This window comes from Brenneria nigrifluens DSM 30175 = ATCC 13028, from assembly GCF_005484965.1.
GTDB lineage: Bacteria > Pseudomonadota > Gammaproteobacteria > Enterobacterales > Enterobacteriaceae > Brenneria > Brenneria nigrifluens.
Window position 1 is genome coordinate 1,952,224 of the sequence record NZ_CP034036.1, and the last position, 115,343, is coordinate 2,067,566.

A 115,343-nucleotide genomic window follows, 5' to 3' on the forward strand; every position below is an offset into this window, starting at 1 on the left:
CCTGCTTCGCCATTTCGCCCAGAGAACGCCCGTCGCGGCGGGTGGAGATAAACAGCACCAGGAAATCCTGCACCGCGCCGGCCAGCATCACGCCGACCAAAATCCAGATCGTACCGGGCAGAAAACCCATCTGCGCGGCGAGGATCGGGCCGACCAGCGGGCCGGCGCCGGCAATGGCGGCAAAATGGTGACCGAACAGCACCCATTTATTGGTGGGAACATAGTCCAGGCCGTCATTATGGCGCTCCGCCGGCGTCAGACGCCGGTCGTCGAGTTCAAAGACTTTCTTGGCGATAAACAGACTGTAGAAACGATAGGCAATGCTATAACAAGCTACGGATGCGACAACCAACCATACGGCATTCACGTGTTCACCGCGGCTCAGGGCCAGCATGGCGAACGCGATAGCCCCCGCCAATCCAACCAACAGCCAGATCACGATGCTCTTGACGTTATTCATAACAACGGCTCCTTCGTTACTCAGGAAGATGTGTAGCGCGAGTGTTAAGGCAATTTAACAATAGTGGGTTTGTTGCCGAAGAGAAGCGGGCGGATATGAAAATGTGAGCAACCATAAATTTCTGTAAAGAAATTTAAACGGTAGATACATTCCGGTATCAAGAAATGGGCGATGGAGAAATGAAAGAGATGTGATAAAAGAGCGCCTACCGGTGACCGGTCCTCTGTAGACCGGTCACCGCAGAAGAACTATGCGGCGGGTTTGGCGATGATGCTGCGGGTGGCGAGGCGAACCTCGGCAATAAGCACATCCAGGGTATCGCCCTGGCGGTAAACCTCTTCGCCTTTTACCAGCACCGTACCGTTCTCCTGGCTGCAAACCAGCTCGTCGCGCACCGCGTGGACAAAGGAGGAGGGAATAAACGCCACCGCGCCGTTATCCAGCAGGCGAACGCGCAGGCCGCCGCGGGTGACATCGATGATTTCCGCCGGGAAGCGGGTAGCGGTGCCGGCCTTATCATTCAGGAAACGGGCATAGAGCCAGTCGCCGACGTCCCGCTCGGCCATGCGGTTAAGGCGGCGGCGCTCGGCGAGCTGCACGGTCACCTCATCCTGCGGTTTCTCCGCCGGCTGCCCGGCGATCAGCGCTTTCAGCAGGCGGTGGTTGACCATATCGCCATACTTACGGATGGGCGAGGTCCAGGTGGCGTAGGCTTCCAATCCCAGCCCGAAATGCGGCCCCGGCGTGGTGCTGACTTCGGCGTATGACTGGAAGCGGCGGATGCGGCTGTCCAGGAACGGCGTGGGCTGCGCGTCCAGTTCGCGGCGCAGGGCGCAGAAACCGTCAAGGGTCAGCAACGACTGCGCATCGGTCCGCACGCCAAACGAATCCAGTACCGCCACCGCCTGTTCGACGGTCGCCGGGTCAAAGCCGTTATGGACGTTGTAGATGCCGAATCCCAGCCGGTCGCGCAGCACCACGGCCGCGCAGACGTTGGCGGCGATCATCGCCTCTTCGACGATGCGGTTGGCGATGCGCCGCGGTTCGACGACGATATCCAGCACTTCGCCTTTATCTCCCAGCAGGAAGCGGTAGTCCGGGCGGTCTCTGAATACCAGCGCATGCGTCTTGCGCCATTCGCCGCGCGCCAGACAGACGCGGTGCAGCAGGCGAATTTGCTGTGCAATGGCATCGCTCGGCGGCTGCCATTGGCCTTGTTGCTCCAGCCAGTCGGATACGTCGTCATAGGCCAGCTTGGCTTTGGATTCGATCCAGGCGGCGAAGAAGTGAATATCGTCTCCCAGCGTGCCGTCGGCGGCGATGGTGACGCGGCAGGCGAGGACCGGGCGGCGTTCGTCGGCGCGCAGTGAACAGATATCGTCGGACAGTTGACGCGGCAGCATCGGAATATTGAAGCCGGGCAGGTAATTGGTAAAGGCGCGCTGGCGGGCGATATTATCCAGCTCGCTGCCGGCTTCGACGTAGGCGGTGGGATCGGCGATGGCGATAGTCAGCAGCAGCGAGCCGTCGCCGTTGTCCTGCACGTACAGCGCATCATCCATATCTTCGGTGCTGGCGCTGTCGATGGTGACGAAATTCAGGGCGGTGAGATCTTCGCGCACCAGCGCGCCATCGTTGAGCGCGCTGGTTGCGGCGTCAGGGGCCGCGCGTTCCAGATCATGGCGTGACAACGTCACCCACCACGGCGCCAGCGGATCGTCGCCGGTGGTGATGTACTGGGTCAATTCGGCATGAAAACCGCGGTCGCCCTTGAGCGGATGGCGGCGCATTTCCGCCACCGCCCAGTCGCCGTCCTGAAACTGATGGCCGAGGTCGCGGGCGGGGCGGCAGCCGATGGCCTCTTTCAATAAAGGATGGTCGGGGATAATCGCCAAGCGATCGTCTTTTTTCTGAACGCGGCCGACAAAGCGGCTCAGGAAAGGCTCAATCAGCTTTTCAGGCTCGACGATTTCACGATCTTTTTCGGTGTGTAGCGTGGCGCTGATGCGGTCGCCGTGCATCACTTTTTTCATCTGCGGCGGCGGAATGAAATAGCTTTTTTGTCCGTCAGCTTCCAGAAAGCCAAACCCTTTGTCAGTGCCTTTGACGACACCTTCAACCCGTGGCGTCTGCGAATGAAGTTGCTGTTTTAGCTGTGCAAGCAGCGGATTATCTTGAAACATAGCGTCCAGAAATACGGTTATAAGTAGCTCGATTAGCGGCTGACAGTTTTACGCGAATCGGGGGCCGGCGGCAAGCTTGATGTGCGGATGATTGGCGTACGGATATTCCGTTCGGAATGCGCCGTGCCGGGGGCGATGGCGCAATAGCGCGGGACGAATTATTGAGGAAAATGTGACCAGGCGCAAACTGTGACTTTTTTGTCTAGTTGTATAGACAAATAGCGCCCATTTTCCAGCTATTACTTAACCAGTAGCGGAAAACAGGAAGGGCGAATGATGAAAGATTTGGGCAATAAGGTTCATGCTTTTGGCAAAGCGCTGATGATGCCGATTTCGGTGATCGCCGCCGCCGGGATTTTCCTGGGACTGGCGGCGGCGATGCAAAACCCGGCCATCACCGGCGATGCCTTCGCGGAGATGAAAACTCCCCAGTTGATCATCGGTTTTATTCGTCAGATTGCCGGCGCGCTGTTTGCCAACCTGCCGCTGTTTTTTGCCGTCGCCAGCGCCATCGGCCTGGCGAACGCCGAGAAGCCGACGGCGGCGTTCGCCGCGGTGATTGGCTTTATTTCCATGCACGTCGGGGTCAAGGCGACGCTGACCGCGCAAAATTTGACGCCCGCCACCACCGCCGTCGACGCGCTTACCGCGGCGGGGATGGATCATACCGCCGCGCTGATGTACGCCGCCGAATTCACCCAAACGCTGGGGATCTTCACCTATAACATGAGCGTACTGGGCGGGGTGATCGCCGGGGTGCTCACCGCGCTGCTGCACAACCGCTTCTACACCATTGAACTGCCCACGGCCATCAGCTTTTTTGGCGGGCGGCGCTTTGTGCCCATCATTACGGTGGTGTGTTTGCCGCTGGTGGGCGTCGGGCTGGCGTTAATCTGGCCGACCATCGGCCAGGGCATCGCCTGGGTGGGGGAACTGATCGGCCACAGCGGGCAGTACGGCGCGTTTCTGTACGGTTTTTCAGAACGCATTCTGATCCCGACCGGGCTGCATCATATTCTGAATGAAACGGTGCGTTTTACGCCGATTGGCGGCGTCGTCACCATCGATAATCAAACGGTGGTGGGCGCGCTGAATATTTTTAATGCGTCGCTGACGCATCCCGGCGTGGTGAGCGATGAAATCATCCGTGAAGCAACGCGGTTTCTCGCCCAGGGCAAGATCCCCATCATGATGTTTGGCCTGCCGGGGGCAGCGCTGGCGATGTATCGCTGCGCTCAGCCAAAGCATAAAAAACGGGTGAAGGCGCTGGTGCTGGCCGGGGCGCTGGCCTCGTTCACCACCGGCATCACCGAACCGCTGGAGTTCTGCTTTATTTTTGTCTCGCCGCTTTTATATCTGATCCACGCCGCACTGAGCGGGCTCTCCTTTATGCTGATGTCCGTGCTGCATCTGATGATCGGCAATATTCAGGGCGGGGCGATCGATCTGGTGGTGTTCGGCGTGCTGGGCGGGGCGGAAACCCGCTGGTGGTATGCCGTGCTGCTGGGGGGGATATATTTCCCGCTTTATTACTTCACTTTCCGCTTCGTTATCAACCGTATGAACGTCGAAACGCCGGGACGGGAGTCGGAAGATCAGCCGCCGGAAGCCACCGCCGTCAGCGCCGACCAGCGTACGCAAAACATCATCACCGGACTGGGCGGCGAGAGCAATATCGCCGAGGTGGATTGCTGCTTTACCCGTCTGCGCGTGCAGGTAAAAGACATGGCGCTGGTGGTGGACAAGACCTTGATGACCACCGGCGCCAACGGCATCAAGCGGGTTAACGAGCACAACATCCAGGTTATTTACGGTCCGAAAGTGGAGAAAATCGCCAATGACGTCAAAAGCGCGCTTGGCGTGACAGGGTAACCTTTTTTTTCAATCAAATGAAATAGGATAAGGCTATGACAAAGCGGTACAGCATGGTAATCGTCGGCGGCGGATCGACCTGGACGCCGGGTCTGCTGAAAGCGTTGTGTAAACGTCAGGCCACGTTTCCGCTGCGGCGGCTGGTGATGTATGACGTCGACGCCGGGCGGCAGGCGGTGATTGGAGAGTTCGCCCGGCTATTGTTTAGCGAAGAGTACCCGGAGGTGGACTTTTCCTACACTACCGATGTGGAAGAGGCGTTTCGCGAGGTGGATTTTGTTTTCTGCCAGATGCGCACCGGCGGTTATGCCATGCGCGAAAAGGACGAGAAGATCCCGCTGTCGCTGGGGGTTATCGGGCAGGAGACCTGCGGTCCCGGCGGTTTCGCCTATGGCATGCGCTCCATCGGCGACATGATTGAACTGGTGCAGAACGTCCGAGCCCGTTCGCCGGACGCGTGGATCCTTAATTACACCAATCCGGCGGCGATCGTCGCCGATGCGCTGCGGGTGAAATTTCCCCACGATCGGCGCATCCTCAATATTTGCGACCAGCCGGTCAATTTGCTGCGTTCTTATGCCCGGCTGCTGGGGCGCGACGCCGATGAGTTCGAACCGGTCTACTTCGGTCTTAACCATTTCGGCTGGTTTACCCATTTGTATGACCGGCAGGGAACGGACCTGCTGCCGCAGTTGCAAGAGATTATTCTCAATCAGGGGTTTAAACCGGCGGACGCGGAGCAGCGCGATCGCTCATGGCTGGACACCTATGCGGTGGTGGCCGACATGATGCGCGATTTTCCCGGCTATCTGCCCAACACCTATCTGCAATACTACCTCTATCCCGAGTATAAGCTGAGCAAGCTGGACCCGAACTATACCCGCGCCAACGAAGTGATGGCCGGAAGGGAGAAGCGGGTATTTGAAACCTGCCGCGCCGCGGTGCAGGCCGGCACCACCAAAGACGCCAGCGTGGTGCATAACGACGCCCACGGCGACATGATCGTCGAGGTCGCGGAGTCGATCGCCGGCAACCAGCGGCGAATTTTTGTGGTGATTGTGGAAAACAACGGCCTGATAAACAATCTGGATGACAGCGCGATGGTGGAGGTGGCCGCCACGTTGGGCATCAACGGCCCGCGGCCCTTCGGCGTCGGTCCCATCCCGACATTCTACAAGGGGATGATTGAGCAGCAGTTCGCCTATGAGCGCCTGACGATCGAGGCCTGGTTTGAGGGCTCTTATCACAAGGCGTTGCAGGCGCTGACCCTTAACCGGCTGGTGGTGGACGCCAAAAAAGCCCGCCAGGTGCTGGATGCGCTGATTGAAGCCAACAAAGGCTATTGGCCGCAGTTGAAGTAGCCGCCGGGGAGGCTATAGCGCCAGCAGCGGACGCGGCGGCGCGTCGAGCGTAAAGGTATAGTGCCGCTGGTTGTAATAGACGTTCGACAGCTCAAAGGGAACGCCGTTGGCGAAAAAGGCGATCACGCTGGCGTGCAGCACCGGTTCATCGCGCGCCAGCCCCAGCGCTTCGCGTATTTCGGTCGAGGGGAGCTCGGCGAATATCTGTTTATGGCTGCCGACGGCGCCATAGCCTTTTGACTTGAGATAGGCATATTTCGACTGATTGAGCGCCTGGGTATTCAGGTCGGGAAACAGCGCCTGATTCATCCAGGATTGTTCATAAACAAAGGGCGTGCCGTCAATCAGCCGCAGGCGCAGCATATAGTGAACCGCGGCCTGTTCGGGCACCTGAAGCGCGCCGGCGACCTCCGGCGTCGCGGGTTGCTGGGAAAAATGCAGCAAGCGATTGACGACCTTGCGCCGGACGCTGCTGGCGACCTCGCTGGAGGTCAGGTGCTGATCCAGCGGCAGTTGAACTTTGACGCGGGTATCCGGCCGGGCGACAAAGGTGCCGCGGCCGCGAAAACGCTCGACCAATCCCTGTCTGACCAGATAATCCACCGCTTTGCGCGCCGTCATGCGTGAAACCTGATATTGCCGGCACATTTCCGCTTCGGTAGGCAATGGATCGCCGGGCCGCAGCGCGTTTTCCCGGATCTGGCGGCTTAGAATCTGCTCGATTTGCAGATAAAAAGGGATAAAAGAGTGTTTATCGATCATCGAATACGTCTCTCCCAGCTGCCCAGTCTGAATAGTATAGGCGGGCAGTTATCTAAACAAGGACCGCGTCCCGTTGATTAATATTAACGCGGTGGCGGCGTTATAATAAACAGGCGTCCGGCGAATATATTATTGTCCATACATTATTTATGCTTTTTATATGTCCATACAAAAAATGTTGTTAAATGACGTGGCATAACAATTATCCGTTCACGCATTATATTTTCGCGATGTTTATGTGATTAATAATGCTATTTAAGTTGGTATCAAGATAAATAAATGTTAATAAAAAATAGCGAATATTAATTTTAAAAAATAGTCACGCCAATAACCCTGCTAATAGTGATTCTATTCGGCAGTTAAAATAGTAAAAAAACGTGTTTTTACATTAAAAAAAAACAGATAATTAGCCCGAAAACTATCAGCCAATATAACTAATTAGATAAAAATCATGGCTGCGTCCCCGATTTATTTTTGAGCAATTTTTTTATTTTTAAGTGGAGCGTTCGCTATGAAGAATACGACGAATAGTAACCGGGACTTATTAAATTCTTTTACCCTGCCAAACGGCATCGCGCTGAAAAATAGGGTGGTTATGGCGCCGATGACCACCTGTAGCGGCTTTTATGACGGCAGCGTGACCAAAGAGCTGGTGGAATATTATCAGGCCCGCGCGGGAAGCATCGGCACGGTTATTGTGGAGTGCTGCTTTGTGGATGACCGTGGGCTGGCTTTCCCCGGGGCGATAGGAATAGACCACGACGATAAAATCGCCGGGCTGGCGAAGATTGCGACGGCGATTAAAGAAAAAGGGTCGAAGGCGATACTGCAAATTTATCACGGCGGGCGCATGGTGGAGCCGCGCTTTATCGGCGGCGCCGCGCCGGTGGCCCCCAGCGCCGTGGCCGCGCCGCGCGCCGGCGCGGCGGTTCCCGAGGCGTTGAGCGGGGATGAGGTCGAGGCGATGGTCGCCAAGTTCGGCGATGCGGTATACCGCGCCATTCAGGCCGGCTATGACGGCGTGGAAATTCACGGCGCCAATACCTACCTTATCCAGCAGTTCTATTCTCCCAATTCCAATCACCGCACCGATAAATGGGGCGGCAGCCGGGATAATCGCGCGGCGTTTCCGCTGGCCGTGCTGGATATCACCCATGATAGAGTTAATAAATATGCGGACGGCGCGTTTATTATCGGTTATCGCTTCTCGCCGGAAGAAATAGAAGAGCCCGGCATTCGTTTTGACGATTCGCTCTATCTGCTGGAGAAACTGGCGGAAAAAGGTTTGCACTACGTGCACTTCTCCATGGGGAATATTTTGCGTCCGTCCATCGTCGAAACCGGCGACCCTACGCCGTTGATTAAAAAATATCTCGCCCGACGCTCGCCCCGGCTGGCCGCTATTCCGGTAATCGGCGTCGGCGAAGTGGTTAATAAAGCGGATGCCGAAACGGCGCTGGAATGCGGCTATGACCTGGTCGCCGTGGGCCGCGGCTGTATCGCTTATCCTGACTGGATTGAACAGATTGCCGCCCGGGAAAAAATCGATCTTTATATCCCCAGCGACCAGCGCGAAGCATTAACCATCCCCGAACCGCTGTGGCGTTTTTCGCTGGTGGAAGCGATGATCCGCGACGTCAATTTAGTCGGCAAGAAATTCAACGCCGGGACTTATCAGGAAAAAGTCCGGGATGAAAACGGCGAACTGACGGTTAATATCAGCTTTGAAGCCGAGCGGATAAAAAATATCGCGCTGGAAGACGACGCCGATATCGACGATTCGCTGATGATAAGTTTTGAAATCATTCGCGAGCGGATTCTGGACACCAACAGCCCGCACGTTGATGCGGTAACCGGCGCGACCACGCAGAGCGAAGCGATTAAAAAAGCCGTCACCAAGGCGATGGTAAAATCCTGCAAGGATGCGATTATCGCCGAAGGCGGCGACCCGGATGCGAGCCTGGCGGCCGATGTGGTGGTGATCGGCAGCGGCGGCGCCGGACTGGCGGCGGCGATTCAGGCCAGCGAAGAGGGCGCGCGCGTCATTATTGTCGAAAAAATGCCGGTTATCGGCGGCAATACCATTAAGGCCTCCGCCGGGATGAACGCCGCCGGAACGGTATTCCAGAAAATCAAAGGGATTGAGGACAGTCAGACCCTTTTCTATAACGAAACCCTGAAAAGCGGCAAACATAAAAATAACCCCGACCTGGTGAAATATTTCGTCGAGCATGCGCCGCGCGCCGTTGACTGGCTTGCCGAACACGATATTGAACTGAGCGACATTACCACCACCGGCGGCATGAGCGTCGACAGAACGCACCGGCCGGCCAACGGCGCGGCCGTCGGCGGCTATTTAATCAGCGGGCTGATTAAAAACCTCAACAAGCACAATATCGACGTCCTGCTGGATACCTCGGTAACGAAAATCATCCGTGAGCAGGGTAAGGTCGCCGGCGTCAGAATCGTCAATGACGAGCATGAGGAGAAAGTCATTGCCGCTAAAGCCGTTATCGTGGCGACGGGGGGATTCAGCGCCAATGAGCAGATGGTGGTCAAATATCGTCCCGACCTGAACGGCTACGTCACCACCAATCATAAGGGCGCCACCGGCGGCGGAATTCGCCTGCTGGAAAATATCGGCGCGGCCACGGTCGATATGGGAGAAATCCAGACCCACCCGACGGTGGAGCAAACCACCTCTTATCTGATCTCCGAATCGATCCGCGGCGGCGGCGCCATTCTGGTTTCCCAGCGCGGGGAGAGATTCTTCAACGAGCTGGATACCCGCGACAACGTTTCGGCGGCGATCGTTAATCTGCCGGAGAAATACGCCTATATCCTGTTCGATCAGCAGGTGAGAAACAGAAATATGGCGGTGGAGGAGTATGTGGCGCAGGGCCTGGCGGTAAGCGGCGATAGCGTCGGCGAGCTGGCGCGACAGATCGGCGTCGACGCCCATACGCTGCAACAGACGCTTGAGCGCTACAACAGCTTCGTCGGCCAGAAACGCGACGATGATTTTGGCCGGGTGACGGGAATGCGCGATCCGCTGAACCAGGCGCCTTACTACGCCATTAAAGTCGCGCCGGGCGTGCACCACACCATGGGCGGCGTGGCGATCGATGACGGCGCCGCAGTGCTGGATAGCCATCATAACGTCATTCCCGGCGCCTACGCCGCCGGGGAAGTGGTCGGCGGTATTCACGGCGCCAACCGTATTGGCGGCAATGCGGTGGCGGATATCATTATTTTCGGTATCCAGGCCGGCAAACGTGCGGCGGCCTACGCCAGGCCGCCGGATAATGCGCGGGCAACCGATGCCGGGGATAGCGCCGCAAAAGCGTCCGGCGCGGCGGAGAAACGGCCGGTGCTGATTGAGGACTGATTACGGGAGAGCGCGTCCGCCAGGGCGCCTCTCCGTTCGGACCTCTTCTGCGGGCGTTGCGCCCGCAGCGCCTGAAATAACATCGGCTATCTGACTTCCGCATAATGACATCGGTAAATAATATCTATTCCTACTCCGCCCGGCTGATGGGCAGCACCATTTCGTTAAAACTGTTTGTTGATGACGAAACGGCGGTCAGACGGGTCTTCCGGCGCATCAAACGGCTGGAAGACTTGTTGACCGTTAATCGCGCGCACTCGGAAGTGATGAGCATCAATCACGCGGCGGGTAAAGGCTACGTTGCGGTCAGTCCCGTGGTATTCCAACTGATTAAGCGCGCCAGAGAAATCAGCCTGATTAAAGACGGCTGTTTTAATTTCGCCATCGGCCCGGTGGTGAAACTGTGGAAAATCGGCTTTGACGGCCGCTCGGTTCCCGCCGCGGCGACAATAGAAAAGGCGCTGGCGCTGACCGATCCGGCAAGCGTTTTGCTCGATGAGGAGCAGAGCGCCGTTTTACTGCCCACCGCGGGGATGGAAATCGATTTAGGCGCCATCGCCAAGGGATATATCGCCGATCTGGTGAGAGATTTGCTCTGGCAGCACGGCATTTATCATGCGCTTATCAATCTGGGCGGCAACGTGCTGGCGCTGGGCGGCTCCTTGACGGATGGGCAAGGGCGGTGGGGCGTGGGGCTGCAAAAACCGTTCGCCGAGCGCGATGATCTGCTTGGCGTTATCCGCGTGAACGGCAAATCCGTGGTGACGTCCGGCGTCTATGAGCGATTTTTCACCGTTGACGAGCGGATATATCACCATATCCTGGATCCGCGCAGCGGCTATCCGCTGGATAACGAACTGCATAGCGTCACGGTTATTTCGGACGACTCCATCGACGGCGATAGCTATACCACGCTGCTGTACGGCATGGGCGTCGCGGCCGGAATTGACTATTTACGCCCCAGAGCGGATATAGAGGCCATCTTTGTCACCAAAGATAAACGGATCATTCTTTCTTCGCGGCGGCACTACGATTTCGAACGGCTGGACGACGGCTACGAATTAATTTGCGCCGACGGCGAGGGGTGAGCTCCTGCCTGCGCAGGAATAGCAGAGGCGGCAAACCCCGCATGGAAGCGCGGGGTTTGCCGGCGGGGTTTGCCGCCGGGGAGATTAATTATCCAGTTCCAGCTCGTTCATCGCGGCGATGTTAAAGCCGCCGTCCACGTGCAGCACTTCGCCGGAGATGCCGGCCGCCAGATCGGAGCACAGGAACGCCGCGGAATTGCCGACGTCTTCGATGGTGACGACGCGGCGGATTGGCGTAACCGCTTCACAGTGCGACAGCATTTTCTTGAAGTTCTTGATGCCTGATGCGGCCAGCGTACGGATTGGGCCGGCGGAAATGGCGTTAACGCGCACGCCCTGCGCGCCCATGGCGTTCGCCATGTAGCGTACGTTCGCTTCCAGCGACGCTTTCGCCAGACCCATAACGTTATAGTTGGGAATGGCGCGCTCTGCGCCCAGATAGGATAGGGTCACCAGAGCGGAATTCGGGTTCAGCATCTTGCGGCAGGCCTTCGCCATCGCCACAAAGCTGTATGAGCTGATATCGTGCGCCACGCCGAAGCCCTCGCGGGTTACCGCATCGACATAATCGCCGTCAAGCTGTTCGGCCGGCGCGTAAGCGATGGAGTGCACGAAACCGTCAAAGTTCGGCCAGACTTTGGCCAGTTCGACAAACAGCGCTTCAATACTGGCGTCTTCCGCGACGTCGCACGGCAGCACAATGCTGGAACCCAGTTCGCCGGCAAAGCCTTCAACGCGCGATTTTAGCTTATCGTTCTGATACGTGAACGCCAGTTCGGCACCCTCGCGGTGCATGGCCTGTGCGATACCGAATGCAATGGAGCGGTTACTGGCGACGCCAGTGACCAGAATGCGCTTACCGGTAAGAAAACCCATAGCAGTAATCCTTGTAATCGTTGTTGCTGCGACCATCGGTCATAAAATGAGCTGTTAATGATGATCGAGATGAATAAAACCGGGCGATTCTAGCACGCCCGGAGCCGATAGGGGTACTCCGAGCAGTCGTTACCCGTCATATTTGGAGCGGCGCGATACTCACAGCTGCGCACCGTCGCGCCGCCAGGCATCGGCGCTCAGCGCCTCGCCAAAATGGCTGGCAATCAGACGTTTGGTCAGTTCATGCAGCGGAGAAGCCAGCACGTCGGCGGTGCTGCCGCGCTCCACCACTTCTCCCGCCTGCATCACCAGGATCTGATCGCTGACGTGCTTCATCATCCCCAGATGCTGAGTGACGTAAATATAAGAGATACCGTGCTTTTCCTGGAGTTCCAGCATCAGATTGATAATCTGTGACCGCATAGACATATCCAGCGCCGCCAGCGCCTCATCCGCCACGATGACTTTCGGTTGCAGGATCAGCGCGCGCGCCAGCCCGATGCGCTGTTTCTGGCCGGGAGCCAGCGCGTGAGGATAATAGTAGGCGTGGTCCGGACGCAGCCCCACCTGTTGCAGCGTCAGGTTGATGGCCTTTTCGCGCTCCGCGGCGCTGAGATCGGTATTCAGCCGCAGCGGCACGTCCAGCAGTTGGCCGACGCGCTGACGAGGATTCAGCGCATTGCCCGCATCCTGAAAAATCATGCGGATACGCTGGCTGCGGTAGCGATAATCGCCGTAATGCAATAGATGATCGTCGATCAATAGCTCGCCGGAGGTCGGGGCGATCATACCCGCCAACATCTTGGCCAGCGTGGATTTCCCCGAACCGTTTTCGCCGATGATCGCCAGGGTCTGGCCTTCGCGCAAGGTAAAACTGACCGACTTCACCGCCTCGACGTGCTGGCGGCGAAACAGACCGCTGCGATAGCGGAAGGTTTTAGTCAGGTTGCGGGCTTCAAGCAGGGTTTCAACCATCAGGATTCCTCCATATTGAGCGGGAAGTGGCAGGCATACCAATGGTTCTTCACCGGCAGTAGCAGGGGCGTCTGCATACACTGTTTTTGCGAGTAGGGGCAGCGCGGGCCGAGACGGCAGCCGACGGGTAAATGTTCCAGCGAGGGGATCGCCCCCGGCAGGGTATTCAGCCGGCTTTTGTGCGGCAGCGAGCGGCCGAAGTCCGGCATCGCGCGGATTAACGCCTGGGTGTAGGGGTGGTGCGGCGCGCTGATCAGGTCTTCGCTGGTGGCGCTTTCCACCGTCTGGCCGCAGTAGAGCACGTTAATCCGATCGGCCCATTTGCTCATGGTTTGCAGGTCGTGGCTGATCAATAGAATGGTGGTGTTATTGTTCTGGTTGAGCCGCGACAATAAACGAAAAATCTGCGCCTGGGTGGTGGACTCCATGGCGTTGGTGGGCTCATCGGCGATAAGCAGACGCGGCTGGTTCGCCAGCGCGATGGCGATCATCACTTTCTGGCATTCGCCGTCGGTCAGCTCATAGGGATAGCTGCCCATGATATCTTTATGATCTTTGATGCCGACGCGGTGCAGCAGCTCGATCGCCCGGCGTTTGCGCCAGTGGAATCGCTGCCACCAGCGGCCTTTATAGGTCCAGCCGGGGATGGTCTGGATCAATTGCCGCCCGATGCTTTCGGAAGGATCCAGACAGGACTGCGGCTCCTGAAAAATCATCGATACGTTATGGCCCACCAGCTTGCGGCGCTCGCGCGGCGACAGTTGCAGCAGGTCGATATCATCAAAGCGGAAGCGATCGGCGGTCACCCGCCAGTTATCTTTGGTAATCCCGCAGATGGCTTTGGCGATCAGGCTTTTGCCCGATCCGGATTCGCCCACCAGACCGCGGATTTCCCCTTCGGTCAGCGTCATGCTGACCCGGTCGACCGCTTTTACCGCGCCCTCGGAGGTGAGAAACTCGATGGTCAGATTGCGAATATCAAGCAAGGGCATAGGTCGTCTCCGCCATTATTCCGTTTCCGCCAGCAGGGCGCGGCGAATGCCGTCCCCCAGCAGGTTGACGATCAGCACGCTCAGGGCGATGGCCGCGCCGGGCAACATCACCGTCCAGGGGGCGGCGTAGATCAGCTCCAGTGAATTACCCAGCATCGCTCCCCATTCGGTGGTGGGCAACTGCGCGCCGAGGTCGAGAAAACCCAGGGCGGCGATGTCCAGAATGGCGATGGACAAGGCGCGGGTGAATTCCGACACCAGCACCGCCGCAATATTGGGCAACACCACATACCAGACGATATAAAAGGCGGAGGCGCCGTCAAGACGCGTAGCGACGACGTACTCTTTGTCCATCTCGTTGTGTATCGTACTGTAGATGGTGCGCACCATGCGCGGCAATAGCGCCAGCCACACGGCCAGCATGGCGTGCTCAAGCTTCGGGCCGATAAAGGCGATCACCACAATGGCCAGCAGCAGCGACGGAATGGACAACAGGGTATCGAGAATGTGGTTAAACACGGCGGAGCGCAATCCGCGGGTGACGCCGGCGAAAACGCCTAACACGATGCCGCACAGCGCCGCCGCATGGGTGACGATCAGCGCCGACCCCACGGTGGGGGCGGCGCCGCTCAATAGCCGGCTCAACAGATCGCGCCCCAGGTCGTCGGTGCCGAGGAAAAACGAGACTTCGCCGTAGTGCGACCAGGAGGGCGGCAGCATCTGGTAACCCAGGAATTGCTGGCCGACGTCGTAAGGCGCCAGCAGTTTGCCGAACAGGCACAGGCCCAGCAGCAACAGAAAGCCGTAAAAGCCGACCATCGCCAGCGTATCCTGGTGAAACACGCGCCAGGTATCGCCCAGACGGCTGGGGATGCGCTTTTCGCTGTAGACGTTATCGAAGGGCATACCACTCCTTGTGTTTCAACGGGTTGGTTATTGCTCCCCAGATGTCGGACAGCACGTTAACCGTAATAACCATGGCGCCGACCACGATGACGCCCGCGGAAATCGCCGCGAAATCCTGTTGGCGGATGGCGTTGACCAGCCAGCGCCCCAGCCCCGGCCAGTTGAAGACCACTTCGGTAATCATGGTGAGAGTCAGCATAGTGGAAAACTGTAATCCCAGCTTGGGAATAATCGGCGGCAACGCGTTGTGCAGCACATGGCGGCGAATAATGGTCAGCGGCGACAAACCGCGGGTCGCGGCGGCCTTGATATAGCTTTTGCCGATAACCTCGGTGGTGCTGATGCGCATCAGCCGTATCACCTCCGTGGTCGGCGCCACCGCCAGCACGCTAATCGGCAGAATCAGATGCCGGATCGCGCTGACCATCATCTCATTGCGATAGGGGGAGTCGGACAGCCAGGCGTCGATCAGGGCAAAACCGGTTACGGTTTTTACCTGATACAGCAGATCGAAGCGTCCGGAAACCGGCAGCCAGCCGAGATGCAGTGAGAAAAACAGCGTCAGCAGCAGCGCCAGCCAGAATACCGGCAGGGAAAAGCCGATAAGCGCCAGCGTACTGATAACGATGTCCGGCCCTTTGTTCTGCATCACCCCCGCGGTGATCCCCAGCGGGATCCCCACCAGCAAAGAGAGCACGAACGCCAGCAGGCAAAGCTCGATCGTCGCCGGGAGCACGACCTTCAACTGCACGATAATGGCCTGGCCGTTGGTGCTGGAACGGCCGAAGTCGCCCTGCAGCAGGCTGGAGAGGTAAAAGCGGTAGGCGTCAAGCAGCGCGGCGCCGTTAAGCGGGGCGTGCGGGGTGTAATAGCTCAGGCTGAAGCCCAGCAGCGTCAGCAGGAACAGCGTAACCAGCAATAGCAGCAGGCGCCGCAGGGTAAAGATAATCACGGTTGTTCTCCTTCATCGACCGGCCGGGAAGAAGGGAGGAGCGGGGCGGCGCCTGGCTCGCGGCGAGGATTGTCGCTTTCCCGGAAAACCCCGGCGAACGAGGCGCTGCCGAACGGGCTGAGCACCAATCCTTTCATATCATAGCGATAGGCCAGCAGGCGTAACGAGGAGGCCAGCGGCAACACCGGCAGCTGTTCGGCCAGAATCTGCTGCGCCTGTTGATAGTATTCGATACGCTTCGCCAACTGTTGTGAAGAGAGCGCGTTTTGCAGTACTTCATCAAAGGTGGGATCGCACCAGTGGGCGTAGTTGGTTTGCGAGCGAATGGCGGCGCAGCTTAATAACGGGCGGAAAAAGCTGTCGGGATCGTTGCTGTCGGTGGTCCAGCCGGCCAGGGTCAAATCGTGGCTGAGCTCCATCAGCCGCGCTTCCTGAAAACGCCCCTCGACGGGCACAATGGTCACCTGTACCCCTACCTGCGCCAGATCGGCCTGTATCAGCTCGGCGGTTTTCAGCGGGCTGGGATTGTAGGAGTGCGACGCGCTGGGCACCCATAGGCGCAGGTTCAGATTGCTTATCCCCAGATCCTGCAAGCGCCGGCGGGATTTCTCCGGGTTGTATTCCGTTATCCTGGCCTCATCGTCATAGGCCCAGGAGGCGCGCGGCAAGATTGAGGCGGCGGTTTCGGCGGTGCCGTAGTAAATGGACTGCATCAGCCGGTCATTATTAATCGCCAGCGCAATGGCCTCACGCACGCGGCGGTCGTCCAACGGCGGCTTGCGCACGTTGAATGCCAGATAGGCGATGTTCATGCCGGAACGTAACGACAGGCGCAGTCGCGGATCGTTACGTAAAATCGCCAACTGGCTGACGGCGGGATACGCCAGCACGTCGCATTCGCCGGTCAGCAGTTTGGACAGGCGGCCGGTGCCGCCGGCGCCCAGATCCACCACCACCTGCCGCATACGGGGCAGGCCGCGCCAGTAGGCGGCGTTGCGCGTCAGGCGAATATATTGCCCGTTGCGGTATTCATTCAGCATATAGGGGCCGGTGCCGACCGGTTCGCGATCCAGCAATTCCTGCTTATCGCCGGCGGAGAGCGCCCGGGCATACTCGGCGGAGAGGATCGGCGCATAGTGCGTTGCCAGGTGCCACAGGAAAGAGGCGTCCGGGCTGTTAAGCCGGATTTCAACGCCGTATTCGCCCAGCTTGCGGATGCTCTGCACCGAGTCGGCAAATTGCAGACTGTCGAAATAGGGATATTCGCCGCCGTTGACGTCATGATACGGATGCTTTTTATCCAGCATGCGTTGAAAGCTGAATAGTACGTCATCCGCATTCATGTTGCGGCTGGGGCTGAACCAGGCGGTGGTTTGAAAAGGGACGTCGCGCCGCAGATAAAAGCGATAGGTCGAGCCGTTGTCCAGCACTTCCCAGCGCTGGGCCAGTTCCGGCATCAGGCGATAGGTATAGGGATCGACGTCCAGCAGGCGATCGTAAAGCTGGGCGGCCAGCGTATCGATGGTCACGCCGCTGCGCGCCATTTGCGGATTAAAGGTATTCAGTACGTCGTTCACGCAATAGACAAAGCCGCTTTGGCGGATATCTTCCAGCGGCGCGGCAACCGGCGCCGTCGGCAAGGGAGCCGCCAGCGAAGGCATAGCCAGCCAGACGAATGCCAGTGCGAAACAGGTTTTTCCAGACATACGGGATATTTTTCAGTCAATACATAATACACAGAGTGTACCGCACTCTGGCAATCCTCCCCACTCCGTTGTGCGCGGATGGCGACTTTCCAACCGCCGGTATTGCTTATGGCGAATTTTTGCTCTGGATCATATAAGAGACGTTTTATCCCCATAATGACGGATAATTAACTAAGTTCTGTGGAAAAAATGCCGTTATAGCTAACACTTTGCCCGAAAAATGGAGTGATTCCGGATGGACGCTATCAGGCCTCATTGCCCTCATGACGGCGAATTCTCGCCTGGATCGGAAGACGCTATCAATAATCCCGATGATTCAGACGCCGGCGCGGCGACATTCGAGGCGATTGAACTTGCAGCGGATGGCGGTGTGGGCCGCATGGAAAATGAGACCGACGAGGATCGGCAAAATCCGCCGCGGGCGTTAACCGCAGAGGAACTCAACGCGCAGCATGAAAAGATAAAACGGCTGGCCGATGCCACGCTTGCCGCACCGCAGGATCGCGTCTCCGATCAGGCCGCCGCGTTTTTTATTCTGGCCGTAGAAAGCACGCACTCTTCGACTACTCAACTTGCCAACGCGCTGCATGACGCTTTTTCAACCCCGTTGAATGCCGAAAAGACGGCAATGCTGGAGGCTTTTGAAATAGCGGTGAAAAAACAGATGCTCGCTTTTATCAATCTGGCATTTATCACCAAAGCGCATCAGCCGCGGGCCGCGCATATCATTGACGACTACATCGGCGAACTGGTGGCGCGGCGGGACGCTATCCGGCTGGGCGCCGCCAACGCGGAGTTTTTGCTGGCCTCCGGCCTGGGCGAGGAGCAGTACGCCGCCGCGGTGCGGGATGATATTGCAGCCCTGAAACAGGGAACCCATGGCACGCAGCTCGATATGTCCCAGGCGTTATCGATCGCCGATAACGCCTGTAGCGCCGTCGATATGCTCGACCAGTTTGAAATGATGCTGAGAAACCGCGGCAGCAAAGCATCGACGCTGAATAGCGAGTTGCAGCACTTAAGCCTGCTGGCCGATCGCTGGGAGGATTTTGTGCAAAAGTATGCCCAACGCACGCCGAAAAAATGCTGAAAGGGCATAAAAAAGCGCCAAGGGCAAACGGCCAGGAACCCCATAATCAGTATGGAAATGAGAAAAATTCTCAACAAAGTGCTTTACAGATGATACTGATAACTATTATCATCATTTCCGCACTTCAACGGTTGCTTCTTCGCAGGCACTGAAGGAGAGCACGACATTGCTCACATTGCTTCCAGTATTATTTTAGCCAGCCTAAGCGCTGGCTTTTTTTTTGGCGTCCCACTACCCCAATGCGCGCAGCGGTTTTCCCGCCAGAAACGCCTGAATATCTTCAACCGCCTGCGTGAAGTAGGTGCGGTAATTATCGTCGGCGACATAGCCGAGATGCGGCGTCGCCAGCACATTAGGTAGCGTGCGGAACGGGTGATCGGCGGGCAACGGCTCGCTGTCAAAAACGTCCAGCCCGGCTCCGGCAATGTTTCCCGCGCGCAGCGCGTGCAGTAAGGCGGATTGATCGACAATCGCCGCTCGCGAGGTATTAATCAGCAGCGCGGAAGGTTTCATCCGCGCCAGCTCCGCCGCGCCGAGTAAACCGCGCGTGCGTTCGCCAAGCACCAGATGGATCGACACGATGTCGCTGCCGCTCAGCAACGCTTCTTTCGAAGCGGCGAGCGCGACTCCCTGCCGTGCGGCGTCCGCCGCCGTCAGATTCTGGCTCCAGGCGCTGACCTCCATGCCAAAGGCCAGCGCAATGCGCGCCATTCGCTGGCCGGTTTTACCTAACCCCAGCAATCCCAGTCGTTTACCGCTCAGTCCGATGCCGACTGTGCTTTGCCATGGGCCGTTTTGTCGTAACGCTAGATTTTCGCTCATCAGGTGCCGGGCCAGCCCGAGGATCAGCGTCCAGGCGAGTTCAACCGGCGCCGCCGATCCGCTGTCCGTTCCGCACAGGGTCACGCCGTGGGCTTTGGCCGCCGCCAGATCGACGGCGGCGTTACGCATGCCGGAGGTAATCAGCAGTTTTAAGCGCGGAAGACGGGCGAATAGCGCGGCGGTAAACGGCGTACGCTCGCGCATAATCACCACAATGTCCGCCTCGGCCAGTTCGGAAGCCAGTTGTGCTTCATCGTCAATGTGTCGCGTCAGCGCGCGGCATTCCACCTGGGGCGCCAGCGCCGACCAATCGGCGAACGACAATGCGACGTTCTGGTAATCATCAATAATGCGGCATTGCAACGGCATAGGGGCGGGCATGGAACACCTTATCGATAACAGAGGAAACCTGAACAAGGGTATAGCATCACTATCGGCAATCCAACAGTGCACTAAAACGCCGGGATCGCCGGCCGCCCGACGGATTATGCTTTTCAGCTTTACATGACTATGTCTTACGATAAAACTAGTTCTTCGCCACCATCAGGCTGGACAGGGGACTTTCCCCCGAGCTGCTGCGCATGCCCGGCACTCTGTAAAGAGGCCGCATATGCGGCCTCGCAGACCATTGACAAAGTCCGTTATTAGGGAGAGCGTGGCGAGGGGCCGTAGCGGCGTAAGCCGCCGGAGCGCCCCTCGGTACGGTAGGCCCGTGTATCTCAGGCTCACAGGCACTTTGTCAGCAACCTCAGAGGCGCATATGCGGCCTCGGCGTGGGGGTTATTGAAGCTCTCTTTCAATTAACTGAACAATAAACTGATTTTTCGAAACCGCACGAGATGCTGTTGCTGCTGTAAGACGCGCGTCCAGCCATCCAGGATATCGCAACGTAAACGATTTCAGCTTTTCCTCTTCCCTGAACGGAGAAATTCCCTCTTCCTTGCAGGTTTCGATATATTCCGCGAGCGAAATTTTGCCTTCTTTTTCCAGCCCCTCGATGCTGTCCGATACAAAATCACAATAGCCGGTGACGTCCAGGAACTTACCGCGAAAGGCTTTAATTTCTGCCTCGTAGGTAACGGAGGCCGGGTGGCCGTCGATCATCATAATGTTGTTGCCCTTAATCATGTTCGACTCCTATTACATTTTCGAACCATTCGCGCAGGCCGTTTACTGCGCCTTTGTCCATCACGTTACCCGGATGGGGTTGATGAGTCTGGTAAACTGACCCCATAAGCACAAACTTGCGTCTGGAGCCGTTCCCGTTCTTCACTTTTCCGCCCAGAGTATTTATCAGGCTGACTACGTCATCCCATTTTATGCCGGGCTTCGGCGGCGTGATCATCACATCGGCAAGCGTTTTCTGGTGCCTTGAACTTAGTTCCTTAGCCTTAATCATCGCTCATCCTGTTGACGTCGTTTTATGACGTCAATTCTATGATAATTTTTATATGACGTCAAATTGTGACGTCATATAAAAAGTTGACAGTTATCGCAGTTGCCCAGTCACTCCCCCTTGTAGAGAAGATATGCCAAGACGCAAGATCGCTCCTGACCGGCTGAAAAAATAATTATGAATGTCGCCTGGTGCGCGATTTGCCGGTCAATCCATCCATTGCTGTCGTCTGCCGTCGGTAGCGGGAGAAGAAATTCCATGGCCTGCGGATCGGCGCAGATCATGGCGAAGGCACCGCGATCCGCCGGTTGCCACTGGCGCAGAATTAAACGAGGGGAGAACAATGTCTGCATGGTTTTTTCTCTTATTCATTGACCACGATGGCGTGTTTTTTCAGCAGTCCGCGCAGCTGATGATAGGTCAGCCCCAGCAGCTCGGCGGCTTTGCGCTGGTTAAAGCGCGCCTTTGCCAGCGCCTGTTCCAGCAGCGCCTGTTCCTGGGCGCGTTGCCACTGCTTCATATCCAGCGGGAAATCGGCAACGCCGCCGCCCGGCGCCGAGTCGGTGGCGGTTTCGGCGTCGGGCGCCGTTTTACGAAACGGGTTAATGATAATGGTGTCCAGCGGCCGATCGCTGCTGCCGTGGCGGTAAACCGAACGCTCAACCACGTTCTTTAATTCACGGATATTTCCCGGCCAGGCGTAGCCCAGCAGCGTGTCGCGGGCGTGGGGCGTAAAGCCGGGAAACAGGGGCTGGTGCAGTTCGCGGCACATCTGGATGGCGAAATGTTCCGCCAGCAGCATGATGTCCTGCAGGCGTTCACGTAGCGGCGGCAGCTGAACCACGTCAAACGCCAGCCTGTCCAACAGGTCGGCGCGAAACTTCCCGCTGGCCGCCAGCGCGGGAAGATCGTCATTGGTGGCGCACACCAGCCGAACGTCCACCTGTAGCGACTGGCCGCCGCCGACGCGCTCCAGCACGCCATATTCAATCACCCGCAGCAGTTTTTCCTGCACCAGCATGGGTGCGGTGGCCAGCTCATCGAGAAACAGCGTGCCGCCGTCGGCGCGTTCAAAGCGGCCGAGGTGGCGTTTCTGCGCCCCGGTAAAGGCGCCGGCCTCATGGCCGAACAGTTCGGAGTCCAGCAGGTTTTCATTCAGCGCGGCACAGTTCAGCGAGATAAAGGGGCCCTGCCAGCGGGGGGAGAGATAGTGAAGACGGCTGGCGATCAGCTCCTTGCCGGTGCCGCGTTCGCCGATAACCAGCACCGGCTTGTTGAGCTGCGCCAACTGTGAAACCTGTTCCAGCACTTCAAGAAAGCTGTTGGCTTCCCCCAATAAATTCTCTTTTTCCTGGGACATCGATTTTCATCCTGTGATTTTTACCAATAGTTGGCTTATTTGACTAATCTAGCGGATGTTGGCAAATAGTCAAAATTTCACCTGCTATATTTTTCAATAGGTTATAGATAAATAAAAATTGGCACGCTTATTGATAAGAATAACCATATCGCTACTGCACGGTGGTGATAACAAATCAGGCGTAATCAGACGCTGGAAATCATTAAGAGGATTTGATTATGGGTATTTTTTCTCGTTTTGCCGACATCGTGAACGCCAACATCAATTCGCTGCTGGATAAGGCCGAGGATCCGCAGAAGCTGGTGAGGCTGATGATCCAGGAAATGGAAGATACGCTGGTGGAAGTGCGTTCCACCTCGGCGCGCGCGCTGGCGGAAAAGAAACAGATCGCCCGCCGTATCGATCAGGCGCAGACGCAGCAGGCCCAGTGGCAGGAAAAAGCCGAACTGGCGCTGCGCAAAGATAAAGACGATTTGGCCCGGGCGGCGCTGATTGAAAAACAGAAACTGACCGACCTGATCGCGATACTACAGCACGAAGCGGAAAACGTGGATGAAACGCTGGAGCGGCTGAAACGCGAAATCGGCGAGCTGGAAAACAAACTGAGCGAAACCCGCGCCCGCCAGCAGGCGTTGACGCTGCGCCATCAGGCCGCTTCGTCGTCACGCGATGTACGCCGTCAGCTCGACAGCGGTAAACTGGATGAAGCCCTGGCGCGTTTTGAACAGTTTGAGCGCCGTATCGATACCATCGAGGCCGAAGCCGAAAGCGTGGGGATTGGCAAACAAAAATCATTGGATCAGCAATTCGCCGAACTGCGGGCCAATGATGAAATCAGCGAGCAACTGGCGGCGCTTAAAGCTAAAGTTAAACCAGCAGAATAACCGGACCGGCTGCCGTCAATGTTGGCGGCGGCCGTCGCTCCCCGCGGCGAAAGCAATGGGGACCACCGGTGAACATAATAACTAAGGAGACACGATGAGTGCTTTGTTTCTTGCCATACCGCTGACCATTTTCTTTCTCTTTGTGGCGCCGATATGGCTTTGGCTGCATTACAGTCAGCGCAAGCAAAACAATGCTCAACTGGGACAAAACGACATGCAGCGTCTGACGCGGCTGACGGAAGAGGCCCGCCGTATGCGCGAGCGCATTCAGGCGCTGGAAGAAATTCTGGACGCGGAACATCCGGACTGGAGAAAATCGTCATGAAAAATACTTGGTCGGGTAAAACCTTATACCGCATACCGGAAGAAGGGATGCTGAAAGGCGTCTGCGCCGGGCTGGCCCGCTACTTCGACGTGCCGATAAAGCTGCTGCGGGTGATTGTGGTGCTGTCGATGTTCTTCGGCCTGTTCTTCTTCACCATACTGGCTTATATCATCCTCAGCTTTATGCTTGAGCCGGCGCCGGCGGGCAGCTATCAGACGGCGTCGCCGCACGCTCCGCGACAGCTGCTGGACGACGCGGATGCCACTCTGAACGCCAGCGAACGGCGCCTGCGCAATATCGAGCGCTATGTCACCTCTGATACCTTTGGCGTAGAGAGCCGTTTCCGCCGGCTTTAAACCAGAACCCCTACGACGCCGATGTTATCCGCTCATATCGTTACCAAAGGATAACGTCGCGTCGAGCCTTACAGTTTTCTTCACGGCCATAATTTGCGCTCAATTTGTTAGCGACCATAATTTCATGTACAAACGCAGCATTCGCCTCAACTAAATAAAAGGTACTTCATGGATGAGACAATGCTTTTGATCGCTACGGTGATGTTGCTGGTCTACATGCTGGCGCTGCCGATTGCCGTATGGATAATCTTCAGGCGCGCCGCGCGTCATCAGCGGCAAACCGCGCGGCTTGAGCGGACGGTCGCCGCACTGCAGGCCGAGCTGGCCCGGACGTCGGCGCAGCTGAGTCAATCGCTGGGCCGCGACCGCCCCTTATCCGCGCCGGAACCGGCGGCGGAGATAACGCCATCCGCCGCGGCAAAGGGCGAATATCGGCAGAGCGCAGCGGCGGTGGACGCCGCGCCGGCGATAAAAGAACCACCGGCGCCCCAAGCCGCGCAGCAGGCGGAAAACCCTTGGCAAAACCCTTCATCCGCATCGCCGTCAGGGCTGTTTTCCTCGCTGACGAGGTGGCTGCTGCAAGGCAATCCGCTGGCGAAAATAGGCATTTTGCTGCTGTTTTTCGGCCTGGCGTACCTGATGAAGTACAGCATTGAACGCGATATGCTGGCGATCGAATGGCGGCTGGGCATCGCGGCGTTAATCAGCGGCGGGCTGTTGGCTTTTGGCTGGTGTTTGCGCCATAAGCAACGGCTGTATGCCCTGATATTACAGGGCGGGGCGGTCGGCGCCTTGTATATCACGGTATTTGGCGCTTTTCGGCTTTATCTGTTGTTGCCCTATGCGCCGGCCTTCGCCCTGCTGCTGGTGATTTGCGCCGCCAGCGTCTGGCTGGCGGTGTTGCAGCGTTCGCTCAGTCTGGCGATGCTGGCCAGCGCCGGCGGCTATCTGGCGCCGCTCCTGCTGTCGCCGGATGGCGGCAACCACCTGGTGCTGTTTTCCTATTATCTGCTGCTGTCGCTGGGCATTCTGGCCATCAGCGCGCGCCAGTCCTGGCGGGAGCTTAATCTGCTGGGGCTGATTTTTACCTTTGGCGCGGCGCTGCTCTGGGGAGCGGAGCATTATCGGCAGGAGTACTACCTCAGCAGCCAGCTGTTCCTGATCGCCAACATCCTGATATTCGGCGTGGGCGCGCTGCTTTTCTCGCTCCGTCACCAGCCGGCGGGCAAACAGCTGGTGGACGGCGTGCTGCTGTTCGCTCCGCCGCTGATCGGCTTCGGCATGCAGTATCTGATCGCGCAGCGGTGGGCCTATGGCCCGGCGCTCTCCGCGGTGGGTTACGGCGTCTTTTACCTGCTATTGGGAAGACAGACCCGCCGGACAGCGCCGCGCCTGGGACTGTTTTCGCTCGCGCTTGGCGGCTGTTTTCTGACATTGGCCGTGCCGCTGGCGTTTTCCGCCCGATGGACGGCGATGACCTGGCTGCTGGAAGGGCTGTGCGTACTGTGGGCCGGGCTGTATCAAGGCCAGCGGCGCATGGGGTGGAGCGGATCGGCCGTTATGCTGCTGGGCGTGCTGTCCGCCTGGTATGCGCTGTTTTTCGCGTCGCTTACCACGGCGTCATTCCTGTTTATCTTCGGCATTCTGACGTTGAGCGCGCTGGGCGCCAGCCTGTGCTGGCGGCGCTACCCTCAGGTTGAGGCGCACTGGCGCCGCTTCAGTCTGGGCTTTTTCCTGCTGGGGATGGCGACCTGGTTTGGCTGGCTGCTTTATGCCGTCGATCGCGCGTTGGACGTCTATTTAGCGGCGTTCTGGCACGGCGGCGAGTTTATGCCGCCGTGGCGCACCCACGCGTTGCTGTATACGCCGGGGGTTCTGCTGGCCGTCGCGGCGTCCGCGGCGCTCTGGCAGGCGGCGGGCAGGCGACTCGACTGGCCGGCGCTGCGCCATAGCGTCTGGTTGCTGTGGAGCGCGCTGCTGCTGGCGGTGTTACAGCAATTTATCGCGGCGGAATACCGCCAGTTCCCGCTGCTGAATGGCGGCGAACAGCTCGCGGCGCTGGCGGGCTGGCTGGCGAGTTTTGCTATCGCCTACGGGCTGCTTTACCGCAATGAAGATGCGCTGCCGCTGCGCTTGACCCAGGGTTTTCATCTAACGCTGCTGTGGATGACGGTTGGCTTTTTGTTGCTGATGGCGTCACAGTATCTGTATCCATTGATCCCCGCGGCGGTGGAAGAGGGGGAACCGGTACTGACGCTGGCGCTGCTGTCCGTCGTCGTTATCGCGCTGGCGCTGCCGACGCGCCACCGGCTGTGGCCGCTGACGCGCTGGACGGCGTTGTACAACCGGACCGGGCTGGTGCCGCTGGTCGCCGCCCTGTTTACCCTGACGGGCGCCGCCAACCTGCTGGACGGACAGATAGCCTGGCGCGGCGCGGACGGTTTCTATCTGCCGCTGTTTAATCCGCTGGAAGCCGGCATGGCGTTGGCGACGGCGGCGTTGATGCTGTGGTATCGCCGCACGCTGGCGGCGTTTTCACCGCATACTCCGTTAAGGCGCCAATGCCGCCTGGCGCTGTGGCTGTTGAGTTTCTGGTTGCTGAACGGCCTGCTGCTGCGCTCGCTGGCCTGGTACGCGCAGATCCCGTGGTCGGCGGACGCGCTGTGGGCCTCTCGCCTGATACAAACCGCTTTCGCCCTGCTGTGGACGCTTTCCGCCCTGGTCGGCATGCTGTGGTCGACCCGGCGACAGCTGCGCGGCGGCTGGCTGGCCGGCGCGTTGTTGCTGGGGCTAACGGTCGCCAAACTGTTTCTGGTGGATAGCGCCGGAGGCGGCGGACTGGCGCGGGCGGTGGCCTTTATCGGGGTGGCGCTCCTGATCCTGGTCGTCGGCTATTTTGCGCCCCTGCCGCCGAAGCGGCGCCCCGATATAAGCGAGTCTCATGGCGGAGCCGGGTAATTTATCGCCGCCGCTACGATTTGCCAGACGGAAACTATACAAGACGAAGAATCAAGGAGTCAGGTTTATCCAATGAAGCGATTACAAAATGAGATTAATTCGCTGGTTAACCGCGGTGTGGATCGTCATCTGCGACTGGCCGTCACCGGGCTGAGCCGCAGCGGGAAAACCGCCTTTATTACGGCTTTTGTCAATCAACTGCTGAATATCCACAGCGGCGCCCATCTGCCGCTGTTTTCCGCCGTGCGCGAAGGGCGGCTGCTGGGGGCGAAACGCGTGCCGCAGCGCGATCTCGGCGTGCCGCGTTTTGCCTATGATGAAGGCATGGCGGCGTTATACGGTTCGCCCCCCGACTGGCCGACGCCGACGCGCGGGGTGAGTGAAATCCGCCTGGCGCTGCGCTATCGCTCCAATGACTCGCTGCTGCGGCACTTTAAAGATACCTCAACGCTGTATCTGGAAATCGTCGATTACCCCGGCGAGTGGCTGCTGGATTTGCCGCTGCTGGAGCAAAGCTACCTGAGCTGGTCGCGCCAGATGTCCGGGCTGTTGCAGGGCGATCGCGCCGAGTGGGCCAAACCCTGGCTGGCGCTGTGCGAACGGTTCGACCCGCTGGCGCCGGCGGATGAAAACCAGCTGGCGGAGATTGCCCAGGCGTATACCGACTATTTACTGCGCTGCAAGCAGCAGGGACTGCATTTTATTCAGCCGGGACGTTTCGTGCTGCCGGGCGATCTGGCCGGCGCGCCGGTGCTGCAATTTTTTCCGTGGCCGCAGGTGGATAAGCTGGGCGAGGCCCGGCTGGCGCAGGCGGACGCCAAAACCAATATCGGTATGCTGCGCCAGCGTTTCGACTATTACTGCCAGTCGGTGGTGAAAGGTTTTTATAAGCATCATTTCGTGCGTTTTGATCGCCAGATCGTACTGGTGGACTGCCTGCAGCCGTTGAACAGCGGCATTCACGCCTTTAACGATATGCGGCTGGCGTTAACCCAGCTGATGCAAAGCTTTCATTACGGCAAACGCACGCTGTTCCGGCGTCTGTTTTCACCCTGTATCGACAAGCTGATGTTTGCCGCCAGTAAATCGGATCATATTACCGCCGACCAGCATGCCAATCTGGTGTCGCTGCTGCAGCAACTGGTGCAGGAAGCCTGGCAAAACGCCGCCTTTGAAGGGATCAGCATGGACTGCGCCGGCATCGCCTCGATTCAATCGACGCAAAGCGGGGTTATCGAGCATCAGGGACAGAAAGTCCCGGCGCTGAAAGGCAACCGCCTGAGCGACGGTCAGCCGTTGACGGTTTTCCCTGGGGAAGTGCCGGCCCGCCTGCCGGGCGCGGCATTCTGGCAAGAGCAGGGATTTCATTTCGATCAGTTTCGTCCGCGTGAAATGACGGTGGACACCCCGTTGCCGCACATCCGCCTGGATACGGTAATGGAATTTTTGTTGGGAGATAAATTGCGATGAACGAACCACTGAAACCGCGCATGACGTTCGATAACGCCGCGCCGGCGGAGCCTCAGCCGCAGCTGCGCGCCGGCCTGGCTTTTGATGAGCAGGATGCGCAACTTTTTTCGCCGGTCGCCCGCGAAGAGGAAGTACCCGAGGAGGGCGCGGCGGAAGAGGCGGTCAGCGCGGCGTTACGCCCCAAACGCAGCCTGTGGCGGCGCATGGTGATGGCCGGGCTGGCGCTGTTCGGCGTCAGCGCCGTCGCCCAGGGGGTGCAATCGCTGCATAATTCCTGGGTGCAGCAGGACTGGATCGCGCTGGGCGGTATTAGCGCCGGCGCGTTGATCGTCGCGGCGGGCGTGGGGTCGATCGCCGTCGAGTGGCGGCGCCTGTACCGGCTGCGCCAGCGGGCGGAAGAGCGGGATATCGCCGGTGATTTACTGCACAGCCACGGCATCGGACGCGGGCGCGAGTTTTGTGAAAAGCTGGCCCGCCAGGCGGGGCTGGATAACGGCCATCCCGCGTTGCAGCGCTGGCAGGCGTCGCTGCACGAAACCCATAACGACCGTGAAGTGGTCGAGCTGTACGCCCGTCTGGTGCAGCCGGTGCTGGATAGCCAGGCGCGGCGGGAGATCAGCCGCTCGGCGGCGGAATCCACCCTGATGATCGCCGTCAGCCCGCTGGCGCTGGTGGATATGGCGTTTATCGCCTGGCGCAATCTGCGGCTGATCAACCGCATCGCCGCGCTGTACGGCATCGAACTGGGCTATTTCAGCCGTATTCGTCTTTTCCGTCTGGTGCTGCTCAATATCGCCTTCGCCGGCGCGTCGGAACTGGTGCGCGAGATCGGCATGGACTGGATGTCGCAGGATCTGGCGGCGCGGCTGTCGGCGCGCGCCGCGCAGGGCATCGGCGCAGGGCTGCTGACCGCCCGCCTGGGCATCAAGGCGATGGAATTGTGCCGTCCGCTGCCCTGGCTGGGCGACAAACCGCGGCTGGGCGATTTTCGCCGCGAACTCATCGGGCAGGTGAAAGCCACGTTGCAAAAGGCCAAATAGCGCGGGTTATTTCCCCCCAGCCGCGGCGAGGCGCGGATCGTCGCGGCTTTCAGCGCCAGAGCGCCGCCGCCAGCAGTTCCAGCGCCGCGCCCGCCAGCAGCGCGTAATCTGCGCGATGAAAGCGGTAAATCCTGATCGGCGTGCGGCCGACGTCGCCGCGATAGCAGCGTGACTCCATGGCGACGGCCAGATCTTTTGCCCGCAGGATCGAGGTGACGAACAGCGGCATCAGCATGGGGAAGATGCCCTGAATGCGGATAAACAGGTTTTGGCGATGGAAACCGCCGCCGCGCGCCAGCTGGGCTTTGCGGATCTTGTCGAACTCTTCGAACAGGCCCGGCAGGAAGCGCAGGGCGATGGAAAACATCATCACCGCTTCGTGTACCGGAAAGCGCCATCTCTTCAGACCGCCGAGCAGAATTTCCAGCCCCTCCGCCAGCTGAACCGGGGGCGTGGTTCTGACCAGCAGCGCCAACAGCAAGACGATGCCGGCAATCTGCTCGCACATCATCACGCCGCGCACCGCGCCCTGAGCGGAAAAAGCGATCCCGCCCCAGGTCACCAGATCCTCCCCCGGCCGGGCGGTCAGCACGGCCTGATAAATCATGGTGGAAACAAAGAACAGCGACAGGGAGAGCAGCGTCAGCAGCAGCATTTTCCACGGCAGTCCGGCGACGGCCCACAGGGTGAGCAACAGCAGAAGCTGCAAGCTTTTTAAGCCGGGATGCTGGGTAAGCAGCAGCGCCGCGCCCGCCAGCAGAACGGCGATGATTTTCGCCCGCGGATCGCGGCGCTCCAGCCAGGAGCCCCGCTGCTGATAAAGCAAACCGTAGGCGTCCGACATCAGGGCTCCCGTGGGGCGTTTTCGTGGTGCGGATAACGGCCGCGCAGCCGGATAATGGCGTCCGCCGCCTGCTGCGGCGACAGCCATCCCGCAGCGGGATGCCCGGCGGCCTGTAGCAAGCGGCCGACGACCAGCGCCGGCGGCTCTTGCCAATCAAAGGCCTGGCGCAAAGAGGCATCGGCGAACAGCGTCGCCGGCGGGCCGTCCGCCTGAATGGCGCCGTTGCGGATAAAAACCAGCCGGGCGGCGTGCCGGGCGATTTCCTCCAACTGATGGCTGACCCAGATAACCGTCAGTTTTTTTTCCCGATTCAAACGGTGCAGCAACTGGAACAGGGCGTCGCGGGATTGCAGATCCAGCCCGGCGGTGGGTTCGTCCAGTATCAGCACCTCCGGCTCCAGCACCACGATGCCGGCGATCGCCACCCGGCGTTTCTCGCCGCCGCTCAGCTCGAAAGGGCTGCGTTCCCTGAAGGCGTCATAGTCCAACTGCACGGCCGCCATCGCCTGGCGCACCTTCTCCCGCTTTGTCGCCTCATCAAGACGCCGATGGCGCAGCCCGAAGGCGATATCGGCGAAAACCGTGCTGGCGAACAGCTGGTGTTCGGGATACTGAAAGATATAGCCGATGCGATCGAAACATTCCCTCCGGCGCTCGGCGTGGGGATTCAACCCGTCCAGGCGGATCTGCCCGGCGCAGGGGACGATAAATCCTTTTATCAACTGGAGTAACGTCGTTTTACCCGAACCGGACTTCCCCGCCAGCGCCAGCATTTCGCCTTGCTCCACGGTAAGGGAAATATTTTCCAGCAGCGGCGCGCCGGCCGGCGGCCGGTTTCTGCGCCGTTTGCCATAGCTGAAAGTCACATCGCTGAGGGTGATTTTCATAACAGCGCCATCAGATCCTGCGGGTTGGGGGAAACGGGGATCCCGCGCTGACGCAGCAGCGCGGCGAGGTGGTGGTAATAGGGCAGTTCCAGCCCGCAGCCGTGCAACAGGTCGAGTTGGGTTTGCAGCTCCGCCGGCGGCGCGTCGGCCAGCTGTCGCCCCTGATTGAACAGTATCCAGCGGTCGGCGTCGAGCACTTCATCGAGGTGGTGGGTGATATAGATCAGCGCGAAGGGTGTGTGTTTTCGCACCTGGTGCAGCGTGGCGACGAACTGGCGTCTCGCCGCCGGGTCGAGCATCGAGGTGGCTTCATCCAGAATCAGGTAACGCGGCGCCAGCGCCAGTACGGCGGCCAGCGCCAGCTTCTGTTTCTCGCCGCCGGACAGCTGCGCCACCGGGCGCTGTTGCTCCGCATCCAGCCCCGTCAGTTGGATGGCCCAGGCCACCCGGCCGGCGATATCCCGCTGCGGCCAACCGATATTCGACAGGCCGAAGGCGATATCCTCGCCGACGGTGATCCCCACCTGCTGATTTTCCGGGTTCTGAAACACGATCTGCACCGCCCGGCGGATGGCTGGAATCGCGTCGCTGTCCGCGGTAGAGCGGCCGTCGACGACGACCTGCCCCTGCGACGGTAGTTCGATGCCGTTCAACAGCCGGGCCAGCGACGATTTGCCGCAGCCGTTGCGGCCGAGCAGCGCGATGAACTCGCCGGGGCGAATCTCCAGCGATACCTGCGACAGCGCCGGGGACGCTGCGCCATAGTAGCGGAAGGTAATATCCTGCACGGCGATCATCGGGCGTCGCCTTGTGGCGTCAGGCGGGCGATGATTTTTTCCGCCTTACGCCGGGAGCGGCGCTTGATCGGGCCGTAAACGCTCTCCGGTACGTTGGGATCGAACACGCCGTCTTCCGTCTGCGGTATCTGCCAGAAAAAATCGATCCGCACCCCGGCGTCCGCCAGCAGCGCCAGAAACACCCGCATAAAGACGCCCCGTCCCGGATCGCAAGAGGGGCTGCCGGCAATCCCCAACCCGCCGGCAATGGCATAGCCGTTATCCTGGTAGGTTTTCAACTGCTCCACCACCGGCAGCAGAATTTTGCGGCTATGGGCGCGAAACGCCGGCGTGTCGTATCCCGCTACCGTCATCGGCGGCCGCGTCGGGCCGAGAAAGGTGAATTCGGGGCAGGGCAGCTGGATCACGCCGTACCCCTGCTGATACATCCAGTCGACCGCCGATTTCATCATACCGCGGCTGCGCGCCAGGCTGCCCACCACCGCATTCTGGTTGATCACGCAGTGGGAGGTGACGATAACCGTTCTACTCCTTTGCACGGGCGGGTTCCTTCAATGCATAGCCGGGGCGGTGCAGCAGCGATGGCGGCAGATTTTTCACTACGTAATAGACCAGCAGCGCCGACAGAATCTTATCCACCAGGTTTTCGGCCAGACGCGGCAGAAATGCCGCGGTAAACAGGCTGGTTCCGGCCTGCTTCAGCCACAGCACCGCCACGTCGTGCAGTCCGCCGGTTAATCCGCCGAACAGGCCGATGGCGATGACCGTCCCCACGGCGGGGCATAAAAAGCCCAGCAGAATGCCGGAAAACAGCGCGGATGAGAGACGAAAGCCATTGCGCGCGCTGTAGCCGACCACCAGGCCGACAATGATATTGACCAGGGCGAAGGGAATGGCGGTATAGCTGGTGGTGACGCCCAAAACCAGATTGGTCAATAACCCCACCAGCGCCCCCCACAGCGGGCCGAAAACCGCGGCGATAAAGATGGTGCCCACCGTATCAAGGAACAGGAACGGAATTTTCAAATGTTCGACGACGCTGCCGGCGATAACGTTAATCGCCACGGCCAGCGCGCCAAAGGTAATGGCAAGATTTTTTTGATGCATGATTAACACCCCTGGTAGGAACAACCGCGACGGCGAGGTCAACGCGGGAGACATCGCGTCTGCTAAACGCATTTATCGGGTTATGGTTTTTATGCCGCCGTTACGTTGGCGTTGGGCTGGAGCTCTGCTCGCCGCCTGCGCGTGGCGTTAAGCGCGATTCTATGAACTGCGCGCCGCAGTAACAAATATAAAAACCGGTATAGGTTATGCGGCTTTATCAAAAGATGGCGCGCGCATTGGCGGTCCGCTTTAGGGAAAAAGATCGCGCAGAGTGTCAACTTTTGCTGACACCGGCTTCATCCCGCCTGGGCGAAAGAGTATTATCGGAACTTATTAGCCTGTCGCCCCGTTGAAGAAGGTAGTCCTTGATGCGTTTGGAAGTCTTTTGTGAAGACCGTATTGGCCTGGCACGCGAATTATTGGATCTGCTGGCGTCGCGCAATATCGATCTGCGCGGCATAGAGATTGACCCGGCCGGCCGTATTTATCTGAACTTCGCCACGCTGGATTTTGATGATTTTCGCCTGCTGATGGCGGAAATCCGGCGGATTGAAAGCGTGAGCGACGTGCGCACCGTGGCTTGTATGCCTTCCGAGCGCGAGCGCCGGGCGTTGAACGCGCTGCTGGAATCGATGCCGGAGCCGGTACTGTCGCTCGATATGAAAGGCAAGATCGAGCTGTCCAACCCGGCGGCCGCCGCTTTGTTCGACGTCGGGGCGGATAAACTTCGCCACCTGACCATCGCGCAACTGATTAGCGGGTATAGCTTCACCGACTGGCTGGATCGGGGCGGCGGGCCGGTAACCGAACGGGTGGTGATCCGCGGGCAGGATTTTCTGCTGGAGATTACCCCCATTCGTCTGGAAGATGATGGGGGGAAAGAGTCGACGGCGGGCGTGCTGGCGATGCTCAAGTCCACGGCGCGCATGGGGCGGCAGTTGCAGGATTTGTCGGTTAACGACGATAGCGAATTTGAGCATATCGTGGCGGTCAGCCCCAAAATGCGCCACGTGATCGACCAGGCCCGCAAGCTGGCGATGCTGGATGCGCCGTTGCTGATCGTCGGGGAGACCGGCACCGGTAAAGATATGCTGGCCCACGCCTGCCATTTGCGCGGTCCCAGAGGCAAGCAGCCTTTTTTGGCGCTGAACTGCGCGGCGCTGCCTGACGAGGTGATGGAAAGTGAGCTTTACGGCCATGCGCCGGGCGCCTATCCCAATGCGCTGGAAGGCAAGAAGGGCTTTTTCGAGCAGGCCAACGGCGGGTCGGTGCTGCTGGATGAAGTGGGCGAAATGTCGGCGCAGATGCAGATCAAACTATTGCGCTTTCTCAATGACGGCACCTTTCGCCGGGTTGGCGAAGATCACGAAATGCACGTGGACGTACGGGTTATCTGCGCCACCAAGAAAAATCTGCTGGAAATGGTGCAGCGGGGGGAGTTTCGCGAAGACCTCTATTATCGTCTCAATGTATTGACCCTGACGTTGCCGCCGCTGCGCGAACGCCCGGCGGACATCATGCCGCTGACGGAACTGTTCGTGGCGCGATTTTCCGATGAGCAGGGCATTGCGCGACCCAGGCTGGCCGCCGATCTGCATCAGTTCCTGCCGCAGTATGGCTGGCCCGGCAATATACGCCAGTTAAAAAATGCCATTTACCGCGCGCTGACGCAGTTGGAAGGCTATGAGCTGCGGATGCAGGATATCGAACTGCCCGCTTTTTCGGTCGAGATACCGCACAGCGAAGAGTTGCTGGAGGGGTCGCTGGATGATATCAGCAAGCGTTTTGAACGCTCGGTGCTGACCCGGTTATATCAGACCTATCCCAGCACCCGTAAACTGGCGAAGCGGCTGGGGGTGTCGCACACGGCGATAGCCAATAAGCTGCGGGAGTATGGCCTCAGCGGCCGCAAGGCGGCGGGCGAACAAGACGGCGAGGGGTAAAGCCCGTAGCGCCGGGCGAGGTGTCGTTATCTCTGTTGCTTAGTGACGTTGTCACAAATCTCGGCGGCGACGCGGCCGGGGTCAGGCCGGGAAATCAAGCCGGGACAGCTGTTCCAACTGCTGTCGATCGTTTTCCCCGGCCGGCATATACACCAGCATCCGGTCGCCGTTGCGGGATGCGGTCCACCAGTTGATCTGCCGCAGGGCGATAATCCCCAGCAGCGGATGCCGGAAGCGTTTTACCTTGTCGTTGATTCCCTGAATCTCATAGCGCTGCTGCCACAGGCGGCGAAAGGTGTCGGACGCATCCAGGTAGCGCTGCAACTGCTCTTCCCACAGCGGATCGCCGCGGTGCTCCGTCATATTGGCGCGAAACATCGCCACCATATCGGGCAGAAACTCCTGCAGGTCCACCAGCCGTGCCTGCCAGTCGGCGTGGGTAAAGGCCAGATAAATACAGTTGCGATCTTGCGGCGGGATTTGCGCCAGATCGATATTCAGCAGGCTGCACCAGGCCTGATTAAACCCCAGAATGGTAAAGCGGGCGTTGACTATCACCGCCGGGAACGGATTGAGCCGATCGAGGATCGCCTGGCTGTCGGCGTTGATTTTTTCACAGCTGGCGCGCACCGTGGGTGAAAACGGCAGCTCGGCCAGCATAAACAGGTGCCGCGTTTCGTCTTCGTTGAATTGCAGCGCTTTGGCGATCGCCATCAGCGTCTTGGCGGAGGTGCGGATCGGCCGCCCTTGCTCCAGCCAGGTGTACCAGGTGATGCCTACGTCCGCCAGCAGCGCGACGTCCTCCCGGCGCAGTCCCGGCGTGCGCCGCTTGCGCGCAAGCGATAAGCCGAGCCGCGCCGGGTCGAGGCTTTCGCGGCGGGAACGCAGGTACGCGCCCAGTATTTTTCTGTTGTGCCGCCCGGCGTCGGACGCGGGAGAATCCGTCATCATCGTGCTCATTGAGCAAGTCTCCGCACTAGGCTGGTAGTGTTTATACCAGGATAATCAAGAACTGGTACCCGTTTAAATTACCTACGATGCTAACGCTCAAAGGTAATGAATACAATGGGTGCGACGTAATGAAGCAGGTTCCGCTGACGCAAGGTTTAAGCCGTATCGGTCTGATGGTGCTATTGACCGGGCAGTTGTTGCCGATGATTGATTTCTCCATCGTTAATGTGGCGCTGGAGGCGATGGCGAACAGGCTCGCCGCCACGCCTGCCGAGCTCGAACTGGTGGTTTCCGTTTATGGGGTGGCGTTTGCGGTGTCGTTGGCCATGGGGGCGCGTCTGGGAGATAACCAGGGCCGACGACGGGTGTTTATGATCGGCGTTGCGGTGTTTGGCGTGGCGTCGCTGCTGTGCGGGATCGCGCAGTCGGTATGGCTGCTGCTGCTGGCGCGTACGTTGCAGGGTATTGGCGCGGGGCTGATTGTGCCGCAGGTCCTGGCGACGATACACGTCTGTCTGCAGGGGCGGGCGCATGCCCGGACGCTGGGGATTTACAGCGCTATCGGCGGATTGGCGTTTGTCGCCGGGCAGGTACTGGGCGGCATACTGCTGAAACTGGATATCGCCGGCGTCGGCTGGCGGAGCATTTTTCTGGTTAATTTGCCGTTCTGCCTGCTGGTATTACTCTGTGCGCCGCGCTGGGTGCCGGATACCCGTGGTGAAAAACGGGTGGCTGTCGATCGGTGGGGCACCTTACTGCTGGCGCTGGCCATCGTCTGTCTGCTGTTTCCGCTGGCGCTGGGGCCGCTGTGGAACTGGCCCTGGCCTTGCCTGGCGTCCCTGATGGCGAGCGCGGTGCTGTTTCCGCTGCTGTGGCGGGTGGAGTGCCGTCTGGAGCGGCGTGGGCAGGCGCCGCTGCTGTCGCCAGCGCTGCTGCGGCTGCCCAGCGTGCGTTTCGGTCTGGGCGTCGCGCTGCTGTTTTTTTCCAACTGGAGCGGTTTTATGTTCACCGTCGCCCTGGTGTTGCAATCCGGCGCGGGTTTCTCGCCGTTGCAGTCGGGCAACAGTTTTATCGGGCTCGGCCTGGCCTATTTCGCGGCGTCGCTGCTCAGCGGACGGGTGACGGAACGGGTGGGGAAAATCCGCACGCTGATTATCGGCTGTGTTATCCAGATTAGCGGTCTGCTGCTGCTGATGGCGACGCTGGAAAAAATGTGGCCGGCGCCCACGCTGCTCGGTCTGCTTCCCGCCACGGTGCCGATCGGGTTCGGTCAGGCGTTTATCGTCAGCAGTTTCTTTCGCATTGGGCTGTCCGATGTGCCGGTTTCCCACGCCGGTTCCGGCAGCGCGCTATTGTCCACGGCACAGCAGGCGGCGCTGGGGATGGGGCCGATTATGCTGGGTTCGGTGCTGGTGCTGATGCTGCATATTACCCACGGGCGCTACGCCGTGTCTTTGATTGCCGTATTGGGCGCGGAGTTGGGGCTGATGCTGATTTTATTGGGCGGCGCCTGCTGGATGCGGCGGCGGGAGCGGCGGTTGCAGCGAATAAGCGCATATCAGGGTGAGGCGGCGATCGGCGCGCGATCGGATTGAGTCGTTATCGCCCCGGCCTGGTACTGCCGCTGGCCGGGGCGATAACGTGCTACGCAGCGGTTATTTCAGTACCGCGAGAGCGGCATCGTAATCCGGCTCGGTGGTGATCTCGTTCACCAGTTCGCTATGCAATACGTTGTCATGCTCATCCAGAATAACCACGGCGCGGGCGGTCAGGCCTTGCAGCGCGCCATCCGCAATGGCGACGCCATAGTCTTCTTTAAACTCGGTGCCGCGCAGGGTGGAAAGCACCACCACATTGTTCAAACCTTCCGCACCGCAGAAGCGGGCCTGGGCGAACGGCAGGTCGGCGGAGATACACAGCACCACCGTGTTATCCAGTTCGGATGCCAACTGGTTGAATTTACGCACCGAGGCGGCGCATACGCCGGTATCGATACTGGGGAAAATATTCAGGATTTTACGTTTACCCGCATAGTTGCTGAGAGAGACGTCCGACAGGTCTTTGGCAACCAGGGTAAAAGCCTTGGCTTTGTCGCCCTTGGCGGGGAAGGTGCCGGCCAGAGGGACTGGATTGCCTTGAAAATGTACGTTCTGTGACATGTATGTATCCTTAAGTTACAGATGGTTAACGCGTTGCTCAGTTTAAGGCAACATCGGCAACATTGATATAAAAATTACGGCATAGCAATGCCGTCATCGCGTTCAGGTAGCATTCACTGGCGGCATCCGCCGAGATGGGCGGCAGCTCCGCGGTAATGCACGGCAACCTCCGCTCGGCGCACCAACTGCCGAAAGAACCGGGGGTGTCGTAACCCACGCTGGCCACCAGCGGCAAATCAAATTGCCGCGCCAGCCACTGGCCCAGGGGCGAATTTTGCGGATCCTCAATACAGGCCAGGGGCTCATGAAAAGAGACAACCCAGGCGGGATTAAGTTTCTCGATAAGCGTGCACAATGCCTTGGTTTCCGGCTCCGACGCCGGCGTTTCGCCGCTGGAAAGCGCCACGTCCCGCTTGTCGGCAGCGCTGTTCCAGCGGTATACCGTACTCCCCGGCTGCCAGTTGCCGGTGGGGAAGTTGCGGTTGATATCAACGCCGTTGGCGTTCGCCCGCAATCCCAACTGGCAGCCATCGGGATTAACGGCAAGCACCACATGGTGATGGCGCTGTCCAGGGAACAGGGTGCGAAGCGCGCAGGATAACGTTGCCACCGCGGCGGTTTCATCGCCGTGCGTACCGGCAATAATCAGCCCGGCGTTCTGCTGCGGCAGTTCGGCCGGGAAATAGAGCAGCGGCGCGCCGAGCAGCGATTTGCCGTACGGCTCGCCCAGCGACGGGAGATTGCCGCGCAGCCGGCGGGGCCGCTGGAAGATAATATTATTTTCCATTTCTCTGCCCTCAGTGTCTTTAACCCGGTCCATCATGGGGGGATAAGCCGCGATTTTATCCGGAAAAGTCCCTACAGCATGATCTCGCGACTGTTTGTTCCATAGCTGCATGAGAAAGGTTAATTAGGCCAGAACTCGGAATACAACACATCTTCTACCGTCCAGATTTGCTCATCAGGCAGGTTTTCAAGCTGAGTGTCATCCGCAGCGATAGCGACACCTTTAGACCAGATAACATCATACCAGTCAGGATCATTAAGCTTAGTTTTCAGGCTGGGAGACTCTTTCAGCGCGTACGCAATATCTTTGCGTTGCGCTTTAATCGTCTTTTCCCAGCTCGAACCACGACGTTCCGGTTGATATTTCCATTTCAGCAAGTGAGCAATCAAGACAGCCATGCGGCTTGCCAGCTCCCTCTGTTCGCTCTTACCCACGTCTGCAATCTCCTCAGCGATATTCTCGCAGTCGATCTCTGAAAATTTACCGGAGCGTAAAAGTTCCGCCTGCTCGTTAGCCCAGGCGACAACATCAGTCTCGTATCGAGTATGAGTAGTCATTTTATCCCCGAAGGATCACAGAAAAAGTAAGTGTTTTACTAAGTCTGTCATGTAAAAAAGCACCAGTCAAAGACTGGTGCCAGTGTTTACGAAACTGCGTAAATCACCTTGCGACATACGCCATAACCAAACCCCAGGAACGGTTCATTGCCTGCTGGATGTTGGGACTGAGGAGTACCACTCGCCGGTGCAGCTGGCTGTTGAGGTTTTCCCCATGAAGTGCTTGCTGCACTCTGGTCGTTATTTCCATTATTCGGACGACAGCCTAACATCTGCATAGTGCCCTGTTGGCTGACCACAATTTCAGTCGTCCAACGATCAACACCTGCATTGTCCTGCCCGTTACCTATTTCTTGGCTAACCAGGGAGACGTCGTGCTCCAGAAAATGATATCTGCACCTAGATAATCTTCTGCGAATTGAACAAACTCACCCTTGCTAAATGGTTTACCCGTATTAGGGTTCCTGTAGGTCAAGGTCGGCTCCTGTACTGCCATGGCAATGAGTACCAGTTTGTTTTTGTATTTATTGAAGAACGGATATGAGTTCTGCATTTGCGCCTTGCGGTTGGGAACAATATCCGGGCCGCCAAGTCCAATATTATTGGCACTGGCGAATTCAAACAGCCGGCCCATGTAATTGTGGTCGTTGTTCCATTCACACGGCCAGAAATTTACATATTGTACTACGTGTGATTTGGTGAACACCTTTCGCGCAAAGGTGAGATTTTCCATTTCTCCAGCGAAATAGTTATCGCAGGAGAATCCTTTGGGTAGCTTTTTCTTGTCAAGATCAATGGCTGTTTCGGGTAAGTTAACACCATAGACTTGACCATCGAAACGCTCTGCAATCGCTGCCAATAAAGCCTGATAACGTTTGCGCACAGCAGGATCCCATTGCTGTGCCACCCAACCTGACGCAATTGGCTTCCCTTCGCCAGGATTATCAAGTTGTGGCGATATACCACCGCCATACCTGGCGTCATTCATCAGATAATCAGGAACGTACCTGGCATCTTGTTCGAAAAACCGGTCCTGAATTTGGATGAAGAGTTTTTTATTGGCTACTTTGAGGCGAGCCAGATCCTTATCAATCTGCGAGAAGTCGTATTTATTCTTCTCAGGCTCGAGTGAACGCCAATTATAAACGATCTGCGCACCGCCAATGTCGCTACGCCCCATAATGACAGACGCTGCTTCGAGGTCACCAGAGCTGGTATAGATAAAGTTTTCTGGCACTTTAGCTAATACAGGCAGCGTCGCAGCAAGCAGAGTTACTGCAACAGTAAGCCTAATGCTTATGGTCATGAGATTGTTCCTTTTTGAAGGTTCAGTTAAGCGGGTGTCATCTTATATGGGCGTCCGCCTTTCCGGCCAAGGGCTCTGGCAGAGGCAAGCCCCGCGGTTGTGCGTTCGGCAATCAACTCACGCTGTGCTGCAAAGATCCCAAACACCATTTTGCCGGCAGCAGTCGTAGTGTCAATGGCGGCACCATGCGCGATCTCTGACTATGATATTATTCAGTAACTTCATCATTGTGTGAGAAAAAGCATTATGCGACTGGGTCATTGTGCATTATATGCCGCGCTGTTCGCGGCAGTGACGGAACATGCCGCGGCGGCGCAGGTTCCGGCCGGAACCGCGTTGGCCGACAAGCAGGAAATCGTCCGCCATATCAAGGACGAACCCGCCTCGCTGGATCCGATAAAAGCGGTAGGACTGCCGGAAGCGCAGGTCTCGCGGGATCTGTTCGAGGGGCTGGTTAACCAGGATGCGCAGGGCGACATTATTCCGGGGGTGGCGCAACGCTGGCAAACCAGCGATAACCGCACGTTCATCTTTACCTTGCGCGGCGATGCCCGCTGGTCGAACGGCGAGCCGCTTACCGCAAAAGATTTTGTGTACAGCTGGCGCCGGCTGGTCGCGCCGGAAAATAGCTCGCCGTTCGCCTGGTTCGCCCGTCTGGCGGGGATCGCCAACGCCGAGCAGATCATCGAAGGGAAAGCGTCGCCGGACCAGCTCGGCGTAACCGCGGTGGACGACCATACGTTGAAGGTGCAGCTCAGTAAACCGGTGCCTTATTTCGTCAGCCTGCTGGCCAATTTCAGCCTGTTTCCGGTGCATCAGGCCACGGTGGAAAAATACGGCAACGACTGGACCAAACCCGGCAATCTGGTGGGGAACGGCGCCTTTAAACTGCAACAGCGGGTGGTAAACGAAAAACTGGTGCTGACGCCGAATGACTATTACTGGGATCACGCCAATACCAAATTGACCAAAGTGACGTTCGTTCCCATTAATCAGGAGTCGAACGCCACCAAACGCTATCTGTCCGGCGATATCGATATTACCGAATCCTTTCCCAAAAATATGTACCGCAAGCTGTTGCAGGATCTGCCCGGCCAGGTCTATACCCCGGAACAGCTGGGCACCTACTACTACGCATTCAACACCCAACGGGCGCCCACCAACGATGTGCGGGTGCGCAAGGCGCTCTCTTACGCGATTGACCGCAAGGTCATTGCGCAAAAAGTGTTGGGAACCGGGGAAAAACCGGCCTATCACTTCACGCCGGACGTCACCGCCGGCTTTAAACCGGCGCAGAGTCTGTTGCAGCAATACGGTCAGGATGAACTGGATGCGCAGGCGAAAGCGCTGATATTTGCCGCGGGATACGGCCCAGGCAAGCCGATGAAGCTCTCATTGTTGTATAACACCTCGGAAAACCACCAGAAAATCGCCATCGCCATTGCTTCAATGTGGAAAACCAAACTGGGGGTTGACGTACGCCTGGTCAATCAGGAGTGGCAGACCTATATCGACAGCCGCAACAGCGGCAACTTTGATGTGGTGCGGGCGTCCTGGGTGGGCGACTACAACGAAGCCTCGACCTTCCTGTCGTTATTGACCTCGCGCCACAGCGGTAATATCGCCCGCTTTAACCATGCCGATTACGACCGGTTAATGGAGGAAGCGGGCAATCAGACCAACGCCGAGGCGCTGAATGCCGATTATAACCGGGCGGAGCAGATTCTGCTGGAAGAGGCGCCGATCGCGCCGATCTATCAATACACCAACGGGCGTTTGATTAAACCCTGGGTAAAAGGTTATCCGATCGCCAACCCGGAGGACGTGGCTTATAGCCACACGCTGTATATCGTTAAACACTGAATAGGGTGATATCGGACCCGGAGGAAAGCGTGGAATCCTTTAAAGGAAAAGAGCTGCAACACACCGGCGCGGTGTATGCCTATCAGTTGAACGGCGCGGGCGGGATCGCGCCGATAGGCGATGATGATGTGGTCACGGACGCCAAACCCTGCTGGCTGCACCTAGACTCCACCCAGCCGGCCAGCGCGCATTGGCTGACGGAAACCACGCTGGTCCCGGACAGCGTGCGCGATGCGTTGTTGGGAGAAAGCGTGCGTCCCAGAGTCACCCGTCTGGGGGAGGGAACGATGATTACGCTGCGCAGCATTAACCGCAATGAGAACGCACGCCCCGACCAACTGGTCGCCATTCGGGTCTTTATTACCGACAAGCTGATTATTTCCACCCGGCGCCGCAAGCTGTTGGCGATTGACGAAGTGTTGGCCGAGTTGCAAGAGGGCCATGGGCCGACGGACAGCGGTAGCTGGCTGGTTGCCATCGCGGAAGCGCTGACCGACCATACCAGCGACTTTATCGATGATTTACATGAAAAAATCGTCGATCTGGAAGAGAACCTGCTGGAGCAGAAAATCCCCCAACAGGGCGAACTGGCGCTGATCCGCAAACAGCTTATCGTATTGCGGCGCTATATGACTCCGCAGCGGGATGTGTTTTCTCGCCTTTCCGGAGAGAAGCTGCTCTGGATGCAGGACGACGACCGACGCCGAATGCAGGAGATCGCCGACAGGCTGGGGCGCGGACTGGAGGATTTGGATGCCAGTATTTCACGCACCACGGTACTATCCGATGAAATCACCACCTTAATGACCGACGCCATGAACCGGCGCACCTATACCATGTCGTTGCTGGCCATGGTGTTTCTCCCCACTACCTTTCTAACCGGTTTGTTCGGCGTCAACCTGGGCGGGATACCGGGAGGCGATTCCCGGCTGGGATTCGCCACCTTTTGCCTGATGTTGGTGGGATTGGTTGGCGGCGTTGCCTGGTGGTTAAAACGCAGTAAATGGCTGTGAGTATCTGGCGATAATTATTGTGTGGAAAGTCACAGACTGCCGCGGATGCGCAAAAAGAACCGCCTAACTTGAGCGATATCAACATTTTTAACCCGGTTGTGCGGCACTATTCCGCTCGCAGGTGAATGCAACGCCAAGCGATGGGCGTTGCGCTCCATATTGTCTTACTTCCTTTTTTGAATTACTGCATAGCACAATTGATTCACACCATGCCGACGATTTCGTCGGCATTTTTTTATGCGTCGCGGAGCGACTTTTAACGTTTCCCCGGCGTTTTTTTATGGCGGGCTATCCTGCCCGCCACCCTCCGGGCCGCCACGTTGTGGCGTTGAAAAACGTTCCTGACGTTTTTTTATGGCGGGCTATCCCCTCGGCTTCTATGCTTAATCGATAAGTGCTGGATTCGCTAGCCGCGCAATCGGCGTTTCAGGCGCAGGATTTGACGAAAAATCATCCAACACCGAGGAGGAAAGTATGCCTATGCAGAGCCTGACGGTTTATCCGCTCGTCGATACGATCCCCACCGATCCCATCCCCATCCCGGATCCGTTGCCAAAACCGCAGCCGATCCCCGAACCGCCCCCCACGGAACCCGACCCGCACCCGATTATCGACCCGCCGCCGCACCGATAAAGCATTGCCGGGAGACTGGGGGGCCCTAGAAATCAGGGTAAGGAATGTCTGTAAGCGCAGTGAGGGTTTCGTGCGCACTAACCTCAGTCGATTTCTGCAACTGTCGCAGCACGCGCCCGACACGAGGCGGCTCAGTCGCCGCCGCCCCGTGACCCCGGGCTTTTCGCGAAATCGCGTCGCTACGCGATGCCTTCGGCGTTCGTGACCGCTGGTCGGGCCGCCATTGACGCGGAATACTCGCCCCATCCATGGGGCTCGCCCTGCGGGCCAGCACAAGTGCTGTTCAAAAACGCTCCAGGCGTTTTTGTCCGGCGCGGCACTGGCTTTCGCGGCGTCCGTGCCGCTCACCCGGCGGCCACGCCCACCTCAGCGCGATTTTTTACGCGAAGGAAAACCTTTAAAAGACGAGATCCTGCAATCTAAGACGATTTATCAAACAGGGCTCAGTTTCCGTCGTCAATTTCTTTCAAACTATTTAATTTCCACTACGTCGAGCCTGGCCGGCGACGGCGCTTCATCCTCGTCTTCCGGCCGCCAGCCGGACGGCCGCAGCGGAAGCTCCTGGCGATCGAAAGCCAAATCGCCGCCGTCGATCACCTCGCCGCCGTGATGAATGCTTTTGAAATCAAACAGCGCATGATCGGCCAGATGGGAAGGCACCACGTTTTGCATCGCGCTGAACATGGTTTCGATACGCCCGGGATAACGTTTATCCCAGTCGCGCAGCATATCCTTGATCACCTGGCGTTGCAGATTAGGCTGCGAGCCGCACAGATTGCACGGAATAATGGGGTATTGGCGGGCTTCGGCAAATCGCTCGATATCTTTTTCACGGCAATAGGCCAGCGGGCGGATCACCACGTGTTTACCGTCGTCGCTCATCAGCTTCGGTGGCATCCCTTTCAGTTTCCCGCCGTAGAACATATTCAGAAACAGGGTTTGCAGAATATCGTCGCGGTGGTGGCCGAGGGCGATTTTGGTGGCGCCCAGCTCCGTTGCGGTGCGGTACAGAATGCCGCGCCGCAAGCGTGAGCATAGCGAGCAGGTGGTTTTGCCTTGCGGAATTTTTTCTTTAACGATGCCGTAGGTGTTTTCTTCGACGATCAGGTACTCAACGCCGATACTCTCCAGGTATTGCGGTAATACGTGTTCAGGAAAGCCAGGCTGCTTCTGGTCGAGATTGACCGCCACCAGAGAAAAGTCGACCGGCGCGCTCCGTTGCAGGTTGCGCAGAATTTCCAGCATGGTGAAGCTGTCTTTACCGCCGGACAGGCAAACCATAATGCGGTCGCCGTCTTCAATCATATTGAAATCGGCGATGGCTTCGCCGACGTTACGGCGCAGGCGTTTTTGTAGTTTGTTGAGATTGTATTGTTGTTTTTGGTTAACTATTTGTTTATCTTGCATATTTACATGTGCTCATTTTGCAAAGGGGCACCACAGGGGCAAACATAGTTTAATGCTTAGCAGGCTAAATTGGTCTTCGTTTCGTTCATTGCTGCGGACTTTTATCAAGGTTGCGTCCAGTCTTCAACCCGCAGCCCATCTACCCGGTCAAATTCTCTGGTGTTGTTGGTGACGACAATCAGCCCTCGGCTTCTGGCATGCCCGGCTATGTGTAAATCGTTGTCCCCGATTCGGGTTCCGGATTTTTCCAGCGATGCCCTGATGTTGCCATAGTGAAAAGCGGCAGACTCGTCGTAGGGAAGCACCGTCACTCTGGAAACGAAATCATCTACCGTTGCGAGGTTCCTTGCGGAGTGGCTACTTTTTTCCGCCCCAAAAACCAACTCTGCCAGCGTGATGGTTGAAATGGCCAGCAGTTCCGCATTTTGATTAAAGCGCGGGAGTAAAAATTCCGGCCGCCGCTTAATGGTGAAAATGACGATGTTGGTGTCCAGCAGGTACTTAATCATCAAAGGATTCCCGCTCGCTGCTTACCTGTTCAGGGCGTTGGGGCAGAAAGTCATCCGTTACCTCTGGCCCGGAAAGGAAAAAACTGTCCCAGGTGTTCCTGACGGGGGTAATGATCCGCTCCATGCCCTTTGCCCTGATAGTCACCTCTTTGACGTTATCGGGGAAGCGGAGATTGACCGGCAGCCGCACATTCTGGGTTCGGTTGCTCATGAAAACTTTGCTTTGCTGGAACATGATACACCTCGCTATGCATTGCCGTTAGTTGCTATATACATCGAGTATATAGCAGCTTATTGGGTTTGCAACCCCTCGTTATTGTCGCCGGATAGGACAGCGGCACCGCTGAAACCGCGCGTTAATCTATGGTCATCAATTGGGTATTGCCGCCGGCGGCCGCCGTGTTGACGCTCACCGAGCGCTCGATAAGCAGGCGCTCAAGCCGGATATCCGTTTCCCCGCTTTTCAGACCCTGAACTGAAACGATAGGGCCGCCGCGCTCGGCCACTAGTCGGCAGGTTTTTTGCAGCGAGTCTGCGTCGCCATGATGGATTACCGCGTCAAAGGGGCGGGCAAAGACGCCGGACAGAGGCTCGATGTCCACAACCTGTTGCACGGCATCAGGCAGCAAGCCATAGATCTCCAGGTAGTGAGGTTCATCCGGCCACAAGGCTTTGCCGCCGATACTGGTTATCGCGGCGAGCTGCACTAAAATATCCTGCCGGTTAGGCGCTAAACACAAGACCCTTTCTCTGGGGAGTAAGCGGTAGCTATTGGCTTCTCCCGTCGGACCCGGTAAATCGCTGGCGGTGAAACTGGCGCTGTTTTTTATAAACTGCTCGCACAGCGGATAAACGGCGGCCTCATTTTTTTCCAGCCATGATGATAGGGCGTTATGCACGGCCAGTAATGCGGTCTGTCCGACGGTTTTTTCGGGTAGCGATGGGGAAGTGTAATTCAGCCCCTTGCGTTGCGCATCGGTTGGGTATGCCGCCAGCAGGCGATAAAGATACAGCGGTCCGCCGGCTTTGGGGCCGGTACCGGATAATCCTTCGCCGCCAAAAGGCTGCACGCCGACCACGGCTCCGACGATATTGCGATTGATATAGATATTCCCGGCTTTGATATTTTTTGTCACTTCATCAATAGTGCTATCGATACGGGAATGAAGACCAAACGTCAGTCCGTATCCTGAGGCGTTTATTTTTTCCACCAGGGAAGGCAACTGCCGGCTGTGGTATCTCAATACATGCAGAACCGGGCCGAATACCTCTTTTTGCAAATCTTCGATGCGGTTTATTTCAATTAACGTCGGGGCGATAAAATAGCCCTTGGCGGCGGCAACATCATCCGATGCCAGATTGGCCGCCCCCTGATGTACCTGAAATCCCTTATCCGCCATTTCCTTGATATGCGAATTGATGTTATTCATTGCCTCGGCGTCGATAACGGGACCGATATCGGTGGACAACCGTTGCGGATTTCCCATGCGGTATTCGGCCATGGCGCCGCGCAGCGCGCTCAACAGCCGATCGGCGACATCATGTTGAATACAAATTAATCTTAATGCCGAACAGCGTTGGCCGGCGCTATCGAAAGCCGAATTAATGCTGTCGATAATAACCTGTTCCGGCAGGGCGGATGAGTCGACAATCATGGCGTTAATACCGCCGGTTTCGGCGATAAGCGGTATTGGACGGCCGGACGCATCCACTCTTGCGGCGATCTGTCGTTGAATAAAAGAGGCCACCTCGGTCGAGCCGGTGAACATAATCCCTTTTACTTTTTCATCGGCAATAAGCTTTTTGCCGACGGTTTCCCCCCGGCCGGGCAACAGTTGCAGAACATCGACGGGGATACCGGCCTGGTGCAGAATTTTGACGGCGTTATAGCCGTTCAGCGGCGTCTGTTCAGCGGGTTTGGCTATAACGGTATTGCCTGCGGCTAATGCCGCCGCCACCTGTCCGGTAAAAATGGCCAACGGAAAATTCCACGGGCTGATACAAACAACGACCCCGAGCGGCGTATGGGTTTGATTATCAAAACTGTCGCTGACCTGCCCGGCGTAATAATTCAGAAAGTCGATGGCTTCACGGACTTCCGCTATGGCGTTGCCATAGGTTTTTCCCGCTTCCCGGACCAGCACGCCGATCAGTTCGCCCATTCTTTGCTCCATGATTTCGGCGGCCTGTTGCAGGATCTGCGCGCGGCGGGAGGGAGGAACGGCGGCCCAGCTCGCGGCGGATTTTTCAGCCGCCGCCAGCGCGATGGCGATATCGTCGTCGCCGGCATCGTAAACCTGGCCGATAATATCCCGCGACTCCGCCGGGTTGATTATCGGTTTGGGCGTCGAAAGCGGAGAGGCTGCGGCGATAAGCGGAGTAACATGACTCTGCTCCGCCGAGCTTGCGGTTAAGACATGGGATAAATGGTGCAGGCAATCTTCGTCATATAAATTCAAGCCGGCGGAGTTGGGGCGGGAGGCGCCATAAATATCTCGTGGCAGCGGGATCTTGGGATGGGGCAATCCTATTTCATGCTCTGTTTGCGCCAGGTTTGCGACTTCATGCACAGGGCTGGCCACCAAATCATCGAGGGGGATGGTTAAGTCGGCGATTTTATTGACGAAGGAGCTGTTGGAGCCGTTTTCCAGCAGGCGGCGCACCAGATAGGGCAACAGCGTTTTATGTGACCCTACCGGCGCATAAATGCGACAAGGGCGATGCAATTTTTCCTTACCCACCACCTCCTGATAAAGCGGAACCCCCATGCCGTGCAGACACTGAAATTCATACTGCTCAGGCTGAAAATTATCCCCGGCGATATGGTATACGGCGGCGAGGGTTTGGGCGTTGTGAGTGGCGAATTGCGGATAAATCAGTTCCGGTTCGGACAACAGGGAGCCGGCACAGGCCAGATAGGAGATATCCGAATACACTTTACGGGTAAATACCGGATAGGTTTTATGTCCGGCGATCTGGGCGCGTTTGATTTCGCTATCCCAATAAGCGCCTTTGACCAGGCGGACGCGCAACCGCCGTTCGGTGGTTTTCGCCAGGGTTTTCAAAAAATCTATTACGTAGTAACAGCGTTTTTGATATGCCTGCACCACGAAACCAATGCCGTTCCAGGATTGAAGTTCCGGCTCATGACAAAGTTTTGTCAGTAAATCCAGTGAAATATCTAAACGTTCCGCTTCCTCGGCGTCAATGGTAATAGCAACGTTATATTCTTTAGCCAGTATCACTAATGATTTCAATACCGGGTATATTTCATTTAATACCCGGTGATACTGATGGCGCGTATAGCGCGGGTGCAATGCCGACAGCTTAAGCGAAAACTCAGGGCCGGAATATATTCCCTTGCCGTCGGCGCGTTTACCGATCTCATGCAACGCATTCCGGCAGCGTTGAATATAATCCTGCGCGTCGCTTTGGGTTAACGCGGCTTCTCCCAGCATGTCATAGGTGTAGGTAAATCCTTGCTCTGCTATTTTTGCCGAATATTCCAAAGCCTGCGCGATGGTTTCTCCGGTGACGAAATGCTCGCTCATCACGTGCATCACGGTATTCATCGCTTTTCTGATTAGCGCCGGCGACCAGATGCGGATGATTTTTTTCAGGCCGCCCGCGGTTTGTGGTTTATGGCTATAGCTGACAAGCGCGTCGGTGAGCACTAAACCCCACGACGCCGCGTTAACCAATAAAGGCCGGTTATTGCCGATATGCGCCTTCCAGTCGCGGCCGGAAATTTTATCGCTTATCAATAAGTCGCGGGTATCATTATCGGGTATGCGCAATAGCGCCTCGGCCAGGCACATTAATGCAATACCTTCCCTGGAAGAGAGCGAATATTCCTGTAATAGATTTTGCACGATGGCCGCGCGGTTTTTGGCGACTTTTTTCTTTCTTAATGATAAAGCCAAATCGTGCGCCAGTTTATGAATGGCGCGATCTTTTTCCGCTAGCGCGTTAACCTGGTTAAAAAGCGCGGATACGGCGTCCTGTTCTGATAAATCCCACGCCTGAGTAAGCTGCTTTCTTTTACCATCCTGATTTATCAACTCTGCCGCTAGCCCTGAAAAAGGCTGATATGCCCAACCAGCTTGTTCAACGGATGCCTCTTTATCTATACCGGTCATCGTATCAATCTCCTTGTGGTAAATTAATTAATCTATGACTTTATTAATCCTATGAATATATTCCCAATCCGTTTCAAGTACATATTTTTTACCCATTAAGACGATTAAACGCCGGCTTTAGGCTATAAAGAAAATGAATGGATCTTTCATTACTTTTTCCGATGGTCGGGCTTATACCCTAAATTGAATTCCAGGGATAATTTGCTTCATGTGATTTCGGCGTTCGTTATAGAATGACGCCAGAATAAGTTAAGTCACGTCATAAATACGTACTGGAGCCAGAAAATGAAATGGTATCAATGGCTGTTCACTGCCGCTGCGCTGCTGCTGGTCGGTTGCAGCAATGGTGAAAAAAACGCGGCCGCGGAGCGGCAGGGCGCCGCGGCGGATAACGACGGAAATTCCATTGTGCGGCTGAAGAGCAGTACGCCGGCCGAGGTTAACTGCGTGCTGGCGGGGGGCAAGATGGCGACGTCAAGGCAGCTAAACGGCGCCAGCGTGGGAACCTGCCAGTTGGCCAACGGTAAGCGCTGCGACGAACAGGCGCTGCTGAATGGGACTTGTCCCGCCGGCTGACGCCCGTTGCAGCGCCTGTCCGCCGCAGGTCAATCAGGGATTCAACAGATTGGGGCACTCATCGTTCCGGCTTATCTGTTGCAGATTTTGCAACGTGGTCTGGGAAATACTGGTTAACGCCTCTTCCGTCAGAAATGCCTGATGCCCGGTGAACAGCACGTTGTGACACGCGGACAGGCGGCGGAATACGTCGTCCTGAATTACGTCGTTGGATTTGTCGGCAAAGAACAGATCGCGTTCGTTTTCGTAGACGTCCATGCCCAGCGCGCCGATTTTCTGTTGTTTCAGCGCATCAATGGCGGCCTGCGAGTCAATTAATCCCCCGCGGCTGGTATTGATGATCATCACGCCGTTTTTCATCTGCGCGAAGGCCGCCTGATTAAGCAGATGATGGTTTTCCGGCGTCAGCGGGCAGTGCAGCGAAATCACATCCGCACGGGCGTACAGCGTTTTCAGATCGACATATTCGGCGCCCAGTTCAAGCGCCTGCGGGTTAGGGTAGGGATCGAACGCCAGCAGACGCATGCCGAACCCTTTCAGAATGCGCATGGCGGCGATGCCGATTTTGCCGGTGCCGATAATCCCGGCGGTGCGGTTGTGCATATTAAAGCCAATCAGCCCTTCCAGCGAGAAGTTGGCGTCGCGGGTACGCTGATAGGCGCGATGAATGCGACGGTTAAGGCACATCATCATCCCGACGGCGTGCTCGGCAACGGCTTCGGGCGAGTAGGCCGGCACCCGGACGACCTGGATCCCCAGCTCTTTGGCGGCGTCGAGATCGACGTTATTGAAGCCGGCGCAGCGCAGCGCGACGGTTTTTACCCCAAGCTCCGCCAGTTCGGTCAACACTTCGCGGCCTCCGTCGTCGTTGACAAAAATGCACACCGCCTGATAGCCCGCCGCGGTTTTGGCGGTGCGCGTGGTCAGCATAAATTCAAAAAACTCTATCTGATAGCCAAACTGCTGATTGACCTGTTCTAAATACTTACGGTCATATTGCTTGGTACTGTAAACTGCCAGTTTCATAACCTATTTCTCCGCAACATCCTCTGGTTAAACTAGCAGAAAATAGTGAATAGACAAATTGTTGCCCGGCTAACAGTAACCGCCGGGGAATGAAAAAATGTAAATAATTAATCCATAATGGTAGAACGGAGCGCGACCTGCATACGGGCCTGAATGAAATAGGATGCTTAATAGCCGCTGATGATTAAAAAATACTCGCTGACGGGATTAGCGCTGGTGCTACTGCTGTTGGTCGCATCATGGTGGGCGCTGCCGCAATGGTTGCCGCGTTTGCTGAACGCCTGGTTGCCGTCAGGAATTTCGCTGACGCTCAACGCCTCTCCCCAGTGGCATGACGGGGGGCTGCGCAGCGATGGTTTTAGTCTGCAGGCCGGCGACTGCCCGCTGCTTGAGGTGAGCGACATCTCGCTGCGGCGGCAGTCGGGCCGATGGCACGTCGAGGCGGATGCCGTTACGCTGGACAGCGACTGCCTGCCGCCACTGTCTGCGGATGATAACGCGGCGCCGGCGCTGCTTTCACAGTGGCAGCGGCGCTTGCCCGCCGCGCAGGTCGCCATTAAAACGTTCACCCTGCGCCCCTGGCCGGAGTATGCCGGTCGGGTGAGTCTGACGACCGACGGCAATCAGCGGCAAAGGCTGCATTATCAGGGGGAGCGGCTGGCTTTGCAGGCTGAATTGAAGCAGCGGCATCTGACGTTGCGCAACGGCATGCTGGCGACCCCTACGGGTTCTTCCCGCCTGCGGGTCAGCGGGGAGCTGGATCTGGCGGATAGGCTGGCGCTGGCGCCGGTACGCGGCGAATTGAAAGCAAATCTGGAAAGCGGACAGGCGCCGGACCCGCTTGCCGCCTCACTACGCTGGCAGGCGCGGCAGGGGGAGCTGGCGCTGCATGCGGTCGGCGGCGGCGAACCCCTGGCGGCGCTACCGTGGCGGCTGAGCGAAGACGCCATTCAGGTTAATGACGGCGTCTGGCGCTGGCCCTACGCCGCGCAGCCGCTCTCCGGCAGGGTCTCTCTCACCCTGCAAAACTGGCGTCAGGGGCTGGATAAAACCCGGATTGACGCCCGGATAAATATGCTGACCCAAGGGCACAACGGCAAAGCCAACGCGGTGCTGGTGCTGGGACCGGGCAATCTGGGGTTGATTAACAGCGAACTGCGCTTCCGGCTGACCGGTCAGGCCAATCTGGCGGACCTGTCGTTGACGGCGTCATTGCCGGGCGTCATTCAGGGATCGGCGCTGGATCCCGAGTTGTCTATTTTACCGGGGGCGCTGTTGCGGGCCTGGGGCACGCCGGCGCCGCAGCTGCGGCTTGAGGAAGCCCGCTGGCCGCTGGCCGGGCTGCGAGTGAGCGCCGCGGGGGTCAACGGCCGTTTGCAGGCGATAGTCAGGGCGCGGGACGACTATTGGGGAAGCTTTAAGCTACACCTTGACGGCAAGGCGCAGGATTTCTGGCCGGATAAGGGGAACTGGCAGTGGCGCTACTGGGGCAACGGGCAGCTGCCGCCGCTAAAAAGTAAAGGAGACCTGGCCGGGCGCGGCAGCTGGCAGGATACCCTTATCGAGATCAAGCAGCTTTCCAGCGGGCTGGATCAGCTGAACTATGGGCTGGTGAAGGTGCATCAGCCGCGGTTGACCATCACCGAGCCGCTGCGCTGGCAGCGCGCCCGCGCAGAGGCCGATTTTCAGGGGGCGTTGCAGCTCGTTGCCGAACGGGCGGAGTTCAATAACGGCGGCTATCTTCCCCCGTCGCGCTTAACGCTAAAGCTGCGCGGGCGCGACCCCGGCGACTTCCTCTGGCAGGGGGAGCTGCGGGCGCAGGATATTGGTCCGGTGGCGCTGCGCGGACGCTGGGATGGCGAACGGCTGCGCGGCGGCGCCTGGTGGCCGCAACAGCCGCTGCGAGTGTTTCAGCCGCTGCTGTCCGCCAATCTGAAAATGAAGATCCGCAGCGGACAATTTTATGCCCAGTCCGCTTTTTCGGCGGCGCGCGGGGAAGGGTTTCGCGCCGGGGGCCACTGGGTAGTGAAAGAGGGCGGGCTGTGGCTGCAGGATGGCGAAGTCGACGGCGTGAACTTTATTCTTCCCTACCGCCTGCAGGATCAGCAGTGGCAGCTGGGGGTGAAACAGCCGGTCACGCTGCGTATCGACATGCTGGATAATCTGTTCAAGATGACCAATATCCGCGTCGAACTGCAAGGTTTCTACCCCTACAGCGAACAGCGGCCGCTGACCATGACGCAGGCCGCCATGGACGTATTAAGCGGGCACGTCGGGCTTTCCGCCCTGCGCTGGCCGCAGCGGGAAGCGGCATTGTTCAAAGTGGAGAGCGTTGAGCTCAGCGAACTGTTTCCGCTGCTGAAAATAAAGCAGTTGGCGATGTCCGGGCGGGTGAGCGGGGTATTGCCGCTTGATTTCAACCACCCGCGAATGCTGATCCGACAGGGGCGCATCAGCAACGATCGTTTCCTTACGCTACGGCTGGATAAACAGTTCGCCGATGAGCTGGAAAATAAAAATATGGCCAGCGGCGCGGCAATCCGCTGGCTGCGCTACCTGGAGATCGGCCGCTCCCATGCAACGGTTGAGCTGGATAATCAAGGGATGCTGTCGCTTGGGGCGCAGATTCAGGGGAAAAATCCCCAGCTCAGCGCCGAGCGGCAGGTGATACTTAACTACCGCCATCAGGAGAATATTTTCCAGCTGTGGCGCAGTTTACGTTTCGGCGATAATTTGCAGGATACGCTGGAGCAACAGGCGAATGACTAAATTCAGGACGGAATGATGAAAAATCTCTATGCGGTATCGGGAACCTTTGGCGTCCTGCTTTTATTGACCGGCTGTGTGCCGCGGATAGAAGTCGCGGCGCCCAAGGAGCCGATAACCATCAATATGAACGTTAAAATCGATCATGATATTTATATCCGGGCGGATAAAGAGGCGACGCAGTTGCTGGAAAAATCACCCGGCGCGGCGGGGGAAGAGATAAAGAAAAGCGCGCCGAGCAGCGCGCAATAAACAGCCAAGCACAAAAGTAATGCAGGATAACAATGATGTTGATTGCCATCTTATCCGCCTCCTCAATGGCTTGAAAGGGCAATATTTCGAGCACATCTTTCAGTTTTATTGAATAAAGGTTCATCGTCCGTGGTTAGAGCCATCGCCGTCGATGTGCTACCATGCCCGCCGAAAAATAAAGGCGTTCCCACAGCCCGCCATAGCAAAAAGCATTAAGGAATGACAACGTGAAATCACCTCTCAACGCATTATCTTCGCAGTTAAGCGAGTTAATGCTCCGCGATCGACAACGTCTGCAGCGCCGGTTACAGGGGGCGGCGAAAGTGGGCGCGCCGCAGGCGCAGGCCGCCATCGCCCAGGAGATCGAAGGTGAGATCGCCATCGCCCGCCAGAAGGTGGAAAACCGTCGCGCCGGCTGTCCCGCGGTCAGTTACCCTGAGCAACTGCCTGTCAGCCAGAAAAAAGATCGTATTCTGCAGGCGTTGCGCGACCATCAGGTGATCATCGTCGCGGGGGAAACCGGTTCGGGTAAAACCACCCAACTGCCGAAAATATGCCTGGAGCTGGGCCGGGGCGTGCGCGGGCTGATCGGCCACACCCAGCCGCGCCGTCTGGCCGCCAGAACGGTGGCCGAGCGTATTGCAACCGAGCTGGAAACGCCGCTGGGCGGTAGCGTGGGCTACAAGGTTCGTTTTAACGATCGGGTGGGCGACAATACGCTGGTGAAGCTGATGACCGACGGTATTCTGCTGGCGGAAATCCAGCAGGATCGTCTGTTGATGCAGTACGATACCCTGATTATCGATGAAGCGCACGAACGCAGCCTGAATATCGACTTTATTATGGGGTATTTGCGCCAGCTGCTGCCGAAACGCCCGGACCTGAAGGTGATTATTACCTCCGCCACCATCGATCCCGAGCGTTTTTCCCGCCATTTCGCCAACGCGCCGATTATCGAAGTCTCCGGCCGCGCCTATCCGGTCGACGTGCGTTACCGCCCGGTGGTGGAGGACGCGGAGGACAGCGACCGCGATCAACTGCAGGCGATTTTTGACGCCGTGGATGAGCTGAGCCGGGAAGGGCCGGGGGATATCCTGATCTTTATGAGCGGCGAGCGGGAAATTCGCGATACGGCGGATGCGCTGAACAAGCTGACTTTACCCCATACCGAGGTGCTGCCGCTGTATGCCCGGCTGTCGAATCAGGAACAGAACCGGGTATTTCAGTCGCACCACGGCCGCCGCATCGTGCTGGCGACCAACGTGGCTGAAACCTCGCTGACCGTGCCGGGCATCCGCTATGTTATCGATCCCGGCACGGCGCGCATCAGCCGCTACAGTTTCCGCACCAAGGTGCAGCGTCTGCCGATTGAGGCCATTTCTCAGGCCTCCGCCAATCAGCGCAAAGGGCGCTGCGGACGCGTCGCCGCCGGGGTGTGCATCCGGCTCTATTCCGAGCAGGATTTTCTGTCGCGCCCGGAATTTACCGATCCGGAAATCCTGCGCACCAATCTGGCGTCGGTCATTCTGCAAATGACCGCGCTGGGGCTGGGGGATATCGCGGCGTTTCCCTTTGTCGAGGCGCCGGATAAACGCAATATTCAGGATGGCGTGCGCCTGCTGGAGGAGCTTGGGGCGATCCAACTGGCGGAAAACGGCCATTATCAGCTGACGCCGCAGGGGCGCCAACTGGCGCAGCTCCCCATCGACCCCCGCCTGGCGCGCATGGTGCTGGAAGCGCGCAACACCGGCTGTGTGCGCGAAGTAATGGTGATTACCGCGGCGTTGTCCATTCAGGATCCGCGCGAACGCCCGCTGGATAAAAAGCAGGCGTCGGATGAAAAGCACCGCCGCTTTGCGGACAAGGAGTCCGACTTTCTGGCGTTCGTCAATCTGTGGGATTACCTGCGCGAGCAGCAGAAAACGCTGTCGTCCGGTCAGTTCCGCCGTCTGTGCCGCAGCGAATATCTCAACTATCTGCGGGTGCGCGAGTGGCAGGATATCTACACCCAACTGCGGCAGGTGGTGAAGGAGCAGGGGCTGCCGATCAACAGCGCGCCCGCCGACTATCGCAGTATCCACTGCGCCCTGCTGACCGGGCTGCTATCGCATATCGGCCAGAAAGACGTGGATAAGCAGGAGTACAGCGGGGCGCGCAACGCCCGTTTCGCCCTGTTTCCCGGCTCCGGCCTGTTTAAAAAGCCGCCCAAATGGACGATGGTCGCCGAACTGGTGGAAACCAGCCGACTGTGGGGACGCATCGCCGCGCGTATCGATCCCGAATGGATCGAGCCGCTGGCCCAGCACCTGATCAAGCGCAGTTACAGCGATCCGCACTGGGAAAAAGCGCAGGGCGCGGTAATGGCGCAGGAAAAAGTCACCCTGTTCGGCCTGCCGATTGTGGCGGTGCGCAAGGTTAACTACAGCCAGATCGATCCGCCGTTGGCGCGCGAGCTGTTTATTCGCCATGCGCTGGTGGAGGGCGACTGGCAAACGCGTCACGCCTTTTTTCGCGCCAATCTGCAATTGCTGGCGGAAGTTGAGGAACTGGAAAATAAATCCCGCCGCCGCGACATTCTGGTGGACGATGAAACGCTGTTCGCCTTTTACGACCAGCGTTTGCCGCCCGATATCATTTCCGCCCGCCATTTCGACCAGTGGTGGAAATCCGCCGGCCATCAGGATGCCGATCTGCTGAACTTTGAAAAAAGCATGCTGATTAAGGATGGGGCGGACAATATCAGCGCGCTGGATTACCCCAATTTCTGGCATCAGGGCGAGCTGAAGATGCGCCTCTCCTATCAGTTTGAGCCGGGCGCCGATGCGGACGGCGTGACGGTGCATATCCCGCTGCCGATCCTTAATCAGGTACGGGAAGAGGGATTTGAGTGGCAAATCCCCGGCGTGCGCCGCGAACTGGTTATTGCGTTGATTAAATCCCTTCCCAAACCGATGCGGCGTAATTTTGTGCCGGCACCCAATTACGCCGAAGCGTTTCTGGCGCGCGCCACGCCGCTGGAACGAGGCCTGCTGGACGCGTTGGAGCGCGAACTGCGGCTAATGACCGGGGTGACGGTGCCGCGCGACGAGTGGCAGTGGCAACAGGTGCCCGATCATCTAAAAGTGACGTTTCGCGTGGTGGATGAAAAAAACCGCACCCTGCGCGAGGGAAAGGATCTGTCCGCGCTGAAAGAGCAGCTTAAGGACCAGGTGCAGCAAACCCTCTCCGCGGTGGCGGACGACGGCCTGGAGCAGAGCGGTCTGCACCTCTGGAGCTTCGGTTCGCTGCCGGACTGCTACGAGCAGAAGCGCGGCGGCTATTCGGTGAAAGCCTACCCGGCGCTGGTGGACGAAAAAGAGAGCGTGGCGATCCGTTTATTCGATACGCCGCGCCAGCAGCAGCAGGCGATGCGGCACGGGTTGCGGCGTTTGCTGCTGCTGAATATTCCGTCGCCCATCAAGTATCTGCATGAGAAATTGCCCAACAAGGCGAAGCTGGGGCTCTATTTTAATCCGTACGGCAAAGTGCTCGATCTGATTGACGACTGCATCGCCTGCGCGGTGGATAAGCTGATTGCCGAATTCGGCGGGCCGGTGTGGCAGGAAGAGGCGTTCCGCCGCCTGCATGAAAAAGTGCGCGCAGAACTTAACGAGTCGGTGGTGGATATCGCCCAACAGGTCGAACAGATCCTGACCGCGGTGTTTGCCATCAATAAGCGCCTGAAGGGCCGGGTGGATATGTCGATGGCGCTGGCGCTGAGCGATATCAAAAGCCAGCTCAATGGCCTGGTGTTCCGCGGCTTCGTCACCGCCAACGGCTGGCGGCGGCTGCCGGACGTGCTGCGCTATTTGCAGGCCATTGAGCGGCGGCTGGAAAAACTGGCGCAGGATGCGCACCGCGACCGGGCGCAGATGCTCAAGGTGGAGCAGGTGCAGCAGGCGTGGCGACAGTGGTGCAACAAGCTGCCGGCGGAGCGCCGCGACGACGATGACGTGCAAGCGGTGCGCTGGATGATCGAAGAACTGCGGGTGAGCTATTTCGCCCAGCAGTTGGGCACCCCGTTCGCTGTATCGGACAAGCGCGTATTGCAGGCGATGGATCAGATTGACGCATAATCCTATATTTAGGGTTACGCGTTGCGGGTTAGGTTCTATGGCGATATGCCCGTCGAGCCATTATGGGCGGGCCATGCGGTAATGGTGCAACGTGGGTAAATCAGTTATGGGCGAAATAAAAGCGCCAGGTCAAAATTGGATCCATCGTCCCGTTCAAATAGCTGGCATGGAAAGGATTGAAGCATTTTTTCACGGCAATGCCTATGAGATGCATCGTCATGACACTTATGCCATTGGTATCACCCTGTCCGGCGTACTGCAAGGTACGCTGCGCATAGATCTGCGTGAGGGGCCGGTTTATGTCTCCGCCGGGGAAATGTATGTGGTTCCACGGGGCGTTGAGCATAAACCCTATGCCGAGCAGGAAGTTAGCATGATTCTGGTTGAGCCGAAAGGTATTCTGAATACCGGCAACGCGGATTCGGAACGCACGGCGGAAAATGATCTGTGGGTATAATGACCGGTCGGAAAAGAACGTTTACCGACCGGGAATACATCGGGAAAGACTGGCATTTTCAGTCAAGGGTAATCATCAGAGCGGCCGAACCTCCTCCTTTAACCGGATATAGGCCGACTTGATTTCATCTTCGCCATATTTTTGCTCCAGGCGTTTGATGATGAAATGTCCCCGCGCCATATTTTGATAATGGTTGATAAACAGGGTATTGATGGCCGCGCCGCTTGCCGCCCCGATAACCGGGACGATTTGCGCGGCCATTTTTTCAGTGATGGTAATGCCCAGCCGCGCGGCGACGGCGTCGATCACTCTGGCCAGCGTTCTTCCCGCCTGGGAGGTGGTGATCCTCGCCGACGCTTTTTCCGCGCCTTTTTTACCGGCGATATCAATAAGCTCGCGCGCTGCGTGTTTGGTAATATCCGCCAGCACCGCGCGGGAGGCATAATAGGCGGACTCGGCGGCGTCATCGCTTTTGGCGCGGCCGCCGAGCGCGAAAACTTCCACGCAGGCGGTTTTTACCGCCAGGTCCGCCAGCGAAAATCCTTCGCTGCGGGCGATATCGGCCACCGAACGCATCATGATCGTGGTGCTGATGGGCAGCTCGACAAGTAAGCCGGCCGCGCCAAAAAAGCCGCTGACGGCGCCGGACGCGGCGGCGGCCAGCCGATGCGTTTTGGGCGACGACGCTCGTTGCGGATCGTCGTCCAAAGTATAGAGCGCGGCGTCGACGGATTTATGCAGGGCGGCATGAACCACGTCCTGTACCTTGTTTTTTACCCAGTTGGGCAGTTTGGAGATGCTCCACTCAATGGGGCCGCCAACCAGATTCGCCAGCTGTATGGCAAAGGAGGGGGCTTCCAGCAAAGTTATGGCCTGTCTGATATCGTTTATATCTTGCCGGTCATCAAAAATGGTCATAAAAATCTCGCGATATGATTAAAACCAGATAGCGGCAACCCCGGAGAGAGTCTGCTATCAGACCTGGCGGCTATTCAGCCACCTAATAAAATCTTTTGGCGGGAGCGGGCGCGAGAAATAATAGCCCTGAACCTCATCGCAACCAAACTCGGCGAGGTAGTCCAGCGTTTCTTTATTTTCAACGCCCTCGGCCAGAACATCATAATTAAGCTTATGCAGCATGCTGATGATTGACTCAACGATAGTCCGGCTATCCTGATCGGTTTTAATATCCTGGATCAGCGACTTATCCAATTTTATCATGGTCGCCGGAATATTTTTCAGGTAGCTCAAATTGCTGTAGCCGGCGCCAAAGTCATCCAGAGATATCCTGAAGCCCCGCTGTTTCAGCTCCCGAATGGTGGCGAGCGTCTCGGAGCTTTCCACTATTTTTTGCGTTTCCACACATTCAATTTCAATATCCGCCGTGGTCAGCTGGTGGTTATTGAGGATATTAATTAGCCGCGAAATAAATTTGTCTTCCGCGAAATTACTGGCGGCGACATTAATTGATATGGGAAATAATACGCCTGCCTGACGCCAGGTTTTTATCTGCCGGGCGACCTGTTTTATCACCCACTCTGTCAGCGGGCGCATTAGCGTCGTCCCCTCGGCCAGGGGAATAAAACTGTCGGGGTATATTTCACCCAAATCGGGGTGATGCCAGCGGATCAGCGCTTCAACCCCGATGACTTTGCCGGTCTTGATGTTCAGTTTCGGCTGATAAACCAGATACAGGCCGGGCTTGTTATGCTGCAAAATGTCGGACAGTTCGTTGAGCACGGCAAACGCGGTTTGCTGAGCCTTATCGCTGCCTTCGTGGTAGGCGCACTGGCGGATGTTGTTATCGATAGCGTCATGCAGCGCGCTCATGGCCTCGCGCAGGATACGCTGCGGGTCGATGACCGGGATGCGGAATTCGGTGTAGCCGACGAACAACTCCAGCTTCAAGGGTACGTGACTGGTAATACTGTCCTGGATGCGGTCGGCGCAGGTGGCGAGTTTGGCCAGCACCTGCTCTTTTCTGTCGGCTTTTACCAACAGGGCGAAACGGCCGATGGCGGCGCAGTAAACATTTTCGCGCGAGTGGAATGTCAGGCGCAGAAACATGCCGATATCTTTCAGCATTCTTTCGACCGTCGGCATACCGAGCGCGCGGCCCATTTCGTATGCGTAGGAAATATTAATGCTGTCGATCAGTATCAGCAGGTAGTTTTCATGGATATCGGTTATGTGATTAATATCCTCTATCAACCGCTGGCGGTTCGGCAGCATGGTGACCGCATCAACCAGGCCGATTGCATTACGGTATTTAATCAGCGACACGGCGATGGTGGCTAAATCTTTCAGCGTCTGCAACTGGAGCATGCTGAAAGTGCGGGGCATATAATCAATAACGCACAGGGTGCCGATGGCGTAACCTTCTTCGGTAAAAAGCGGTATGCCGGCATAAAAGCGAATATAGGGCGGCCCTGAGACGTAGGGACTATTTTTAAACCTGTCATCCTGCAAAGCATCCTGACAGATAAGAAAACAGCCGGTCTGCACGGCGAATTGATCAAAGGATCCGATTTTTTCCATTTCGTTCAAGGCGAAATTGGTTTTTGCCTTGACGTGTTGCTTCTGTGAGCCGCTGAGCGTCACTAATGACGTCGGCATTTGCAGTAACTTGCAGGCCATCGCCGTGATCTTGTTTAGAGTGTTATCCTGATAACTATCAAGATCCTGTACTGCATCCAGAGTTTGCATGCGTTTTTTTTCATCATGATTTAAATGTCTTAACATGCTGGCTCCTCCTTCCCCGCGCAATAATAACGATATAAAGAATAAAATAAAATTCGCATCAACACATTAACATGGGGCGATAAAAAGAGGATAGTCTATTCTGAGGATTATAACCGTTTAATGTATATAGTAATTAATCAGCAATGAACGTCACTGGATATGGTTGGTATGGCAAAAATGCAAGTCAAGTTTTTCGTTCGCGGCCTTGAGTAATTATCTTTAGAATTTGTAAATTATGTGAAAACAATGATAAATCAACGCGCAATAATAGGTTTTAATTCACTGAGCGTAATAAAGCATTGCGCCATATTTTAATCAATCGGATGATTAATTCGCGGCGCGGTATTTATAATGGCGCCCGGTTATTTGACGACTCCGGGGCGCGATGGCAGCACGCCCGATTTTTGGGCCAGCGTTTCCAACGCCTGGCGGATTGCCGTAACGGCGACGGCGCGATTATCCGCCTTATCGCGGTCGCCGGCGGCGGGCGCCGAGCTTTGAATGCCCATCAATACCCATCCGGAGGCCGTGTGCAATACTAGCGGCGAACCGCTATCGCCCGGCAAGGTATCGCAGCGGTGCGATACCACCGCAGATTGAATCCAGCCGGTAATAAGGCAGTCCTGGTGACGATACAGCGTATTCTGATGATCTTCCGGATAGCCTGCCTGGGTAACGCGGTGTTTATTTTGCGCCAATGCTTGTACTAACGCCTGACGACTCCCTTGCCACATGGGGAGCGGCGTAATGTCCGGGGGCGTTTGCGCCAGCCGGATGAGCGCGTAATCCCACGGCGCCGCGGCGGGGGTAACCACCCAGCCTTGGCCATCCGCTTCCAGCAGGTCACTCAGTTTTTTATTCACCAGGGCTTCAAGATCCGTGGTTTCATAGCGCCAGCCGCTATCGGTCGCCAGGAAACGCAGCGTGACCGGGCGGTCCGGCTCGCCGTCGGGCGGGGTTAGCACGCAATGCCCGGCGGTAAGCGCCAGATGCGGCGAAATAAGCGTAGCGGTGCACAGATTTCCACTGGCGGTTTCAAGCTGGCCGATGGCCTGCCACGGCCACTGGGTGACGTCGGGCACGCTATCCCGATCGTCATGGTTGAAAAATAAGATCTGCTGCCGTTGCGCTGCGCTGACATCGCCGCTTTCGGCCCAGTTGAAAAGGGGGACGAGAGATAATGAACATAGCAACCAGGCTGATATGCGCATGTAAAATTGTGCCTTAGAGTAAAAGTCAGTAATCAAACAAACCGTGAAATAACTATAGATGTATTTGGCGGGGAAACGATTTTTTTGATTGATTAACCTGATGATCTATAGAAAGAAGAGCAGGGCGACGACCCCGCAGAGCAGCACCAGCGAGAACGTGATTTCAAAATCGTAACGTCGCGGCATAGTCCGATCCCATAAAATAAACACCCGGATGCGCGGGTGTTTGAGTTTGCAGGCCACCTGTTAGCGCCCCCTGACAAGTGGAGGCCGGGAGGGAGTTTGGCTCCTCCCCCTGACCTGTCTCTTATACACAAATCCAAGGAACCTCTAGAGGCCATGTGTATTCTGGTCTTGGGTTCATTCTTGGTTCTTTGTTTTTTGCTTTTCGTCGGCGTAAGAAATCACGCTGAGGTGGACGCCCCCGCGAATGCGCCGCAGGGAAGCGGCGCAAGCCAGTGCCGCGTCGGACAAAAACGCCGGGAGCGTTTTTGAACAGCGCTTGCGCTGGCCCGGTAGGGCGAGTCTCAGGGATGAGACGAGTATTCCGTCACTGGCGGTTCGGGAAAGGGGGCGACCGCCGAAGGCATCGCGTCAGCGACGTGATTTCAGCCACAGCCCGGGTCCGGAGGGTGGTGGCGCTTGAACCACCCTGCGTCGGGCGCGTGCTGCGACATAGCAGAGAAATGACGGCCTTCTAGCGCACGAAATAGCGCTGAACTCACATATACCGTTAACAGTATATATGTGACTAAGAGACAGCCCTGACAGGGGAGGACGACGGAGATGGTTTTCACCGCCATAGCCCGGCGCTGGGCGATGCTACCTTTATCTGGCGGCCGGCGTGGTGGCGGTCGGTTGCGCCGCTTTGTCTTTCTTAACGTGCTTTTTTGCCGCCTGCGCTTTTTGCTCCGCGGTATTGGCTTTTTTCACCTGCTTTTTATGGTGAAGGGTTTTGGCCGGGGCGGAAGTTGTCGCCGCCGGGGCCGGCGCGCTGCTGACGGTGTCGGCGGCAAAGGTGACGAAAGAGAGACCCAGAGTCGCACCCGCGATCATCACTAATACTTTATTCATCATCATTCCCTCATAGCTTGTTCAGGTTTCGTGACCCTGCGTCGGGCCGGTGAAAAGAGCATAGAGAAAAAGGGGGCGCCCTTCCGTAAGTGATTGGTTTCGGCGTGTAACCGAATGTACAACGGGAGTTTTATCTCACCCAAACGGCGCAATTTATCGCGCCGGATTGAGAGTGATGTCGTCCCCTGCGCCCGTCAGCTTAGCGCGGTAAGCCGCAGCAGCAGGGCCGACTCGGGATCGAGGATCGGCAGGGCAATGCCGGCCTTCTCCAGCCAGTCGCCGCTCAGCGTCATCGGCTGTTTAAGCCACGCCGGGTACTGCTTCATGGTGTGATTCCTCTCTTTGCGCAGGCTGTCGGGCATGTCCAGCACCTCAAGCTTGTACTGCGTCTGCGGTTGCAGGCCGGGGATTTGCACGCTGCCGCACAGGGCGTATTCCGGCAAGGCCAGTTGGCTGAGCACCACCACCGCCTGCCGTTGGTCCTGGGAGATAACCGCATTGATCAGCGTGGCCTTGTCGGGATGGTCGAGGCGTAACAGCGTGCCGCTATGCAACAGGGGGCGCAGTTGCTTATACAGGGCGATATAGCGGGCGAACGCCTGCTGCGCCGACTGGGGTTCGGTAACCGGGTCCAGTTCAACCCCCATATGGCCGAACAGCGCGGTAAGCCCGCGGAAATTGATGCTGTGCGTGCGGGAGGTGGTATGGCAGGGATTACCGCCAATGTGCGCGCCCATGACCTCCGGTGGGAAAAAGTAACTCATTCCCCGCTGGATCTGCAGGCGGTCGAGCGCATCATTACTGTCCGACGGCCAGAAACGATGACAGCGTTGCAGAATTTCATAATCAATCCGTCCGCCTCCCGACGCGCAGGATTCAAATTCCACCGCCGGAAAGCGCGCGTTGATCTGGTCGAATAGGCGATATAACCGCTCGGTTTGCCGCGTCTGCGCAGGATGCCCGCGGTGACCGGGCTGTACCATCTCGCGGTTGAAGTCCCATTTTACGTAGTCGATGTTATGTTCCCCCAGCAGCCAGTTCAGACGCTCCAGCAGATAGTCATAGACCGCCGGGTTCGACAGGTCGAGCAGCAGCTGATTCCGTCCCGCCAGCAGCGGGTAGCCGTCCAGTTTCAGCACCCAGTCCGGGTGATTGCGGTATAGATCGGAGTCCGGATTGACCATTTCCGGTTCGACCCAGATGCCGAACTCCATCCCCTGATCTCTAACCGCGTCAATCACCGGCTGCAGCCCCTGAGGGTATTTATCGGCGTCGATATACCAGTCCCCCAGCGAACTGAGATCGTTGTTGCGCCCTTTAAACCAGCCGTCATCGATAATAAAACGTTCGATGCCGATTTTAGCCGCGTTTTCCACCATGCGGATGAGGTAGTCGGGATCGTGGTTAAAGTAGATCCCCTCCCAGGTATTGAGATGAACGGGGCGCGGCTTGCTCGCCAGCGTCGGAATAATGTGCCGGCGCACGTAGCGGTGGAAGTTGTCGCTCATGCCGTTCAGACCGTGGGCGGAATAGCTGGCGTACACCCAGGGCGTGGTCACGCTTTGATCGGCGTCCAGCGTGATTTCACCGGAAAAATAGAGCGCTTCGGCCTGCAGCTGGCGGCGGCCGTCGCTTTTACAATCGGCGCGCAGGCGATGATTGCCGCTCCATGCCAGATGCACTCCCCAGACTTCTCCCTGCTGTTCGCTGAACCCCACTTTGCCGGCAATCAGCGCGGGGAAATACTCATGGGAGGTTCTGCCGCGCCGGTTTTCCTGAATATAGCCGCCGTGCTCCAGCTTGAGCGAGTGGCGCTGGAACTCTTTGATCCAGCGGCCGTTGAACGCCATGATTTCATTGGCGCGCTCGGGCAACGGGAGCGTCGCCGCCAGCCGATCGACCCGATAGAGGCCGCCGCGGAGATTGGTCAGCGTATTGCGGGTTTGCAATACGCCGCTGTCCGGGCAAAGCCGTAGCTCGCTGACCAGCCGCAGACCGGCGGCGGCATCCTCGCCGACAATCGTCAGCGCGTTGTCGTCAAGCTGGTGGCTGCGGGTGGTAAATACCGGCGACCAGTCCCGACCGTTACGGTTCCCTTCCATGCCCGGCACGCTGAATAATCCGCGGCCGTTTTCAGGGCAAAGGGTCAATGGCGCGTCGTTATCCAGACGGCTGTTGGCGATCGGGCGGTTTAACGCCGCAGTCGCCTCCGGCTGATAGGCATGCAGGTGCCGGCCCCAATAAATGATTTCCGCATAGGGATAGCAACGTAAAACAATATCCGAGTGACGGCTGACTAACCTGACAAAGGTATTATTCATAACGACTCCAAAAAACTAGGCGATTTGCTTATCGCTTTTGAAATAAGAACGAATACTTTCGACAACGCCGCGGCCGGAAAGGGTGAAGGCTGAAATAATGGTGAACGTCAGAACGATGCCGCCCAGCACCAGATAGGTATTTTGAAAACCCATGCTGTCGTACATGCGACCGGCGAAGACGGACATAAAAATCATCGACAGCTGTTTACTGAAACAGAAACCAATCAGATACACAGTGGCGGAAAAGCGCACTTCAAATACCTGGGTAATATATTTAAACGAGCCGACCAACAGGAACGGCACTTCAAACATATGCAATATTTTCAGGAACACCACTTCCACCGCCGTGGTGGCAAACGCGGAACCGAGAATACGCACCGACATAATGGCGCCGGCAAGCAGTAACGCATTTTTACTGCCGATACGGGAAATAATCACCGGGGCGAAAAACATCACCGTGGCGTTGAGTAATTCACCGCCGGTGGTGACAAAGCCAAATATCTCCGTTCCCTGTTGTTTAGTGGCGAAGAAGGTGGTGAAAAAATTGGCGAATTGCTGGTCGAACACATCGTAAATACAAGCCACGCCGACGATATACAGAATAAAGAACCATAAGGCCGGTTTCTTTAGCAATTCAATGGCGCTTTTCAGATTGAACGGCGGCTTGTTGGCGCCCAGTTTATCGACGACATAAGCGGTGGACTCCTGGTCCGGGCGGGCGAAAAACAGCAAAACGGCCAGCACCAGCGCGCAGCCGGAGGCCATCCAGAATATTAATTCATTATTGACGCTATACAGCATGCCCACCACGGTGGCGCATAACGCCCAGCCAATGCAGCCAAACATGCGGGTACGCCCGTATTCGAAATTACTGTGGCGGCTGACCTTTTCAATATAGGCTTCAATCGCATGAGAACCGCCGGTAAAGACAAAGCCCAGATAGCAGCCGCCGATCAAGGCGCCGATAAAAATATTGTATTTTAACAGCGGGCTGAAAATATAAATAAAGAAGGGGGCAAACAGCACCAATAGTGCGACGATAATCCACATCAGATTCTTTTTTAAGCCGAGTTTGTCGGATAGCGGCCCCATGATCGGCTGGAAAGCCAGGGCAAACAGCGAAATACTGCCGAAGACGATGCCGGTATCGGTTTTGCTTAAATTATTAACATCATGCAGCCAGATGGGAAAGAACGGGTAATAGGAAGCCATGATAAAAAAATAGAAGAAGAAAAAGAGCCCGAACAACCAGAAATTACGGTTTCCCCAATAGGATTTTTCTTCGCTTGCGTCGCTCATAAACACCTCTACCGTAGCTGATGGCGCCATGGTCCGGGGCGGACTTTTCGCCGTATGGAAACGCTTTCATTCAACATACATCCGAAACGTTTCGGATTAAAATCTAAACGTTTCGGATCTGTGATGAAGTTAAAAAATCAGGCGGCGAAATCGCTCAGGGCGGGCTGGAATCAAAGCGTAAAATGGTAGAATCGGTTCGGGAGTGGCGCGAGCGGCCGGTACGTGATTAACGTTATTGAACGAGATTATTATAACAAATTGATTAAAAACGGTTTAAATGCTAGATCGGATGCATTGCGCTTTCCTTATCACATCAGTTGCCGGGTTGACTATGTCATTAAAAAAGATCGCTAACGAACTGGGGCTTTCCTCCACCACCGTCAGTCGCGCATTGAATGGCTATGACGATGTCGCCGCGGCGACGCGGGAGCGGATTGTGGAAGCCGCCAAACGCCTGGGCTATCAGCCTAATTCGCTGGCCCGGCGCCTGAAAATGGGGAAAACCGACGCCGTGGCGCTGGCGTACCCTTCGCGGCCGCGGGTACTCAACAATTCGACGTTTCTGGAGATGATCGGCTGGATCGGCATCGAACTGGCGAAATTCGGCATCGATTTGCTGCTTATTCCAGACGAGCGGGATCATACCCACCATTCGCTTACCCGTCTGGTGGAAACCCGCCGGGTGGATGCGCTGCTCGTCGCCCATACCCAGCCGGAAGATCACCGTCTGGACTATCTGCAGCAGCAGAAATTCCCTTTTCTGGCCCTGGGACGCAGCAATTTATCCCAACCTTATGCCTGGTTTGATTTTGATAACTATGCGGGCTCCGCCATGGCAGTAACGCGACTGGCGGAGTTGGGGCACAGGCGCATCGCTTTTCTGGGCACCGACGCTCGGCTCTCTTATGTGGAGCAGCGTCTGCAAGGCTATATCGACACGCTGGCCGGGCGCTCGCTGCCGCAACCGGCGGATTATATCCAGCAGGTGGAACCCGACCGTCGCGGCGGCTATCAGGCGACTCGGCGCCTGCTGGCGCTTGCGGCGCCGCCAACGGCGATTATCACCGACTGCAATATGCTGGGAGACGGCGCGGCCAGCGCGCTGCAACAGGCGGGCCTGCTGGGAAAACAGGGAATATCGCTGATCTCGTATGACGGCCTGCCGGATGACACGCTGCTTGATATCGCCGTGACGCCGATCGTGCAGAATACCCGCACCAGCGTCGGTAAACAGATTGCCGGCATGATCCATAAGCTACTGCTGGGCGCCGATCCTCAGCGTCTCCAGGTTTTATGGCAGCCGGAGATCGGCCGCGGGGAGACCGACTGCCCGCCGGAGCGATAATTCAGCGGGGCGGCGACTTTCACAGGCAAGCAAAAACGAAAACGGGCGCCGTCCAGCGGACTGCCGTGCGCGGCGATGGTTCCCGCATGCGCGCGGGCGATGGCCTGGACGATGGCCAGCCCCAGTCCGCATCCACCGCGCTTTCCGGTTTCGGCATCGCTGCCATATATGAAGAGCGTAAACGAGTGTTAAAGCGCGGCTCTCAGCGCAGCGATCTGCCGCCGTCAAGCCCCAGCGTTTTTCCGGTGATATAACGGCTGGCGAGCAGATAGTCGACGAGCCGCACAATCTCCTCTTCGCCCGGCGCTATTTTCATCAGAGATTTATCCAGCGCCTGCCGGCGATACTGCTCGCCGTCATGCTGATGAAACATGATCAGCGCGGGGGCGATGGCGTTGACTTTGACTTCCGGCGCCAGCCGGCGGGCGAACGAGCGGGTCATATTATCCAGCGCGGCTTTACTGGCGGCATAAGCGATATGCTTATCGCTGCCTTTTTCCACCACATAGTCGGTCAGATGAATGATATCGGCCCCGGCGACGCCCTGACCGCGCAGGCAGGGCTCCAGCAACTGGTTAAGTAAATAGGGGGTGTAAACATGGATCTGCAGCATTTCCGCCAGCGTTTTTTCCGGTGGAATATCCGCGCTTTCCGCCTGCCAGCTGCTGGCGTTGTGGATAATGGCCCGCAGGCGCGGCGTCAACGCTTTGACCCGGGCGGCAAAGGCGTAAATCTGCTCGGTGGTGGAGAAATCGGCGGGCAGGCAGATGGCGCCTTGTTGCGTCAATGCCTCAAGCTCGGGATAAGCCGTACGTCTGCTGACGATAACCGGAATACCCCGCGCCAGAAACGAACGGGCCAAGGCAAGGCCGATGCGCCGGGCGCCGCCGGTAATCAATACGGGGGCGGAAGGAAAAATTGCCACAATCAATGCTCCTGAACAGGCTGAAAAATCCACGGTAAACCGTGACAATATACCTGAATAAACAATCTTGCATGATAGGGTTTAACGGTGAGGAGAGCGGCGACCCGCAGGCGCTAACCCAACGGATGAGCGCCTGTCGGTTCGTCTCGCGCCGCGCTAAAAAACACCTCCCCCTGGCAAGGTGGAGGCCGGGAAGTGGGCGGCAGCGAACTTTGTATAACTCCTCGGCCCGCTTATTTCGCCGCCTTGCTCTCTTCGGCGGTAGCTTCAAGCGCCTGAGCCAAGGAAGCGTAAAAACTGAGACGTCCCGCTATCGGGTGGACGTTCGCCCGCGCCAACGTTTTTAACGGCTGGAAGGGAATGTCGGTAATAATCAGGTGCTTGCCTGCCGGCAATGTGTCGCTGAAACGCAGTAAGGCATTCAGCCCTCCCGCATCCAGCACCGGTACGGCATCCCACTGCAGGATAATGGTTTGATAATCCTGGCTGCGCGCCAGCAGGTCGCTGAAAATGCGTTCGGCGGCGGCAAAGAACAGCGGGCCGTTGACGCGCAGCACCAACTGATGCGGCGCGCGGGTTTCCGGTAGTTCGCTCAGTTTGGTCATCCGGGCGATGCGACGCATAAACAGCAGCGACGCCAGTACAATCCCCACCGTAATGGCGATGACCATATCAAACAATACGGTCAGCGACATGCACAGCAGCATAACGATAATGTCGTCTTTCGGCCCGTGGCGCAGCAGATCGATAACCTTGTGGGCTTCGCTCATATTCCAGGCGACGAGCAGCAATAGCGAGGCCATCGCCGCCAGCGGCAGATAGGATAGCCATGGCGCCAGCGCCAGCAGCGCCAGCAGCACCACCAGCGAGTGGATGACGGCCGACACCGGCGACGTCGCTCCGGCGCGCACGTTGGCGGCCGAACGGGCGATGGCGGCGGTGGCGGTGATGCCGCCGAAGAACGGGGCGATAATATTGCCGAAGCCCTGTCCCATCAGTTCGGCGTTGGAATTGTGTTTTCTGCCGGTCATGCCGTCCAGCACCACGGCGCACAGCAGGGACTCAATCGCCCCCAGCATGGCCATGGAAAACGCGGCGGGCAGCAGGGCGGAGATACTTTGCCAGTCGAGGGTCATGGCCCGGCCGCCCGGCGTCGTGACGTCCCAGGGCAGAACCAGCTGCGGCAGAATAGGGGGAATGCCCTGGCCCTGAGTGCCGTCGGCCAGCAGATAGCTGAAGCGGGAGCCGATGGTCGCCACCTCAACGCCAAACAGCGACAGGATCCCCATCACCGCAACGCCCGCCAATAAGGCGGGCAGATGTCCCGGCAAACGGATGCCCAATTTAGGCCAGCCGATCAACACCGCCAGCGAGGTGATGCCAATCAGGGTATCGCCCAGTTGCAGGGTGGGTATTGACTGCGCCAGCGCCCCGACTTTTTCAACGTAGTGTTCCGGCACAACCGCCATCTGCAGACCAAAGAAATCCTTGATCTGCATGGTGCCGATGGTAATGGCGATCCCGGAGGTAAAGCCCAGTGTGACCGACAGCGGGATATATTCGATCAGCCGCCCCAGGCGGCATACTCCCATCAGCAGCATAAATACGCCGGAGAGCAGGGTGGCGACCAGCAGTCCCGACAGTCCGTACTGTTGGGATACCGGATACAAAATCACCACAAAGGCCGCGGTGGGACCTGAAACGCTATAGCGGGAGCCGCCGCTGACCGCGATAACGATCCCGGCGATGGCCGCCGTATATAACCCGTATTGAGGAGGAACCCCGCTGGCGATCGCCAGCGCCATGGCTAGAGGGATAGCGATAATACCAACCGTGGTGCCGGCTATAATATCCTGGGTAAGTCGTTGTAATGTATATTTTTCGCGCCAGCACGCTTCAATAAGCGCGCTAAACGGTTTAATGCCGTTAATTCCATGCGTTTTCATCTAAGAAAGAACCAATAAAAAGAAAAACAAATGGCGGGCCGGCTGGGTCCGTCGTAGATATGCGTTATATACGATACGCCGGTTGTTCTTAGAAGATCCAGATATACATCAAGAGAAAACACGGATTTTGCAATCCGGCTACGCCGCTACGCGTCGCCGGAAAAAAGGAAAGGATTAGAGCATGATGGTCATCAGGTAGGCGGCGAACATCGCCAGGTGGGCGCTGCCGCTGAGCACGTTGGTCCTGCCGGTTGAAAACGTAATATGGCACAACACCAGCACGGTCAGCATCACCACGATATGCGGCATATCCAGGCCGAAGTTCAGCGTCTGGCCGGTGAGCATGGCGATAATGGTTACGGCGGGCACAGTCAGTGAAATAGTGGCCAGCACCGAGCCGAAAAACAGATTCATCGCCCGCTGCACCTGGTTTCTCAGCACCGCCCGGATGGCGCCCAGTCCTTCCGGCGACAGGATCAGCAGGGCGACCAGGAAGCCGGTAAACTGGGCCGGCGCATTCATTTCCGTCAGCAGCGCTTCCAGCGGCTGCGAGTCCATCTTGGTGACGCTGATAACCGCAATCAGGTGGATCAGCAACCATACCGAGTGCCATAGCGAACTGTACGCCGACGGCTTGCCGTGATGCGGATCGTCGCCTTCGTCTTCATGTTCATAGACAAACAGGCTTTGATGAGTGCGGGTCTGGATCAGCAGGAATACGCCGTACATCACGGCGGAAATCAGCGCGACAAGCAGGGATTGCCCCACGCTGAAATTACCGCCGGGCAGGGCGCTGGGGAAAACCAGCACGATAACCGACAGCGGAAAAATGGCCATTAAATACTGCTTGATTCCGCTCAGATTGACGTACTGCGTGGCAAACTTGCGGCCGCCCAGCAGCAGCGCGAAACCGACCAGACCGCCGGTAACGATCACGATAATGGAATAGAGCGTGTCGCGCATCAGATCCGGTCCGGCGTCGCCGGTGGCCATCAAGGCCGAAATCAGACTGACTTCCAGGATGACCACCGACAGGCTGAGGATCAGCGAACCATAGGGTTCACCTAAGCGGTGGGCCAGCACATCGGCATGACGGACAACGCTGAAGGCGCTGAAAAGGATACCGACCAAGGCCAGTAAATTAATACCCAGAATGGCGAGGAAGTCTTGTGTGTCCCCCCACAGGAACAGAACGATCAGAGAGACTATCGGCAGGATAAGTGAATATTCCTGATGACGGGTTTTGACAACCTCAGAGTAAGACTTCATTACGGCGGTTCTCCTTATCCAGCGGAATTATGATAAAAACGTTACTAAAAAGTGTTTATAGCGTAAAAAGATGGTGTAAGATTACCAGATTTCAGGATGATTCGCGGCTTTTTTACGGATTTTTACGCTTGAAAGCGAAATTAAAACCAAAGGGGAGAATATAATAATCTTCTCTCTATCATAATAATATTAAATACATTTTTTATGACTAGTTTTCAGCGTTATTGATTATATCGCGTCGTTTGTGGCGATAATCCTCATTCTTTAACCCTTCTCGCCATTAAGAAACAGCATAAAGCTTATTCCGCTCATATCATTGACGGTTCTTATGCTGCCGACCCGCACGGCCTCTGCAGGATAAGGCAACCCGCGGAAACGATTAACCGCGCTGCCGCCTTATCGGTTGTTTCCCCCATCCAGTGTAGATTAATTTATCGCGGTTTGGACAAAAACGACAATATCCGCGTTGCTTCGTCATCTGACTTGATTGCCGGGCGGAAAATGAATAACCTCAAGGCATTACTGCCGTAAAATTAACCAGGCGACAGTGTTGGGCTTCAAGGATGGCACGACAACAGACCTTGATTGGCAGAAAACGGTATGTGGTCCGGGAGCGGGGAAGTCGTGTTAACACGTGATTTTTTGCAGAAAGCAGATTGTAGAACGTCTTTTGGCCGTATTGAGGAAACCTTATTACTTACGCCGCAGCAGCGAGCCGATTCGTTGGCGCAGACGCTGGCCCGACGCCCTGATAAAAGCCCGGTGTGGGTATTCGGTTATGGTTCGCTGATGTGGAATCCGGTTTTTGACGCCGAAGAAGCCGGTCTGGCGACGCTTCACGACTGGCACCGGGTTTTTTGCCTGCGGCTGACGGCCGGACGGGGCACGGTTGGCCGCCCCGGGCGCATGCTGGCGCTGCAGCCGGGCGGGCAGACCACCGGTCTGGCCTTTCGTCTGGCGGAAGCTTCGCTGCGTGAGGATTTAGAGCTGTTGTGGAAGCGTGAAATGCTGACCGGGTGTTACCGCCCGGAGTGGTGTGAGTTGCAGCGGCAAAATGGTGACACTGTCACCGCTCTGGTGTTTGTTTCCGCCTCCGGGCATCCGCTGGTTGAAGAGGACACCTGTATTCACCGGGTTGCGCCGCTGATTGCCCAGGCCAGCGGCCCGCTGGGAACCAACGCGCAGTATCTGTTTGCGCTGGAACAAGAGTTGCAAAACCACGGTATGGCGGATGACGAGCTAAGCGAGCTGGCCCGTCTGGTACGTATGCTACAGCAGCAGCCCGCGGCCGATAGCCAGGAGCATGACGGCTGAAAAGACGGCGGCGACAGCGTGCGCCGACCGTCCGCAGACCACAACGCGGCGAATTACCAGCCGACGCCCACGCCCAAGGTATACAGCGTATCGTTGACATTACCCTGATCGCTTTCGATACGGGTGCGTGACACTTTCATGCTCATGGACGACCAATTGGTCAGTTTGAAGCGCAGGCCGGCGTCCGCTTTCAGATAAAACGGCGCGGTGGCATCAAAGGAGCGGCCCAGTTCGCCGCTGGTGAAGGCCTCCACCGATTTACTGAACAGAAATCGGTTGTAGTCCCATTTGACGCCGCCGGAGTAGAAGTTATCTTCTCCTTGCGCTTCATCCTGATAGACATAGGTCTGGGCGCTGACCAGCGAGGTCAGCGAGAAAGCGCCAAGATCGTTATCCCAGAACTGATAACCGGGACCGAGGCCGAATGAACGGCTGATTTTAATACTTTCGATCCAGTCGCGTTTGTACTGGTAGCGCCCCTGCCAGAACCAGTGCTCATCAAGAAATTTATCCAGCGCGTATTCGCCAGAGGCATTCCTGGTGCTTTCCACACTGTTTTCTTTTGCCAGATGGTAGCTGCCGTCAATGTTATGACGCCAGGTTCCGTGCCGCGCCTGGGTGCTGAGGGTCGCATCGTAGTTATCGGTTTCGGTGGAGCTTTTCTTGTGCGACATTCCGGCGTCAATATTGCCTTTCCAGGCGAAGTCTTTCACCAGCGGCTTCTGAGCGACGATTGAGGTGATCTCTGAAAGCTGCAGCGTCTGCGGTCCGGTCGCGTCGCTGGAAATGGACGGCGTGGCGACAATGGCGCGGTTTTCCCCGGCTTTAACGACCGGATAGAGTTCGCCTTCGCGATAGCGCTCCCCCTGAATCACCAGACCATGGTCGGTTTCAAAGGTTTTTACCTTGTCCCAGGAAACGGAAATTTCCCCGGCGTAATCGGTGGTGATAAATAATTTGCCGCTGTCAAGCAGGGTGATTTTACCCGTGAACTGGTCGCCGTTGGTTAGCCAAACGGTATCGGCGCGGCTTGGCGTAATGCCTGCTGAAGCGAGGGCGATAACCAGACTCAGGGAAGATATTGCATATTTGGATAGTGTCATTTTGCCAGATAAACAGTAGTGACAAGTTTCGAAAGACGCCGTTTACAGCAGCGTCCGGCCGATGAAAAAAACGAACCGGTTCAGCCCGGAACGGCAAACATTAACAGGATTTGCGGGGATGCTCTAGACAAAAAATATCATTGATTAGAATGTAAATAGTTATAAAAGATACGATTGATGATTAACAGCTATAACGCGATGTTGATCACATTTCGCGCTATAGCTGTTGCAGACTCAGGCGGCGCCCTGCGAGCAGGATGACGGCTTGCGCTCCAGAAAACGCGCCGTGAGGAATTTCCGCATGGGGGAAACAATCCGTTCCTGGAACAACACGCACAGCGCCAAGGTGGAGAGCAGGAAAATAACATAGCCGGTTATGGACAGCTGGACCTGCCCGGCGGCGGCAATGCATTGATCCCAGTTGCTGAAGCAGGCCAGAGGATTACCGCGCACCAGCTGTTCAACGGTGCGGAATAAATTAAACAGCGGCACATGCAGAGCGAATATCGACAGCGATGTGGCGCCCAGCCGCGGCGACCAGTGGCGCAGCCATTCGCTGTTCGGCTCGCGCGCCAAAGCGCTGATGCACACTAACGCCACCTGCGACGGCAATAGTAATCCGTTATGCAACAGGAAGTACCAGTACGCTTCGCCCTTGGTGAAAAGCCAGGTGGCGACAATAAAGTTGGCGCTGATAAACAGCGCCACGCCGTAGCGTTGCCCCCTGGTCAGGGGGGCGCGTGCTTTCTGGCGATAGTGCCGGAAGAGGGCGTAGCCCAGAATACCGGCCAGAAACTCCGGCAAGCGGAAGATCGGTCCGCGCTGCAGCAGGCCGGTGTAGGGCATGCCGTACTGTTGTTGCCAGATCACCCAGACCGGCGGCAGCAGGTATAGCAGGCAGATGATGCCCATCCACAGCCAGGGGTGGCGGCTGTTAAGCAGACGGGGTCCCAGCAGCGGGAAGGTCAGATAGAAAAAGAACAGGGTGGAAAGCGACCACAGCGGCGCATTGAAAGTCAGGAAATAGGGGTTCCATGCCTGCAGCATCAACAATTGCAGCAGGCTGTTAAAGGCCAACTGCGCATCCGTCATATAGTGGCGCAGCGAGGCCGGGTCGGCGGCGGGATCGTTGGTATCGTAAATCACGAAACGGGCGCTGGCGACCTGACCTTCCGGCGGCACCGCAAGCCACTGCATCAGCATCACAACCGCGATGGACGCCGCCAGCGCGATAATATGGATGGGATAAATATTGAATAACCGTTTGGCCCAGAAATGGCGGGCGGGCTCACGCAGGCGGCCGTCTTTGATATAGACATGGGCCAGCAGAAATCCGGATAGCACAAAGAACGTACTGGTGGCGAAAAATCCCATACTGGTCAATTCACTAAGGAACGGGACAAATTCACGCTGCGGGTAAATGTGCACCGTATGATAAATCATCACGTAACAACCGAGCAGAAATCGCAGCCATTCCAGCCCGATAAATCGCTCTTTACTGGCTTTCTTCATGTCGTTCCTCAGTCAACCGCTGTTTAAACAGCAGGAAAATACTGTAATGATCCAGTTTAGACGAGAGCAATATGGCGATAATTAGGATAATGGCTATAAATACCGGCTTTGTTTAGGATTGGTTTAGAATTGGTTTAACAGGTTGCCGGGAGCGATCAGGCTATGTTGATGGTGATAAGGTAATCAATCAGTTAGCAAAATATCGAATATTGCTCCCTGATTGATAATCCTTGTCTATACTTAGTATCGCGTCTTGTCTGCGTGGGTAATTTTGTAGATAAACCCATCATGGAATTAGGAAAAGTGAGGTTGTTATGGGAATTTTGTCCTGGGTTATTTTTGGGTTGGTTGCCGGTATTTTGGCTAAATGGCTAATGCCAGGCAGAGACGGAGGCGGTTTTTTCCTGACTATAATCCTCGGCATTGTCGGTGCGGTTGTCGGGGGATATATCAGTACCTTCTTTGGCTTTGGCCGGGTAGACGGTTTTAACTTCGGCAGCTTCGTGGTTGCAGTAATTGGCGCCATTGTGGTGCTGTGGATCTATCGTAAGGTTCGCAGCTAGTCCATAAGCTGGTGATAGAAAAAATAAACCGTTCCCTCTGTAATTTGCGCGGAAGGAACGGTTTTATCGATAGCGCCGCATAGGCGCGCAGCTACAGAATACGCCCGTTAAGGATTAAGGATTGCAGGCGTTTTTCCCATTCAATCAGGCTGAGATACCATTGAGCGGTAAAACAGGTGGGCTGGCTTCCGGCCTGTCGATCGTCAAGCAGCGCATGGGCTATCTCTCTGACGCCGTCCCCTATACTTTTCGTTGGTAAAAAACCCAGTTGTTCCCGCGCCCGCTCAAAGCTTAGTCTATAGTCGCGGCTGTCCGATGATTGCGGACGATGTATCACGCTGATAGCCGGGATCTCGGCGGCAATGCATGCGGCAATACCGTTGATGTCATGATTCAGCTCATCGCCGCCAATATTGAATACGGGATCGGATAGGCCATTCAGGTCGAGCCGTAGCGCCAGCAACACCGCCCGGCCAACGTCCGCCACGTGAATAAAAGGGCGCTGCTGGCGGCCATCGCCATCAATGACGACCCGTTGTTCCCTGATCGCCATCAGCGTCATGATATTGACCGACAGGTCGTAGCGCATACGGGGCGACAAGCCAAAAACCGTGGCATTGCGCAATATTACCGGCTGGAAATCCCCGCTGCTCAGGCCGATTAACGCCTGTTCCACCTGCAGTTTAAGTTGCGCGTAAAGACTCTGCGGATTACAGCGGCTATCTTCCGTTGCCGGCGCCGCGCCGGCACGACCGTAGACGGATGCCGAACTCATGTAAACATAGCGGCGGATGCCCGCATGGCGGGCGGTGCGGGCCAGGTGGCAGGCTCCCTGGTAGTTGATGGAATAGGCGATATCAGGGGATAGCAATGCGGCAGGATCGTTACTTAATCCCGCCAGGTCGATGACCGCATCAACGCCGTTAAACATCGCCGGCGTGATATCGCGGATATCGCCGCGCAGTACGTTAATATTTAACGCTTGGGCCAATTCATGCGGAAAGGGACCGAAGAAAAAACGATCGAGCGCGATAACGCGATATCCGTGCCGCGCCAACAGCTGGCACAGCGGAATACCGATATACCCTCCCGCGCCGGCTACCAGAATAGTGCTGTTCATAGGTTCGCTTCCTTCACAATGGATCGCCGCGTCGCGATAAGAGAGAGGGATTTCAGGGCCGCAAGAATGCGTTCGCACTCATGCGGCTGCATATCGTTGTAGACGGGCAGCGCTAACACGCGGTCTGCCAACAACTCCGTTCGCGGCAGCGCGCCTTGGGCGAAATGCCGATAGGCGGGCATTTTGTGGCAGGCGGGAGAGTAATAGCGACGCGCCATGATGCCTTTTTGTCGCATCGCATCCTGTAGTTCATCCCGGCTTATGCCGTAAATTGCTGGGTCCACCATAATGGGCAAATACTGCCAGACGGGATCTTGAACGCCGGAGGGCAGACAAAGCGTAAGGCCGGGAATGGCGGTTATGCCCGCCATCAACAGCGCGGCGGCCTGACGGCGGCATTGTAACTGTTGCGCCAGATAAGGCAACTGCGCCAGTCCTATAATGGCGTTGATTTCACTCATTTTTCCGTTAAAACCTAGGGTAAAGGCGGCGCCGTCGGCGTCCTGTCCGAAATTGCGGATGGCCGATGCCCGCCGCAGTAGCGCCGTATCGTGGCTGCACACACAGCCGCCCTCGATAGTGTTGAACGGTTTAGTGGCATGGAAACTGAAGATCTGCCCATCGGCGAATCCCCCGGTTTGCCGGCCGTTAACCGTGGTGCCGAATGCCGGCGCGCTGTCGATAAACAGGCGCAGTTCGTGACGGCGGGCCAGCTGTTGCAGGGCGAGGTAATCGCTGGCGTAGCCGTAAACGTCCACGGCCAGGATGGCGGCGGTATCCGCCGTGATGCGCCGCTCGATATCGCCGACGTCGAGCATCGGCGAGTCCGGACTTTTAATATCCGCGAATACCGGCCGCGCGCCCGCCATAACCACGGCATGCGCGGTGCCTGCAAAGGTGAAGGAGGGCAATATCACCTCTTTGCCCCGTACATCCGCCGCCAGCAGCAGGGCGATCAGCGCCTGCTCGCCGTTGCAAAATACCAGGGTAGGTACGCCGAGATACGCTGACAGGCGGGTTTCCAACTGGCGAACATAGGGACCGTTGTTAGTGACAATACCGCTGGCGAGACAGGCCTCAATCGTGCCGCCCAGGGTATGAAAAGCGGGAAATATCGGCCTGACGATGGGCAGTGGGGCATTGTCCGGCCGTTGGGACAGCCGAGGGCCCTGATAAGTGGCGGGAGCCGCCTCGCCCGGCCCCGTCATCGCCCTGGCGCTGACCCGTTGGTAAACGGACGAAGCGATACTGACCGCCGCCGATAGGATGATGCGAACAAAGAAAAAGGCGGCGATAAGCTGAATGGCGAATATCCACCGTGCCTGTGGGAGCGCCAGCAAAAAGAGTATCGCCAGCGCAAAGCTGCCGACGCTCCAGCCGAACAGCACCCTGTTACGCGCCGTCGACCACTGCCGCCGCTTTTTTTCATCGCTCGGATTTGCCGTCAGTCCTTTCGTCCCCCAGCTTATATCGCTGATATTGGCGATGGAGTAGGTGGTGAGATATAAACTGAAAACCGGTAGCAAAAAGAGGTAGAGCGGAAGCCAGCGCACGATTTGTCGTAGGTAAGCCAGGGAGTGAAGGAGAAGCGCGATACAGATAAGCAGTAACGCGGCGCCCGGCAGTAAGAGGCTCTGCCATGAGCTTTCCATCAATGTGAGCAACCAGGCGGCGCCCATCAAGCCCGCCAGCAACGACATGACGGCAATATGGCAGCGGACGCCATAAGGTGAGTTGACGCCGACCTTGCTGCTTATAAACAGCGTGCCGCTCCACAAGGTCAGGAACAGCAACGCCGCGCCGCTGCCCGACAGGGCGGCGGAGGCAGCGTAAGGCGGGAGATGGCGGGCGACGCCGCCCACGCCGGCGGCGAGCAACAGGGCGATAAAGGCGGGCATTAGAAACTGCGCGGCAAGCTGTAGCAGCCCCCAGGACAGGGAGAGCAGTATGCCGCAGCGGCGCAACGGTGAAATGGACGTTTGATTCAGTACGCCGGGTAACTCGCGCAGGGAGTGCAGCCGGGCGGCGATGGTGCTGTTAATCCATCGCCGCCGCTGGCGGACGAGTTCGGCAAAGGTTGGCGAGGGATCGGAGCGAACAATGGCCGCTGGCTGATAGCGCACCGAACTGCCTTGATGGTGCCTGACAAGCTCAAAACCCAATACCCGGTCTTCCGCCAGATAGAGATTGTGCTCCAGCAGTCCTTGCGGTTCAAGGCCGCGCAGATAGGTCTCTACCGGCGCATGCGGCTGCCTGTTATTGTCGCAAAAGCTGCTCCAGCGAATCAGGCTGCATTGTCCGGGAACCACCTCCAGATAGTGTAATGCGTTGCCGATGGCCCAATCGCTGACTTTTTCCCACAAAAAGTCGGCGTATTGCCAGTTTTGTGCCGCATCGCACCCGCGAGGAGGCGGCAGCACGACCCTGGTGGTGACGGCGGAACAGGCGGGAGAGCGCCACATATGCCGCAGCAGTTGCGCCAGACAATCGGGCTCGGGAACGGAAGCCGTATCGATCTGCATCGCGAACTCCGCCTGAACATGGTCTCCCACGCCCCAGAAAAACCAGGCATGGCTGTCCAGTTTGCCGGCATTATGCCGTTTGGCGGCCAGCATAATGCTGATGTCGTGGTCGTTATCCGCCGGCGCGGGGTAGTGGCAATCAGCCAAAATCCGGGAGGCGGGAATAGTGCGCGCCTGCAGGGTAAGGCGATTTTGCGGCGTCGACTCGGCGTTGGTGCGGCGTGGATCCAGCCCCAGCGATTGCAATAGCTCGACCGTCGACTGATGGGCGCTCGCCACACCATCAAGCAGGATACAGATAACCATCCTGGGTGTACGGGCGGGGAAAGTCCGAATGAGATGCAACTGGTTATTGACCAGTCCGGCCAGCGTTTCCGCCAGCATCGGCGCCGGCTCGTTGTATAACGTCAGGCAAATCAGAATATCGGCCTGCGCGCACGGCAGCGCGCCGCTGACGCTGGTGTTTTCCCGGCAATATTGGCGGCGTCGGTACAGACTTTCCCAGCGGGTTGCCATGTCGCGGTGGGTGATGTTCGTTTCCATTGCAAGTCATTCCTTATTAGCGAGAGTGGAGGAATCTGGCGCCGACGTTAAAGTGGAATAGGCAGCGGCGTAATGTTTTGCCCGGATGCCGATGTCTGCGGCAATTGCCAGAATCGATCGGTGATGGCGGCGTACACCGCGCGAAAATCGGTACTGAAGCCTGGATTGCCGTTCGCATCCAGCGCCTCCAGCGAACTGCGTTCTCCCCAAATACCGCCGCCAACGCCGCCGCCCAGCAGCAATATCGGCCCGCAGGTGCCGTGATCGGTCCCCGATGAGGCATTCTCCTGCGGTCGGCGGCCAAATTCCGAATGCACCATAATCAGGCTGTCTTGCCACACCCCGATATCGCTCAATCCCCGGCGCAATCCCAGCAACAAGGTTTCCACCTTGCTCAGCAGACGTTCATGCGCGCCGCGTAAATTGGCGTGTAAATCAAAACCGGAGAGGCTGATTTTGTATAACGGCGCCCGGACGCCGTTTTCGATTAGCCACAGCAGGGTCGCCGCCTGCGCGTTTTGCGGCTCCGTATAGCCATCCCGGGTGAACCAGGCCATAAAACGGTTGTTGCCGCGAAGTTTATTGCGGATGCGCCTGTTCAGCGTGTTGGTGTTGGCCAACTCCTGTAGGATGTGCAGCGCGGCAGGATTGTGCCGGTAGCTTTCCACCTCAGGCAGCGGAGACAGGGCGTGATTAAGAAAGGCGCGGCTATCCTGCATGGCAAGAACCTCAATATCCGGACTGAGCAGTAAATCCTGATCGCCGGAGAGCACGATGCCGTGCGCATCATGCCGCATTTCCGGGCGCGGGCGGTTGCGCAGTACGCGACCGGCCCAGCCTGATTCAAGCACTGCGGAATCCGTACCCTGCGCCCATATCGCGGCCGAACCGAAATGAGACAGGTTGGGTGACGGATAGCCGACATCCTGTACCACGGCCAATTCCCCGCGCTGGAAAATATCCGCCAGTCCGGCCCAGGCGCGATTAAAAGCCAGTTCGTCGGTCAGCGGCGCAAGTTCATCCTTACCCAGCGCCAGCGTGGGGCGATAGTGGCGATATAGCGGATCGCGATACGGCACCAGCGTATTTAACGCGTCGTTGCCGCCAAACAGCTCTACCACGATCAAATGCTTGTTCGCGGGCAGCGCGCCAGCGGAGAAGCCGCGCAAAGGTAAGGCTGAGGTCAATAATCCGGCGCTGAGTCCGCAGAGCAGCCTCCGGCGGGCCGGCATAAACGAATTTGACATGGTATCGTCCTCTTATTTCAGGTTGTAGGCTGGATCGAGCGTCAGCGCTTTAATCGCGTCATGCCCGTATTGCGAGGCCGCCGTCGGCGGCTTGGGCGCCATAAAGGGCGCGGTTGCCAGCAGATAGGGAGGCAAGATGTGGGACGGAGCCGGCCGCCGTAATGCCGGCGTCGGTTTGCCTTCGCCGGCCAGCCGGGTTTGCAGGCGCCCGGTGCCGTACTCGATATTGGAATTAATCGGCGTTTGCCGATCTTCCAGCGTTGCCCGCTCGGTATCGATGGGGCGGGTGACATCGAAAGATAGCGCCAGATTGCAATAGAATGATCCAAGCGGCGAATCGGCCCGGCACGCGGAGCCGTCGGGAATGATCCAGCGCGCTTGGCCGGGCGAAAAACGATAACCGCTCAGGGCGATCCAGTTGACGAACAGGTTGGCGCCGGGCTCTTCCGCATCCATGATTATGGCGATGGTTTGCGGGTTATCGGGCAGCTTATGGCGAGGAATGGCGACGGTTTCCCACATGGGCTTCAGGTTGCCCGGTTCATTGGAACCCAGCTCCTGGCGGGTGTTAACCCCCAGTTTTGCGGTAACCGCGGCAATTTTTTTATCGTCGGCCATGATGATAAAACGCACGGGAAGCCCGGCGTGCTCGGAGGAAAAGCGAATGGATAATCCATCATCGTCATGGGACTTCCCCGGGTTTTCTACGGCTTGCCACAGGCGGTGCAGCACCCGCGTGCGCTCCACCAGGCTTTTACTGTTCAGCCATTGCGTGCCGCTGCGCCAGCCGGCGACCGAAGGGGCCATAAAAGGGCTTTGTCCCAGCCTGGCGAGATAATCGAGCAGAACCTGCTGGTCGGGTAAATTCAGCGCAAAGGTACGGGAAAATCCAATCACCAGATCCAGTGGCGATTTGATCAGCGAGCCGTGATTTTGCTGCCGCCAAAAGGCCGGGCTGAGCAATAGCGCGCGCAAAAAGGGTTTTATCGCGTAATCGTTCTCCCGCAGCGTTTGGGCAAGAGAGGCGATCGCCTGCGGGTCCGGCTGTGTTGCCACGAATTCCGCATAGAACTTGCCGGCCAGCCGGTTGGCCGTCTGAGGCTGGGCAAGGAGAATATCGACCAATTGATCGATTTGCTCTGACGGCGTGCCGCTAATGCGTTTTCCGAGCACCGTTTTATCGCCGGGTACGGCATTGTCGGCGGTAAACTGATATCGCCATTGATCATCGGCATTGACGCCGTGCCCGGCCAGCACTTTGGCGACCTGTTTCACATCGTTTTCACTGTAGTGACCGATCCCCAGCGTAAACAGCTCCATCAATTCCCGCGCCAGGTTTTCATTTGGCCTTTGCCGGGTATTGGAGGTGTTATCCAAGCCGCTGAGCATCATGGGGTCCCTCAGGATCTGCCGGGTCAGCGTGCGAAAATTCTGACTGCCAAGGGTACGGAACAGCTTTAGCTGATCAAAAAAAGGCGCGGTGATATGGGTGTTGTCAAAGCGGGACACGAAGTGATTATGCCAAAACAGGGTCAGCCGTTCGGCAAAGGGCGCGGGGGTCAGAATCATTTCCTGTATCCACCACGCCTGTAATTGGTTGAGTTCGTTGACTCGACGGAAGATCACCTGTTGCTCCATCCAGCCATCCGCCCAGTAATCGGGATAAGGTTCGGCGATAAAAGCGGGAGGGCGGGTATAAAACGGGGCGTCCAGGGTCGTCAGCAGGTCATCGACGGCCTGTTCGCGCGTCATGTCCCGCAAGCGTGCAATTTCTTGCGGCGTGACGCCGAAACCGGTTCTCTCCAGCAGATGCCGTGATTCGCCCGGCGTTAAAGCGAAGCTTTTGTCGGTCGCGATACCGGCCAGCGCGATAGCAAAAAACAGATACCCGGCGGCCAGGGCGATGGTGGTTGGCGTATTCGCCAGGACGCGCTTATAGCCAGATAGCGGGATAATGAAGAATAAGGAAATGGATGGTTGTTTGCGCATAGGAGTAGATTCCTGCAAGACAAAAGCATCATTGTGGATATCTACTATTAATAAAAGCCGGGGCGCTATCACCCTGATTAAGGTGAGACGGACCCCGGTAAGGGTGAAGCCTAGGTATAATTGAGGCGTCGTCTGGCTTCCGCGAATTTACTTTCCAGCGTGCTTTTGGAAATCCCTCTTTTTTCACCGTAATAGGCAATCAACGCGGAAATAATAGCCTCCTGCGTTTTGAACACCGAATAAGCCTTACCGGACGGCGATTGGCCGCAGAGCAGGGCGAGCAGGGCGCCAATAATAATTAAATAGGTATTTTCACTGCGTTCGCTGGAAATAGCGGAGGGATTTAACTTTGTCAGCATGGCATATTTTTCTTTTAGCAAATGATATTCCTGCTGTATCGATGTCAATTGTTCTTGCAGCATCTTGCTTTTTATCCGTGTGGTTTCCAGCTCGGCAAGCAAAATCTGCACCGTATCCGCGGTAACCGACGAATAGAGCTTCTGCTCCAGCGGATTAAATAAAAAATCAGGTTTTTCATGCGGATAATATGTCATCATCCAGTTTTTGAGATCGATATGGCGAATGGTCAGACGGACATCGTTGAGCTGCATCGGTTCCGTGCATGCAATGCCTTGTTTGCTGTAACGCAGTTCGCCATTAATCAGGGCGTCAACGATCCTTTCGGTGTTTAAAGACAGGGTCGGCCATTTTTTTGCTAGCGCAGGCGGGAAAAGGAGAATGTCATTTCCCAGCTCATTTACTATTTGCGCTTCAAATTGGGTTAAGCCGCTCCAGCGTATCGAGGCTTCAATAGGGCGGTAGAAGATCTTGGCGCATGGCGATAAGTTATATTCACAAGACATCGTAATCAGTTCCTTTGTTACAATTGCGATAGTTAAATCATTACACAGGCGCTTTTTATGCTCCTGCTCAAGAGGGATACTATCGGGAATAAAAGGAATTGAAATGAAGAGGTGAGTGCCGGCAAAGGTGATAATACCGGCATTATTGTTATCAGCGCGACTCGCCGTTGCGTATTCCGCCAACCGCTTCCCGTCGGCCGGCAGCCTGTTTTCGATTAATGCGTGGTGATCACATCCAGCGCGCGCAGGTGTTCCGGGTGCCAGGACAGGGCCACTTCCGAACCCGGTTTCCACTGCGGCTGGACTTCACTGGCGGGCAGCTTCACCATAAACTGCGGCTGGCCGGCCACCTCCGTCATCATGCGCACATGATCGCCCAGATAAATAAACTGTTGGATCCGCGCTTTGACCTGCTGGACGCCGGCGGCGGGATTTTCCACATTGATGCGGATGCGTTCCGGTCGGATACAGAGCGCGATTTTTCTGCCCGGCGAACTGGGGCGTACCTTGAGCGCCTGCAACTGCGTACCGTCATCCAGCGTGGCGCGGTAGAAGTTCCCTTCCGCGCCGGCCTGGGTGGCGATCAGGGTATTGTTTTCGCCGATAAACTGCGCCACAAAGGTGTTTTGCGGTTTTTCATAAATATCGTTGGGATTATCCATCTGTTGAATAATGCCGTCGTTAAATACCGCTACGCGATTGGACATGGTCATCGCCTCGCTCTGATCGTGGGTGACATAGACGACGGTCAGCTCCAGCGCCTCGTGCAGTTCTTTGATCTCCAACTGCATATGTTCGCGCAACTGTTTATCCAATGCCCCCAGCGGTTCATCCATCAGCACCAGCTTGGGTTCAAAAACCAACGCCCGCGCCAGCGCCACGCGCTGCTGTTGCCCGCCGGACATTTGGGCCGGATAGCGATCGGCCAGGTTGGTCAGCTTGACGCGATCCAGCACGCGGTCGACCTTTTCCTTAATGTCCACCCGGCTCAGGCGGCGGATGGAGAGCGGAAACGCCAGGTTTTCGGCCACGGTCATATGAGGAAACAGCGCATAGTTCTGAAATACCATCCCGATGCCGCGCTGGTGCGGCGGCAGGTGATGCAGCGGGGTATCGCGCAGCAGGATTTCGCCCTGCGTCGGAGTTTCGAACCCGGCCAGCATCATCAGGCTGGTGGTTTTTCCTGAACCGGAAGGACCGAGCAGGGTAAGAAACTCGCCTTCCTGGATATCCAGATTGAGGTTTTTTACCACCAGGCGATCGCCATCGTAGGTTTTCTGGATGTTTTTGAAGCTGACATAGGTACTCATCATTAATTCCATTATCTCGCGGTGACGTGTCTTATTCTCCTTCTATGCATAAATCATGCCTGTTTAACTAAAATCGAGCGTAACAAGGCGCTTGAAACCGCCGCCTAAAAAAGCAAGCGGGCGTATTGCCCCATTATGGGGAGAGGTGCGGCCGGGCAGGCACCATAATGGAGCGTAAAAATCGCCGGCGTCAGGCGGGAAAATCGCCGGTTTTCCGCCCCCGGATACTTTCGGCGATAACGGCGAAGGCCTGCGCCATTTTACTCTCTTCCACGCAGGCATAACCCAGCAGTAATCCGCGCTGAGTGGTCGGCCGCAGATAGTAGCTGGAAAGCGGTTTGACCATCACCCCGCGTCGCAGGATGCGGGCGCTCAGTAGCACATCATCGACGTCGGCCGGGAGCTTAAGCAACATATGCAGCCCGGCGTTGCTGTTGTCGCCGATGTACTCCGCCCCCAACTGTTGTTCGATCAGTTCGGTCAGCATGGCGCGCCGTCTGGCATAGAGCAGCCGCATACGGCGGATATGGGCGGCGTAGTGCCCTTCGCGGATAAACTGGCCGAGCGTGGCCTGGGTCAGCCAGTGGCCGCCGCGATAGAGCTCGGCATGGGCGATTTTCAACTCCCGCGCCAACTGCGGCGGCAGCACCATATAGCTGACGCGCAGCCCCGGATAGAGCGTTTTGCTGAAGGTGCCGATGTAAATCACCGGCGACTGGGTTTGCAGCCCTTGCAGCGCGGGGATTGGGTTGCCGGAGAAACGGAATTCGCTGTCATAGTCGTCTTCCACCACCCAGCAACCCTGTTCCTGCGCCAACGCCAGCAGACGCTGGCGCCGCGCCAGACTCATCACCGCGCCCAACGGATACTGATGAGACGGCGTCACGCAGATAAGCCGCGGTATCGACTGGGCTGCAACGGCGTCCGGCGGCGCCATTCCCTGTTCATCCACCTCGATGGGAACCACCCGCAGCCCGTTAATGGTCAACAGGTTGCGCGTTCCCCAATAGCAGGGATCTTCAATCCAGGCGACGTCGCCTGGATTACAGAGCATTTTCGCCAGCAAATCCATCGCCTGGTGGGTGCCTTCGGTGATCAGGATCTGCTCCGGCGCGCACTCCACCGAGCGCGCCATGCGCAGGTAGTCCACCAGCGCCAGTTGCAGTTCCGCACAGCCGCCGATGGGGGAATAAGAGAGCTGTTCGGGTTTGACCCGGCGGCTTAGCCGGGTTTGTATTCTGCGCCATAGATCGTGGGGAAAACCGGCGATATCGGGAATGCCGGGCATAAAGGCTCCCCACTGGCGGGCGGAGGCGCCGGCATAGCCCAGCAGTTGTCCCCCGCGGCGGGAGAACTCCTGCGCCGGCGGCCGGGACAGGTTCTCGCTTTCATCGCGCACCGGGGGCATATTGCCGTCCGGCAGTTGATGCGTGACGAAAGTACCGCTGCCGGTGCGCGCTTCAATAAAACCTTCCGCCAGCAGCTGTTCATAGGCCGCCAGCACGGTATTGCGCGACAGCGACAGCTCGCCGGCCAGATCGCGCGAAGAGGGCAGCCGGCGGCCGGCGGCAAGGGCGCCGTCGAGGATAGCCAGCCGGATAGTGTCGTACAGACGCTTGTTCAGCGTGCCTTCCCGATGATTGTTCAAACGCTGGAGCAGCAGGTCGGTTAATAGCGAGCGCAAAAGTGGATCCCTTAAATATTAAAAACTGGCTCTGGATTATAGAACCATCCGGCGCATAAATAGCAACAGAAAAGATGTGGGCCGCGGCGTACATCACGACCGAAACGAGGTCGTCAATGAATGTGGGCGTGTTTTCAGAATCGGAGCAGAAAATGAGTAATAAAGAATTAAATCAACGTCGTCTGGCCGCCACCCCCCGTGGCGTGGGTGTGATGTGCGATTTCTATGCCGCCCGCGCGGAAAATGCCACGCTGTGGGACGTTGAAGACCGTGAGTTTATCGACTTCGCCGCCGGGATCGCCGTGCTGAATACCGGCCACCGCCACCCGAAAATCCTGGCGGCGGTGCGCGAACAGCTGGAGCGCTTTACCCACACCGCTTATCAGATTGTGCCTTACGGCAGCTACGTTACGCTGGCCGAGCGAATCAATGCGCTGGCGCCCATCGACGGGCCGGCGAAAACCACCTTTTTCACCACCGGCGCCGAAGCGGTGGAAAACGCGGTGAAAATCGCCCGCGCCTACACCAAACGCCCCGGCGTGATCGCCTTTGGCGCCGCCTTCCACGGCCGCACGCTGTTAACCCTGACGCTGACCGGGAAAGTGGCGCCGTATTCCACCGGTTTCGGTCCGTTCCCCGGCTCCATCTTCCATGCGCTCTATCCCAACGCGCAGCAGGGCATCAGCGTTGAACAATCGCTGGAAAGCATCGATCGTCTGCTGCATACCGATATCGCCGCCGATCAGGTGGCGGCCATTCTGCTGGAGCCGATTCAGGGAGAAGGCGGCTTTAACATTGCGCCGCCGGAATTTATCAGCGCCTTGCGCAAGCTGTGCGACCAGCACGGCATTCTGCTGATCGCCGATGAGGTGCAAACCGGTTTCGCCCGCACCGGCAAGCTGTTTGCCATGGAATACTATACTGAACAGGCCGACCTGATCACCATGGCGAAAAGCCTGGGCGGCGGCTTTCCCATCTCCGGCGTGGTCGGCCGCGCCGAGGTGATGGACGCGCCTGCGCCCGGCGGTCTGGGGGGCACCTATGCCGGCAATCCGCTGGCGGTGGCGTCCGCGCTGGCGGTGCTGGATGTGATCGACGAAGAGAAACTGTGTCAGCGGGCACAGCGCCTGGGAGCGGCGCTGGTGGAAACGCTGGAAAACGCGAAGCCGCGCTGTCCGGCGCTGGCTGCCATTCGCGCTCAGGGTTCGATGGTGGCGGCGGAATTTAACGATCCGCAGACCGGTAAACCCTCGGCGGACATCACCCGGCGCTTCCAGCAGGAAGCGTTGCAGCAGGGGCTGCTGCTGCTGACCTGCGGCGTGCACGGCAACGTGATTCGTTTCCTGCATCCGCTGACCATTCCCGACGATCAGTTCAGCAAGGCGCTGACTATTATCACTCGTGTGCTTACGAAGTAAAAGGAATGCTATGCAACTGAAACAAAAAGTATTATTTCGCCAGCGCTGTCTGATTGACGGTGAATGGCACGACAGCCAGAACGGCGAAAAACTGAACGTCACCAATCCGGCCAACGGCGAGGTGCTGGGTACGGTGCCGCTGGTGACGGCGTCACAAACGACGCAGGCGATCGCCGCCGCCGAACGGGCGCTGACGGGCTGGCGCCGGCGTACCGGGAAAGAGCGTGCGGCCGCATTGCAGGGCTGGTCGCGCCTGATTATGGAAAATCAGGACGATCTGGCGGCCTTGCTCACCGCCGAACAGGGCAAACCGCTGGCGGAAGCGCGCGGTGAAATCGCCTATGCCGCGTCGTTTATCGACTGGTTCGCCGAGGAGGCCAAACGGGTTGAGGGCAGCGTGCTGCAATCGCCCCAGGGCCAGCAGCGGCTGCTGGTTATCAAGCAGCCGATCGGCGTTTGCGCGGCGATCACGCCGTGGAACTTCCCGGCGGCGATGATCACCCGCAAAGCAGCGCCCGCGCTGGCGGCCGGCTGCACCATGATTGTCAAACCGGCGGAGCATACGCCGTTCACCGCGCTGGCGCTGGCGGAGCTGGCGCAGCAGGCCGGGATCCCGCGCGGCGTGCTGCAGGTGATCACCGGCGATGCGCAGTCGGTGGGGAAAATTCTGTGCGACAGCCCGGTGGTGCGCAAACTGAGCTTTACCGGTTCGACGGAAGTCGGGCGCATTTTAATGGCGCAGAGCGCGCCGACGGTGAAAAAACTGTCGCTGGAACTGGGCGGCAACGCGCCCTTTATCGTGTTTGACGACGCCGATCCGGATCAGGCGGTAAAAGGCATTCTGGCGTCTAAATTCCGCAACAGCGGTCAAACCTGCGTCTGCGCCAACCGGATTTATGTGCAAAAAGGCATTTATCCGCTGCTGGTGGAGAAGCTGGTCGCCGAGGTGAAAAAACTCAAGGTGGGAGACGGCAGCCAACCCGGCGTAACGCAAGGTCCGCTGATTGACGCGGATGCGGTCGACAAAGTGCAGCAACATATTGCCGATGCGCTGGCGCACGGCGCCTCGCTGCTGCTGGGCGGAGAGCCCCATGAGCTGGGGGGAACCTTCTTTACCCCGACGATCGTCGGGGGGGTGACCCGCGAGATGCGTTTCGCCCGCGAGGAAACGTTCGGCCCGGTGGCGCCGCTGTTTCAGTTCAGCGACGAGGCGGAGGCCGTCGCGCTGGCCAACGATACCGAGTTCGGTCTGGCGGCCTATGTCTACACCCGTGACGCGGTGCGCCAATGGACGGTTCCCGAAGCGCTGGATTACGGTATGGTCGGTATTAATACCGGTCTGATCTCCAATGAAGTCGCGCCGTTCGGCGGGGTTAAGCAGTCGGGTCTGGGGCGCGAGGGATCGCGTTTCGGCATCGAAGAGTATCTGGAAATGAAGTACCTCTGCGTCGATATTTCCCGGTAGTTTTGTCGACAAAAGCATGGGGGAAACGGGTGCGCCTGGGAGGTTGACGCACCCGTTTGGCTATCGCTCCATGCGCCTGAATGGTGCAGCCGATTTGCCGGCGCGCACCACTAAAAGGCAGCGCTGGCAAAAGAAAAAAGTATGCCTTCGGCGGGCTACCTCTTACCGCCCGTATCCGACCCTTCTTGCCGGCTTCTGTGCCGAAAATTCATGAATTTCGCCGAAATGGCATGTTTTATGCTTAATTATGACACATGACGCATCGTTGCCTGATGCGGACTGCTTTTTTACGTTGACTACACACTCCAGGAGCCAAGCTATGTTGAAGAAAATTGCCGTATCCGCGTTTCTCGTCGCAATGGCCTGTCAGGCGCAGGCGGAATCCATCACCGTGATCTCCTTTGGCGGCACCAATAAGGACGCACAGGACAAAGCATTTTACAAACCCTTTGCCGCAGCGGGCAAAGGTACGGTTCAGGCCGGCGAGTATAACGGCGAAATGGCGCGCATCCGCGCCATGGTGGAGACCGGCCAGATTGGCTGGGACGTGGTGGAAGTCGAAGGGCCGGAATTGCTGCGCGGCTGCAACGAAGGACTGTTTGAACCGCTGGACTGGAAAAAGCTGGGGGATGAGTCCCAGTTCGTCAAAGGTTCGGTGTCGGAATGCGGTGCCGGGATTTTCCTGTGGTCGACCGTGCTGACCTATAACGCGCAAAAACTGCAGCAGGCGCCAAAAAACTGGGCGGATTTCTGGGACGTGGAAAACTACCCTGGGAAACGCGCGCTGCGCAAAAGCGCCAAGTTCACGCTGGAAATCGCCCTGCTGGCGGATGGGGTAAAACGCGAAGACCTGTATAAAGAGCTGGCGACGCCGGCCGGCGTCGACCGCGCGTTCAAGAAGCTGGATCAACTTAAATCCAATATCCAGTGGTGGGAATCGGGCGCGCAGCCTTTGCAATGGCTGGTTTCCGGCGATGTGGTGATGAGCTCAGCCTACAACGGTCGGGTTGCCTCGGCGCAAAAAGAGGGCCATGACTTCCGCATTATCTGGGCCGACAGCATTTACGATCTGGATAGCTGGGCGATTGTCAAAGGCACTAAAAACAAAGCGCTGGCCGAGGAGTTTATCGCTTTTGCCAACCTGCCGGAAAACCAGAAAGTCTTTGCTGAGAATATTCCTTACGGTCCGACCAATATCAAAGCCACCGGCCTGATTGCCCCTGAGCTTGCCAGTAATCTGCCCACTGACCCGAAAAACCTGGCGCAGTCGCTGCAGGTTGACACCGAATTCTGGATCGATCACGGCGAAGAGCTGGAGCAACGCTTTAACTCATGGGCCGCGCAATAACAAGAACACGTCATAAAAATGGAGATAAAGCCTATGACCCAGAGCGAAATGGCGGCCGTCGTGCCGCCATCCGGCGAGAAAGAAGGGCATGCCGAACTGAAACAACAGCTGCGACAGGCGCAGGCGGTTTATAAAAAGCGCTCCCTGTTGCTGATTGCGCCGCTGTTTCTGTTTATCGTGGTGAGTTTTCTCTTCCCCATCGCGTCGATTCTGGGCAAAAGCGTCGCCAATCCGGAACTGCGGGAAAATATGCCGGCCACCATAGCCGCGATGCAGCCATGGTCCGGCGACGTGGTGCCGGATGAGGCGGTATTTCAGGCGGTGGTCAGCGACCTGCGCGCCGCCCGCGGCGGCGGGAAAGTCGCGGCGATAAGCAAACGGCTGGGCTATGAAGGCGCGGAATACCGCACGCTGATTACCCGCACGCTGCGAAATCTGCCGGCCGAGGGCAGCGCAGATATCCGCGCTCAGCTGATCGGCGAGCAGCCGTTGTGGGGCGAGCTATCCACCTGGCAGACGCTGGAGCGCGCCTCGCGGCCGTTTACCAGCTATTACCTGCTGGCGGTATTCGACCACAAAGTGGATGCCAAAACGCAGGAAATCGTCCCACAGCCCGCCGATCAGGCGCTGTATGTCGGCGTGCTATTCAGAACGCTGCTGATGGCCGCGGTGGTGACGCTGCTGTGCGTCGGTCTGGGATATCCCCTGGCGTACTGGCTGGCGAAACAGCCGTCCAACCGCGCCAACCTGCTGCTGATCCTGGTGCTGCTGCCTTTCTGGACGTCGTTGATCGTGCGCACCGCCAGTTGGATTGTGCTGCTGCAGTCCGGCGGGTTGATTAACCGCACGCTGATTAATTTCGGCATCATCGATCAGCCTTTAGTGCTGGTGTTCAACCGCATCGGGGTTTACATCTCCATGACGCATATCTTGCTGCCGTTTTTTATCCTGCCGCTGTACGCGGTGATGAAAGGCATTTCGCCCAATTACGTGCGTGCGGCGATATCGCTGGGGGCGCATCCGTTTATCGCCTTCTGGCGGGTATATGTGCCGCAGACGTACGCCGGCGTCACCGCGGGGGCGCTGCTGGTCTTTATGATGGCGATCGGCTACTACATTACGCCGGCGCTGCTGGGGGGGCCAAGCGACCAGATGCTGAGCTACTTCGTCGCTTTCTTCACCAATACCACCATGAACTGGGGTATGGCGGCGGCATTAGGGACGCAACTGCTGGTCATCGTGACGCTGCTGTATGTGGTTTATATCCGCGTGACAAAAACCAACGCTGAAATCGCGGCGCATTAATCTCCAGGGGAAACAAAGATGAGACAACAGGGTGAAATAACTCTCCGCTTGTGGAATACGCTGTTTAATTTTTACGGCGCGGCCATGCTGCTGTTTCTGATCGTGCCGGTACTGGTGATCGTGCCGCTTTCATTTAACGCCGGCTCCTTTCTGAGCTATCCGCTGAGCGGCTTTTCGCTGCGCTGGTATCATGAGTTCTTCAACTCCAACGCATGGCTGGGGGCGCTGGGCAACAGCCTGCTGATAGCCCCTCTGGCCACTCTGCTGGCGACGGTGCTGGGCGTGCTGGCGTCGGTCGGGCTGGTGCGCGGCGAGTTTCGCGGTAAATCGCTGGTGATGGCGGTGCTGATTTCGCCGATGATCGCGCCGGTAGTGATTGTGGCCGTGGGGATGTTTTTCTTCTTCGCCAAGCTCTCTTTGCTCAACAGCTATATCGGTCTGGTGCTGGCGCATGCCATGCTAGGGGTGCCGTTCGTGGTGATTACCGTCACCGCGGTGCTCAAGAACTACGACCAGAATCTCTCGCGGGCCGCCGCCAGCCTGGGAGCGCCGCCGCTGCTGGTGTTTCGCAAGGTGACCTTTCCGCTGATTGCGCCCGGCGTTTTTTCCGGGGCGCTGTTTGCTTTCGCCACCTCCTTTGACGAGGTCATCGTCACGCTGTTTCTCGCCAGCCCACGCCAACGGACGCTACCGTTGCAGATGTTTGCCGGCATCCGCGAAAACCTCGACCCGACGATAGCCGCCGCGGCGTCCATGATGGTGGGAACCGCGCTTATCCTGCTAATTGTGATGGAGATTTTACGCCGCCGTTCGGAGCGGTTAAGAAGCGGGGGTTAAGGTAGGTAATCAAACGGTAAAATGTAATCATGTGAAAATGTTTCGTGCGCGTTGATATCGTATTTCTCCCTTTGCATGGGAGAGCGCACGACCAAGGGCGGCTCAGTTGCCGTCGCCCTTGGAACCCTGGTTTTTTGGCGGTTCATGATGCCGCTACGCGGTGCCTTCAGAGATAACGTTTTCCTGACGGACCGCCAGTGACGCGTTCCCGACGCGGCACTGGCTTTCGCAGCATCCATGCTGCTCATCCTGAAAAACGTTTTCTCTTTAGCATCATTTTACGCCATGAGAAAAGACCGGTTTCGCTGAATATTTTTTCAGCTTTTTTTAAAATCTAATTTATGATGCATCAAACACCATTTCGATGTGTCGTGTACAAAGGCTCAGGAGGTTCGGTATGACAGCGCAAAAAACACTACTGCTGACCGGTGCGAGCCGGGGAATCGGGCATGCCACCGTTAAGCATTTCCACGCGGCGGGGTGGCGGATTTTTACCGCGTCGCGCCAGAACTGGGCGGAAGAGTGCCCGTGGGCAGAGAAGCTGCTCAATCATATTCATCTTGATTTGGAAGATATCGACAGCCTGCAACAGGCGCTGCCGCTGATTAAGGAAAAGCTGGGCGGTTGGATGCGTTGGTCGATAACGCGGGAATTTCGCCTAAACTCGATTGCAGGCTCGCGCGTTCACCCCTTTGCCGGTGCCTCTTATGTCAACGGCGCGGAAATTCACGTTAACGGAGGGCAGCATGTCTAACGGACGACTCAGCGCACTTTTTCCTTCATTCCCACACATGGCGTCCAATCAGCCAGTTTTTGTCGAGGCTTCACCGCACGGCGATGAGTTAATGACGCAGGCCGTACCGCAGGTTTCTTGCCAGCAGGCGTTGGCTATTGCGCAGCAGGAATATGGATTGACAGGGCAGATGATGCTGCTTCAGGGCGAGCGCGATGTGAATTTCTGTCTGACGGTTACGCCAGATGAACGCTACATGTTGAAAGTTATCAATGCAGCAGAGCCCGCTGACGTCAGCGATTTCCAAACCGCTCTGCTGCTGCATCTTGCCCGTCAGGCACCTGAATTACCCGTTCCACGTATCCGGATGACAAAAGAGGGGCAGGCGGAAATAGGCGTTGAGGTTTATGGCGAGCGGCTGCGTGTGCGGCTGGTGAGCTATCTGGCTGGGATGCCGCAATATCTGACGTCGCCTTCAACAGCGCTGATGCCGCAATTAGGGAGCTCGCTGGCGCAGTTGGATAACGCGCTTCACAGTTTTACGCATCCGGCGGCAAAGCGTTCGCTGTTGTGGGATATCAGCCGGGCAGAGCAGGTACGTCCTTATCTCGATTTCGTACCTGAACCGCAGCAGTATCAGCATCTTCAGCGTGTTTTTGACCGCTATGACAGCAACGTTGCTCCACAGCTGACGACGCTACGTCATCAGGTCATCCATAACGATCTGAATCCGCATAATGTGCTGGTAGATGGTGCGTCGCCGACGCAGGTTACCGGCATTATCGATTTTGGCGATGCCGTATTCGCGCCGTTGATCTGTGAAGTAGCGACGGCGCTGGCGTACCAGATTGGTGATGGGACGGATCTACTGGAACATGTTGTGCCGTTTGTTGCCGCCTATCACCAGCGTATTCCGCTAGCGCCGGAGGAGATCTCACTGCTGCCAGATCTGATAGCGACGCGCATGGCGCTGACCCTGACCATTGCACAGTGGCGTGCATCGCGCTACCCCGAAAATCGGGAGTATCTGCTACGCAATGTGCCGCGCTGTTGGCACAGCTTGCAGCGCATCGCGACCTATTCCCATGCGCAGTTTGTAACTCGCTTACAGCAGGTTTGCCCGGAGGATGTACGATGAATCAGAGAATCACTTCTGAAATGACAGTGACAGAAGATTTGCTGGCGCGCCGACAGCGGGTGCTGGGCAGCGGGTATCGCCTGTTTTATGAAGAGCCGCTGCACGTCGCGCGTGGCGAGGGCGTGTGGCTGTTCGATCATCAGGGGAAACGCTATCTGGATGTTTACAATAATGTGGCCTCGGTCGGGCATTGCCACCCCACGGTGGTTGAGGCAATGGCGCGACAGAGTGCACAGCTCAATACTCATACGCGTTATCTGCATCATGCGATTGTCGACTTTGCGGAAGATCTGCTGAGCGAATTTCCTGCCGAATTGAATAACGTGATGCTGACCTGTACCGGCAGTGAGGCGAACGATCTGGCGTTGCGCATAGCCCGACATGCCACGGGTGGGGCGGGTATTTTGGTGACGCGCTGGGCGTATCACGGCGTGACCAGCGCGCTGGCGGAGCTGTCGCCGTCGCTAGGGGATGGGGTCACGCGAGGCAACCATGTGAAGCTGATCGACGCGCCGGATACCTATCGTCAGCCCGGTGCATTTCTTACCAGCATTCGTGAAGCGTTGGCGCAGATGCAACGGGAAGGCATTCGTCCTGCCGCGCTGCTGGTGGATACGATTTTTTCCAGCGATGGGGTGTTCTGCGCACCGGAAGGCGAAATGGTGCAGGCGGCAGCGCTGATCCGTCAAGCGGGTGGGCTGTTTATTGCGGATGAAGTTCAGCCGGGGTTCGGGCGCACAGGGGAGTCGCTATGGGGCTTTGCGCGGCACGGTATCGTCCCGGATCTGGTGAGTTTAGGGAAACCGATGGGCAACGGACATCCTATCGCCGGATTGGTTGGCCGTTCCGCGCTATTCGAGGTATTTGGACGAGATGTCCGCTATTTCAATACCTTTGGCGGCAATCCGGTTTCCTGTCAGGCGGCACATGCAGTGCTACGGGTGATAAGGGAAGAGCAGTTACAGCAGAATGCCCAGCGGGTGGGCCATTATCTGCGGCGAGGGTTGCAGCAACTGGCGCAGGATTTTCCGTTGATTGGTGATATTCGAGCTTATGGTTTGTTTATAGGCGTAGAGCTGGTCAGCGATCGTGAAACTAAATCCCCGGCAAGTGAGTCGGCATTACAGGTGGTGAATGCCATGCGCCAACGCGGTGTGCTGATTAGCGCAACTGGGCCAGCGGCGAATGTGCTGAAAATTCGTCCGCCGCTGGTGTTTCAGGAACAACATGCTGATGTGTTTTTAACTACGCTGAGCGATGTGCTGGCGCTAATCAGAGCCCGCACGCGGGAGTCATAACGTGCGCGGGCGCCGTGAAAAAATAAGGATGTGAGTTAGATACGAAATGCCGCAACGGCATGGCTAAGCTCACCTGCACGTTCCGGTGAGCACGCCGTGGGCGGTCACCGCCTGTAGCTTCTACTCCGTGATGTATAAATGCTTACGGGAACCGATGCGCCTGAAGCCGCTGAACATCAAGCTGCTTGACCAGCGTTCGCTTCAGATCCAAACGCTGTCAGGCAAAGCGCATGCGCCACAGCAGCAGGCTTTTCTTGATTTCATGATGGCGGAACTGCGCCAGGGGGAGGCGTATTACCTGAGTCAGGTGGCTACCGATGTGGTTTGATACTGTTCATTGCTGTCGCTGATTAGGAGAAACACGGTGATGAGGTTTCCGTAGGGATGCCTCACCCTGTGGTCGCTCTGGATATCTCGATATTTCAGCGAGCGATTTTACGTTTTTGTTTCGCTTTCACTCCATCTCGATAATGTCGCGTTTTTGCTCGTCTTCTAACTGGCGCAGGACGCGATACACCTGCGCGACGGCCTGAAGCGTTTCGCGCGGAATATAATGGCCTTCCGGCGTGGTGCGATACAGCGTGCGGGTCAGCCAGATGAAGCGAATCACTGGGATATCCGCTTTTTTCGCCTGAGCGATGAGCTCCCGCGCCGTGCTGTTTTCACCTTTAAACAAAATACGCGGCAGTGGGGTTTTGCCAGGACGATAGTAAAGCCCTACTGCATAGTGCGTCGGGTTGACCAGCAGCATATCGGCATCTTCCACTTTCGGCTTGGGGCGCGGCGCGGCGGGTTCGTTTACCAGTTCGTGCGCCAGCGATTTACGGTGGCCTTTCATGTGCGGATCGCCTTCGGAATCTTTGTGCTCATTGCGTAAATCCTCATGGCTCATGCGCTGCTGCTTGAGGAAAAAGTATTTTTGCAGGCCGAAATCCAGTGCGGAAAGGACCAACAGTGCCGTCAGCGTGGTGCGGGCAATGCGCGTTAACAGGGCTTTAACCCCTTGCCAGAAGCCATGTAGATCGCCATAGGCTAATTCAACCAGCGCCTCCAGCTCCGGCACCACCACTTTATAAAAGACTGTACCAATCACCACCGCCTTCACAATATTGGTTAGCATCTCCACCAGTTTGCGCATGGAGAACATCTGCTTGAATTGGTTGATCGGGTTCAGACGATTGAGATCGAGCTTCAGCGCTTCGGGTGCAAACAGCGGGCCATACTGGAGCCACCCGCCCGCCACGCGCAGTAGCACGGCTATCGCGGCGGCGAGCAGACAGAGCGTGCCCGCCATCACGGCGGCGTCGTGAAACACCTCTTTCGCCACCTGCGCAAACGGGGCATCCAGCCGTTGCAGCGGCAGTTGTACCAGCGTTTGCAGTTTGCCCATCGTGCTGTCTGCCAGCGCCAGTACACACTCCAGCAGGCCGACGCAGATCAGCAGTTTGGGCACATCCTGACTTTGTCCGACTTCCCCTTTGCGGCGCGCATCTTCCAACTTTTTCTCGGTGGGTTTTTCCGTTTTCTCACTCATCAGCTTCGCCTTATTAGCTGTTCGATACGGTAAAAAGCAGCGGCAGCAGGTGTTTGAGGTCCGGTAAACCCTGAAGTTTATGGTCGCCCAGGTATTGCAACACCGGCAGATAGATGATGAAAAACGCCATTCCGACCAGACACTTGGCCGGAATCGAAAGGACGAACACCTGAAGCTGCGGGCTATACAGGCTGAGTAACGCAATGCTGAACTCCAACAGCAACAGTAGCGCCACTAGCGGCCCGGCGTACACCACCAGATGAGTGAAGGTATCGCCCAGCAGGTTGAGGTAGACCTCAAACCCTTTTTCGCTCGGTGCAGGCAGCCAGGACAACACCGGCCAGATCTGGTAGCTGTCCCAAATCAGCTGTGTCAGCCCTTTCAGGCCGATACCGATAATCAGCAGCAGAATAAGGGTTTGTTTCAGCAAATGACCGAGCGGTGTGGCATCCGAGCCCAGTGCTGGGTTGAGCTGGCCGCCCATCAGTGCACCGCGCTGGTTATCGAACAGGGCACCGACGGATTCAAACAGCCAGAACGGCATTGCCAGAATCAACGCGATAAGTAGCCCGACAATTATCTCTTTCAGCAACAGGCCGGGTAACATCGGCCAGGACAACGGCGTCAACAGGAGCTGCTGCTGCACGATGGGGGCAGGCAACAGCGTCAGGGAAATCACCACGGCGTTGCGCGTCATGCCTTTTAGCACATTGAGTGAAAAAACCGGCACCAGAATAAAGCAGGGATACAGCCGGGCGATGCCGAGCGTAATGGCGATGATAAAGTCATAAACGTGCTGAATGGTGGCGATCATGCGGATTTATACCCCAGTCTGCGCAATCATGTTAAACGCGGTAATAGCCAACTGCATCAGCTCTACGCCAATCCAGCGTCCGCAAAGCGCCAATGTCAGCCCGACAGAGATCAGTTTGACGGCAAAAGGTAGCGTCTGGTCCTGCAATTGCATCACCGCCTGTAGTAACGAAATCAGGACGCCGACGATCACCGCGACCAGTAGCGGCGGCGCGGAGAGCAGCACGACCATCACCATGGCCTGACGGAAAAGCGTGATTATTTCCATCATTGCCTCACAGGTAGCTGTAGAACAGGCCGTCCAGCAGACGCGTCCAGCCATTGACCAGTACGAACAGCAGCAGCTTTAACGGCAGCGAAAGCGTCATTGGCGCGACCATCTGCATCCCCAGCGCCAGCAGCACGTTTGAGACGATGAGGTCGATGACGATAAACGGGATATAGATCAGGAAGCCGATTTTGAACCCAGCCTGTAATTCTGAGAGCACGAAAGCCGGAATCACCAGCAGCAGGTTTTGCGTATTCACCTTTTCGGATAACGATGCAGGCCACATTCGCAGGCTGTTTTCATGCAAATGGGTGAGGATATCCGGGTCAACATTACGAGACATAAAGGTTTGCAGCGGTTCCAGCCCGTAGGTCACACTAGCTTGAAGCGAGGTGATGTCGGTCATATCCAGCGGCTTTTCCTGCACACGCTTGGTGATGTCCTGAAATACCGGTGCCATCACAAACAGTGTTGCCGCGAGCGCAATGCCGTACAGCGCCATATTGGGCGGCACTTGCTGCACCCCGATGGCGTTGCGGGTAATCAACAGCACAATTGCAATCTTCAGAAAGCAGGTACACACAATCATCATCAGCGGAATCAGAGAGAGTGCGCCCAGAAAGAGCGCAAACATCAACGGATCGAACGCGCCGGAGGTCATGGTGCCAGCTCCTGTTCGGCACTGTTTTCCTCATCCGATCTCGGCAATATGGGCGTCGACGCGGAAAAATCCTGGGTAATCTGTAGCCCAAGACGGCCTTCCACATCGACCAGATCGCCGCTCGCCAGTGCGATATCGCCGTGATACAGCCAGGCTTGCCCCGGCACCACGTCGCGCAGTGTCAGTACGCTACCGTTGGCAAGGTGTTGCAATTCTGTCAGTGTCATCGTCACGCTGCCGCAGCGAATGTGTAAGGTGATTGGCAGCGGCGGTAAGTTTTCGGTGACGTTGTCACTCGCTGGCGTGAATTCAAGCGCTGACGCATCTGAGTGGGGAGCGGCTAGCATCGTGTCGGTAGCGGACGGGGGCATTGAGACAGTCTCCATGTCGGTAACAGTAAAGGTGTAGGGGGCGTGTTCTGTAAGTTGCAGTGTGCCGCGTAGGCGCAGCGTACTGGATGACAGTGTTCCCTCGCCGGATGGGGTAAACCACTGACGGTTAGGGAGGACAATGTCGCCAGTCTGGAGCTGTTGTAGCGCGGTAAACGGCAATACAACGTCAGCCAACGTGAGTGGCATCGCGATAGCCATTTCCGCCGGTAACGCACGGTGCTGACGCTGCCAGTCAGCAAGAGAAAATAGCTTCAGCCAGACGGCATCAACGGCCCGCATCCGGCTGCGCACGACAATTCCGTTCCAGCTCACATTGAGCCAGGCGCAGAGTACGGAATCATTGCCGTGCCGCTGTGCTGCAACAGGTTCTTTCAGATCGCATTCTTTCTGCGCTTTTTCTTTCATAGAAAGGCCCAGCGGATAAATTTCCCCGAAGAGCGTCCGTAGTACGGGATTGAGCGACTGGTTGTAGAGCGTCCAGTACCACTCTTGTGCCGCGCCATCGTCTTCTGCTGTGACGGGCAACAGCGGACAGTCCGACAACAGGCTGAGTACAGGAAACGGGTTGGTCAGCGAGACATGGCCGATATCGCTCCGCCAGCCGCTTGCCTGTGAGGGGGATAATTCTTCCGTCAATTCGCTTTCATTCACCCGTTGAAGATGCAAGCGGCCAGCAAGCCCTTCGCGAATAAACGGCAGCGATAGCCCGGTGGCCAACGCCGATCGGATACGGGCCTGCTGCATGCGCATTGTCGGCAGCACCAGCGGTCTGACTTGCGGTGAATTGATGTAGGGTGAATTCAGGTTCATCGCTCATACTCTCTGGCATCAAAACGCAGGTTTATCGGGCAGTCCAGCGCGCTGGTTATCGAGCGACGGCAGGCTTCACGCCGGTCTTTTAGCTGGTGGTAGCTTTCCCGGCTGAAACGTAGCGAGATGTCCCAACCGCGTGGCGCCAGGTTGGCAAAACGGGCATCGATATCGCCCAACTGCGGCAGTTGCAGGCTGAAGGCAAACGGTGGGGCGCAGATGTTGTCCATCGCCTCAATCAGCTCGCATTGCAGCGGTAGCCATTGTGACGGCGTCAAGTTTTGTGGGCTATCCGTTGTCTCGTTATGCAGCGACAGCGGAGCGTTGATGGCGTTGCCCGGTGGTAAGACGACTGGCGCTTCCTGATAAAATGCGTTTTCGAAGCCGTCCGAAAACGTGAATGCTTCCCAGAAATCTGGATGGTGCTGATCGTCTGATCGTGAGGATTTGCCATGCAGCGCGGCCTGTGAGTTCTGCGTTGCCTTGGATTCGGATGACGCAATCTGGCGGTTATTCATACGTGCTCCTGAGGTAACGTAAGCAGATATTCCAGTTTCTCCACTGCTTTTTGGCATTGGCGGGTCGCGTTTCGGGCGTCAGCAACCTGATGCAACTGGTCGTGGTGCTGCTGCTGAGAGGCCTGTACCTGCTGCGTTTCTGTCTCTATTTCACGGAGTAAACGCTGTTCGACGGCAAGGTGATTTTTCAGGTTTTCCAGCGTTTGGCGTTGTCCCTGCGTTTCTCGGGCAAACTGGTCGCGCTGCGTTTGGCTGGCCTGTCGCAGTACCTCGGCCTGCTGCTGGTGATGGCGTTGCTGCTCCACAATCCTAATAAGCTGCTGTTCTTCCTGCCGCTGCTGACGCTCGCTACGGCTTAGGCGCTGGCGGCGTATCGGCATCAACAGGTTCAACACGCTTTGTAACTCTACATCGCGTTCGGTGTTATGGGGCATAGCGGCTGACTCCGGCGAGCTGTTGTTGAATCGCGCCATATGGCATCGGCTCGCGCATCGACTGACGCAGAAACTGCGTGATCTCTGAATGCGCGTTGACTGCCGAGTCGGTTAGCTCGTCATGGCCTGGTTGGTATTCGCCCAGACGGATCAGCATTTCAACCTGTTTGTAGGCCGCCATCAGACGCCTTACGCCGCCCGCGTTGCGGGTGTGATCGGTGTCCACAACGTTGCTCATGGTGCGGCTCAGGCTGGCTAGCACGTCAATAGCCGGATAATGGCCCTGTTCCGCCAGACGTCGTGCGAGCACAATGTGTCCGTCGATTAGCGAACGCACTTCGTCGGCGACCGGATCGTTCATGGAGTCCTGTTCGATCAAAACGGAGTAGAGCGCAGTAATTGCCCCATCTTCCGTTTGTCCGGCACGCTCAACCAGCCGCGGCAACAGCGTATAGACCGACGGCGGCAGCCCGCCACGTCCTTGCGGTTCCCCGAGCGCGAGGCCGATTTCGCGCTGTGCGCGGGCGAAACGCGTCAGGGAATCAATAATCAGCAGCACCTGACGGCCTTCAGCACGGTAAGCCTCGGCGATGGCAGTAGCGGTGAAGGCCGCGCGGGCGCGTTCCATGCTGCTGCGGTCGGAGGTAGAGCACACCAGCACGGTGCGGCTGCGCAATTCGTCGTCCAGTTCATGATCGAGAAACTCGCGCAGCTCGCGACCACGTTCGCCAATCAGTCCGAAAACGATGGCATCACATGGCGTATTACGTGCCAGTTCTGCCAGCAACGTGGTTTTGCCGCACCCTGCACCAGCGAAAATACCGACACGCTGCCCCTGACCAATGGTCAGCAGGCCATCGACGGCACGTAATCCTGTTGGGAGCGGCTGGCTGATGCGCGGTCGGGAGGTCGGCGGCGGGGCATCGCCCAGCACGGGCTGGGTGCGGCCCGTGACATGGCCCGGTTCGACAAAAGCACTCTCGCCGCCGTCTTCCAATGCCCGGCCAAATCCGTCCAGCACGCTGCCCAGCAGACGTTCCGACACCTGAATGCGGTGCGGCTGATACAACGGTGTCACGGCTGCACCTTGGGCGATGCCGTCCAACGCCCCGAGCGCGGAGAGAAAGGTATTGTCCGGGCTGAACCCTACGACTTCGGCCATCATCTGGCTGTCGTCCTGGCGGGCAACCCAGCACAGATCGCCAATACGCGCCTGAGGCAGACTGCACTCCAGCAAAATACCGCTGACGGCCATAACGCGGCCTTTTTTCTCCACGGGGGCATAGTTCGCCAGATGCTGACGCTGTCGGTCGACCCACTGGTCGAGCAGCGGAAAAGAAGAAAGTTGTGTCTGCATTACCAGTTCACCGTTATCTGTTGTCTGCCGCTGAATTCAATCTGGTGCTCATCAATTCTCACCAGACGCAGGTTGTCGATCTCATCGCCGATAAAAAAACGCTGACCATCCGCCGTAACGACATTGGCGCGTGGCCCGCTGGTCACCTGAACGATCTGAAACGGCAGTTGCTCCGTTTTCATCTGCGTGCGGTTATCAACGGATAACGCGGTTCTATAACGTTGGTGGAGTTGGGCGAGCATCCGTTCCAGCTTTTTTTGATCGTCCGGCGTTAATTGCCCAGTGAGCGTGAGGCGATCTTGATAAGCCGCCACTTTCACTGCTGCGCCTAGCTCCCGTTCTTGCAACATAATGCGCAGCGTGCTTTCCAACTGCGGCAGCGTGCTGAGCGGCTTGCGGGTATCCTGCGGTGGCGGAGCGGCCGGCATCGCAACGCTCTCCTGTAGCTGCCAACTGCCGACCATCACCAGCAATAACGCCCCAAGCAGTAGGTAGCTGGCTTTGGCCCATAGCGGCAGGCGTGGCGCGGGTGTTGGTTTAGGAACCGGCGTGTCGTCGATAGGCATATCCGCAGGGGGAACGTTCTCTTCCGTAGCCGGAGGGGCTTCGTTGTCGTCAGGCCAGGGTGTATCGGCCACTACAATGCAGAGCCAAATCTGTCCCAGCGCAAACGGCGTGCCGGGCGGTAGAGCGTCAATCTGCTCGACGGTATGGCCTTCCGCATTACACAACGCGCCATCCTGTGCGCTAAGCGACCAGCCGTCAGCGGTTTTCTCCAACTGGCCGTGATAAGGCGTAATGCCGGGATCGTAGAGCACGAGATCGGCATCATCGGCCGCACCGATGCGCCAGGCGTTTCCGCAGAGCGGCAGCGCCGCACCGCGATGTAAACCAGTCAGCACGCGTAATTCAAACATGGTGTCTTCCTATGCGCTAAAGGGGGCGGAGGAGTCGTAAAGATCAAGGCGTCCGATGACGTTGATCGACAGGGTGGATTCCAACTCGGTGAATGACAGCACCGGAACATGGTGAAACTCGTCCTGCAACAGCGTGCGTAGCGGGCTGCGTAAATCCTGTGCTACCAGCACCAAACTGTTATGCGGCGATAACGCTGGAAATGCCTGCCGTAGCTGACCGAGCAGCGTTGAGGCATAGTCCTGCGTCAGGGCGAAGAAGGTTTCGTTCTGCGTCTGGCGCAGTGCATCGCGCAGCAGTTCTTCGCTTTCCGGCGTGAGCAGCCAGACGGCGAGGCTGTTTTCATCGCTGTACTGGTGGCAGATTTGTGACTTGAGTGCCAGACGCACGTAGTCAGTCAGCGCCAGCGTGTCCCGTTCGTGCTGACCGACTTCAATCAGCGCCTCGGCGATGGGGCGTACCGACCGCAGCGGCACACGTTCGGAAGCCAGCCGTTGCAGCACGCCGGCAAAACGCGAGAGCGGCATGATGCGCTGTAGCTCCTGCGCCAATTCCGGCTGTTCACTTTCTAGCCAGGCCAGAATGGATTTGGTTTCCTGCAAGCCGATGAACTGTGAACCGGTACGGTGAATAGCCTGTTCCATGCGTGCCAGAATCAGTTCATCCGATGTCCAGCGTGGTACATCGCCTGGCTGCTGTGCGACATGATCCCGCGGCAGCCATAGCCACTGGCTCTCATCCCGCAGCGTGTGGCCCGGCGTGGCGAACGTCGTGTCAGCCTGTTCGATGTCACCATGGGCAACCGCCAACTGGTCGGTCACAAACGTGGCTTTAACGTAGGGGATTTCATAGACGCAAAACTGGAATTCATCTTCCGCCAGACGGTCACTGAATTCGATATCAAAGGATGGCAGCGTAAAGCCAAAACGGTAGACCAGACGATTGCGCAGACGGCGGATATTCTGCACCAGCGCCGTCGCCGTCGGCTGCCCTTGCCAAACCGGATGAAACAGCAGCAAGTAGGCGCGCGTTGGGTTGAAACGCCGCAGATCCTGATAACCGTTCTGCTCGGCAGGCATGTTGTCCGCTTCTGACTGACTGGCATCCAACTGGCCCTGCTGTTTGATGCGCCAGAGCTGAAACAGGCCGCTGCCGAGTGACGCCAGGCTGATGGCGACAAACACCAGCGTCGGCATTCCCGGCAGCAGCGCAAAACCAAACATGCCGATGGAGGAGATGATCCACGCTTTGGGCTGGCTGGTAAGTTGTTCAGCAATTTCCCGACCAATATTGGCATCCACTTTTTGCCCATCGGCTGAGACGCGGGTAATGATCATCCCGGCAGTCAGTGAGATCAGCAATGCGGGGATCTGGGCGATCAGTCCGTCGCCGATAGTCAATACCGAGTAGACGTGCATCGCATCGGACGCGGCCATGTTGTGCTGCAAAACGCCAATGGCGAAACCGCCGATCATGTTGATGAACACGATCACCAGCGACGCAATGGCATCGCCTTTAACGAACTTCATTGCGCCGTCCATTGCCCCGAATAGCTGGCTTTCTTTTGCCAGATTTTCCCGCCGCTGCCGTGCCTGATGGGCTTCGATTAATCCGGCACGCAGATCGCTGTCGATGGACATCTGTTTACCGGGCATCGCATCAAGCGTGAAGCGTGCCGCAACTTCGGCCACGCGCTCGGAACCTTTGGTGATCACCAGAAAGTTCACCACCGTCAGAATCAGGAAAATCACCAGACCGACCGCCAGATTCCCGCCCACCACGTAGTTACCGAAGGCTTCAACGATATGGCCGCCGTCCTGCTGGAGCAAAATCTGGCGCGTGGTGGAAATGGAGATCGCCAGTCGAAACATGGTGGTAAGCAGCAGCACTGCCGGAAACGTCGAGAAAGCCAGCGGTTTGGGCAGGTACATTGCCAGCACGATCAGCAGGGAAGAGACGCAGATATTAAGCGCGATCAGCACATCGATCAGTCCGGTAGGCAGCGGGATGATCATCATGAAAACGATAGACATCACGATGACCGCGCCAACGACCTCTGAGCGCTGCATTGCGCTTAGCGCAATGCGGTTCAGCCAGATAATCAACAGATTCATGGCTGCCCCTTATCCGATTCGCGCGCATTCTGCTTTTGCTGGGGCGAGGCGTTCCGCTGTATCAGTTCATCATGCTGAGTGCTTTTGGCCTGCTGTTTTTCGTATTGGGCGATATCGCCAATCATGCCGCGTATCAGTTGAAGCGCCGTTTGCCGATTTTTACTGTCTCGCCACAGCGGGTGCGGCAGGTCACTGACGAGCGGTAGCAGGGCGCTGAAAAACATCGCCTGATGCTGTACTTGGGTTCCGGCCACTTCCCGACCGAGATTATGCAGGTCGCGGGCGTAGGCTCCGTTGGCGCTCAGGCCAATCAGACGACGGGTTAACTCCACGGCACCGAGTGTGAAAGCGGGTACTTTGTTCGCCAGACGGGTGAGCAGCGTCTGGCTGGATGACAGCGTATGACTCAGGTGACGGGAATCGTTGAGGTTGCTCAGCATCTTGCTGAGAACGGCTTTTGAAATAGACGGTGTTAGCGAGGCAATATCCGCCGCTAATGCCCGCTGCAACGTGCGCAACCCAATGGAAAATGTTGCGGCATCAAAGCGTTCCAACAGGGAATCCAGCAGCGCGCTGGCCGACTGCTGATGCACAATTTTCTGGTAGTACAGATCGCGCATCGCCTGTTTTTGTTCAGGCTGGGTGCTGAACAGCGCAATGGCTGTTGCCGTATTCAGACCGGCTTGTACTTCCGGCCCTTTCTCTTGATGCAACTGCTGTAGCGCATTTTCTGCCGCTGCTGCCAGCTCTGGCAGTTGGCGGGATTGCTGCTGAATGTGGCGCAGCAGAATATCCCCGCGTGCCGGATCGTTGCCTGCGGCCTCCAGTACAGCCTCAAGAGACGGCGAGTCTTTCTGCATCAACAGATCGCGCATACGGCTCAACTGCTGGTCGAGCGTACTTTGCGATGGGTTTTCCAGCATCCTGAACAGTTCGGTCAGTTTTTCAATCCGCTCGACGTTGGCGGTGGCGCGAGCCTCCGGTTGCTGGGCGATTTGGCGCCGATTCAGCGATTTGCTTCTTCGTTCGGCCTGCTCGCCAAACGCCATCGCTACTTCTTCCATCGAGGTGAATAACGGCGAGCCAGGAGACGCGTGGTGCGAACTGGCCTGCTGCACCGCGGCCTGAGGTGCAGGATCGTCATCCACGACGACAGGGCGCGGCAGAGCGTTGCTAGAGGGAAGGACGGTCGGCATTTTGATCATGATGTCATCCTGAATGAATCGGCTACGTGTCGTGGTGTGAACGTGCAGTGATGTGAATGTATTGCTGTGTGGACGCAGAAAAGGATGGGTTCCCCGGTGTGAAGTCATCGGAGCAGGCCGAATTTGATGGCGGATTGGTTTAAATACCGTTTTACTGATTGCAATAACTTGCAATTTCACGCTGTTGACGTTGGCAATAAATGACATGATAAAAAGAAAAATTAAAAATAACTGATTAAAAATCAGTGGAATAAAAATTATTATGGGCTGGCACAAGGCTTGCTCTTCCGTTTTTGCCAATAGGGCATAACAACGGAGAGTCAGCAAATGGAAATGTCTACCCTGAAACACATCGAACAGACCCCTTCGCTTTACCCGGCGCGAGCTGTAGATTGGGAACAGGTGTTTCGTCAACACGGAAAGAAATTGCATAACTTTATCCGCAAACGCGTTAGCAACCATGACGACGTTGAGGATTTACAGCAAATGACCTATCTGGAAGTGCTCAAACATCAGGATAAATTTGCGGGGGCATCTCGACCGGAGACATGGGTGTTCGGCATAGCCCTCAACCTGGTGCGCAACTATTTCAAGCAGGCACGCCATCGCGCTCAGGAAATGGGCGATGAGATGCTGGAACATATCGCGATAGAACTCGATCCCGGCGCCATTACCGAAAGCCAACGAGCACTGAAACGCGCGATGGATGCCATCGTCTCACTGCCTGAGGATACTCGTCAGATGCTGATGCAACTGCTGGATACCGATGCCAGCTATCAGGATCTCGCGTTGCAGTTGGGGATCCCCATCGGTACGGTGCGGTCACGGCTGTCTCGTGCCCGAGGTGTGATCCGTCAGGCTGTTGAATCCTAACGGCATTCCAAGGAACGAAAGAACGTGTCTGCCACCGCCATTTTTCACTGATTGATGTGGTGACTGCCTTATTCAAGGTGGCGGTTACCGCTCAATTTGTGGGTTGCACGTTGTGATATCAGGTCGCATTTATGTCGTTGCAGGGTTTCCTATCCATCTTCTGGAATGTTGAGACGCCGTATTGAGCTACCTGCACAAATGTTTTAATTAAAAACAAGGAGATGGCAATGATGTTCACCCAACCTTTTCGTTCCGATGAGAAGACCAAAGACCCAGAGCTGGAGCTAGTGGATTTTGCGTTTAGCCGCATCAAAGACGCGATTTATATCGTCAATGAAGAGCAGCGTTTTTGTTATGTCAATGAGGCTGCCACCCAGACGCTGGGCTACAGCATTACGGAGTTCATGCATTTGAGCGTGGCCGATATCGATCCTGAATGGGGCGCTGAGCATAGCTCACCCGACTGGTTGCAGGAGTACGCGTCGAGCGTGGGCACCACGTTTGAAACCAAACACCTCACCCGCTATGGCATGACGATTCCGGTTGAGGTCAATTTCACGCATTTCCAACACAGAGGACGTAGCTACAACATGTGTGTAGTCAGAGATATCAGGGAACGTAAACATATCGAGCAGTTGGCTTACGCGCGGGAACAAGAGTTTCGCGCGCTGGTTGAGAACACACCGGATTTGATTATCCGCTTCGATCCTAATCTGAATTGCCTGTATGCCAATCCTGCCAGCCTGAAACATTTGGAATTTACCGTAGAGCAACTTCGGGGCCGAATGATTACGGAATTGTGTGCAATCCGCATGGAACAGCTGGTGCAGCAGGTTGTCGATACTCGCAGTAGCGCAGAAGGTGAAGTCATGGAAGTGCAGGGGAAAGGTGAGCAACGTCATCACCATATTCATCACATTCGCTGCGTGCCTGAGTTCGATCAGCACGGTGTGCTGGTTTCCATTTTGACCGTAGGACGGGACATTACGGCCATTCGCTATGCGGAGAAGAAGCTGTCCGATTCACATATGCAATTGCGTTTACTGGCGCGTCAGCGTGAGATTTCACGCGAGGAAGAGCGTAAGCATATCGCACAGGAGATTCACGATGAGCTGGGGCAGCACCTGACCACGATTCGCATGAGCCTGTCGCTGATGCGCATGTGTTTTGCCAAGGAAAATCCAGATATGCAGGCACATTTGCAAAAGTTGATGCAGTTGGCTGACCAAACGATTCAGGTGGTGCGTAACGTCTCGACTCGACTCAGACCAAATGTTTTGAACATGGGGCTCACGCCTGCGCTGGAATGGCTTTGCGACGAGTTTAACCGACACTACAGCGCAAACTGCCTGTTGCGAACGCCGGGGGAAACGCTGGTACTTAATGACGAGAGTACCACTGCGGCCTTTCGCGTCGCGCAGGAGTCGTTGACTAACGTGGCGCGTTACGCCGCCGCCACACAGGTGCTTATTACACTGGAGAATCTGCCGGACTGCGTGGTACTGTGCATTGAGGATAACGGCAAAGGATTTGATTCTCGTGCAAAGAATAAGAACGCCTTCGGACTCATGAGCATGAAAGAGCGAGGGCGCATGCTGGGAGGTGAGGTCATCATTGAAAGTGCACCCGGCAAAGGCACGCAGGTGCAGTTAACATTTCCTAAAAATGGCTATATCCGTTAATCGCGGGACAAGAATAACAAAGGAAAAAATGAGCGATGGACAAACTAATACGTTTAATGATCGCAGACGATCACGTCATCATGCGCGAAGGGCTCAAGCAGATCTTTGCGCTGGATGACTCACTGAGCGTCGTTGCTGAAGCAGGAAATGGCGCACAGGTGCTGGCGCAGTTGCGCAGCGTGACGCCCGATTTGCTGCTGCTGGATATGTCGATGCCCGGTATTAGCGGTGAAGCGCTGATTTCACGCGTGGTGGCGCAATATCCGCGCTTGCCGATTCTGGTGCTCAGCATGTACAGCGAGGCGCAAATTGCACAGCATGCTCTGAAAAGCGGAGCCAGAGGCTACATTACCAAAGATAAAGACCCGGAGGCGCTGCTGGCGGCCATCCGGCGTGTTGCACAGGGCGCTCGCTATATCGATCACACCATTGCCGAACAGCTAGTGTTTTCTAATTATACGCAAGACGGTAGGGCCGAGCACGATGTCCTGACGGCCAGAGAGCACCAAATCATGATTTTGTTTGCACAGGGGATGGGGATTAATGCTATCGCTAATGAGCTGGCGATCAGCAACAAAACAGTCAGCACCCACAAAGCGCGCCTGATGGAAAAAATGCAGTTCAGTACCAATGTGGAGATCGTTAAATACGTTTTTAGCAAGAAGCTCATTCCCTAGTAATGGGAACTCGAAGAGGAAAGAAATAACAGCGATAAAGGGATTCAATAGTCGGTGAATCCCTTTTGCTAAGGCTTACGGTTTCCTTACGGTATCTTTTCTTTTTTCTACTAATTGTTTAAGAGAGTAACGGACTGTTTTTGCTCATGTTGGTCACATTTTTGTAGGTATTTCCCTACAAATTCCTCTGGAATTCCTACCTGATGTTCAGCGATGCCTGATGGTTTCATTATTCAATGGCGGTAATGCTTGTCATCGTTCCACCGGTGATGAATCGGTGTGCGCTACGCGGAGAAACGCGGTGGTACGCCCCACGTTATGGAAAGCAGTGAGTTAGCCCATTCGGGCCCCAGGAGTAGTTAATGAATAATCATTACCGTCAGGACATACAGCGCTATTCATCATTAGGCCATTTATCACGAGAAAAGCCATCATTAGACTTGTCGGGACATTCCACGCACACGACTGATGATATTCACTCATCGCTGTCGCCAATCATCAATGTTATTGCCCCCCTCAATGTTGATATCGTGCTTGAAGGTGAAACTGGCACAGGGAAAGACACGCTGGCGAATCGCATTCACCAACTTTCTCAATGCAGCGGCCCTCTGGTCGCAGTGAACTGTGCGGCCGTACCGGAAAATTTGGCCGAAAGCGAATTGTTTGGCGTGGTCTCGGGTGCTTATACCGGTGCGAACCGCTCTCGCGCCGGTTATCTGGAAAGTGCGGACAAAGGGATCCTGTTTCTGGATGAGATCGACAGTATGCCCATGACACTGCAAGCCAAGATGTTACGCGTGCTGGAAAGTCGTGGCGTTAAGCGACTGGGGAGCACCCAGTTCACACCCGTGGATATGCGCGTAATTGTGGCGACACAAACGCCGCTGCTGCAACTGGTAGAAAAAGGGTTGTTTCGCCGCGATCTCTATTTCCGTCTGGATACGGTAAAGATTCAACTGCCGACGCTGCGTTCCCGTAGCGATCTCATTCTGCCGCTGTTCCAGCGTTTTAGTCAGGAAGCGGCGATACGCCTGAGAATGGCTCTGCCGCCGATGACGGCGGAAATCTATGAGCAGCTGTTGACCCATAGCTGGCCGGGCAATATTCGCGAGCTGAAAGCGGCGGCGGACCGATGGGCGCTGGGGCTGTCACCACTAGCTGAAATCCAGCCGCTACTGCACTTGCGCCCTTTACAATTAAAAGACCGTTTAAAACGGATTGAAAAATTTCTGATTCAGGATGCGCTACGCCGCCACGACCACTGCATTGACGATGTCATTGTGGAACTGGGGATCCCCAAACGAACGCTCTATCACCGCCTGAAAGTGCTGAATGTGACGGTGCGAGAAATGTGCGCAGGGGGCGGGGAAGCGTGTCAGGCATGAATGCCGATCGTGTACCTGCCGGGATACTGTAGCTGATGGCGGCAGGCCTACTTTTGCTGGTAGACCTGCTGTCAGATTACACCGCTTCTATCGGTGGACACTGATAGTGATGGATATCTGGTAGATCGCGCAATGCTACCGCTTTACTGAAATACCATCCAACGTTTTCTATTGTTCTAAAAGAAAATCCATGACGACTAACGGTCGGAAACACAGATAAAACCAGGCTAGTTCTTCCCCTCACCTCGCCATTGCTGAAAGAATTTGCTTTCAGTTGGAACTCACAGACCCGCTCTCCCACTTAATGAATGAACAAGATGACTGTATGTACAGCATGACAGTTCACTACCGTAAACATTCATCATATTTGGAGATATATCATGGCTTTAGGACTTTCTCAGGTTGCATCTCAGGCGGCTTCTCAGACTCTGGATACCGCAATGGCTGGTTCTCTGACTCGTGCAGCTGGCGCTCAGGCACAGAAAATTGCGCTGGATACGGAAAACTCTATTCTGGATGGCCAGATGGATTCTGCATCCAAATCGCTGAACTCCGGGCAGAAAGCAGCGAAGGCCATCCAGTTCTGATTGTGAGTCAACGAGCCGGAGCACTGCTCCGGCTTTATTTACCCCGTCCGCGATGGAATCCACACCATGAAAATCAACCACGCTACTACGCAGCCTCAGCCGGGAGATGCTCCGCTGGCGGACAACGGTTCGTCTTTTTCCTTTTCTGCCAATGATCAGGACGTTTCCTGGTTTAGCGCGGCGCTGTCGCCGGCAGCGATGACGGCGGAAAGTGGTAATAGTCAGTGGCTAGGCGCGCTGGCGGAAAAATCTCAGGGACTGAATAGCGTTTTCAAATCCGCTGAACGCGATGTCAGCCAGTCGATGCGATCCAACAATCCCAAGGACGTGCTGGATGCGACCCGAACGCTGTCGTCGT

96 protein-coding genes and 3 pseudogenes (2 of these 99 only partly in view) are annotated in these 115,343 nt (G+C 57.0%); 39 read left to right on the forward strand and 60 right to left on the reverse strand.

The window, feature by feature from the left end; translation table 11 throughout:
- Positions 1–460, reverse strand: partial view of a carbon starvation CstA family protein gene (locus EH206_RS09015; protein ID WP_009112465.1) — the beginning only. The gene continues 1,607 nt to the left of window position 1, outside the view; 460 of the gene's 2,067 nt are visible here — the first part of the coding sequence; it begins with the start codon at positions 458–460; the stop codon falls past the left edge of the window.
- Between the two features lie 248 nt (positions 461–708).
- A complete protein-coding gene (locus EH206_RS09020; protein WP_009112466.1) occupies positions 709–2,643 on the reverse strand; it encodes an exoribonuclease II in 1,935 nt (644 codons plus the stop codon).
- A 276-nt stretch (positions 2,644–2,919) separates the two neighbouring features.
- Between EH206_RS09020 and EH206_RS09025 the strand changes: the two genes are divergently transcribed.
- Entirely contained in the window at positions 2,920–4,515 is a 1,596-nt protein-coding gene (locus tag EH206_RS09025) for a PTS transporter subunit EIIC (protein WP_040343780.1), read from the forward strand.
- Between the two features lie 35 nt (positions 4,516–4,550).
- On the forward strand, positions 4,551–5,876 hold the full coding sequence (locus tag EH206_RS09030; protein ID WP_009112468.1) for a 6-phospho-alpha-glucosidase: 1,326 nt from the start codon (positions 4,551–4,553) through the stop codon (positions 5,874–5,876).
- 12 nt (positions 5,877–5,888) lie between these two features.
- On the opposite strand, the gene EH206_RS09035 is transcribed toward EH206_RS09030, so the two are convergent.
- On the reverse strand, positions 5,889–6,638 hold the full coding sequence (locus tag EH206_RS09035; protein ID WP_009112469.1) for a GntR family transcriptional regulator: 750 nt from the start codon (positions 6,636–6,638) through the stop codon (positions 5,889–5,891).
- A 511-nt stretch (positions 6,639–7,149) separates the two neighbouring features.
- Between EH206_RS09035 and EH206_RS09040 the strand changes: the two genes are divergently transcribed.
- Entirely contained in the window at positions 7,150–10,026 is a 2,877-nt protein-coding gene (locus tag EH206_RS09040; RefSeq protein WP_009112470.1) for a flavocytochrome c, read from the forward strand.
- Positions 10,027–10,130: 104 nt separating this feature from the next.
- Complete coding sequence (locus tag EH206_RS09045) at positions 10,131–11,114, forward strand: FAD:protein FMN transferase (protein ID WP_009112471.1); 984 nt, start codon at positions 10,131–10,133, stop codon at positions 11,112–11,114.
- Positions 11,115–11,198: 84 nt separating this feature from the next.
- Here the strand turns inward: EH206_RS09045 and fabI are convergent, their stop codons facing one another.
- From fabI to sapA, 6 genes are all read right to left on the reverse strand, one after another.
- A complete protein-coding gene (gene fabI, locus EH206_RS09050) occupies positions 11,199–11,990 on the reverse strand; it encodes an enoyl-ACP reductase FabI (protein ID WP_009112472.1) in 792 nt (263 codons plus the stop codon).
- A 159-nt stretch (positions 11,991–12,149) separates the two neighbouring features.
- Positions 12,150–12,965: a putrescine export ABC transporter ATP-binding protein SapF gene (gene sapF, locus EH206_RS09055; RefSeq protein ID WP_009112473.1), complete on the reverse strand. Its 816-nt coding sequence runs from the start codon at positions 12,963–12,965 to the stop codon at positions 12,150–12,152.
- Positions 12,965–13,957, reverse strand: a complete 993-nt coding sequence (gene sapD / locus EH206_RS09060) for a putrescine export ABC transporter ATP-binding protein SapD (protein WP_009112474.1) — start codon at positions 13,955–13,957, stop codon at positions 12,965–12,967. The genes sapF and sapD overlap by 1 nt, the downstream gene beginning before the upstream one ends.
- Positions 13,958–13,972: 15 nt before the next feature.
- Positions 13,973–14,863, reverse strand: coding sequence for a putrescine export ABC transporter permease SapC (gene sapC / locus EH206_RS09065; protein WP_009112475.1), 891 nt, complete (start codon positions 14,861–14,863; stop codon positions 13,973–13,975).
- A complete protein-coding gene (gene sapB, locus EH206_RS09070) occupies positions 14,850–15,815 on the reverse strand; it encodes a putrescine export ABC transporter permease SapB (RefSeq protein WP_009112476.1) in 966 nt (321 codons plus the stop codon). The genes sapC and sapB overlap by 14 nt, the downstream gene beginning before the upstream one ends.
- Positions 15,812–17,521, reverse strand: a complete 1,710-nt coding sequence (gene sapA / locus EH206_RS09075; protein ID WP_009112477.1) for an ABC transporter substrate-binding protein SapA — start codon at positions 17,519–17,521, stop codon at positions 15,812–15,814. Before sapA ends, sapB begins: the two co-directional genes overlap by 4 nt.
- Before the next feature lie 235 nt (positions 17,522–17,756).
- Here sapA and EH206_RS09080 point away from each other — a divergent pair, with 235 nt between their 5' ends.
- Entirely contained in the window at positions 17,757–18,611 is an 855-nt protein-coding gene (locus tag EH206_RS09080; protein ID WP_009112478.1) for a hypothetical protein, read from the forward strand.
- Between the two features lie 231 nt (positions 18,612–18,842).
- On the opposite strand, the gene EH206_RS09085 is transcribed toward EH206_RS09080, so the two are convergent.
- The 5 genes from EH206_RS09085 to pspF all read right to left on the reverse strand — a co-directional run bounded on the left by EH206_RS09085 (position 18,843) and on the right by pspF (position 22,189).
- Entirely contained in the window at positions 18,843–19,802 is a 960-nt protein-coding gene (locus EH206_RS09085; protein WP_040343098.1) for a D-2-hydroxyacid dehydrogenase family protein, read from the reverse strand.
- Positions 19,803–20,213: 411 nt separating this feature from the next.
- Positions 20,214–20,561 (reverse strand): type II toxin-antitoxin system HicB family antitoxin, encoded by a 348-nt coding sequence (locus EH206_RS09090; protein ID WP_009112480.1) that lies wholly within the window; start codon positions 20,559–20,561, stop codon positions 20,214–20,216.
- Entirely contained in the window at positions 20,554–20,832 is a 279-nt protein-coding gene (locus tag EH206_RS09095; protein ID WP_009112481.1) for a type II toxin-antitoxin system HicA family toxin, read from the reverse strand. The genes EH206_RS09090 and EH206_RS09095 overlap by 8 nt, the downstream gene beginning before the upstream one ends.
- Positions 20,833–20,939: 107 nt before the next feature.
- Positions 20,940–21,182, reverse strand: a complete 243-nt coding sequence (locus EH206_RS09100) for a GNAT family N-acetyltransferase (RefSeq protein ID WP_009112482.1) — start codon at positions 21,180–21,182, stop codon at positions 20,940–20,942.
- An 11-nt stretch (positions 21,183–21,193) separates the two neighbouring features.
- Positions 21,194–22,189, reverse strand: coding sequence for a phage shock protein operon transcriptional activator (gene pspF / locus EH206_RS09105; RefSeq protein WP_009112483.1), 996 nt, complete (start codon positions 22,187–22,189; stop codon positions 21,194–21,196).
- 218 nt (positions 22,190–22,407) lie between these two features.
- On the opposite strand from pspF, the gene pspA reads away from it, so the two are divergent.
- The 6 genes from pspA (at position 22,408) to EH206_RS09135 (ending at position 29,222) form a co-directional block, all read left to right on the forward strand.
- Positions 22,408–23,073: a phage shock protein PspA gene (gene pspA / locus EH206_RS09110; RefSeq protein WP_009112484.1), complete on the forward strand. Its 666-nt coding sequence runs from the start codon at positions 22,408–22,410 to the stop codon at positions 23,071–23,073.
- A 94-nt stretch (positions 23,074–23,167) separates the two neighbouring features.
- Positions 23,168–23,398: an envelope stress response membrane protein PspB gene (gene pspB / locus EH206_RS09115; RefSeq protein WP_009112485.1), complete on the forward strand. Its 231-nt coding sequence runs from the start codon at positions 23,168–23,170 to the stop codon at positions 23,396–23,398.
- A complete protein-coding gene (gene pspC, locus EH206_RS09120) occupies positions 23,395–23,754 on the forward strand; it encodes an envelope stress response membrane protein PspC (protein ID WP_009112486.1) in 360 nt (119 codons plus the stop codon). The genes pspB and pspC overlap by 4 nt, the downstream gene beginning before the upstream one ends.
- A 180-nt stretch (positions 23,755–23,934) precedes the next feature.
- Positions 23,935–26,712 (forward strand): DUF2339 domain-containing protein, encoded by a 2,778-nt coding sequence (locus EH206_RS09125; RefSeq protein ID WP_050815597.1) that lies wholly within the window; start codon positions 23,935–23,937, stop codon positions 26,710–26,712.
- Positions 26,713–26,784: 72 nt separating this feature from the next.
- Positions 26,785–28,182 (forward strand): YcjX family GTP-binding protein, encoded by a 1,398-nt coding sequence (locus EH206_RS09130; protein ID WP_009112488.1) that lies wholly within the window; start codon positions 26,785–26,787, stop codon positions 28,180–28,182.
- Positions 28,179–29,222 carry a YcjF family protein gene (locus EH206_RS09135; protein ID WP_009112489.1) on the forward strand — a complete coding sequence of 348 codons (1,044 nt, stop codon included), beginning with the start codon at positions 28,179–28,181 and terminating at the stop codon, positions 29,220–29,222. Before EH206_RS09130 ends, EH206_RS09135 begins: the two co-directional genes overlap by 4 nt.
- 49 nt (positions 29,223–29,271) lie before the next feature.
- On the opposite strand, the gene EH206_RS09140 is transcribed toward EH206_RS09135, so the two are convergent.
- The 5 genes from EH206_RS09140 to EH206_RS09160 are packed head-to-tail and all read right to left on the reverse strand — an operon-like array spanning position 29,272 to position 32,857.
- Positions 29,272–30,066, reverse strand: coding sequence for an energy-coupling factor transporter transmembrane component T family protein (locus EH206_RS09140; RefSeq protein WP_009112490.1), 795 nt, complete (start codon positions 30,064–30,066; stop codon positions 29,272–29,274).
- Entirely contained in the window at positions 30,066–30,953 is an 888-nt protein-coding gene (locus EH206_RS09145; RefSeq protein WP_009112491.1) for an ATP-binding cassette domain-containing protein, read from the reverse strand. Before EH206_RS09145 ends, EH206_RS09140 begins: the two co-directional genes overlap by 1 nt.
- On the reverse strand, positions 30,950–31,750 hold the full coding sequence (locus EH206_RS09150; RefSeq protein ID WP_009112492.1) for an ATP-binding cassette domain-containing protein: 801 nt from the start codon (positions 31,748–31,750) through the stop codon (positions 30,950–30,952). Before EH206_RS09150 ends, EH206_RS09145 begins: the two co-directional genes overlap by 4 nt.
- A complete protein-coding gene (locus EH206_RS09155; protein WP_009112493.1) occupies positions 31,747–32,289 on the reverse strand; it encodes a CD3072 family TudS-related putative desulfidase in 543 nt (180 codons plus the stop codon). The genes EH206_RS09150 and EH206_RS09155 overlap by 4 nt, the downstream gene beginning before the upstream one ends.
- Positions 32,276–32,857 carry a CD3073 family putative ECF transporter S component gene (locus tag EH206_RS09160; RefSeq protein ID WP_009112494.1) on the reverse strand — a complete coding sequence of 194 codons (582 nt, stop codon included), beginning with the start codon at positions 32,855–32,857 and terminating at the stop codon, positions 32,276–32,278. Before EH206_RS09160 ends, EH206_RS09155 begins: the two co-directional genes overlap by 14 nt.
- A gap of 368 nt (positions 32,858–33,225) precedes the next feature.
- Here EH206_RS09160 and tyrR point away from each other — a divergent pair, with 368 nt between their 5' ends.
- Positions 33,226–34,800, forward strand: coding sequence for a transcriptional regulator TyrR (gene tyrR / locus EH206_RS09165; protein WP_009112495.1), 1,575 nt, complete (start codon positions 33,226–33,228; stop codon positions 34,798–34,800).
- Between the two features lie 81 nt (positions 34,801–34,881).
- On the opposite strand, the gene EH206_RS09170 is transcribed toward tyrR, so the two are convergent.
- Positions 34,882–35,760 (reverse strand): helix-turn-helix transcriptional regulator, encoded by an 879-nt coding sequence (locus tag EH206_RS09170; RefSeq protein WP_009112496.1) that lies wholly within the window; start codon positions 35,758–35,760, stop codon positions 34,882–34,884.
- Between the two features lie 119 nt (positions 35,761–35,879).
- Between EH206_RS09170 and EH206_RS09175 the strand changes: the two genes are divergently transcribed.
- On the forward strand, positions 35,880–37,346 hold the full coding sequence (locus tag EH206_RS09175; protein WP_040343102.1) for an MFS transporter: 1,467 nt from the start codon (positions 35,880–35,882) through the stop codon (positions 37,344–37,346).
- A 60-nt stretch (positions 37,347–37,406) separates the two neighbouring features.
- Here EH206_RS09175 and tpx read toward each other — a convergent pair whose 3' ends face one another.
- From tpx to EH206_RS23380, 5 genes and pseudogenes are all read right to left on the reverse strand, one after another.
- A complete protein-coding gene (gene tpx / locus EH206_RS09180; RefSeq protein ID WP_009112498.1) occupies positions 37,407–37,910 on the reverse strand; it encodes a thiol peroxidase in 504 nt (167 codons plus the stop codon).
- A gap of 37 nt (positions 37,911–37,947) precedes the next feature.
- Entirely contained in the window at positions 37,948–38,697 is a 750-nt protein-coding gene (gene mpaA / locus EH206_RS09185) for a murein tripeptide amidase MpaA (RefSeq protein WP_009112499.1), read from the reverse strand.
- A 119-nt stretch (positions 38,698–38,816) separates the two neighbouring features.
- Positions 38,817–39,254 carry a DUF29 domain-containing protein gene (locus EH206_RS09190; RefSeq protein WP_009112500.1) on the reverse strand — a complete coding sequence of 146 codons (438 nt, stop codon included), beginning with the start codon at positions 39,252–39,254 and terminating at the stop codon, positions 38,817–38,819.
- Between the two features lie 346 nt (positions 39,255–39,600).
- Complete coding sequence (locus EH206_RS09200; RefSeq protein ID WP_009112501.1) at positions 39,601–40,560, reverse strand: hypothetical protein; 960 nt, start codon at positions 40,558–40,560, stop codon at positions 39,601–39,603.
- 32 nt (positions 40,561–40,592) lie between these two features.
- Positions 40,593–40,748 (reverse strand): annotated as a pseudogene (locus tag EH206_RS23380) (recombinase family protein); the annotation flags it as partial.
- Between the two features lie 58 nt (positions 40,749–40,806).
- Between EH206_RS23380 and EH206_RS09210 the strand changes: the two are divergent.
- The 3 genes from EH206_RS09210 to ynaL all read left to right on the forward strand — a co-directional run bounded on the left by EH206_RS09210 (position 40,807) and on the right by ynaL (position 44,069).
- The gene (locus EH206_RS09210) at positions 40,807–42,423 is read left to right on the forward strand and encodes a peptide ABC transporter substrate-binding protein (protein ID WP_009112502.1); all 1,617 of its coding nucleotides are present in this window, start codon (positions 40,807–40,809) and stop codon (positions 42,421–42,423) included.
- A gap of 29 nt (positions 42,424–42,452) precedes the next feature.
- Positions 42,453–43,436 (forward strand): zinc transporter ZntB, encoded by a 984-nt coding sequence (gene zntB, locus EH206_RS09215; protein WP_009112503.1) that lies wholly within the window; start codon positions 42,453–42,455, stop codon positions 43,434–43,436.
- 474 nt (positions 43,437–43,910) lie between these two features.
- Complete coding sequence (ynaL, locus tag EH206_RS23030; protein WP_009112505.1) at positions 43,911–44,069, forward strand: proline-rich small protein YnaL; 159 nt, start codon at positions 43,911–43,913, stop codon at positions 44,067–44,069.
- A gap of 471 nt (positions 44,070–44,540) precedes the next feature.
- Here the strand turns inward: ynaL and ttcA are convergent, their stop codons facing one another.
- The 4 genes from ttcA to putA all read right to left on the reverse strand — a co-directional run bounded on the left by ttcA (position 44,541) and on the right by putA (position 50,124).
- On the reverse strand, positions 44,541–45,476 hold the full coding sequence (gene ttcA, locus EH206_RS09225) for a tRNA 2-thiocytidine(32) synthetase TtcA (protein WP_009112506.1): 936 nt from the start codon (positions 45,474–45,476) through the stop codon (positions 44,541–44,543).
- 104 nt (positions 45,477–45,580) lie between these two features.
- Entirely contained in the window at positions 45,581–45,985 is a 405-nt protein-coding gene (gene vapC, locus EH206_RS09230) for a type II toxin-antitoxin system tRNA(fMet)-specific endonuclease VapC (RefSeq protein WP_009112507.1), read from the reverse strand.
- Positions 45,978–46,220, reverse strand: coding sequence for a type II toxin-antitoxin system VapB family antitoxin (gene vapB / locus EH206_RS09235; protein ID WP_009112508.1), 243 nt, complete (start codon positions 46,218–46,220; stop codon positions 45,978–45,980). The genes vapC and vapB overlap by 8 nt, the downstream gene beginning before the upstream one ends.
- A 121-nt stretch (positions 46,221–46,341) precedes the next feature.
- Complete coding sequence (putA, locus tag EH206_RS09240; protein WP_009112509.1) at positions 46,342–50,124, reverse strand: trifunctional transcriptional regulator/proline dehydrogenase/L-glutamate gamma-semialdehyde dehydrogenase; 3,783 nt, start codon at positions 50,122–50,124, stop codon at positions 46,342–46,344.
- A 285-nt stretch (positions 50,125–50,409) separates the two neighbouring features.
- Here putA and EH206_RS09245 point away from each other — a divergent pair, with 285 nt between their 5' ends.
- Entirely contained in the window at positions 50,410–50,700 is a 291-nt protein-coding gene (locus EH206_RS09245) for a putative hemolysin (RefSeq protein ID WP_009112510.1), read from the forward strand.
- A 33-nt stretch (positions 50,701–50,733) separates the two neighbouring features.
- On the opposite strand, the gene EH206_RS09250 is transcribed toward EH206_RS09245, so the two are convergent.
- Positions 50,734–51,726, reverse strand: a complete 993-nt coding sequence (locus tag EH206_RS09250; RefSeq protein WP_009112511.1) for a 2-hydroxyacid dehydrogenase — start codon at positions 51,724–51,726, stop codon at positions 50,734–50,736.
- Between the two features lie 180 nt (positions 51,727–51,906).
- Between EH206_RS09250 and EH206_RS09255 the strand changes: the two genes are divergently transcribed.
- From EH206_RS09255 to EH206_RS09270, 4 genes are all read left to right on the forward strand, one after another.
- Positions 51,907–54,495, forward strand: coding sequence for a YdbH family protein (locus tag EH206_RS09255; protein ID WP_009112512.1), 2,589 nt, complete (start codon positions 51,907–51,909; stop codon positions 54,493–54,495).
- Positions 54,496–54,510: 15 nt separating this feature from the next.
- Positions 54,511–54,744, forward strand: a complete 234-nt coding sequence (locus EH206_RS09260) for a YnbE family lipoprotein (protein WP_009112513.1) — start codon at positions 54,511–54,513, stop codon at positions 54,742–54,744.
- A gap of 227 nt (positions 54,745–54,971) precedes the next feature.
- On the forward strand, positions 54,972–58,859 hold the full coding sequence (hrpA, locus tag EH206_RS09265; protein ID WP_009112514.1) for an ATP-dependent RNA helicase HrpA: 3,888 nt from the start codon (positions 54,972–54,974) through the stop codon (positions 58,857–58,859).
- 166 nt (positions 58,860–59,025) lie between these two features.
- The gene (locus tag EH206_RS09270) at positions 59,026–59,316 is read left to right on the forward strand and encodes an AraC family ligand binding domain-containing protein (protein ID WP_009112515.1); all 291 of its coding nucleotides are present in this window, start codon (positions 59,026–59,028) and stop codon (positions 59,314–59,316) included.
- Between the two features lie 75 nt (positions 59,317–59,391).
- Here the strand turns inward: EH206_RS09270 and EH206_RS09275 are convergent, their stop codons facing one another.
- The 6 genes from EH206_RS09275 to EH206_RS09305 form a co-directional block, all read right to left on the reverse strand.
- On the reverse strand, positions 59,392–60,234 hold the full coding sequence (locus EH206_RS09275) for an EcsC family protein (protein WP_009112516.1): 843 nt from the start codon (positions 60,232–60,234) through the stop codon (positions 59,392–59,394).
- A gap of 57 nt (positions 60,235–60,291) precedes the next feature.
- Positions 60,292–62,058, reverse strand: a complete 1,767-nt coding sequence (locus EH206_RS09280) for a sensor domain-containing phosphodiesterase (RefSeq protein WP_009112517.1) — start codon at positions 62,056–62,058, stop codon at positions 60,292–60,294.
- 362 nt (positions 62,059–62,420) lie between these two features.
- The gene (locus EH206_RS09285) at positions 62,421–63,269 is read right to left on the reverse strand and encodes a trypsin-like serine peptidase (protein ID WP_009112518.1); all 849 of its coding nucleotides are present in this window, start codon (positions 63,267–63,269) and stop codon (positions 62,421–62,423) included.
- A gap of 828 nt (positions 63,270–64,097) precedes the next feature.
- Entirely contained in the window at positions 64,098–64,343 is a 246-nt protein-coding gene (gene asr / locus EH206_RS09295) for an acid resistance repetitive basic protein Asr (RefSeq protein ID WP_040343107.1), read from the reverse strand.
- A 194-nt stretch (positions 64,344–64,537) separates the two neighbouring features.
- Complete coding sequence (locus EH206_RS09300) at positions 64,538–66,664, reverse strand: alpha-galactosidase (protein WP_009112520.1); 2,127 nt, start codon at positions 66,662–66,664, stop codon at positions 64,538–64,540.
- Between the two features lie 15 nt (positions 66,665–66,679).
- Complete coding sequence (locus EH206_RS09305) at positions 66,680–67,963, reverse strand: MFS transporter (protein WP_009112521.1); 1,284 nt, start codon at positions 67,961–67,963, stop codon at positions 66,680–66,682.
- A gap of 331 nt (positions 67,964–68,294) precedes the next feature.
- Between EH206_RS09305 and EH206_RS09310 the strand changes: the two genes are divergently transcribed.
- On the forward strand, positions 68,295–69,308 hold the full coding sequence (locus EH206_RS09310; protein ID WP_040343110.1) for a LacI family DNA-binding transcriptional regulator: 1,014 nt from the start codon (positions 68,295–68,297) through the stop codon (positions 69,306–69,308).
- On the opposite strand, the pseudogene EH206_RS23385 reads toward EH206_RS09310, so the two are convergent.
- The 4 genes and pseudogenes from EH206_RS23385 to chaA all read right to left on the reverse strand — a co-directional run.
- A pseudogene (locus tag EH206_RS23385) lies at positions 69,239–69,445 on the reverse strand (ATP-binding protein); the annotation flags it as partial. The gene EH206_RS09310 and the pseudogene EH206_RS23385 overlap by 70 nt on opposite strands.
- 65 nt (positions 69,446–69,510) lie before the next feature.
- Positions 69,511–70,233, reverse strand: coding sequence for a dihydromonapterin reductase (gene folM / locus EH206_RS09320; RefSeq protein ID WP_009112523.1), 723 nt, complete (start codon positions 70,231–70,233; stop codon positions 69,511–69,513).
- A 233-nt stretch (positions 70,234–70,466) separates the two neighbouring features.
- Positions 70,467–72,179 carry a C4-dicarboxylic acid transporter DauA gene (gene dauA / locus EH206_RS09325; RefSeq protein ID WP_009112524.1) on the reverse strand — a complete coding sequence of 571 codons (1,713 nt, stop codon included), beginning with the start codon at positions 72,177–72,179 and terminating at the stop codon, positions 70,467–70,469.
- A gap of 174 nt (positions 72,180–72,353) precedes the next feature.
- Entirely contained in the window at positions 72,354–73,448 is a 1,095-nt protein-coding gene (gene chaA, locus EH206_RS09330; protein WP_009112525.1) for a sodium-potassium/proton antiporter ChaA, read from the reverse strand.
- 624 nt (positions 73,449–74,072) lie between these two features.
- On the opposite strand from chaA, the gene EH206_RS09335 reads away from it, so the two are divergent.
- Positions 74,073–74,762, forward strand: a complete 690-nt coding sequence (locus EH206_RS09335; RefSeq protein WP_009112526.1) for a gamma-glutamylcyclotransferase — start codon at positions 74,073–74,075, stop codon at positions 74,760–74,762.
- 53 nt (positions 74,763–74,815) lie between these two features.
- Here EH206_RS09335 and EH206_RS09340 read toward each other — a convergent pair whose 3' ends face one another.
- Both EH206_RS09340 and EH206_RS09345 read right to left on the reverse strand, forming a co-directional pair.
- Positions 74,816–75,865 carry a DUF481 domain-containing protein gene (locus EH206_RS09340; RefSeq protein WP_009112527.1) on the reverse strand — a complete coding sequence of 350 codons (1,050 nt, stop codon included), beginning with the start codon at positions 75,863–75,865 and terminating at the stop codon, positions 74,816–74,818.
- Positions 75,866–76,099: 234 nt separating this feature from the next.
- Positions 76,100–77,377, reverse strand: a complete 1,278-nt coding sequence (locus EH206_RS09345) for an acyltransferase family protein (protein WP_009112528.1) — start codon at positions 77,375–77,377, stop codon at positions 76,100–76,102.
- Positions 77,378–77,691: 314 nt separating this feature from the next.
- On the opposite strand from EH206_RS09345, the gene EH206_RS09350 reads away from it, so the two are divergent.
- Positions 77,692–77,940 (forward strand): GlsB/YeaQ/YmgE family stress response membrane protein, encoded by a 249-nt coding sequence (locus EH206_RS09350; RefSeq protein WP_009112529.1) that lies wholly within the window; start codon positions 77,692–77,694, stop codon positions 77,938–77,940.
- A gap of 91 nt (positions 77,941–78,031) precedes the next feature.
- Here the strand turns inward: EH206_RS09350 and EH206_RS09355 are convergent, their stop codons facing one another.
- From EH206_RS09355 to pdxR, 7 genes are all read right to left on the reverse strand, one after another.
- Positions 78,032–79,060 (reverse strand): NAD-dependent epimerase/dehydratase family protein, encoded by a 1,029-nt coding sequence (locus EH206_RS09355; RefSeq protein ID WP_009112530.1) that lies wholly within the window; start codon positions 79,058–79,060, stop codon positions 78,032–78,034.
- Positions 79,057–82,125 (reverse strand): aminotransferase class I/II-fold pyridoxal phosphate-dependent enzyme, encoded by a 3,069-nt coding sequence (locus tag EH206_RS09360; protein WP_009112531.1) that lies wholly within the window; start codon positions 82,123–82,125, stop codon positions 79,057–79,059. The genes EH206_RS09355 and EH206_RS09360 overlap by 4 nt, the downstream gene beginning before the upstream one ends.
- Before the next feature lie 47 nt (positions 82,126–82,172).
- A complete protein-coding gene (locus EH206_RS09365; protein WP_009112532.1) occupies positions 82,173–83,372 on the reverse strand; it encodes a DUF1501 domain-containing protein in 1,200 nt (399 codons plus the stop codon).
- Between the two features lie 12 nt (positions 83,373–83,384).
- On the reverse strand, positions 83,385–85,361 hold the full coding sequence (locus EH206_RS09370) for a DUF1800 domain-containing protein (protein WP_009112533.1): 1,977 nt from the start codon (positions 85,359–85,361) through the stop codon (positions 83,385–83,387).
- A gap of 110 nt (positions 85,362–85,471) precedes the next feature.
- Positions 85,472–86,407: a hypothetical protein gene (locus EH206_RS09375; RefSeq protein WP_232216579.1), complete on the reverse strand. Its 936-nt coding sequence runs from the start codon at positions 86,405–86,407 to the stop codon at positions 85,472–85,474.
- 32 nt (positions 86,408–86,439) lie between these two features.
- On the reverse strand, positions 86,440–87,534 hold the full coding sequence (locus EH206_RS09380) for an ABC transporter ATP-binding protein (RefSeq protein WP_009112535.1): 1,095 nt from the start codon (positions 87,532–87,534) through the stop codon (positions 86,440–86,442).
- A gap of 190 nt (positions 87,535–87,724) precedes the next feature.
- Complete coding sequence (gene pdxR / locus EH206_RS09385; RefSeq protein ID WP_009112536.1) at positions 87,725–89,218, reverse strand: MocR-like pyridoxine biosynthesis transcription factor PdxR; 1,494 nt, start codon at positions 89,216–89,218, stop codon at positions 87,725–87,727.
- A gap of 152 nt (positions 89,219–89,370) precedes the next feature.
- Between pdxR and EH206_RS09390 the strand changes: the two genes are divergently transcribed.
- From EH206_RS09390 to EH206_RS09435, 9 genes and pseudogenes are all read left to right on the forward strand, one after another.
- Complete coding sequence (locus tag EH206_RS09390; RefSeq protein ID WP_040343795.1) at positions 89,371–90,636, forward strand: 4-aminobutyrate--2-oxoglutarate transaminase; 1,266 nt, start codon at positions 89,371–89,373, stop codon at positions 90,634–90,636.
- 10 nt (positions 90,637–90,646) lie between these two features.
- Positions 90,647–92,101, forward strand: coding sequence for an NAD-dependent succinate-semialdehyde dehydrogenase (locus EH206_RS09395; protein WP_009112538.1), 1,455 nt, complete (start codon positions 90,647–90,649; stop codon positions 92,099–92,101).
- A gap of 319 nt (positions 92,102–92,420) precedes the next feature.
- Positions 92,421–93,449: an ABC transporter substrate-binding protein gene (locus tag EH206_RS09400; protein ID WP_009112539.1), complete on the forward strand. Its 1,029-nt coding sequence runs from the start codon at positions 92,421–92,423 to the stop codon at positions 93,447–93,449.
- A gap of 33 nt (positions 93,450–93,482) precedes the next feature.
- Complete coding sequence (locus EH206_RS09405) at positions 93,483–94,754, forward strand: ABC transporter permease (RefSeq protein ID WP_009112540.1); 1,272 nt, start codon at positions 93,483–93,485, stop codon at positions 94,752–94,754.
- 18 nt (positions 94,755–94,772) lie between these two features.
- On the forward strand, positions 94,773–95,591 hold the full coding sequence (locus EH206_RS09410; RefSeq protein WP_009112541.1) for an ABC transporter permease: 819 nt from the start codon (positions 94,773–94,775) through the stop codon (positions 95,589–95,591).
- Positions 95,592–95,988: 397 nt separating this feature from the next.
- Positions 95,989–96,254, forward strand: a pseudogene (locus EH206_RS09420) (SDR family NAD(P)-dependent oxidoreductase); the annotation flags it as partial.
- Between the two features lie 83 nt (positions 96,255–96,337).
- Positions 96,338–97,462, forward strand: coding sequence for a phosphotransferase (locus EH206_RS09425; protein ID WP_009112544.1), 1,125 nt, complete (start codon positions 96,338–96,340; stop codon positions 97,460–97,462).
- Entirely contained in the window at positions 97,459–98,760 is a 1,302-nt protein-coding gene (locus EH206_RS09430) for an aspartate aminotransferase family protein (RefSeq protein ID WP_009112545.1), read from the forward strand. The genes EH206_RS09425 and EH206_RS09430 overlap by 4 nt, the downstream gene beginning before the upstream one ends.
- 85 nt (positions 98,761–98,845) lie before the next feature.
- A complete protein-coding gene (locus EH206_RS09435; protein ID WP_232216580.1) occupies positions 98,846–99,088 on the forward strand; it encodes a hypothetical protein in 243 nt (80 codons plus the stop codon).
- Between the two features lie 126 nt (positions 99,089–99,214).
- Here the strand turns inward: EH206_RS09435 and sctU are convergent, their stop codons facing one another.
- Genes sctU through sctW form a run of 11 tightly spaced genes read right to left on the reverse strand, consistent with a single transcriptional unit; the run spans position 99,215 to position 109,781 of the window.
- Positions 99,215–100,294 (reverse strand): type III secretion system export apparatus subunit SctU, encoded by a 1,080-nt coding sequence (sctU, locus tag EH206_RS09440; RefSeq protein ID WP_009112546.1) that lies wholly within the window; start codon positions 100,292–100,294, stop codon positions 99,215–99,217.
- Between the two features lie 13 nt (positions 100,295–100,307).
- Positions 100,308–101,108, reverse strand: coding sequence for a type III secretion system export apparatus subunit SctT (gene sctT / locus EH206_RS09445; protein WP_009112547.1), 801 nt, complete (start codon positions 101,106–101,108; stop codon positions 100,308–100,310).
- A gap of 6 nt (positions 101,109–101,114) precedes the next feature.
- Positions 101,115–101,375 (reverse strand): type III secretion system export apparatus subunit SctS, encoded by a 261-nt coding sequence (sctS, locus tag EH206_RS09450; protein ID WP_009112548.1) that lies wholly within the window; start codon positions 101,373–101,375, stop codon positions 101,115–101,117.
- Between the two features lie 7 nt (positions 101,376–101,382).
- A complete protein-coding gene (gene sctR / locus EH206_RS09455; protein ID WP_009112549.1) occupies positions 101,383–102,036 on the reverse strand; it encodes a type III secretion system export apparatus subunit SctR in 654 nt (217 codons plus the stop codon).
- On the reverse strand, positions 102,033–103,238 hold the full coding sequence (gene sctQ / locus EH206_RS09460) for a type III secretion system cytoplasmic ring protein SctQ (protein ID WP_009112550.1): 1,206 nt from the start codon (positions 103,236–103,238) through the stop codon (positions 102,033–102,035). Before sctQ ends, sctR begins: the two co-directional genes overlap by 4 nt.
- Entirely contained in the window at positions 103,235–103,756 is a 522-nt protein-coding gene (locus EH206_RS09465) for a type III secretion system HrpP C-terminal domain-containing protein (protein WP_009112551.1), read from the reverse strand. Before EH206_RS09465 ends, sctQ begins: the two co-directional genes overlap by 4 nt.
- Positions 103,753–104,190 carry a hypothetical protein gene (locus EH206_RS09470; RefSeq protein WP_009112552.1) on the reverse strand — a complete coding sequence of 146 codons (438 nt, stop codon included), beginning with the start codon at positions 104,188–104,190 and terminating at the stop codon, positions 103,753–103,755. Before EH206_RS09470 ends, EH206_RS09465 begins: the two co-directional genes overlap by 4 nt.
- Positions 104,180–105,547, reverse strand: a complete 1,368-nt coding sequence (sctN, locus tag EH206_RS09475) for a type III secretion system ATPase SctN (RefSeq protein WP_009112553.1) — start codon at positions 105,545–105,547, stop codon at positions 104,180–104,182. The genes EH206_RS09470 and sctN overlap by 11 nt, the downstream gene beginning before the upstream one ends.
- Positions 105,547–106,464 (reverse strand): FHA domain-containing protein, encoded by a 918-nt coding sequence (locus EH206_RS09480; protein WP_009112554.1) that lies wholly within the window; start codon positions 106,462–106,464, stop codon positions 105,547–105,549. Before EH206_RS09480 ends, sctN begins: the two co-directional genes overlap by 1 nt.
- Before the next feature lie 9 nt (positions 106,465–106,473).
- A complete protein-coding gene (gene sctV, locus EH206_RS09485) occupies positions 106,474–108,576 on the reverse strand; it encodes a type III secretion system export apparatus subunit SctV (RefSeq protein WP_009112555.1) in 2,103 nt (700 codons plus the stop codon).
- Positions 108,573–109,781, reverse strand: coding sequence for a type III secretion system gatekeeper subunit SctW (sctW, locus tag EH206_RS09490; protein WP_009112556.1), 1,209 nt, complete (start codon positions 109,779–109,781; stop codon positions 108,573–108,575). The genes sctV and sctW overlap by 4 nt, the downstream gene beginning before the upstream one ends.
- Before the next feature lie 327 nt (positions 109,782–110,108).
- Between sctW and EH206_RS09495 the strand changes: the two genes are divergently transcribed.
- The 6 genes from EH206_RS09495 to EH206_RS09520 all read left to right on the forward strand — a co-directional run.
- The gene (locus EH206_RS09495) at positions 110,109–110,654 is read left to right on the forward strand and encodes an RNA polymerase sigma factor (protein ID WP_009112557.1); all 546 of its coding nucleotides are present in this window, start codon (positions 110,109–110,111) and stop codon (positions 110,652–110,654) included.
- A gap of 227 nt (positions 110,655–110,881) precedes the next feature.
- A complete protein-coding gene (locus EH206_RS09500; RefSeq protein WP_009112558.1) occupies positions 110,882–112,336 on the forward strand; it encodes a PAS domain-containing sensor histidine kinase in 1,455 nt (484 codons plus the stop codon).
- Between the two features lie 35 nt (positions 112,337–112,371).
- Positions 112,372–113,013 (forward strand): response regulator transcription factor, encoded by a 642-nt coding sequence (locus tag EH206_RS09505; RefSeq protein ID WP_009112559.1) that lies wholly within the window; start codon positions 112,372–112,374, stop codon positions 113,011–113,013.
- Between the two features lie 362 nt (positions 113,014–113,375).
- Positions 113,376–114,398, forward strand: coding sequence for a sigma 54-interacting transcriptional regulator (locus tag EH206_RS09510; RefSeq protein ID WP_009112560.1), 1,023 nt, complete (start codon positions 113,376–113,378; stop codon positions 114,396–114,398).
- A gap of 380 nt (positions 114,399–114,778) precedes the next feature.
- Positions 114,779–114,985, forward strand: a complete 207-nt coding sequence (locus EH206_RS09515) for a type III secretion system major pilin HrpA (RefSeq protein ID WP_009112561.1) — start codon at positions 114,779–114,781, stop codon at positions 114,983–114,985.
- A 66-nt stretch (positions 114,986–115,051) separates the two neighbouring features.
- Positions 115,052–115,343: the 5' portion of an EscI/YscI/HrpB family type III secretion system inner rod protein gene (locus EH206_RS09520; protein ID WP_009112562.1), read on the forward strand. It continues 80 nt past the right edge of the window; only the first 292 of its 372 coding nucleotides appear in the window; its start codon is at positions 115,052–115,054; its stop codon lies beyond the right edge, outside the window.

Coding starts and splice junctions, on each gene's coding strand:
- EH206_RS09020 (WP_009112466.1), bottom strand. CDS start 2,643: ATGTTTCAAGATAATCCGCTGCTTGCACAGCTAAAACAGCAACTTCAT.
- EH206_RS09025 (WP_040343780.1), top strand. CDS start 2,920: ATGAAAGATTTGGGCAATAAGGTTCATGCTTTTGGCAAAGCGCTGATG.
- EH206_RS09030 (WP_009112468.1), top strand. CDS start 4,551: ATGACAAAGCGGTACAGCATGGTAATCGTCGGCGGCGGATCGACCTGG.
- EH206_RS09035 (WP_009112469.1), bottom strand. CDS start 6,638: ATGATCGATAAACACTCTTTTATCCCTTTTTATCTGCAAATCGAGCAG.
- EH206_RS09040 (WP_009112470.1), top strand. CDS start 7,150: ATGAAGAATACGACGAATAGTAACCGGGACTTATTAAATTCTTTTACC.
- EH206_RS09045 (WP_009112471.1), top strand. CDS start 10,131: ATGACATCGGTAAATAATATCTATTCCTACTCCGCCCGGCTGATGGGC.
- fabI (WP_009112472.1), bottom strand. CDS start 11,990: ATGGGTTTTCTTACCGGTAAGCGCATTCTGGTCACTGGCGTCGCCAGT.
- sapF (WP_009112473.1), bottom strand. CDS start 12,965: ATGGTTGAAACCCTGCTTGAAGCCCGCAACCTGACTAAAACCTTCCGC.
- sapD (WP_009112474.1), bottom strand. CDS start 13,957: ATGCCCTTGCTTGATATTCGCAATCTGACCATCGAGTTTCTCACCTCC.
- sapC (WP_009112475.1), bottom strand. CDS start 14,863: ATGCCCTTCGATAACGTCTACAGCGAAAAGCGCATCCCCAGCCGTCTG.
- sapA (WP_009112477.1), bottom strand. CDS start 17,521: ATGTCTGGAAAAACCTGTTTCGCACTGGCATTCGTCTGGCTGGCTATG.
- EH206_RS09080 (WP_009112478.1), top strand. CDS start 17,757: ATGGACGCTATCAGGCCTCATTGCCCTCATGACGGCGAATTCTCGCCT.
- EH206_RS09085 (WP_040343098.1), bottom strand. CDS start 19,802: ATGCCGTTGCAATGCCGCATTATTGATGATTACCAGAACGTCGCATTG.
- EH206_RS09090 (WP_009112480.1), bottom strand. CDS start 20,561: ATGATTAAGGGCAACAACATTATGATGATCGACGGCCACCCGGCCTCC.
- EH206_RS09095 (WP_009112481.1), bottom strand. CDS start 20,832: ATGATTAAGGCTAAGGAACTAAGTTCAAGGCACCAGAAAACGCTTGCC.
- EH206_RS09100 (WP_009112482.1), bottom strand. CDS start 21,182: ATGCAGACATTGTTCTCCCCTCGTTTAATTCTGCGCCAGTGGCAACCG.
- pspF (WP_009112483.1), bottom strand. CDS start 22,189: ATGTCCCAGGAAAAAGAGAATTTATTGGGGGAAGCCAACAGCTTTCTT.
- pspA (WP_009112484.1), top strand. CDS start 22,408: ATGGGTATTTTTTCTCGTTTTGCCGACATCGTGAACGCCAACATCAAT.
- pspB (WP_009112485.1), top strand. CDS start 23,168: ATGAGTGCTTTGTTTCTTGCCATACCGCTGACCATTTTCTTTCTCTTT.
- pspC (WP_009112486.1), top strand. CDS start 23,395: ATGAAAAATACTTGGTCGGGTAAAACCTTATACCGCATACCGGAAGAA.
- EH206_RS09125 (WP_050815597.1), top strand. CDS start 23,935: ATGCTTTTGATCGCTACGGTGATGTTGCTGGTCTACATGCTGGCGCTG.
- EH206_RS09130 (WP_009112488.1), top strand. CDS start 26,785: ATGAAGCGATTACAAAATGAGATTAATTCGCTGGTTAACCGCGGTGTG.
- EH206_RS09135 (WP_009112489.1), top strand. CDS start 28,179: ATGAACGAACCACTGAAACCGCGCATGACGTTCGATAACGCCGCGCCG.
- EH206_RS09140 (WP_009112490.1), bottom strand. CDS start 30,066: ATGTCGGACGCCTACGGTTTGCTTTATCAGCAGCGGGGCTCCTGGCTG.
- EH206_RS09145 (WP_009112491.1), bottom strand. CDS start 30,953: ATGAAAATCACCCTCAGCGATGTGACTTTCAGCTATGGCAAACGGCGC.
- EH206_RS09150 (WP_009112492.1), bottom strand. CDS start 31,750: ATGATCGCCGTGCAGGATATTACCTTCCGCTACTATGGCGCAGCGTCC.
- EH206_RS09160 (WP_009112494.1), bottom strand. CDS start 32,857: ATGCATCAAAAAAATCTTGCCATTACCTTTGGCGCGCTGGCCGTGGCG.
- tyrR (WP_009112495.1), top strand. CDS start 33,226: ATGCGTTTGGAAGTCTTTTGTGAAGACCGTATTGGCCTGGCACGCGAA.
- EH206_RS09170 (WP_009112496.1), bottom strand. CDS start 35,760: ATGAGCACGATGATGACGGATTCTCCCGCGTCCGACGCCGGGCGGCAC.
- EH206_RS09175 (WP_040343102.1), top strand. CDS start 35,880: ATGAAGCAGGTTCCGCTGACGCAAGGTTTAAGCCGTATCGGTCTGATG.
- tpx (WP_009112498.1), bottom strand. CDS start 37,910: ATGTCACAGAACGTACATTTTCAAGGCAATCCAGTCCCTCTGGCCGGC.
- mpaA (WP_009112499.1), bottom strand. CDS start 38,697: ATGGAAAATAATATTATCTTCCAGCGGCCCCGCCGGCTGCGCGGCAAT.
- EH206_RS09190 (WP_009112500.1), bottom strand. CDS start 39,254: ATGACTACTCATACTCGATACGAGACTGATGTTGTCGCCTGGGCTAAC.
- EH206_RS09200 (WP_009112501.1), bottom strand. CDS start 40,560: ATGACCATAAGCATTAGGCTTACTGTTGCAGTAACTCTGCTTGCTGCG.
- EH206_RS09210 (WP_009112502.1), top strand. CDS start 40,807: ATGCGACTGGGTCATTGTGCATTATATGCCGCGCTGTTCGCGGCAGTG.
- ynaL (WP_009112505.1), top strand. CDS start 43,911: ATGCCTATGCAGAGCCTGACGGTTTATCCGCTCGTCGATACGATCCCC.
- ttcA (WP_009112506.1), bottom strand. CDS start 45,476: ATGCAAGATAAACAAATAGTTAACCAAAAACAACAATACAATCTCAAC.
- vapC (WP_009112507.1), bottom strand. CDS start 45,985: ATGATTAAGTACCTGCTGGACACCAACATCGTCATTTTCACCATTAAG.
- vapB (WP_009112508.1), bottom strand. CDS start 46,220: ATGTTCCAGCAAAGCAAAGTTTTCATGAGCAACCGAACCCAGAATGTG.
- putA (WP_009112509.1), bottom strand. CDS start 50,124: ATGACCGGTATAGATAAAGAGGCATCCGTTGAACAAGCTGGTTGGGCA.
- EH206_RS09245 (WP_009112510.1), top strand. CDS start 50,410: ATGAAATGGTATCAATGGCTGTTCACTGCCGCTGCGCTGCTGCTGGTC.
- EH206_RS09250 (WP_009112511.1), bottom strand. CDS start 51,726: ATGAAACTGGCAGTTTACAGTACCAAGCAATATGACCGTAAGTATTTA.
- EH206_RS09255 (WP_009112512.1), top strand. CDS start 51,907: ATGATTAAAAAATACTCGCTGACGGGATTAGCGCTGGTGCTACTGCTG.
- EH206_RS09260 (WP_009112513.1), top strand. CDS start 54,511: ATGAAAAATCTCTATGCGGTATCGGGAACCTTTGGCGTCCTGCTTTTA.
- EH206_RS09270 (WP_009112515.1), top strand. CDS start 59,026: ATGGAAAGGATTGAAGCATTTTTTCACGGCAATGCCTATGAGATGCAT.
- EH206_RS09275 (WP_009112516.1), bottom strand. CDS start 60,234: ATGACCATTTTTGATGACCGGCAAGATATAAACGATATCAGACAGGCC.
- EH206_RS09280 (WP_009112517.1), bottom strand. CDS start 62,058: ATGTTAAGACATTTAAATCATGATGAAAAAAAACGCATGCAAACTCTG.
- EH206_RS09285 (WP_009112518.1), bottom strand. CDS start 63,269: ATGCGCATATCAGCCTGGTTGCTATGTTCATTATCTCTCGTCCCCCTT.
- asr (WP_040343107.1), bottom strand. CDS start 64,343: ATGAATAAAGTATTAGTGATGATCGCGGGTGCGACTCTGGGTCTCTCT.
- EH206_RS09300 (WP_009112520.1), bottom strand. CDS start 66,664: ATGAATAATACCTTTGTCAGGTTAGTCAGCCGTCACTCGGATATTGTT.
- EH206_RS09305 (WP_009112521.1), bottom strand. CDS start 67,963: ATGAGCGACGCAAGCGAAGAAAAATCCTATTGGGGAAACCGTAATTTC.
- EH206_RS09310 (WP_040343110.1), top strand. CDS start 68,295: ATGTCATTAAAAAAGATCGCTAACGAACTGGGGCTTTCCTCCACCACC.
- dauA (WP_009112524.1), bottom strand. CDS start 72,179: ATGAAAACGCATGGAATTAACGGCATTAAACCGTTTAGCGCGCTTATT.
- chaA (WP_009112525.1), bottom strand. CDS start 73,448: ATGAAGTCTTACTCTGAGGTTGTCAAAACCCGTCATCAGGAATATTCA.
- EH206_RS09340 (WP_009112527.1), bottom strand. CDS start 75,865: ATGACACTATCCAAATATGCAATATCTTCCCTGAGTCTGGTTATCGCC.
- EH206_RS09345 (WP_009112528.1), bottom strand. CDS start 77,377: ATGAAGAAAGCCAGTAAAGAGCGATTTATCGGGCTGGAATGGCTGCGA.
- EH206_RS09350 (WP_009112529.1), top strand. CDS start 77,692: ATGGGAATTTTGTCCTGGGTTATTTTTGGGTTGGTTGCCGGTATTTTG.
- EH206_RS09355 (WP_009112530.1), bottom strand. CDS start 79,060: ATGAACAGCACTATTCTGGTAGCCGGCGCGGGAGGGTATATCGGTATT.
- EH206_RS09360 (WP_009112531.1), bottom strand. CDS start 82,125: ATGGAAACGAACATCACCCACCGCGACATGGCAACCCGCTGGGAAAGT.
- EH206_RS09365 (WP_009112532.1), bottom strand. CDS start 83,372: ATGTCAAATTCGTTTATGCCGGCCCGCCGGAGGCTGCTCTGCGGACTC.
- EH206_RS09370 (WP_009112533.1), bottom strand. CDS start 85,361: ATGCGCAAACAACCATCCATTTCCTTATTCTTCATTATCCCGCTATCT.
- EH206_RS09380 (WP_009112535.1), bottom strand. CDS start 87,534: ATGAGTACCTATGTCAGCTTCAAAAACATCCAGAAAACCTACGATGGC.
- EH206_RS09390 (WP_040343795.1), top strand. CDS start 89,371: ATGAGTAATAAAGAATTAAATCAACGTCGTCTGGCCGCCACCCCCCGT.
- EH206_RS09395 (WP_009112538.1), top strand. CDS start 90,647: ATGCAACTGAAACAAAAAGTATTATTTCGCCAGCGCTGTCTGATTGAC.
- EH206_RS09400 (WP_009112539.1), top strand. CDS start 92,421: ATGTTGAAGAAAATTGCCGTATCCGCGTTTCTCGTCGCAATGGCCTGT.
- EH206_RS09405 (WP_009112540.1), top strand. CDS start 93,483: ATGACCCAGAGCGAAATGGCGGCCGTCGTGCCGCCATCCGGCGAGAAA.
- EH206_RS09410 (WP_009112541.1), top strand. CDS start 94,773: ATGAGACAACAGGGTGAAATAACTCTCCGCTTGTGGAATACGCTGTTT.
- EH206_RS09425 (WP_009112544.1), top strand. CDS start 96,338: ATGTCTAACGGACGACTCAGCGCACTTTTTCCTTCATTCCCACACATG.
- EH206_RS09430 (WP_009112545.1), top strand. CDS start 97,459: ATGAATCAGAGAATCACTTCTGAAATGACAGTGACAGAAGATTTGCTG.
- sctU (WP_009112546.1), bottom strand. CDS start 100,294: ATGAGTGAGAAAACGGAAAAACCCACCGAGAAAAAGTTGGAAGATGCG.
- sctT (WP_009112547.1), bottom strand. CDS start 101,108: ATGATCGCCACCATTCAGCACGTTTATGACTTTATCATCGCCATTACG.
- sctS (WP_009112548.1), bottom strand. CDS start 101,375: ATGGAAATAATCACGCTTTTCCGTCAGGCCATGGTGATGGTCGTGCTG.
- sctR (WP_009112549.1), bottom strand. CDS start 102,036: ATGACCTCCGGCGCGTTCGATCCGTTGATGTTTGCGCTCTTTCTGGGC.
- sctQ (WP_009112550.1), bottom strand. CDS start 103,238: ATGAACCTGAATTCACCCTACATCAATTCACCGCAAGTCAGACCGCTG.
- EH206_RS09465 (WP_009112551.1), bottom strand. CDS start 103,756: ATGAATAACCGCCAGATTGCGTCATCCGAATCCAAGGCAACGCAGAAC.
- EH206_RS09470 (WP_009112552.1), bottom strand. CDS start 104,190: ATGCCCCATAACACCGAACGCGATGTAGAGTTACAAAGCGTGTTGAAC.
- sctN (WP_009112553.1), bottom strand. CDS start 105,547: ATGCAGACACAACTTTCTTCTTTTCCGCTGCTCGACCAGTGGGTCGAC.
- EH206_RS09480 (WP_009112554.1), bottom strand. CDS start 106,464: ATGTTTGAATTACGCGTGCTGACTGGTTTACATCGCGGTGCGGCGCTG.
- sctV (WP_009112555.1), bottom strand. CDS start 108,576: ATGAATCTGTTGATTATCTGGCTGAACCGCATTGCGCTAAGCGCAATG.
- sctW (WP_009112556.1), bottom strand. CDS start 109,781: ATGATCAAAATGCCGACCGTCCTTCCCTCTAGCAACGCTCTGCCGCGC.
- EH206_RS09495 (WP_009112557.1), top strand. CDS start 110,109: ATGGAAATGTCTACCCTGAAACACATCGAACAGACCCCTTCGCTTTAC.
- EH206_RS09500 (WP_009112558.1), top strand. CDS start 110,882: ATGATGTTCACCCAACCTTTTCGTTCCGATGAGAAGACCAAAGACCCA.
- EH206_RS09505 (WP_009112559.1), top strand. CDS start 112,372: ATGGACAAACTAATACGTTTAATGATCGCAGACGATCACGTCATCATG.
- EH206_RS09510 (WP_009112560.1), top strand. CDS start 113,376: ATGAATAATCATTACCGTCAGGACATACAGCGCTATTCATCATTAGGC.
- EH206_RS09515 (WP_009112561.1), top strand. CDS start 114,779: ATGGCTTTAGGACTTTCTCAGGTTGCATCTCAGGCGGCTTCTCAGACT.